The organism is Streptomyces sp. NBC_01089, assembly GCF_045162975.1.
Lineage (GTDB): Bacteria > Actinomycetota > Actinomycetes > Streptomycetales > Streptomycetaceae > Streptomyces.
Genome location: NZ_CP108660.1, coordinates 7,375,343 through 7,489,543, shown reverse-complemented (window position 1 = coordinate 7,489,543; position 114,201 = coordinate 7,375,343). Strand labels below are relative to the sequence as shown.

The following is a 114,201-nucleotide window of genomic DNA, read 5'->3' as shown; positions in this document are numbered from 1 at the left end:
CACCGGAGGCCGTCGTCTCCGAGACCCTGGCGCTGCGCACCGCGACCGGCTTCGACGCGACGCTGGCCGCCGGGCGGGACGTGCTGTTCACCTCCGAGGTGAGCGCCGTGCCCGTCACCGTGGCCTGGGGCACGAAGGACCGTATCCTGCTCCGCCGTCAGGGGGTCAGGGCCAAGCGGACCATCCCCGGCGCCCGGCTGGTACGGCTGCCCGGCTGCGGCCATGTCCCGATGAACGACGACCCGGCCCTGGTGGCACGCGTCATCCTCGACACCAGCCGCTGACCGGGGCCCCCGCTGACCTAGGATCACACCCCGCCGCCAGGGCACTGTCCGGGCGATCCCGCCGTCGACCAGCCGCCGCCGGCCAGAGGCACGTTCCTGGACCGGATGGCCCGGGCCGGTGTCGCCGTGCGTCCGATGTCCGACTACGGAACCGTCCGGCCTCAGGGCGGCGTCGTACGTCTGGTGCCCGGATACGCGCATCTGGCGCCGCCGGAAATCGAGCGCGGTGTCCGGCTGTTGGCAGGAACCAATTGAGGCCCTTATCGGTTCACTTGGGGTGAGGGGGTACGTTCAATGGCAGCTGCATCACCATGGGGCACCAGAGGGGGCGTTTCGCGTCTTTTCCGGCGGGAAAAGGTTCTCAATCAACCAAAATCACACTTAACCCATCAGTCACAGAGTGTTCGTGATCAGGCAACACCGCTCGGTCACAGTGAGGCCATGACCGATGTGAATCCCGCGAAGAGCGTCCGCCGCCCGCACCACTGGCGCCGGGAGCTCATCGAGCTGGCCGCCCTGTTCACCGCCGTGGCTCTCGCCGATGCCGTGGCCAATCTCGTCGCGCACGGGCCCGACGGGCCCTTTCTCCTGGTCGCGGCCGCCGTGTCGCTCGCCGGTACGGTCGCGTTCCACCTCTGGTGGGCCCAGCGCCACAGCCACGCGCCACCGTCCGGGCGAGCCGGGCAGCCTGAACGGTCCGGGCCATCCCGGCGGTCCGGCGCGAGCGACACTGCCGCGCCGTCCGCCCTTCCCGCCTCACCCGGCGGCAAGCACGCGCCCAGCGGCGACCACAGCGACAGCGACAGCGACAGCGACAGCGACAGCGAAGCCAACGGGCTGGCGCGGTCCGAGACCGTGCTGTGGCGGATGCGTACGACCGTACGGGACGAGCCAGGCAGCCTGGCCGTGCTGTGCACGGCGCTGGCCCGGCAGCGGGTCGACATCCTGACGCTCCAGACCCACCCACTCGCCGACGGCACGGTCGACGAGTTCCTGCTGCGCGCCCCCGCCACCCTCCAGTCCCGGCAGCTCGGCCACGAGGTCTCGGCGGCCGGCGGGCACGACACCTGGATCGAGCGCGCCGACACCCACGACCTGGTCGACACACCGACCCACGTCCTGGGCCTCGCCACCCGCACCGCCCTGGACCCCGCCGAACTCCCCCTGGCACTGCGCCGGCTGCTCGGCCGCTGCACCATCCACTCGCTCCCCGCAGTGGCGGTCAGCGGCGCGCCCACCGACGCGTCCACGCCCGCGGAGGGCGTGCTGGAGGAGCGGCTGATGCGGCTGCGCGACCCGTCAGGCGGCACGATCACCGTCGAGCGGCCCCATCTGCCGTTCACCCCGACGGAGTTCGCCCGCGCCCGGGCGCTCATCGAGCTCGACGCCCGCCTGGGCCCCCGGATGCCGCACCGGCAGGACGTCTTCACGCTCCCCGAGGGCAACGAGATCACCGTGCGCCGGGCCGGGCCCGACGACGCGCAGGCCGCCAGGGCGATGCACGACCGGTGCACCGACCGGACCCTGGGCCTGCGCTACCACGGCCCCGTCGGCGACGCCGACCGCTACCTCGGCCATCTGCTGAGCCCGCGCTTCGGCCGCACCCTCGCCGTGCAGACCGCTTCGGGGCGCATCGTCGGCCTCGGCCACCTCCTGTGGGACGGTGACGAGACCGAGGTCGCACTGCTCGTCGAGGATGCCTGGCAGCGCCGCGGCATCGGCTCCGAGCTGCTCGGCCGGCTGGTCGGGCTCGCGGAGGAGGCCGGGTGCGAGAGCGTGTACGCGGTGACGCAGGCGTCCAACACCGGGATGGTGGCGGCGATGCGCGGCCTCGGTCTGCCCCTCGACTACCAGATCGAGGAGGGCACCCTGGTCATCACCGCGCGGCTGGCGACGAGTCCCGCCCACTCCGGTCCCGCGCACGATCTGCCGTAGAGCCTTGCTCATGAGCAGAGCTTTTCCCGTGAACTGCCGTACGGGCCGGGCGAGCTGAGCGGTCACTGAGCGCACCGTCCAGGTCGTCCCAGAGATCGTCCACATCCTCGAGCCCCACCGACATCCGCAGCAGCCGCTCGCTCACGCCGGCTGACCGCCGGTCTCCCTCGGCCACGATGCGGTGGCTGATGGAGGCGGGGTGCTGGATGAGGGTGTCGACGCTGCCGAGGCTCACAGCCGGGGTGATCAGCCGTACGTCGGCGATCACCCGGTGCGGATCGCCGTGCACCTCGAAGGCCACCATGGCGCCGCCCAGCTTCGGATAGTGCACCACCGAGACCCTGGGGTCGGCGGTGAGCCGGCGGGCCAGTTCGGCGGCCGTCGCCGCCGCGGCCCGCATCCTGACGGGCAGGGTCGACAGACCACGCAGCAGCAGATAGCCCGACAGCGGGTGCAGGACACCGCCCGTCGCGAACCGCAGCTGCCGCAGCCCCCGCGCGAACTCCTCGTCGCAGGCCACCACACCGGCCAGCACATCGCCGTGCCCGCCCAGATACTTCGTGGCGCTGTGCAGCACGATCCGCGCCCCGTGCTCCAGCGGCCGCTGCAGGACCGGTGTCGCGAAGGTGCTGTCCACGAGCAGCGGCACCGCACCGCAGGAGTGCGCCAGCGCGCGGATGTCAATCTCGGCGAGGGTCGGGTTGGCCGGGGTCTCGACCATCACCAGACCGGTGTCCGGCCGGATCGCGTCGGCGACACCCGCCGGGTCCGTCCAGGTCACCTCGGTGCCGAGCAGCCCAGCGGTGAGCAGGTGGTCGCTGCACCCGTACAGCGGGCGGACCGCGACGACATGCCGCAGCCCCTGGCTCGCCCGCGCGAGCAGCACAGCGCTGAGCGCCGCCATACCGCTGGCGAAGGCCACCGCGCTCTCGGCCCCCTCAAGGCGGGCGAGGGCCGTCTCGAAGCGTGCGGTGGTCGGGTTGTCGAGCCTGGCGTAGACCGGCGGCCCCTGCGGTCGGGCGCCGGTGGCGGCGAACTCGTCGATCCTGGCCGCCTCCTGCCTGCTGTCGTACGAGGGGTACGTCGTCGACAGATCGATCGGGACGGCGTGCAGGCCGAGACCGGCGAGGTCTTCGCGTCCGGCGTGCACCGCTTCGGTGGCCAGGGCCCTGGATGTGGTCGAGGCATCGGATTCCATACCGGAACTCTGAACAGCTGCCGGGCAGTTCGGGCTGCGGCCCGTGTTACGTTCGGGCGATGGCCGAATCCGTCGTACTCGACCCGGTGGATCTGCATCTGCTCCGCCTCCTGCAGAACGATGCCCGGACCACCTACCGGGAGCTGGCAGCGGAGGTCGGGGTCGCCGCCTCGACCTGTCTCGACCGGGTGGCCAGGCTGCGCCGCTCCGGGGTGGTGCTGGGCCACCAGCTGCGGCTCGACCCGGCGAAACTGGGGCGCGGCCTCGAAGCGCTGCTCTCGGTGCAGGTACGTCCGCACCGCAGGGAGCTGGTCGGTCCTTTCGTGGAGCGGATCCGGGGGCTGCCCGAGTCGCGGGCGCTCTTCCATCTGGCGGGGCCCGACGACTATCTGGTGCATGTGGCGGTGGCGGACACCGCCGACCTGCAGCGTCTGGTCCTTGACGAGTTCACCGCGCACCGCGAAGTGGCCCGGGTGGAGACCCGGCTGATCTTCCAGCAGTGGGACTGCGGCCCGCTGCTGCCCCCGGGGTGACGAGCCCGGGGAGCGCGCGCCGGGGAGATGGCGCGGAACTCCCCGCCGTACGAAGATGTCCGCATGTCACAGACTCTCAACAGCCCCCTGCCCCGTCAGGTAGCCGACGCGTACGTCGACTCCCTGATCGCACTCGACCCGATCACCGGCACCTATCTCGGCGTGCGCGAGAGCTCCCGTGGCCTGCCCGACTTCTCCCCCGCCGGGCAGGCCGCACTCGCCGCGCTCGCGCGGGCCACCCTGGCCGAACTCGACGCCGCCGAGCGCCGTCCGGGCGGGGACAGCGACGTCGAGCGGCGGTGCGGCAGGCTGCTGCGCGAGCGGCTCAACGCCGAACTGGCCGTCCATGAGGCCGATGAGGCGCTGCGGGCCGTCAGCAACATCCACTCGCCGGCCCACGCCGTGCGTGAGGTCTTCACGGTGACGCCGGCGGAGACCGACGAGGACTGGGCCGCGGTGGCCGAGCGCCTCAGCGGTGTGCCCGCGGCGCTCGACGGGTACCGCACGTCCTTGGCTCTCGGCCTCGAACGGGGACTGCTCGGCGGCCCCCGCCCCACCGAGACCTTCATCGGCCAGCTCACCGAGTGGGCGGGCTCCGGTGCGGAAGGCACCGGCTGGTTCGACGAGTTCGCCGCGGCGGGCCCGGACTCGCTGCGCGAGGAGCTGGACTCGGCGGCCCGTTCGGCCACGGCGGCGGTGGCCTCGCTGCGGGACTGGATGCGCGATGTCTACGCCCCCGCGGTCGAGGACGCGCCGGACACGGTGGGCCGCGAGCGGTACGCCCGCTGGTCGCGCTACTTCAACGGCACCGACCTGGATCTGGACGAGGCGTACGCGTACGGCTGGTCCGAATACCACCGGCTGCTCGCCGAGATGAAGACCGAGGCCGGGAAGATCCTGCCGGGCGCGGGCCCCTGGGAGGCGCTGGCCCACCTGGACGAGCACGGCACGCACATCGAGGGCGTGGACGAGGTCCAGAAGTGGCTCCAGGGGCTGATGACCGAGGCGATGGACGCGCTCGACGGCACCCACTTCGAACTCGCCGAGCGGGTACGGAAGGTCGAGTCCCGGATCGCCCCGCCCGGCGGCGCCGCCGCCCCGTACTACACACCTCCGTCGGAGGACTTCTCCCGCCCGGGGTGTACGTGGCTGCCGACCATGGGCGAGACCCGCTTCCCGGTGTACGACCTGGTCTCCACCTGGTACCACGAGGGGGTGCCCGGACACCATCTCCAGCTGGCGCAGTGGGTGCACGTCTCGGACCAGCTCTCCCGCTACCAGGCGAGCGTCGGCATGGTCAGCGCCAACGCGGAGGGCTGGGCGCTCTACGCAGAGCGTCTGATGGACGAGCTGGGCTTCCTGCCGGACGCCGAGCGCAGGCTCGGCTATCTGGACGCGCAGATGATGCGCGCCTGCCGGGTGATCGTGGACATCGGCATGCATCTGGAGCTGGAGATCCCGGCCGATTCGCCGTTCCACCCGGGCGAGCGCTGGACGCCGGAGCTGGCGCAGGAGTTCTTCGGGAACCACAGCGGGCGGCCCGCCGACTTCGTGGAGAGCGAGCTCATCCGCTATCTGTCGATGCCGGGCCAGGCCATCGGGTACAAGCTGGGCGAGCGCGCCTGGCTGCTGGGCCGGGAGAACGCCCGTAAGGCGCACGGGGATTCCTTCGACGCCAAGTCCTGGCACATGGCGGCGCTGTCGCAGGGATCGCTGGGGCTGGACGATCTGGTGGACGAGATCTCGAAGCTGTAGGGGCGGGGCGGATGTGCCGGCGCGGGATCCGGCACGGCACGGCGGCCGTCACACGGCCGCCGTGCGACCTCCGCCGACACCAGGAGCTGAGCGGCCCGGCCGCCCGCTGGGGCCGGGCCGGCTCAGCGGGCGGCTCCTGCCGCGTGGTGGCGGACCGCCGAGCCGCTCTGCTCCTTGACGATCTCCAGCTGGGCGGGGATCCTCCGGCGCAGATCACCGACGTGGCTGACGATGCCGACGCTGCGGTCCCGTTCGCGCAGGGAGTCCAGCACGTCGAGCACATCGTCCAGTGTCTGGTCGTCCAGGCTGCCGAAGCCCTCGTCGATGAAGAGGGTGTCGAGACGGGTGCCGCCCGCTTCGTCGGTGACCACATCGGCCAGGCCCAGTGCGAGGGCCAGCGAAGCGAAGAAGGTCTCGCCGCCGGAGAGCGTCGCGGTGTCGCGCTCACGCCCCGTCCAGGAGTCCAGGACGTGCAGTCCGAGCCCGGAGCGGCCCCGGCCGCCCGCCCTGGCGTCGGAGTGGACGAGGGTGTAGCGCCCGGCCGACATCGTCTGCAGCCGGGCGGTGGCCGCCGCGGCGACCTGTTCCAGCCTGGCGGCCAGGACGTACGACTCCAGACGCATCTTCCGTTCGTTGTCGGCCGATGTGCCGGCGGTGAGCGTGGCGAGGCGGGCCACCCTGTCGTACTCGGCGCGCAGCGGCCCGAGGCCGGTCAGCTCGTCCGCGGCCTGCCGGGAGAGCCGCTGGAGCGCGGTGCGGCGCTTGGCCGCGGCATCCAGTACCGATGACGCGTCGAGGAAGGCGCGCTCGGCGGTGTCGAACTCCGCACGGGCGCCGTCCGGATCGGCCGGCGGGCGGGCGGCCGCGGTGGCCGCGTCCTGCTCGGCGAGGCGCTCGGCGACGGCTGCCTCCTCGGCCTGCCAGGCGTCGAGACGCTGCTGCAGGCGGCGCTGTTCGCTGTCGTCCGTCAGTTCCGCGGCGGCTGCCTGCGGGGTGTCGAACCCGGCCCTGAACGCGGCGTCGGCGAGCCGGTCGTCGGTCTCCTTGAGCCGCTGGGCTGTGGTGTCGACCGCGCGTACGGCGTCGGCCGCCCGGTCCAGGAAGCTCATCCGGTGTTCGAGGAGTGCGGCGTGTTCGGCGACGCTCGCGGCGCCGCCGCGCGCCAGGACCAGCTCTTCCTCGATCGCGGACTGCTCCCGCTCCAGCGCCTCGCGCTGCGAGGTGCGGGCGGCGGAGCGGCGCTCGGCCTGCTGCTGTGCCGTGGTGCGCTCGGTGTGTTCGCGCTCGGCCCGGGTGCGCTCCTCGCGGGCGGCGTGCATTCCGGTGGCCGTACGGTGCGCCTCGGCGTGGTCGCGCCGCAACTGCTCGACCAGGTCGGCGAGTTCGGCGGTGGTGGCGCTGCCCGCCCCCGCCCGTGCTTCCGCGACCGCCTCACGTACGGCGCCGAGGGCGCGCTCCGCTTCGGCGCGGTCCGCTTCGGCCCGGGTGTACGTCTCGTACGCCGCCTCCTCCGCCGCCCGGTCCACATGGCCCGCCCCCGGTCTGGCGGGCGCCGGGTGGTCGGCCGCGCCGCACACCGCGCACGGCTCGCCGTCCCGCAGTGCGGCGGCCAGCTCGGCCGCGACACCGCGCAGGCGGCGCTCCCGCAGGTCGAGCCAGGTCTCGTGTGCGGCGTTCGCCTGTTCGCGGGCGGCGGTCAGCCGGGCATCGGCCGCCGCCGCTTCGGTGGCGAGCCGGTCCCTGGTGCGCGCGGCGGCCAGCCGGTGGCGGGCCGGTTCGAGCTGTCCTGCCAGGTGCTCGGCGCGGGTCGCGGCTTCCTGTGCGGCCTCGATTCGGTCCTGGCAGCGGCGCAGGACGGTGTCCCAGTCGGCCAGCCAGGCGGCCGCCTCGCGGATCAGCTCGTCGTCGGCGTGTGCCTGGCGGTCCAGTCCGGCGCGCTCCGCCGTGATCTCCGCGCTGCGCCGCTCGGCCCGGCGCGCCGCGTCCAGTGCGCCGAGGTCCTGCCGGAGCCTGCCTTCGACGGCGGCGAGCTGTTCGGCGCCCGCGTCGGCCAGCTCCGCGGGCAGTTCACGGCGGGCGCGCTCCTGGGCGCCTACGGCCGCGCGGTGGTGCCTGGCCGCTTCGTCGCGCTGTGCCAGCGCGTCGGCGACCCGCTCGGCCCGGCGCGCCCGGTCCAGCCTGGCGCGCACCTGATCGCGCTCGGTCCTGCGGTCCGCCAGCTCGTCGGCTCGGCGGCGTGTCTGCTCGAACCGCTCCTGCAGCCTGGCCAGTTCGCGCTGGTCGTCGAGGGCGGCCCTCGCCGCCGCCTGCCGGCTCTCCGCGGCGGCGAGGGCCGCCCCGGCGATGTCGAGGCGTTCCAGGGCTCCGGCGCGCGCCACCGCGGCCCACTCGAGTACGGCCTCGGCGAGGCCCGGTTCGCCGGGCCGGTCACCGGGCAGCGGCCAGTCGTCGGCGGCCGCGCCGGCGGCCTCCGCCATCCGGTGCGCGAGGGTCAGCAGCCGTTCGTCACCGGCGAGCACCTGGGTCTCGGCGGCGCGGCGCAGTACGGCGAGGCGCTCCTCGACGGCGGCGAAACGCCGGGTGTCGAAGAGCCGGCCGAGCAGCTTTCCGCGCGCCTCGGCGTCCGCCCGCAGAAAACGGGCGAAGTCGCCCTGGGGCAGCAGCACCACCTGGCAGAACTGCTCCCGGCTCATCCCCAGGAGCTGGGTGATCTCCTCGCCGATCTCCTGGTGGGACTTGCTCAGCGACCGCCAGCCGCCGGTCGCCCGGTCGTACTCGCGCAGTCTGCTCTGTGCCTTCTCGGTGACGAAACCCTCGCCGCGTTTCTTGGGGCGCGGCTGGGCGGGCAGCCGGGTGACCTCCAGGCGGCGGTCGCCGACGCTCAGCTCCAGCGAGACCTCGGTGGGCTCGTCCACCGGAGCGTGGTCGCTGCGCAGGCCGGCCCCGGGGCTCTGCCGTGCGCCGGGTACCGCCCCGTAGAGCGCGTAGCACACGGCGTCGAGCACCGATGTCTTGCCCGCGCCGGTGGGGCCGTGGAGGAGGAAGAGCCCGGCTTCGGAGAGGGAGTCGAAGTCGACCTCCTGGCGGGCGGCGAAGGGGCCGAACGCGGTGAAGCGCAGGGTGTGCAGCCTCATCGCGCCACCTCGTTCGCCCCGTCGTCGACCCGGACGTCGTCGATGGCCGAGGAGAGGACCCCGCGCTCGGCGGCGTCGGGCCCGGCTCCGCCCCGTACATGCGCCACGAAGTCCTCCGCGATCTGCTGGTCGGTGCGTCCCTGGAGGCGCTGCGCGTAGGAGGCGAGCGGGTCGCCGGTGGTCCGGTCGGGCTCGAAGACGAGGCTGAGGGTGTGCGGGAAGCGGGCGCTCAGCCGGGCCATCGGCTCGGTGGGCCGCACCGGGTCGGTGAGTGTGGCCTCCACCCAGGAATCCTCGTGCCGTTCCAGCGCCGGATCCTCCAGGAGTGTGTCGATGCGGCCCCGGATCCTGGCGAGCCGCCTGGGTACGGGGCAGTCGATCCGTTCGGCGGAGATGTCCCCGGCGGGGCCGAGGTCGATCAGCCACATCGTCTTGCGGTGGGCGGCCTCGGAGAAGGAGTAGGCGAGCGGGGAGCCCGAGTAGCGGACCCGCTCGGTGAGTGTCTGGCTGCCGTGCAGATGGCCGAGCGCCACGTAGTCGACGCCGTCGAAGACTCCGGCCGGTACGGCGGACACCCCGCCCACGGTGATGTCGCGCTCGCTGTCGCTGGGCTCTCCCCCGGCGACGAAGGCGTGGGCCAGGACCACGGAACGGGTGCCGGACGCCCGGCCACGGAGATCCGCGCGCACCCGGTCCATCGCGGCGGACAGCACGGCCTCATGACCGGTCCTGGCCGCCTGCAGCTCGTCGCGTACCAGCGCCGGTTCCAGGTACGGCAGCCCGTAGAGCGCCACGTCACCGTGCCGGTCGGTGAGGACCACGGGGGTGGCGCAGCCCGCCGGATCGGTCCGCAGATGTATCCCGGCCAGCCGGATGAGACCCGCGCCGACTCCGAGTCTGCGGGCCGAGTCGTGGTTGCCCGAGATCATCACCGTCGCGACGCCCGCTTCGGCGAGCCGGTGCAGCGCCCGGTCGAAGAGCTCCACCGCGGCGAGTGGGGGGACCGCACGGTCGTAGACGTCCCCCGCGACCAGGACCGCGTCCACCTCACGCTCGCGCACGGTCGCCACCAGGTGGTCGAGGTACGCGGCCTGGGCGTCGAGGAGTCCGACGCGGTGGAAGGAGCGGCCCAGGTGCCAGTCCGATGTGTGCAGGAGCCTCACCGCTCCGCTCCGACCTGCATGTTTCCCCTCACCCTTGCTCCGCCCCCGGTTCGGCACCCGATCGGTGCCCGGCCCCGCCCGCGGGACCCGCCTGCGCCGGGTCCGGCCTGCGCCCGGTCCGTCACACGGCCCTCAGTCTGCCATCGGTGCCGGGGGCGGTGCGGCCACGCCCTCCGCCGGTCAGGACCGGGGGCGTCCCGTTGGCCCGAGGGGCCGGTTACGTCAGGGGGCCGGTCGCGTCACGGTGTCCGGGCAGCGTTCCGTCACGGGGCCGGTGCCGTCACCGTGGCCGGGCGGCGGTCCTGGCTGCCGTCGGTGTGGTCCTGACTGCCGTCAGTGGTCCGGGCGGAGCACGACCCTGCGGCCGTGCAGCCCGCCGGCCTCCATCCGGCGGTGGGTCTCGGCGGCGGCACTCAACGGAAGGGTCTCGGTGAGACGGGGCCGCAGCCGGGCCTGGCTGAGGAATCTGTTGACGGCGACGGCGGCCTCCGCCAGCTCCGCCGCGGTGGCGTGGGAGATCACGAACCCGATGACCGAGCAGTCCTTCATGTAGAGCTGCCCGGCCGGCAGCACGGGCCTGGTCCCGGCCCCCGCCAGCAGCACGATCCTGCCGCGGCGCGCCAGGAGGTCGACGGCGTTGGTGAGATCGTTCTCACCCGCGGTGTCGAGGTAGAGGTCCACGCCCTGGGGGGTGGCGGCCCGGATCTCCCCGAACAGGTCCGGGTCCCGGTAGTCGAGCACGACTGAAGCGCCGAGCGAGCGGCAATAGTCGGCGTCCCGCAGGGCCGCCGTGGCGACGACCCTGGCGCCCGCCTGGACCGCCATGACCACCAGCGCGCTTCCGACGTTTCCCGCGGCGCCGGCGATGACGACCGTCTCACCGGCGCGGATCCTGCCGTGGGTGAACAGCGCGAGAAAGGCCGTCGCCGCCGGGTGCACCACGGCCACCGCCTCGTACGGGTCGACGGCTTCGGGCAGATGGTAGAGCCGGTCGGCCGACACGACGACCTGCTCGGCGGCGGCTCCCTGCCGGCCCCCGTGGCCCAGGCTGTTGCTCCACACCAGGTCGCCCACATCGAAGCCGGGCGCTCCCGGACCGGTCGCGGCGAGCCCCGAGACCCTGCCGACCACGTCCCGGCCGATCACGAACGGGAAGTCGACGGGGGTACGGAAGAGTCCCGACCTGACAAAGGTGTCCACGGGGTTGACGGTGGTGGCGAGCAGGTCGATGAGTACGTCGGTGGGGCCCGGCCGGGGCGTCGGCAGCTCGCCGTAGCGGATGACGTCCGGTGTACCGAGCTGCTCTATGAAGGCGGCACGCATGACTCCGGATCCTGGCACAGCGGCCGCGGACCGCCGCGAAACGGGTCCGATGTCCGTCAACTCGGCCCGGTCACAGGTCAACGCCACCGCCCTGCCACCTGACCCGCCGGACAGTCCTAGGCTGCCGCTGTGGAACTGACGACAGCTGACATCGCGCCCGGACAGCCCGCCATGCGCACCGACGTGGGCCCGCTGCTGCGGACCTTGCGTCCGGGGCTCACCGAAGCGGCGTTCCTGGCCTTCGCCGCGGAGGCCCACCGGCAGGGTCTGGTCTTCACCGCCGCCTATGCACCGGACGGCCGCTGTGTGGGGGTGGCGACACACCGGACGCTGGCGACGAGCCGGGGCCGGCTGCTGTTCGTCGACGACCTGGTCACCGATGCCCGGATGCGGTCGGGCGGCATCGGAAGTCTGCTGATGGAAGAGCTGGAGACGCGGGCCCGAGGCGCCGGCTGCACCAGGATCGAACTCGACTCAGGGGTGACCAATCACGGGGCGCACCGCTTCTACCACGCCCGCCGTATGGTGATCTCGGCCCACCACTTCGCCCGGGAGATCGCCCCGGACATCACCCCGGTCATCGCCCCGGAATGACGGCACAGGACAGCTCACGGCGGGACGACTTGACGGACCCGCAGCCCGAGCTTTGACCTGTGCCGCGGGGCGTCTGCAAGCTTCCCGGCATGGACCGAAGCATGAGTGAAGAATCCCCGCTCTTCGAACTCCGCACCCACGTAAAGGTTTCCGCCGCCCCCGACGATGTGTATGCAGTCGTCAGTGATCTGCCCCGCAGCGGCGAATGGAGCTCCGAATGCCTCGGGGGCGAATGGATATCCGGTGAACCGGCCACGGTAGGAGCCGTTTTCAGCGGTGAGAACCTGCGCGACGAAAAGGTCGTCGCCTGGGCGCCGGTCGTCAGGGGAAAGTGGACGACGCAGTCCGAGATCGTGGCGGCGGAGCCCGGTCACACGTTCCGCTGGGCCATGCGCGACACCTCGGGGAACAGGCAGGAGAGCGTCTGGGGGTTCGACATCGAGCCCGCGGACGGCGGTTGCACGCTCACCCACCATTTCCGTATGGACAAGGCCACCGAGGGAATCCGCGGCATCGTGGCGGAGATGGACGAGCAGCAGAAACGGCGCTTCTTCACCGAATGGGGCGCCAAGGTGGAGAGCGATATGACGGCCACTCTGAGCCGCGTCAAGGCTGTCATCGACAAGGGCTGATCCGGCTCCGCACCGACCTCCTGCACCCTCCGGCCGACAGCGGTGTCCACCATGCGGCGGCCGGATTCCTCCGTCCACCGACGAGAGCTTGGCGGCATGCTTCTACAGCGCACAGGAAATCACGGATTCCGGCTGGGAACGCTTTTCGAGCGGGCAGCGGCCCGGCATCCGGCGAATATCCTGATTCTCGATCACGAACTCGACATCTCGCCCTCGACCGGCCTGCGGACGACCGTGGCCGAAGTGGCCGACATCGTCGACGACTTCGCCTCACGGCTCTGGGCGGCGCGGGTTCGCCCCGGCCAGAAGGTGGTCGTCCACAAGTCCGACGGATTCGACATCATCCTGCTCGCCTGCGCGGTGGCGCGCATCGGCGCCGTACCCGTCCTGCTGTCCCCGATGCTGGACGGCACGACGGTCGCGGAACTGGTACGCAGGGTGGGCAGGCCCTTTCTGGTGACCGACCAGGAGAAGCTCTCCAAGGAGCTGCCCGACACGGTTTTCGAGCTGACCGAGCGGGTCCTGCTCACCCGTGGCAGCCACGACGGCGCCACATCCCTTGCCTCGCTGGCGGGGGCCGCCCGGGTCGCCCCGGTGGCCCTGCCTCCCGGGCGTCCGGCGCTCATCACACACACGTCGGGGACCACCGGTACGCCGAAACTCGCCGTCCACACCGGCCACAGCCTCCAGGCCAGGTACCGGCCCCAGGCACTCGCCGTCGCACCCATCCTGGTCGGGCGCGAGACGATCGCACTGCATGTGTCGTTCGTGCACTCCCGGCTCTTCACCGCGCTCGCCATCTCGCTGCTGCGCGGGTTCCCGATCGTCGTACTCGCCGACTCCGACGTGAAGCGGGTCGGTGACCTCTTCGCCCGGCTGCGCCCCGGCGTACTGGAGGCGCACCCCAACTCCTTCATGGAGTGGGAGGAGCTGGCGGACGATCCGCGTGGACCACTGGCGAACGTCAAACTCTTCAGCAGTACCTTCGACGCCATCCACCCCCGCACCGTGCACCGGCTGCTGCGGGCGACCAAGCGCCGGGCCCCGGTCTTCGGCCAGCTGTACGGCCAGAGCGAGGTGGGCCCGGCCGTGGTGCGCGCGTTCACCCGGCGCCGGGCGCCCGAGGCGGACGGGCGCTGTGTCGGGATGCCGTTCCCCGGGATGACGGAGGTCCGCGTCGTCAGCCGTGACGGCCGGGCTCCTTCGGAGGCCAACCCCGGCTATATCGAGGTGCGCAGCGACGGCCGCATCGTGACGTATCTCGGTGAGCACGACCGCTATGAGCAGCAGGTGTCCGACGGCGGCTGGTGGCGGATGGGCGATGTGGGCTACCGCACGAAGTGGGGGTGCGTCCATCTCCTCGACCGGGAGGTCGACTTGATCGAGGGGTTCGGCAGCACCCTGGCCGCCGAGGACACCCTGCTGGGCAGGCTGGCGGAGCTGAACGAGGTGGTGATCGTGCGCGGTGCGGACGGCACGGCTGTGCCCGTCGTCTGCACCAAGGACGACAAGCCGCTGGACGCCGCCGCGTGGGCGGCCGCGACGGCCGGCCTGCCGCCGATGGCCGCACCCGTGCACCAGCGTCTGGGCGACCTGCCGCAGACTGCCACCACCAAGATCAAGAGGCTGGAGCTCGCACGGCTCCTGACGGCCGAGGGCGGGCGCCCGTGAGTGCGTACGGAGGGACCGGGGTGGCGAGAACCGGGGTGGCGAGGACCGTGGTCGTCGGGGGCGGCATCGGCGGACTGGCCGCAGCCCTCGCCGTCGCCCAGCAGGGCCACCAGGTGGTGGTACTCGAACGGGCCGACCGTTTCGCCGAGATCGGTGCCGGTGTCCAGCTGGCGCCGAACGGGCTGCACGCGCTCGACCGCCTCGGTCTCGGCGACGCGGTCCGGGAGACCGCCGTACGGATGGAAGCGCTGCGGTTCATGGACGGGGTCTCCGGCGAGCACGTGGCGAGCATGCCCCTCACCGGCCCGTACCAGCGCCGCTTCGGCAATCCGTACGTCGTCGTGCACCGCGCCGAACTGCACGGCGTGCTGCTGGACGCGTGCCGCCGGCACCGTGCGGTCGAACTGCGCAGCGGCAGCGGCGTGGCCGGTTACGAGCAGGACGCGGTGAGCGCCACGGTGGTGCTCGACGACGGCCGCCGGGTCGGCGGGGACGGTGTGATCGGCGCCGACGGCATCCACTCGGCGCTGCGCGGGCAACTCGTCGGCGACGGCGCGCCGGTCGTGTCCGGGCTCACCGTCTACCGGGCCGTCATCGAGATGTCCCGGGTGCCCGACGAGCTCCGCTCCCCCACCGTCACCTGGTGGGCGGGGCCCGGCTGCCACTTCGTGCACTACCCCATCGCGGGCGGGAAGTACCTGAATCTCGCCGCGAGCCGTGACGACGGCGCGACGGAGGCGTTCGCCGGGATCCCGGCGACACGGGAGCGTGTCCGCCGCGAGTTCGAGGCCCTGGGCGACATCCCGCACCGCCTGCTCGAACTGGGCGACGACTGGAGGTCCTGGGTGCTGGTGGACCGCGATCCGGTGCGCCGCTGGACGGACGGGCGGGTGGCTCTGCTGGGGGACGCGGCCCATCCGATGCTGCACTACGCGGCCCAGGGCGCCTGCCAGGCGCTGGAGGACGCCGTGCTGCTCGGGAGCGCGGTGGGCGGTCCCGCCGGGGAGCTGCCCGCGCGGTTCGACGCGTACAACGCCGAACGGCGCGACCGGACCGCGCAGATCCAGGATCTCGCCCGCCGGAGCACACGGTTGTGGCATCCCGCGGGCCGGGCGGCCGAGGAGAGGAACGCGATGCTGTCGTCCCTGTCGGCGACCGAGTTGCACGATCATGTGGCCTGGATGCACGGCGCCCGCGACTTCGGTTCGGCGGATGCCCTGCCAGGATCGGGTCACGCCGTGCGCGCGCCCCAGCAGGCGGGCGCATGACGACGCCGTGTCCCGCGTCCCTGATCACCACCGGCCATCTGAGATCGGAGTGCCCGCTATGAGCAGCAGCCGGATCGAGGTCTGCGTCGTCGGCGCCGGCCCCCGCGGACTGTCCGTCCTTGAGCGGTTGTGCGCCAACGAACGGCGGTCCCCCTCGCACCCGTCGGTGACCGTGCACGTCGTGGACCCGGCCACGCCTGGCGCAGGATCCGTGTGGCGCACCGAGCAGTCCCGGCACCTCCTGATGAACACGGTGGCGTCCCAGATCACCGTCTACACCGACGACAGTTCGCGGATAGAGGGACCGATCGAGCCGGGTCCCAGCCTCTACGAATGGGCCCAGGAGCTGGTACGGGCGGCCGGGCCGCAGGACGATTCGGCGGCCATCACCGAGGCCCGTGCGCTGGGGCCCGACAGCTATCCGACCCGTGCCTTCTACGGCGGCTATCTGGCCGACCGGTTCCGTCATATGGTCGCCCACGCACCGGCCCATGTGACGGTCCGGGTGCACCGCTCGCGTGCGGTCGCCATGGCCGACACCCAGGGCATACCCGGCGGTCCGCAGGGCGTCCGGCTGGAGGACGGTACGAGGCTCGACCACCTGGACGCGATCGTCCTCGCGCTCGGCCATGTATCCGCCCGCCTCACACCCCAGGAGGAGCGGACGGCGAGTCTCGCCCGTATCCACCACCTCACGTACATCACCCCCGCCAACCCGGCGGACCTCGACCTCAGCGGGATCGAGCCGGGCCGTCCGGTGCTGCTCCGGGGGCTTGGGCTGAACTTCTTCGACCACATGGCGCTGTTCACCGCGGGCCGCGGCGGGACGTTCGTCCGGGAGGGCGGGCGTCTGGTGTACCGGCCTTCGGGCAAGGAGCCGCTGCTGTACGCGAGTTCGCGGCGCGGTGTCCCGTACCAGGCCCGCGGCGAGAACGAGAAGGGCGCCTTCGGGCGGTACTTCCCCCGGCTGCTGACCCCGCAGCTGATCGACGAACTCCGCAGCCGGCCTGCGGAGGGCGGCGGCGTCCGCTTCGCCACGGAACTGTGGCCGCTCATCTCCCGTGAAGTCGAGAGCGTGTACTACGGCACTCTGCTGGAGGCCAGGGGGCGGGGCGCGGACCGCGAGGCGTTCGTCGAGCCGTATCTGGCTCTGCCGCCGGGACAGGACGCGTCGGCGCTGCTGGACGCCTGGCGTATCGCCACCGCCGACCGCTGGAGCTGGGAACGGCTCACCAAGCCGTACGGGGACCGGGAGTTCACCGGTCGCGACGAGTTCCGGGCGTGGCTGCTCGGCCACTTGGCACGGGACGTGCGGCAGGCGAGGGCCGGCAACGTCAGCGGCCCCCTCAAGGCCGCCCTGGACGTCCTGCGGGACCTGCGGAACGAAGTACGGCTCGCGGTCGACCACGGGGGCCTGGCGGGCGACTCGCACCGCGACGATCTGGAGGGCTGGTATACCCCGCTCAACGCCTATCTCTCCATCGGCCCGCCCGCCTCCCGTATCGAGGAGATGGGCGCGCTCATCGAGGCGGGCGTCCTCGAACTCACCGGACCCGGCACCCGTATCCGTATCGACACCGGCGATCCGGCCTTCGTCGCGGACTCCACGCTCGTGCCAGGCCCGCCGGTGCGGGCGCGGGTGCTGATCGAGGCGAGGCTGCCCGACCCGGATCTGCGCCGCACCGCCGACCCGCTGCTGCGGCATCTGCTCGACAGCGGCCAGTGCACCACCTACCGCATCCCCGGTGGCCAGGGCGGCGGTTACGAGACCGGAGGGCTCGCGGTGACCGAGCGGCCGTACCACGTACTGGGCCCGCAGGGCCACGCCCATCCACGCAGGTTCGCCTACGGGGTGCCCACCGAGTCGGTGCACTGGGTGACCGCGGCCGGCATCAGGCCCGGGGTGGACTCGGTGACCCTGGGCGACTCCGACGGGATCGCCCGCACCGTGCTCGCCCTTCCCCCGGTCGCCCATGTCCCGGCCGGGGTGCGCCCGGTCTCGACCGACACCGATCTCGTGGGAGTGATCGTATGACCGAGGCGCACGACGCGCTGACCGATGCCGGCCTGCTGTCTCCTGTGCGGGCCGGCACACCTGTCGAGGCGGCGGTCTGCGACCGCGCCTGGCTCCAGGCGATGCTGGACGCGGAAGCGGCGCTGGCCCGTGCGCAGGCCCGGCTGGGGACCCTGCCAGGTGCGGCCGCCGACGGCATCACGCGGGCGGCGCGCGCGGACCGCATCGATCTGCGCGCGCTGGCCGTCGCGGCCCGTGAGACCGCCAACCCGGTCGTCGGTCTCGTACGGGAACTCGCCCGCGCGGTGGCGGCGGACGACCCGGCGGCCGCGGAATATGTGCACCGCGGCTCCACCAGTCAGGACATCTTCGACACCGGCGCCATGCTGGTGGCGGGCCGGGCGCTGCGGATCGTACGGGCCGATCTCGGCCGGGTGGCCACGGCGCTGGGCGAGCTCGCACGCCGCCACCGCGACTCCGTGATGTCGGGCCGCACGCTTGCCCTGCACGCCGTGCCCACGACCTTCGGTCTGAAGGCCGCGGGCTGGCGGCAACTCGTCCTGGAGGCGGACGCACGGCTCGCCCGGCTTCTCGACGGCGGGCTGCCGGTGTCCATCGGCGGGGCCGCGGGAACGCTCGCCGGGTATCTGGAGTACGCACGGCTCGACGGCGCCGACACCGCCGGAGGCGGCGGGAGTTCCGGGCCCGAGACCGACCCGGGCGGCTATCAGGACCGGCTGCTCGACGCCTTCGCCGCGGAGACGGGGCTCGCCAGGCCCGTGCTGCCCTGGCACGCCCTCCGTACCCCGCTCGCCGACCTCGCGGCGGCGCTGGCCTTCACCACCGGGGCGCTGGCCAAGATGGCCGTCGATGTGCAGTCGCTGACCAGGACGGAGGTCGGCGAGGTGGCGGAGCCGGCCGCCACCGGGCGCGGGAGTTCCTCGGCCATGCCGCACAAGCGCAATCCGGTCCTGGCCACACTCGTGCGCGGCGCCGCGCTGCAAGTACCCGTCCTGGCAACGGGTCTGACGCAGTGTCTGGTGACGGAGGACGAGCGGTCCGCCGGTGTCTGGCACGCCGAGTGGCAGTTGCTGCGGGAGTGTCTGCGGCTGACCGGCGGGGCCGCGCACACGGCGGTGGAACTGGCCGAAGGCCTGGAGGTGCGCCCCGCTCGGATGGCGGAGAATCTCCGGCTCACCGGCGGCGGGATCGTGTCGGAGCGGATCGCGGCCGTGCTGGCGCCGCGGATCGGGAAGGCCGCGGCTCAGCGGGTGCTGAGCGAGGCGTCCGCGGTGGCTGCGCGGACGGGGCGCCCGCTGCACGAGGTGCTGGCCGGGGCCGCGGAGCTGCGGGGCCGCCTGGGCGCGGACGAACTGGCCGGGCTGTGCGATCCGGTGCGTTACACGGGCGCCGCGGGTGCGCTGGTCGACCGTGCGCTGCGGCAGCCGGTGATCTGACGGGCGGACTCCGGAGCCACACCGCCCGGAGGCCCCACCGCCCGGGGCCATACCCGCCACACCGCACCACACCCACCACACCCGCCACAGCACAGCCGGGCCCCGCGCACCGGGGTAACGCGCGGGGGCCGGCTGCCGGCCATGTTGTGCCGAGAACGGTCGGCGCAACGCGGCGGTTCATGGGGGGGGCGGCGGGCCCTGGGGCGGGCCCTCCTAGGCGAGCTGTGACTTCCGGGACGCGGCCACCGCCACCGCGGTCAGGATGACGAGAGCGCCTCCCAGCCACAGGACACCGGCCGTCGACCCGTCCACGACGCGGCCTCCGATCAGCGCTCCGAGGGCGATCGACAGGTTGAACATCAGGACGAAGAGCGACGAGGCGGCCTCGCCTGCCTCCGGTGCGGCCTTGAGCATCCAGGTCTGCAGGCTCACCGAGACCCCGCCGTATCCGAGACCCCAGACCACCAGGAGGACGACCCCGCCGATCCGGCCGGTGCCGAGGACGGGGATCAGCACCATGGCGGCCGTCAGCACGATCGCGATGACGAGCAGGGTCCGCCTGACGTGCGTGGCGGCCCGTGAACCGGCCACGAAGTTGCCGACGATGCCCGCCACTCCGTAGAGCAGCAGCAGCGAGCTGATCATGTTGCCGTCGAAGCCCGAGATGTCCTGGAGGACGGGGCGCACGAAGGTGTACGCGATGAAGTGACCGGTGATGAGCAGGAAGGTGGCGATGACACCGATCCTGATCGCCGCGTTGTCGCGCAGGAGCCTGGGCAGCTCCGGCAGGGTGATCGTCCGGGTGGCGGGCAGCGCAGGCACCATCAGCACCAGGCAGACCAGCGCCACCAGGCCGAGCACTCCGACAGCGCCGAAAGCGGTGCGCCAGCCGCTCAGATCACCGAGCAGGGTGCCGGTGGGCACGCCGAGTACGGATGCGGTCGACACACCGCCGAAGATGACCGACATGGCCCGGGGCACGTGTTTCTCGGGCACCAGCCGCACGGCGAGCCCGCCCGCGATGGCCCAGAAGCCGCCGACGCTCACCCCGATGAGGACGCGGGCGATGAGCAGCGCGGCGAAGGTCGGGGTGAAGGCGGAGGCCAGATTGGCCGCGCCGACCAGACCGATCAGTACGGCGAGGACAATCCGGCGGTCCACCCGGCCGGCGCCCACGGTGATCAGCGGCGCCGATGCGGCGGCCACCAGTCCCGGCACCGTCACCATCAGACCGGCCGTGCCCTCCGAGACGTTCAGCTCGGAGCCGACCGGGGTGAGCAGGCCGACCGGCAGCAGTTCCGACGTCATCAGGGAGATGATTCCCAGGGTGACGGCGGAGACGGCGAGCCACCCCTTCAGCGGTGACCGGCCGGTGCCTGTGGTGGACTCGGCGGACTCGACAGCCGTCATGGCGTGCCTCCGATCCGGTGCCGGAGCGGTCGCTGAGCTGCTGCCCGCCAGGACAACACCTCGCGTCCGCAGGTGAGTTCCGGACGATCGGTCATGGTTGAACCCCTTGGCTGTCAGGATGGAAAATGTCCAGGATTTCGGTGCGCGACCGCCTCGCCCGTATCGCGGGGCCTCGTGCCGTATCGCGGGCCTCGTGGGCCCCGGCGGCTCAGGCTCGGGCGTCGGCGAACCAGCGGCTCACCCGGGCCGGCACACCTGGGGCGGTGCGCTCCGCCGTGGCCTTGATGTCGGCGAGAGTCTGACCGGCCAGCTCGCGTCTCCAGGCGAGCTCGGCCCTGCGCATGGCCTGCGAGACGGTGCACGGATCGCGGTAGCTGTCCTGCATTCCGGCGCCGGGCCCCTGCTGCCGGATCTCGGCGCAGCGGAAGGCGTGTTCGGATCCCTCGATCGCCGCCACCACATCCATCACGGTGACGTCCTCGGGCCTGCGGGCCAGCCGGAAACCGCCGCGCGGCCCCGGCACGGACGAGACGATGCCCGCCCGGGCCAGCGCTTGAAGCTGCTTGTTGAGGTAGGCCGCCGGCAGGTCGTGGTACGCCGCGAGCCGGGCGGCCGGGACCGCGTGCTCGGGCCCCGCCCAGGCCAGGTTGAGGCAGCTGTGCAGCGCCCATTCGACACCCTCATGCATCCTCATATCCCGGATATTAAATGTCGAGGATATGAGGGTGCAACCCCAACGGCCGTGCGGCCGCCGGGAGATGCTCAGGTGCGCGGCAGCAGCGCCGTCCCCAGCTCGGTCTCCAGCCGGTTCAGGTCATGCTCGTGGCCGTGGGCCGCGATGTGCCCGTCGGGACGGACCAGGTAGTAGCCCGGTCTGCCGCAGCCGCCGTGCGCCGCGGCATCGGCCCGTGACAGCCGCACCACGCGCGCCTGCGGCCACCGGGCGGCCAGATGCCCGACCTCGGTCAGCCAGCCAGGGCCGTCCGCGGGCGCGATGACGGCGATCGCCCAGGCCGACGGCTCCGCCTCCGGGCCGGAGATGCCGAGCGCCACCGCCCGCTCCCTGGGGAAGACCGCGCCGACCTTCAGACCGCCGGGGAGGCGGGTGCGCGGTGCGCAGCCCGAACGGCGGGCCGGGTACTGGGTGTCACGGGCCGGTGTGTAGGCGAGCCGCCGGCCGGCCATCACCGGCGCGTAGAGACGGGACACCGCACCGGACCTGTCGAGCAGCCGGAAGGCGGCGTCGCGGGCTCTGATGCGCGCCTTGCTGTCGACCATCCAGGCCCGGGTCTGGAGATCGGTGTCACGGACGATGCGGCGGGTCGCTTCGGAGCGTTCGGGGCCGTAGCTCAGGAGCAGCGAGGCGGGCGCCCGGCCTTCGATGACGGCGGCGAGTTTCCAGCCGAGGTTGTTGGCGTCCTGGAGCCCGTTGTTCATCCCCTGGCCGCCCGCGGGACTGTGCACATGGGCCGCGTCGCCCATGAGGAAGACCCGTCCGCGCCGGAAGTCGGTGGCGTGCCGGGCGTGCACCCGGAAGACCGTCTGCCAGACGGGTTCCGTGATGCGCACCCCGCGCGGCCCGCGTTCGTCGATGACGGCCTGCATCATCGGGACGCTCACCTCCTGGCCGCCCGGCATGACGGACAGGAAGCGGAAGACGCCGTCGGGCATCGGCACGATCACGAGCGTCCCCGCCGGGGACTGGTAGTAGCTGATCTCGTCCGGCGGGAGGTCGCCCTCGATACGTGTGTCGATCAGCGCGAACGCCATCTCGTACGTACTGCCTTCGAAGCCGACCCCGAGCTGGCCGCGCACGGAGCTGCCCGCGCCGTCGGCTCCGATGACGAACGGCGCACAGACGCGTTCCACCACCCCGTCCGCGTGCTCCAGTACGGCGGTGACCCCGTCGGTGGCCGCGATGTCCCCGGAGTGGTCGACGTCGTCCAGCGCCAGCAGCCGTACGCCGCGCTCGGCCTTGCCGCCCAGCGCCTCCAGCCGTCCGTTGAGCGCCTGTTCGGTCTCGTACTGCGGGAGGATCCTGGAGGCCAGGTCCTCGGAGAAGCCGAAGGAGGCGAGCGGCCTGCGGTCGGAGAAGTAGCTGAAGGCGTCGATCCGCGAGGACTTACGCCGGATCTCGTCGCGCAGCCCCACGTCCTCCAGGATGTCGAGTGCGCGCGGCCACAGCGACAGGGCCTTCGGAGCGCGCATGGGGTGCGGCGCCCGGTCGATGACGCGCACCCGCACCCCGCGCCGCAGCAGCTCGCAGGCCGCCATCAGCCCGGTCGGCCCCGCACCGACCACGAGCACGTCGAAGTCCGCAGCGGGGGCCGGGCCGTCGCCCCCTGTCGTCCGCTGGGTCACGATGCCCGGTCCTCCTGTGTCTTCAGCCGCTGGGACAGCTCGATGCGCTTGATCTTCATGGTGGCCGTGCGGGGCAGCTCCGTCAGCGGCATCTGGATCGGCTCCGCCATCGGTGTGAGATCGGCCACCGCGGCCCGCCAGCGTTCGGCCTCCAGCGGGCGGTCGTTCCTGGTGCACACGACAGGGACGGGCTCCTGGTCCGGGCCCGCCACCACGACGAGTTCGGTCAGCTCCTCCAGCCGGCCCAGTACGGTGTCCTCGACCTCGAGGGTGCTGTGGATGGTCGGGATGACGTCGACCTCACGGTCCAGCAGATGCAGACAGCCGTAGCTGGAGCGGTAGCCGACGTCGCCGCCGCGCCACCAGCTGCCGTGCACCTGCTGGTCGAAGCGTTCGCCCTCCCCGAAGTAGGTCAGGGCGCGGCCCGCGGTGCTCACCTCGATGTACCCGGGGGTGTCCCGGGACGGCCGGGCGCCGTTGCGGCTCACCAGGCGGAAGTTCGTCACGCCTGGCATGGCGAACCCCAGGCAGCGGCCGTCGGCCTTGTGCGCGTTCTTGCGGGTGTAGCCGCGGCCCACCAGCGGGCCGCACTCGCTCTGCCCGTAGATCTGGAAGAACAGCGGCGCGCGGCGCTCCGAAGCGCGCAGCAGCCGGTCCATGGTGCTCGGGTGGATGGCGTCGAAAGTGGTGCTGAAATAGCGGACGTTGGCGAGTGGCTTGCGCGGGTGGTCGACCAGTTCCTCCCACTCCATGAAGGAGTTCGGGTGCGTCTCGATGAAGCCGGGCCGGGTCTCCGCGAAGAGCTCGGCGACACCGGACGGCTCCGAGTCGTTCATGATGACCAGCGGCATGGCCCGGGGCAGCAGTACCGCGAGTGCCAGATACATCCGGGAGTGCACGTACGACACATGGATGGCCACGGTCTCGCGCCTGCGGACCAGTGACGCGAGCCGCTCCTGCGGACGGAACCGGCCGCGCAGGGTGCGCGCGGAGTGCACCACGAGCTTCGGCAGCCCGGTGGTGCCCGAGGTGTGGGTCATCAGCGCGGGCTCGTCGGGGTGGAGCAGGACGGGCTGCTGTCGCGGTGCTCCGGCCAGGTCGTCGAGGGAGACGGCGCCGGGCCGTGAGCCGGTGGCGACGACGGTGCGGTCGGTGAGGCCGGCCAACGGGAAGTCGGCCAGCGGGCCGTCCAGCTTCGCGCCGTCCGTGAGCAGATGCGGCCGGTCGAGCCGTTCGAGCAGCGCTGCGACGCTCTCGCCCTCCAGGGCAGGCGACAGCATGACGGGCACGGCACCGATCCTGGCCACCGCTGTGGCCAGCACATAGATGTCGAACCCGGGGCTCATATGGACGGCGACGCGTTCGCTGGGCCGGATCCCGGCGGCCCACAGCCGGCCCGCCATATCGTCGACGTGCTCGGCGAGTTCGGCGACGGTCAGGGTGCGCCCGACGGCCGGCAGGGTGGCCATGTCGTGGTCGAGCGTGATCAGGGTGCCGCCGTTCTTCGCGGCGGCCGACTGGGGAACCGACCCGAGATAGAGGCCGTTATTGCTGGCGGGTATCCGGAACATCAGGATTTCCTCGGCTTCGACTGCGGCTGCACAACAGGTGGGTTGGGGTCTGGGGAATCTGCGGAAGATGACACCGCCCGCTCGGCCCCGCGTACAGAAACCGGCCCGGAGTCCGTCACCTGGGCGACCTCGGCCATGAGCCGTTCCAGGATGCGTACGCCGTACTGGGTGAGCAGGGACTCGGCGTGGAACTGCAGGGAGGCGAAGTGGGCGCCGCGCAGGCCGTACACCTCGCCGGTGGCGGCGTCACGGCTCACCTCCACCATTCCGGCCGCACCGCAGTCCACCTTGTCGTGCGAGGAGACGGCGGCGAAGGTGTTGTAGAAGCCGACCCGCTCCCGGGCCCCGAAGAAGTCGATCTCGCGCTGCACCCCCTGGTTCGGGGTGTCGCGGCGGATCACGTCGAAGCCGAGTTCGCGGCTGAGGAGCTGGTGGCTGAGGCAGACGGCGATGAAGGGGCGCCGCTCGGCGAGCAGGGTCCGTACCGCCGAGCGCAGATGGGCGATCTTGGGATGGCCGCTGTCGTGCGGGGAGCCGGGCCCCGGGCCCATGATGACCAGGTCCCAGCCGTCGAACGCGTACGGTTCGTCGAACCGCCGCACGGTCACGGAGAGCCCCACCGAGCGGAGTTGGTGGGCGAGCATCGCGGTGAAGGTGTCCTCGGCGTCGATGACGAGCACCTCGCGGCCCTCGCCCGGGGCGCGTTGCAGGACCTGGGGTGTCCGCCCGTCGGGATCTCCCCCGGCGCCGCGGGCCGCGCCACCACCACCGGCATAAGCATCGGCACAGGCCCCGGCATCGGCATCGGCCAGCCAGTAGCCGGCGATGGTCGCGTTGCGCTCCTCCAGTGCCGCACGCACCCGCGGGTGCGATGCCAGCGAGACCGGTGCGTCGGCCTGCAGCGCGGCGAGCAGCCCGGCGGCCTTGGCCCGGGTCTCCGCCACCTCGGACGCCGGGTCGGAGTGGCGGACGAGTGTGGCGCCCACACTGATCCGCACCCTTCCCTCCCGGCCGATGTCCGCGGTGCGGATGAGGATCGCGGAGTCGAGGGCGCGGGCGCCCGCACCGTCCTGCCCGATCAGGGCCACGACGCCGCTGTAGTAGCCGCGGCCCTCCGGCTCGTACGCGTGGATGACCCGGCAGGCGTTCTCCAGCGGGCTGCCGGTGACCGTGGGGGCGAACATCGTCTCGCGCAGGATCTCGCGCGGGTCTCTGGTGCTGCGGCCCTCGATGACGTACTCGGTGTGCGCGAGGCGCGCCATCTCCTTGAGACAGGGCCCGGTGACGCGGCCGCCCGTCGTGCAGATCCGGGCCATCATCTTCAGCTCCTCGTCGACGACCATGTAGAGCTCGTCGGCCTCCTTGCGGTCGGAGAGGAACTCCAGGACGCCGGACAGGGTGGGCCCGGACGGCGGATAGCGGTAGGTGCCGCTGATGGGGTTCATCACGGCGGTGCCGTCGCGCAGGCCGACGTGGCACTCCGGGGTGGCCCCGACGAACGTGCGTGTCCCGGTGTGGACGATGAACGTCCAGTAGGCGCCGGACTCCCCCACCAGCAACCGCCGGAAGAGGGTGAGCGCGCTGCGCGGTGTGTAGCCGGTGATGTCGGCGACGAACGAGCGCTTGAGGACGAAGTTGGCCCCCGCGCCCTGGCCGATCTCGTCGGCGATCACCCGGCGGACGGTGTCGGCGTAGGTGTCGTCGTCCACGTCGAAGTGGCCGCCGGCCAGTTCGATGGCGGTGTCGGGAATCCGGGTCAGCGCGTCGGCGACGGGAACGGTCGCCTGGTCGCCGACCGTCATGGCGATCAGCGGTGCGCCGTCGTCGGCGCAGCGGAAGCCGCGCTCGGTGATCTGCCGGTAGGGGACGAGGACCAGTACATCGTGGCGGGGTCCGCCCGGCCGGGCGGAAGGCTCCGGCAGCGGGATCTCCGCGAGGGTCGCGGGCGTCGAGACCTCACCGAGCAGGACGTCCAGCGTGTCCCGGTCCGCGGAGCCGGGGCGGTGGAGCAGCGCGAAGGGCGGCGGCTTGCCGGTGAGCACCCGGGCGAGCAGATCGGTCCCGTCATCGGTTCCGGTCACAGCAGGACTTCCTTGGTCGTGACGGTCATCGCGCAGCGGCTCGCCGCGTACTCGACGGCCTGTCGGTGCTTGTCCGCGGAGAAGTCGGCGACGGCGTCCGCGACCAGGAACGCCTGGATGTCGTTGGTGAAGGCGTCGACGGCGCTCATGAGCACACCCACGTGTGCGTACACGCCACAGATGATCAGCTGGTCGCGGCCGGCCTGGCGCATGTGCTTCAGCAGGTCGGAGCGGAAGAAGGCGCTGTAGCGCCACTTGGTGAACACCCAGTCGCCGGGGACCGGGGCCAGCGGCTCGACCACCGCGCGGTCGGCGGGGGCGGTACGCATGCCGGGGCCCCAGAAGTCGGCGAGCAGGCCGCGCTGGTCATCGGTCATCCCGCCGGGCTGCGCGGTGTAGGCCACCGGCACGCCGAGCGCCGCACAACGGTCGCGCAGCGCGGCCGTGTTACGGATCAGCTCGTCGCGCAGGGTGTCGGGCAGGGGCTTCAGGAAGTAGCGCTGCATGTCGTGGATGAGCAGCACGGCCCGCTCCGGATCGGCGGTCCACCGTGCGGTGTTGGCGGGCAGCTCGGCGGATGTCGGCATCGGGTACGGCTCGATGCTGGGTATTCCGGGCAAGGTCGTTCTCCGCTGGTTGAGGACAGTGGGGTGGTCAGACACCGAGTGCGGCACCCCCGTCGACCGTCAGGTCGTGCAGGGTGATGTGCGACGACTGGTCGGAGAGGAGGAAGACCACGGCGTCGGCGATGTCCGACGGGCGGGCCAGCCTGCCGAGCGGGATACCCACCCGGAAGGCTTCGGGCCGGCCCTCGATGGTGCCCTTCGGCCCGCTCTCGTCGTGCCACATCGAGGTGAGCATCCGGGTGTCGGTCGACCCGGGGGCGACCACGTTGCAGCGGATGCCGTGCCGGGCGAGCTCCAGCCCGATGCTCTTGGTGAACATGGACGCCGCCGCCTTGGACGCGGCGTAGGCGGCCATCTCCGTACGGGGGGTGCCGGCGGCGTTCGACGCGACGGTGACGATGGCTCCCCGGGCGCGCGGGACCATCCGGTTGGCGACCGCGCGGCACAGGTGGAAGACGCCGGTCGTGTTGACCGCGAACGTCGAGGCCCAGTCCTCGTCGGTGAGGCTCCTGGCCTCCCCGAGGCGCAGCACACCGGCCGCGTTGACGAGATGGTCGACGGGGCCCAGCTCCGCCTCGACCCGCTCGACGGTCGATTCGACGGCCGGGCCGCTCGTCACGTCGCAGGGGAACGCGTCGACGTGCAGCCCGTCCCTGACCGCATCGTCCACCGTGCGCCGGAGCCGCTCGCCGTCCCGGTCGACGGCCGCGACCCGCGTACCGCGTGCTCCGAGTGCCCGGACCACGGCTTCACCGATTCCGCCGGCTGCCCCCGTGACCAGGGCGATCTTTGTCTCCATGGGTCGGACCTCCTGTGCTGTCGTACGTGCTGAGGGGTCTGTACTCGTGACTCGTACGGAGGACTGCGCCCCTGCCGGTGACGGGGCAAGGGCGTCGCGCTGCGGCGGCCGGGCGTCAGCCGACCGCGAAGCCGCGCTTGAGGGCCGCGGCGATCCCGGTGACCCGGCGGGCCTGGAACTCCATGGCCGCGAGGTTCTCGTCGCTGACGTTGCCCGGCCGGTTCCCGGAAACGCTGCTGACTCCGTACGGGTTGCCGTTGCCCGGCGTGGTGAGGACCGGGTCGGTGGCGCCCGTCGGAACGATGATCGCGCCCCAGTGGTAGTAGGTGTTGTTCAGCGCGAGGATGGTGCTCTCCTGCCCGCTGTGCGCGCCCGATGTGGAGGTGAATGAGGAGACGACCTTGTTCACCAGCCGGCCCTGGAGCGACAGCGTCACAGTGGTGTCGAGGAACTGCTTGAGCTGCGCGGCCGGCAGGCCGAAGCGGGTCGGGGTGCCGAACAGGATCGCGTCCGCCCACTCCAGGTCGTCCAGGTCGGCCACGGGGACGTCGCGGGTGGCGTCGAGGTGTGCGGCCCAGGCGTCGTTCGAGTCCACCTGTGACTGCGGGAACACTTCCGCCACCCGGCGCAGGCGCACATCGGCGCCCGCCTTCCCCGCGGAGACAGCCGCCGCTTCGGCGAGCCGGTGCACATTCCCGGTCGACGAGTAATAGACCACAGCGACGTTCAACATGGCGCTCTCCCTAGGTGGTTGGACAAGGCGCTCGGGGACCTGGCCTGCGGGAGGCGCGGATCCGCTGCGCAGTGCCCCGATCCTGTGACGCGGACGGAGCGCCCGCCAAGGCCCGTCGTCGCAGTCCGTCAAGTGGCCGGTACTCCATCAGGTCACCCCGGGGATCTCTGCGTAAGGTCATCGTTCAACAAACTGTTGACTCCGTCAGGTCGCCTGCGTAGGTTCCGAGTGGCTGCGCAAAGGGGAACGCAGCTACGAGAGCATGACAAAGGGAGCATCGTGTCGCAGATCAGGGTGGGATCCGCCGCACTCGCCGTGCTGGAGTTACTGGCCGACGCAGCACCGGTGGAACAGGTGGAAGCGCTGATGACCCAGGCCCTCGACGAAGGCGTGGCCGGCGCGGAACGCGAGGTGCTGACCCGGGCCAGAGCGCTCGGCCTGCGGATTCACGCCCAGTCGGGCCGGCGCAGGCAGCGGGAGATGGGACTGTCCGCCCTCGTCGACACCGCACGCGAACTCGCCGCGGCGCAGGAGCTGGACGCGGTGCTCAAGGTCGTCACCAGGCGGGCCCGTCTTCTGCTCGGCCTCGACATGGCCTTCATCGGCTTCCCTGCCGAGGAGCAGGGCTTCGTACAGGTCCGCAGCTCCGACGGGCACACCTCGACCAGCATGGTCGGGCTGCGGCTGCTGGCCGACGCCGGGCCTGTCGGTGAGGCCCTCGTCAACTCCGCCCCGTTCTGGACCCCCGACTACCCCGCCGACAAACGGTTCCACCACCACCCGGCCTTCGACGAGATGGTCGCGGCCGAGGCGCTGCGCGCGCTCGTGGCGGTGCCCCTGAGCCAGGGCACCCGGCCGGTCGGCGCCCTCTATGCGGCCGACCGGAACGTACGGCATTTCAGCGCCGACGAGATCTCCCTCATGGCCTCCCTGGGTGACCTCGCGGGGGCGGCCATCGAGAGCGCGCGCCTGCTCGACACGGCCATGGCGGCGGCCGCGGCGCTGGAGGGGCCCGCGCTGCGCCTGGAACGCGAACTGGGCGAGACACAGAGCCGGTTCACCGACTTGTTACTCGACGGCGGGGGCCCGCAGACCCTCGTCGCCGAGCTGGCGGACCGGCTGGAGGGTGCGGTACGGGTCCACGCGCCGGACGGTACGGTCCTCGCCGCCGCGGGCGACCCGCCGGACACCGCCGAGCCGGTGCTCTCCCCCGTCACGGCCGAGGCCAGGTCGGCCGGTGCGCCGGTCGCGCTGGCCGACGGCTCATGGGCCGCGCCGGTCGTCGCGGGCGAGGAGCATCTCGGCACCGTGCTGATGTTCCCGGGGAAGCGGCTCACCGAGTACGACGAGCGGCTGCTGGAGCTGGGCGCGGGGTTCACCGCTCTCGCGCTGCTCCTGGAAGCGGGCCGGAGCGCGGGTGCCAACGGCCGGATCAGGCACAGCCTGCTGGACGACCTGCTGGCGCTCTCCGGGCGGCCGCCCCAGCTCCTCAAGACCCGGGCCCGGCGCTGCGGCATCGACCTGGACGAGCCGCATCTGGTGGTCGTCGCCCGCCCCGAGAGGGCGTTCGGGAGCGAGCTGGGCTCGTGGGCGGCGTCGTACACGCAGCACAGGAACGGGCTCATGAGCCTGCACAAGGACTACGCCGTACTCCTCATCGCGGGGGACGACGCGGGGGCGGCGGCCCGGGCCGTCCACGCCGAGCTGTCCCCGCTGCTCGACCAGCGGGTGACGGTGGCGGCGGCCGGCCCGGTGACCGATTCCCTCTCGGTCACCGGCGCCCACAAGGAGGCCCAGCGCTGCTTCGACGCCATGACCGCGCTCGGAGCCGTCGGCCGTGCCGCCTCCCCACGGGAACTGGGCGGCCTCGGCGTGCTTCTGTCGGGCAGCCACGACGCGGGCGCGTTCATCGACGCCACGATCGGCCCGGTGGCCGATTACGACCGGCAGCGCCTCACCGCGCTGGTCCCCACCCTGGAGGCGTACTTCGACACGGGCGCCAGCCCGACGTACGCGGCCGAACGCCTGCATGTGCACCCCAACACGGTCACCCGCAGGCTGGAGCGCATCAGCGAGCTGCTGGGATCCGGGTGGCAGCAGCCCGAGCGGGCGTTCGAGGTGCAACTGGCCCTCAGGCTCTCCCGGATCCGCCACGTCCTGCGGGGCGGGAGCCCGGCGTCCGTCGCCGCCGTCCTCGACAGCCCCTACGGGCGCCCGCACCGCCGCCGCCCGCGCGACGTCACGAAGCCCCCGGTTCCCGCTCCGCGCAGGCGGCCACGGCGGTGATCGCGTGGGCGGCCGACGCGAGGGTGATGTGCCGGTGCCAGCCGCCGAAGGAGCGCCCCGCGTAGTCCCGGACACCCACCCGGTCGGCGATCTCGGCGCAGTCGCGGTCGACCCGGCCGATGAGCTTGCTCAGCCGCAGCAGGGCGCCCGGCCGGTCCCCCGTCAGATCCGTCAGCCACAGCGCGGACGGCCAGCGGCCGCTGTCCCGCCACTCGCTGAGCAGCAGCAGATCGCGCCGGTCGCCGGAGTGCTCCGGGGCCTCGGAGCGTGACGAGCGGCGGGGCAGCCCGACGCGCAGGGCCGCTACCAGACTGGTGCGCCGGGCCGCCTGCGGTTCGTGGTCGGTCCAGAGGGCCTGGCGCCGCAACTCCCGTGCGGCGCCCATGATCTGGTACGCCGGGAGCTCGCCGCCACGGGCCGGCCCCACCGCGTGCGAAGGGGTGAACAGCTGGGCGCCGCTCACCCTGATCAGGAACGGCATATCTGCGGCGCGCAGTTGGCCGACGGTGGTGGCCGCCTCGGTCTCGCGGGCGTCCAGCACCACCGGGAGACGGGGAAGCGCCTGTCCCGCCACCAGCTCGCGGCATGCTTCGACCGCGCACTCGTCCAGCGTCTCCTCCGGGCTCAGCGATGCCGGAATCGAGGCGCGGGCCCTGCGCCGGCGGTCGTCGAGCCACGCCCCTGACAGATGCAGCCGCCAGTTGACCGGACTGCTCATCCGGTCGGACGCCGCCCAGACCCCGAACGCCTGCTGGGCGTTGAGCACTTGGCCGAAGGCGGGGAAGTACCGCCGGTCCACACCGACGGAGTGCTCACCGGCCTTCGGCACGATCATCGGCCGCACCACCCACGCACTGGGCTCTGCGACCCGCGCCAGATACTGGGCCAGCCGCCCGCGCACCTGCGCCCAGTCCCAGGTGGAGCTGCTGACGAAGTGGTGCAGTCCCTGCTCGGTGGTCGCCCCACCGGTCAGCGCCGCCATGTTCCGGACCGACTTGCGCCCCTCGGCGGCGAGGAGGCCGCGCACATACTCCACACCGCGTCTGCGCTGGTCACGCCGCGGCAGGGACGCGAAGAGCACCGAGCACAGCTCGGTGAGCACTTCCTCCTGGACGGCGGCTCTGACGGACCCGTGCCCCTGTATCCGTACGTCTTCCGCGCACAGGGCAACACCAGACATCGATCTCCCCCATCTCGTCCCTCGCACGGACCACCGTGCTCGGCGTCGTGCCTCAACGGTGCGGGGTACTGCCGGGTAGCTCATAGGTATGCAGGACACACTGCTGCGGCGCGGTCCGGTGACTTGGTCACCTCCGCGCGGGTGGCGCCCGGTCTCAGATGTCGCCGTACGCCTCGGCGCCGAGTTCCAGTGACGCGGCCCCCGCCGTACTGTCGGCGAGCCAGGCCAGGAAGCGCTCGACGTCCGCGTCCGGCAGCGCGATCCCGATCGTGACCGCCTCCGCGTACCGGACCTCGCGCACCACAGTGCCGGTGGCCCGCAGGTCGTTCTCCAGCTTGCCCGCGCGCTGGTGGTCGACGGTGACCGTGGCCAGCCGGTAGCGCTGTCTGACGATGGTGCCCAGCTCGTCCAGGGCCTCCCCGACGGCTCCGCCGTAGGCCCGGATCAGCCCGCCGGCCCCCAGCTTCACGCCGCCGTAGTAGCGGGTGACGACGGCGACGGCGTACCGCACCTCGCGCCGCAGCAGCATCTGGAGCATCGGCACACCGGCCGTCCCGCCGGGCTCCCCGTCGTCACTGGCCTTCTGTACGGATGCGTCGGCACCGATGACGTAGGCGTAGCAGTGGTGGGAGGCCCCCGGGTGCTCCCCGCGGACGCGTGCGAGGAAGGTCTGCGCCTCCTCCTCGGTCGCGGCGGGCGCCAGCGCGCAGAGGAAACGGGACCTGTTGACCTCGGTCTCGTGCACACCCTCGCGGGCGACTGTCCGGTACTGCTCCTGCATCGGGCCAGCCTATGCGGCCTGCCGGGAATGGTCCCGGCGGGTACACCGTTGACCCGGCATGTACGCAGACACGGACACCATCCGCAAGATCCTCACCGCGACCGGCGACACCTGGGCGGTGGTGGGCCTGTCGACCAACAGGGGACGGGCGGCGTTCGGCGTGGCCGGGGTGCTCCAGCGCTACGGCAAGCGCATCGTGCCGGTCCACCCCAAGGCCGAGACGGTCCACGGCGAGCAGGGGTACGCGTCGCTCGCCGACATCCCGTTCCCGGTGGACGTCGTGGATGTCTTCGTCAACAGCGAGCTGGCGGGCGCGGTCGCCGACGAGGCGGTTGCCATCGGCGCCGGGGCCGTCTGGTTCCAGCTCGGAGTGGTCGACGAGGCGGCCTACGAGCGGGTGCGGGCGGCCGGCCGCGACATGGTCATGGACCGCTGCCCCGCCATAGAGATCCCGGCTCTGGGCTGACGGGTGCCCGCCGGGGCCGCGAGCGGTCCCGGCCGCGCCTCAGCCCCCCAGCCCGTCGATGACGACCGCGTCCGGCAGCCCCGCGAACACCTTCCCCGGAACGATCAGCTTGCCCCGGCGGCTGCCGCTGCCGACCAGGACCCACTCCAGGTCCACCACGGCGGAGTCCACGAGCAGCGGCCAGCCGGCGGGCAGCCCGACCGGGGTGATCCCGCCGTACTCCATACCGGTCTCGCCGGTGGCGGTGTCCATGGGCGCGAACGACGCCTTGCGCGCGCCGAGTTGTCTGCGGACGGCGCCGTTCACATCGAGGCGGGTGCGAGAGAGCACCAGACAGGCGGCGAGTGAGGTCTCTCCGCCGCGCTTGCCCGCGACGACGACGCAGTTCGCCGAGATGTCGAGCAGCTCCGGGCCGTAGTGCGCCACGAAGGCGGCGGTGTCGGCGATCTCCGGGTCGCTGTCCACGTAGATCAGGTCCTGGACGGGTACGTCCTCCCCCTGCCAGTCCCGCACCGCGTCGGCGACCGGTGCGGTGAGCAGGTCCAGGCAGTCCCGGGCATGGCGGACATCGTCGAACGTACCGATGGGAGCGCGCATACGGCTCACGCTAACAGTCGTCGGCCGGCTCCTGGCGATAGCCCTGCGGCCGCTGCGGACCGACCGGCGGCACGGAGACCGCCATCATCATCTCGACGGTCTCCGTCCCCTCGTTGCGGTAGACGTGCGGCACATTCGCCTCGAAGGTGGCCGAGGTCCCGGCCGGTACGGAGTGCGCCACCCCGTCGGCGACCAGGGTGAGCCGGCCCGCGGTGACATGGAGCAGCTCCACCGTCCCCGGCGGGTGCGCGTCCGATGTACTGCCGTCACCGGGCATCAGCCGCCAGGACCACATCTCCAGCGGGCCGCGCGTCTCGTTGCCGACGAGCAGCACCGTACGGCTGCCCGCGTCCGTCCCCCACATACGGACCGCCTGGTCGGGCGGGACGATTCTGACCTGCGGGCCCTGCTCGTAGTCGAGGAGCGTGGTGATGCTGACCCCGAGGGCGTCCGCGAGTTTCACCGTGGTGCCGACGCTGGGGTTCGTCCGGGCCTGCTCGATCTGGATGATCATGCCCCGGCTGACACCGGCGCGGGCGGCCAGTGCGTCAAGGGTGAAACCCCGCTCACCCCGTCGGCGCTTGAGGTTCCGGGCGAGGGACTGGGTGAGCTGGTCGAAGTCCGACACATTCCGTCCAATATTCTGGATGACAGAGTTCAGTATCCTGCACTACGGTGCAGTGCACCCACTGATCCACCGCACTGTACTGCGAGGCCCCGATGACTGCCCTCTTCGCCCTGGCCACCAGCCTGCTCTGGGGGCTGGCCGACTTCGGCGGCGGGCTGCTCACCCGGCGGATACCCGCCCTGACGGTGGTCGTCGTCTCGCAGGCGGTGGCCGTGGTGGTGCTCGGCTCGGTCGTGGTGGCCACCGGCGGCTGGAGCGAGGCCGGCCCGCGGCTCTGGTTCGCCGTGGCGGCCGGGGTGGTGGGGCCGGTGGCGATGCTCAGCTTCTACAAGGCCCTCGCGCTCGGGCCGATGGGCGTGGTGTCACCGCTCGGCTCACTCGGCGTCGTCGTCCCGGTCGGCGTCGGGCTCGCGCTCGGTGAACGGCCCGGTCTGCCGCAGTTCGCCGGGATCGCGGTGGCCGTCGCGGGCGTGGTGCTCGCGGGCGGGCCCGAGCTGCGGGGAGCGCCGGTACAGCGGCAGGCGGTGCTGCTGACCCTGATCGCGGCCGTGGGCTTCGGGACGGTGATGTCGCTGATCTCCGAGGCGTCCACCACCGTCACCGGCCTCTTCCTCGCCCTGTTCGTGCAGCGGGTCTCCAATGTGGCCGTCGGCGGGACGGCGCTGTACGTATCGGTGCGGCGCGGGGCACGGGCGCTGCCCGACGGCGGCGGGGCGCGGCTGGTCCTGCGCCTGTTGCCCGCGCTGGCCTTCGTGGGCCTCGCCGATGTGGCCGCCAACGGCACCTACTCGGTCGCCGCCCACTCCGGGCCGGTCACGGTAGCGGCCGTCCTGGCGTCCCTCTACCCGGTGGTCACGGCGCTCGCCGCGCGCGGGTTCCTCAAGGAGCGGCTGCGCGCGGTGCAGGCCGCGGGCGCGGGGCTCGCGCTGGTGGGGACGGTGCTGCTCGCGACCGGCTGACGGTCAGAGCGTGGCCGGGCCGGGCGGCCGGAGAGCAGTGGTCAGGAGGCGTCGGGCTCAAGACCGCCGAGGGCGATCAGCTGTTCCGGTGTGACGCCCTCGGGAATGGGGACGGGGGCGGGCGTGCGCAGCGGGGGCTGCCACCCGTGCTCCTGGTCCCAGCTCCGTACGATGCGCGCGGGTGCTCCGGCGACCACCGCGTGGTCGGGCACCTCACCGCGTACGACCGCGCCTGCCGCGACCACCACATTGCGGCCGAGCCTGGCCCCCGGCAGGATGACCGCGCCGGTGCCGAGCCAGCAGCCGGGGCCGATCACCACGGGCTCCGTCCGCGGCCACTGCTTGCCGACCGGCTCGTGCGGGTCGTCGTAACTGTGGTTCGTGGACGTGATGTAGACGTACGGACCGCAGTAGGTGTCCGATCCGACGGTGACCTTGGTGTCGGCGATGACATGGCTGCCGCGCCCGAGCACGACACCGTCGCCCAGGGTGAGGATCGGCTCGGGGCCCAGATCCAGATCGGGCATCATCCCGGCGGTGAGCGTGACCTGTTCACCGATGATGCAGTGGTCGCCCAGCTCGATCCAGGGCTCGCCGAAGACGGCGCCCTGCGGAAAGGCGAGCCGTGTTCCGGTGCCTATCCGGCGGAAGCGCAGCTTCCCCGGGCGCTCCGCGGTCACGGCGCCGGCCCGCTGCACCCACTGCCATCCGGCGTGCAGCGCGCGGGATGTCAGCGATGAGAACGTGTTTCTGTTCCGGACCACCCCCATACCGTACTCAGCGGTACCGACGGTGATCAGAGGGGCGGGCTGTGATCTTCGACCCAGCGTCGCCTACGGTGCCGGAGGGCGCGGCGCGCGGCACCCGGAGCAGCTCCCGGGCCCCGCTCACGCGGGCAGCGCCGGGAGCCCGGGAAACGACGCCGCGGAAAGACGCGGGAAGCAGAAGGAGACAGCAGTGGCGGAGCAGTCCTTGATCAGTGGTGTGGGCGGCCGGGAGCCGTCGGTCGACCCGGGGGCCTTCACGGCGCCGACGTCGGTCGTCGTCGGCGATGTGACGCTGGCCGCCGGTTCCAGCGTCTGGTACCACACGGTGCTGCGGGCCGACTGCGGCCCGATCGTGATCGGGGCCGACAGCAACATCCAGGACAACTGCACGGTGCATGTCGACCCCGGGTTCCCGGTCACGGTCGGCGAGCGGGTGTCCGTGGGGCACAACGCCGTACTGCACGGCTGCACGGTCGAGGACGACGTACTCGTCGGGATGGGAGCCACGGTCCTCAACGGCGCGCACCTCGGCGCCGGTTCGCTGATCGCCGCCCAGGCGCTGGTCCCGCAGGGGATGCGGGTGCCGCCGGGTTCGCTGGTCGCGGGGGTACCGGCGAAGGTCAAGCGCGAGCTGTCCGCCGAGGAGCGCGAGGGCATCAAGGTCAACGCGGCGATGTACCTGGAGCTGGTGAAGGGCCACCGCGAGGTCGGCTGACCGCGCCGCTTCGGATGGCGGGTCCTGGCGGCCCGTGTCTAGCCTGGAGGCGCGCCCCGCGCGGGTGTCCTGCGACCAGGAGACGGATGTCCATGGGTGCGGACCGCACAGTGGATCAGCCCGCCGGGCGTGGCCCGGGCGGCAGGCCGCCGGTGCCCGCCGCACGGCGTGCCCGGCGGCACGGTCCGCTGCTCGGCCCGTGGCCGGTACTGGCGGCGGTGTCCCTGGGTGGCGTCACCGGAGCGTCGGCCCGGTACGGCGCCGCACTCCTCTGGCCCACCGCCGACGGCGGCTTCCCCTGGACGACCCTGCTGGTGAACGTCGTGGGGTGCGCGGTGATCGGTGTGTTCATGGTGGTGATCACCGATGTATGGGCGGCGCACCGGCTGGTACGCCCGTTCTTCGGCACCGGGGTGCTGGGCGGGTTCACCACGTTCTCCACCTACGCGGTGGACATTCAGCGGCTGGTGCACGGCGGCCACGCCCGTACCGGCCTGGCGTATCTCGGACTGACGCTGCTCGCGGCTCTCGCGGCGGTGTGGAGCGCGGTGTGGGTGACCCGCCGCGCAGTCGCGTGGAGGCAGACATGACCGGGCCGAGCGGTACCGCGGCGCTGCGGGCGACCATCTTCGTCGGGGAGTCCGATCTCTGGCATCACAAGCCGGTGTACTCGGAGATCGTGCACCGGGCCCACGGCGCCGGGCTGTCGGGCGCGAGCGTCTTCCGCGGTATCGAGGGCTTCGGCTCCTCGTCGATGATCCACACGCAGCGGCTGCTGTCGCTGAGCGAGGATCTGCCGGTGGCCGTGGTGATCGTGGACACGCCCGACCGGATCCGGGCGTTCCTGCCGCAGCTCGACGAGCTGATCACCGATGGCATGGTGACCATCGACGCCTGCGAGGTCATCCACTACCAGGCCCGGCAGGAGGACAGCTGAGCCGCGTCCGTCCGGCGTTCATTCGGCCGGTACGGAGTCCGGCGTCTCGGCGGCCGCCTCGGCCTTCGCGTGTGCCTTCTTGGCCCGGTTCTTGATGATGAGCATCGAGGCCACACCGAGCACGGCGGCGACGGCGAGGCCCGCGTACGAGAAGTTCTTGAACCAGGACTCCGCGACGACGCCCACGTAGTAGACGGCGGCTGTCGTGCCGCCCGCCCACAGGATGCCGCCGAGCATGTTGGCGATGAGGAACTTCCAGTACGGCATGTGCAGTACGCCCGCGAGCGGCCCGGCGAAGATCCGGAGCAGGGCGATGAACCGGCCGAAGAAGACCGCCCACATGCCCCACTTCTCGAACGACCGCTCCGCCATGGCGATGTTCGCCCCGCTGAAGTGTCCGGGGAATTTGCGGCCGAGCCAGGCGATCAGCGGGCGTCCGCCCTTGCGGCCGATGGCGTACCCGATCGAGTCCCCGACCACCGCGCCGGCCGAGGCGCAGATGCCCAGCACGAGCGGGTCGATGTGGCCCTGCTGGGAGGCCAGCAGGGCGGCGCTGACCAGAACGATCTCCCCCGGCAGCGGAATCCCGAGGCTCTCCACCCCGATGACCACCGCGACCAGGAGATAAATGCTTACCGCCGGAATCGTCTCCAGCCACGCCTGGATGTGCAACGCCGGCCCCTGCCCTTCGAAGTACCCGTGTCTGCCGGGGGGCGCGCCCCCCGCGCCGCCTGCGGGAAGCCTACCTGCTCGCCCCGGAGACGGAGCCGGACAGCGGCCCGGAGTCAGGGGCGGGGCGGTCGCCGGGCGGGGCGGGGGCCGCGGCGGCCGTCAGGAGTTCGGGCGCAGCGTCCAGACCACCGTCATCTCGCCGGTGACCGCCTCGTCCGCACGCCGGATGGCGATGTGGACGGGGAACTCGGGGCGCTCCCCCGCGTCCAGTTCCGCCACCACGTGGGCGACCGGGCGGCCCAGCGTGGCCGTCGCGGTGACATCACCCATCGCGAGCTTCTTGTAGTCGATCTCGGCACGGACCGCGAGCGGTACCGCACGCGTCATCTGGTCGCCGAAGGCGGCGATGACGATGGCACCGCTCGCCGACTCGGCGAGCGTGAACATCGCGCCCGCGTGGGGTCCGCCGACGTGGTTGTGGAAGTCGGCCTGGTCGGGCAGCCGGACGACGGCCCGCTCCGGTGTCGTCTCGACGAAGTCCAGGTTGAGGGTCCTGGCCATGGGCACGGTGGCGGCGAGCAGCTCGCCCGCTGACATCTGATCTGCGGTCATGGAACGGGACGTTACCCGTGAGTAGGTCCACTTGGCCATCCCGGGACAGGGGCGGCCGTAGCGACGTGGCCCTGTCACCTCTATGGTTACTCGCCATGTGGCCAGGACAGCAGCCGCCCGGGGGCGAGCAGAACCCGCAGGACCAGAATCCGAATCCCTATCAGCAGCCGGGGTACCAGCAGCCGAACCCTTATCAGCAGGGACAACCTCAGCCAGGACCTCCGCAGCAGGGAGCCCCGCAGGGTTACCAGCAGCCCAACCCGTACCAGCAGCCGACAGCTCCGCAGTACGCGGTGGGAACGCCACCAGGCGCGCCCCGGTCACCCGAGGCCAGGAAGAGGACCACGGTCATCGCGATCATCTCCGCGACGGCGGTCGTCGCCGCCGCGGTGATCACCGGCGTGGTGGTGTTCAAGGGCGACGGCGACAAGGGCGGCACTGTCCAGGCCGACGACAAGTCACCGTCGCCGTCCGCGCCGTCGAAGCAGAAGACCTCGCCGCCTGCGGCCAACCCGCGCGCCGGGGGCGAGGCGGTGAAGCCGGTCGTCGCCGGCTGGAAGGTGGTCGTGAACCCGAAGTGGGGCACGGCCTTCGATGTGCCTCCGGAGTGGGAGGTGGCCTCGGCGGGCACGTTCAGCGGCTTCGAGGACGACAAGGGCAAGACGCTGATCGGCCACTCGGCACCCGCGTTCTTCAAGTCGAAGTGGTGCACGGACGACTCCGACAAGGACGGCTACACCGAGGACACCGCGCTCGGCGGGGCGGGAACCAAGGGCGCGGACGGCGCCAAGGACACCGCTGATGTCGCCGAGAAGCAGGTGCCCTGGTGGGTCTACGGCGCCTACACCCAGCCGAACAAGAAGCTGGTGAAGACCTCCAAGGCGAAGCCGTACACCACCAAGTCCGGGGTCAAGGGCAGTCTCGCCCGCGCCTGGGCGACCGGTGTGCCGAAGAAGTCCAAGTGCAGCACCGACGGCGAGGCCATCACCTTCGGGTTCAAGAACTCCGCGGACGACTTCGTGGCGTTCTCGCTGTACAACAGCACGGGCGTCCCCGGGGCGCTCCCCCAGTCGACGATCGACAAGATCCTCAGCACGGTACGGCTGGCGGGCACACCCACCGGAGACAGCGCCGGCTGAGGCCCGGCTCCTGACGCGTTTGGCATCCGGGGGCGGCGGCAGCGATAGTCCCAGAGTGACGTCTCCTGCCGCCGCCCCCGCGCGCACCCGCCGCCCCGCATGGGCCGGACGCAACTACACCCTGCTCACAGCTGCCGCCGTGGTCACGAGCCTGGGCAGCAACGGCGCCCTGATCGCTTCGGCGTTCGCGGTGCTGGACAGCGGCGGCGACAGCAGCGACGTGGGACTGCTCGCCGCGGCCCGCACGCTGCCCCTCGTACTCTTCCTGCTGATCGGCGGTGCGCTGGCCGACCGGCTTCCGCGTCACCGGGTGATGGTCGCGGCCAACACACTCAACTGCGTCTCCCAGGCCGCTTTCGCCGTCCTGGTGCTGACCGGTCACCCGCCGCTCTGGCAGATGATGGTGCTCACCGCGCTGTGCGGCACCGGCCAGGCGTTCTTCTCCCCCGCGTCCGAAGGCATGCTGCTCTCCACCGTCCAGGGCGAGGAGGCGGGCAGGGCGTTCGCGTTCTACCGGATGGCCATGCAGGGCGCGGGGATCGGCGGGGCCGCGCTGGGCGGTGCGCTGATCGCCGCCATCGGTCCCGGCTGGGTGCTCGCCGTCGACGCGGCGGCCTTCGCGGTCGCCGGTTCGCTCCGGGCCTTCCTCGACGTCAGCCATATCGCGCCGCGTGCGCCGGGCGGCGGGATGCTCGCCGATCTGCGGGAAGGCTGGCGCGAGGTCACCGGGCGGCCCTGGCTGTGGAGCATCATTCTGCAGTTCGCCGTGGTCAATGCCGTGATCGGCGCCGCGGAGGCGGTGTACGGGCCGCTCGTCGCGCGGGACTCGCTGGGCGGCGCCGGCCCCTGGGGGCTGTCGCTCGCCGCGTTCGGCGCCGGCACGGTCATCGGCGCGCTGATCATGACGCGCTGGAAGCCGCGGCGGCTCCTGCTGACCGGGACGCTGTGCGTCTTCCCGCTCGCGCTGCCGTCGGCCGCGCTCGCCGTGCCGGTCCCGTTCGCCGCGCTGGTGTGCGTGATGTTCTTCAGCGGTGTGCTGGTCGAGACGTTCGGTGTGTCCTGGATGACGGCGCTGCACCAGGAGATCCCGGAGGACAAGTTCTCCCGGGTCTCCGCCTACGACTGGCTGGGCTCACTGGCGATGCTCCCGCTGGCCACGGCGCTCGCGGGCCCTGCGGAGCAGGCGTTCGGCAGGACCGCCTCGCTGTGGGGGTGCGCGGGTCTGGTGGCCCTGCTGACGGCCGCGGTGCTGTGCGTTCCCGACGTACGGAATCTGCGGCGCCGGCCGGCGGCGGAGCGGACGGCCGACGATCTCGCGGCCTCCGGTACGGCCGCGGTGGACACGGCGGCCGGTGTCCTCGCCCCGGAGCGCGTCCCCGGAGCCGCGCCGTCACCCGATGCTGAAAGCTCCGTCGGGCGGCTCGGGTGAGGCGACCGCTTCGGCGTCCGTGACCGGCCGGGCGCCACCGGTGAGGCGGGCCAGCGACGCACCGTGCTCGACCCGCGCGGGGAAGGCGTCCGACGCCGTACGCCGGCTCAGCGCGGCGGTGTCGAGCCCGGTGTGCGAGGCGACGAGGACCGCGTTGCCGAAGCGCCGGCCGCGCAGCACCGCCGGTTCGGCGATGAGCGCGACATCGGCGAACACCTGGGAGAACGCGGCGATCTGGGTCCGCAGGAAGGCGAACGGCGCACCGTCGGCGAGGTTCGCGGCGTACACCCCGCCGCTCCGCAGGACCCGGGCGGCCGACCGCGCGTACTCGACCGATGTGAGGTGGGCGGGCACCCGGGAACCGCCGAAGACATCGGCGATCAGTACGTCGGCCGACGCCGCCGGCCTGCCCTCGATCCAGGCCCGCGCGTCCATGGCGTGCACGGAGATCCCCGAGCCGTCCGGCAGCGGCAGTTCGTCCGAGACCAGGGCGAGCAGCCCCAGGTCCGCCTCCACCACGTCCTGCCGCGATCCGGGCCGCAGCGCCGCCACATAGCGCGGCAGCGTGAGGGCTCCCCCGCCGAGGTGCACGGCATCGAGCGGTTCACCGGGGGCGGCCGCGCAGTCCACGACGTGGCCGAGCCTGCGGGCGTACTCGAACTCCAGGTGCCCGGGCTCGTCCAGGTCCACGTACGACTGCGGGGCACCGTCGACCGTGAGCAGCCAGGCCCGCTCCCGGTCGACATCGGGCAGCAGCCGCGCGGTGCCCTGGTCCACGTCCCTGATCACCGGTATCGCGTCGTTCACCGTCCCATTGTGCCGTCCGTACGCGGTGACCGGCGCCCGCCTCCCGTGGGCGACGGGAGGCGGGCGCCGGGGCCGGCCGGTTACGACCCGTCGGCGATGACCTCGGTGACGGTCCCGGCCCCGACCGTGCGGCCGCCCTCGCGGACGGCGAAGCCGAGGCCCGGCTCCAGCGGTACGTCACGGCCGAGCGCGACGGTCATGGGGACCGTCTCGCCGGGGCGGGCCACCGCGAGACCGCCGAGGTCGACGTCTCCGACCACATCCGCGGTACGGATGTAGAACTGGGGCCGGTACCCGGTGGAGACCGGGGTGGTACGCCCGCCCTCGGCCGCCGACAGGACGTACACCCGCGCGGTGAAACGGCGTCGCGGGGCGACGCTGTCCGGCGCCGCCACCACGTCGCCGCGCCGTACCGCGTCCCGTGGCACCCCGCGCAGCAGCAGCGCCACGTTGTCCCCGGCCCTGGCCTCCCCCATCGGCTTGCCGAAGGTCTCGAGACCGGTGACGACCGTGCCGCCCGGGCCCGTTCCCGCGCCCAGCAGCTGCACCCGGTCGCCGACGCGGATCCGGCCGCGCTCGACGGCGCCCGTGACGACCGTGCCGCGCCCGGTGATGGTGAGGACGTTCTCCACCGGGAGCAGGAACGGCGCGTCGGTGTAGCGCACGGGCATCGGCACATAGGTGTCCACCGCGTCGAGCAGCGCCTGGACGGAGGCCGTCCACCGCGGGTCGCCCTCCAGCGCCTTCAGCCCCGACACCCGGACGACCGGGGTGGCGTCACCTCCGTACCCGTGGGCGGAGAGCAGCTCGCGGACCTCGAGCTCGACCAGGTCGGTCAGCTCGTCGTCCCCGGCGTCCGCCTTGTTGAGCGCGACGACGATGTGGTCGACGCCGACCTGACGGGCCAGCAGGACGTGCTCGGCGGTCTGCGGCATGACCCCGTCGAGCGCGGAGACGACGAGGATCGCCCCGTCGAGCTGGGCGGCGCCGGTGACCATGTTCTTGATGTAGTCCGCGTGTCCGGGCATGTCGACATGGGCGTAGTGGCGGGTGTCGGTCTCGTACTCCACGTGCGTGATGTTGATGGTGATGCCGCGCCTGGCCTCCTCCGGGGCCCGGTCGATCCGGTCGAAGGGGACGAAGGAGGTACCGCTGCCGGCGCTGTCGCTGAGCACCTTGGTGATGGCGGCGGTCAGGGTGGTCTTGCCGTGGTCGACGTGGCCCATGGTGCCGATGTTGAGGTGGGGCTTGGTGCGCACGTATGCCGTCTTGGGCATGGCTTTTCTTCCTCGCGAAATTCGGGAAACACCGAAGTGTGGCGGGACCCCCGGATCCGGCCGACCCTCCCCCTGCGGGGTCCGCCGGACTGTCCGGGAAGGGTCAGCTTCGTGCGCCGCCGAAGAGCGCTGCGGCAACGGCCGTGCTGTGCGGGGCCGTTGCCGTGGGAGCGGGGATACCGGCAGCCTTCGGCGCGTCCGCGACTGCGGACGATGCGGCGAGGAAGGCGTACCGGGACATGCCGCTGATCCTGCCCCCACCGCCGTGGGTACGTCGACCGGTTTTCCGCCCCGCGGAGATCCGCGGGCGCCCGCACGGGGCCCGGCGGGCGCCGGGCGGCCGGAGCCATTACGGCGATCACACACCGGTGTCGGTTAGTCTCCCGGGATGCTGGAGCCCGCTGCGCGACCCTCCGCCGGCCTGACCGCGCGCTGCGTCAGGGCACTCGCCTCGCCCTGGTCAAGGCTCTCCCTTCTCGTGGTGCTCCTGGTGGCCGCGGCGACCCTGATGCTGCTCTTCCAGCCGCAACGGCTGCTCGCCGCGGGCTGGCCCCCGCAGCTCAGCGGTGTCTCGGCCGTGGTGCTGTTCTCCGCCGCGTACGGCGCGTGCACCGCCGCCTTCGTGCCCCGCCCGCTGCTCAACCTCGCGGCGGGCGCCCTCTTCGGCAGCCAGGCCGGCCTCGCCGCGGCGATCGCCGGGACCGTGCTGGGGGCCGGTGCCGCTTTCGGCCTCGGCCGGCTGCTCGGGCAGAGCGCGCTGCGGCCGATGCTGCGCGGGCGCTGGCTGAAGGCGGCGGACACCCAGTTGAGCAGGCACGGCTTCCGTTCGATGCTCGCGCTGCGGCTCTTCCCCGGGGTGCCGTTCGCCGCGGCCAACTACTGCGCGGCGGTGTCCCGTATGGGGTGGCTGCCGTTCCTGCTGGCGACCGGGCTGGGGTCGGTCCCGAACACGGCGGCGTACGTGGTGGCGGGCAGCCAGGCGTCATCGCCCACCTCGCCCGCCTTCCTGATCTCGATGGGCTTCATCGTGGTGTCGGGGGCGGGCGCGGCCTGGCTGGGCTGGCGCAAGCGGCACCGGCTGCGCGGTCACTGAACCGTCGGTGACCGACACGTCCGGGCGGCAGGGGCACGTTCCGAGCACACAGAGCGTCCAGGGCGGCAGGGGCAGTTGGCCGACCGTACGCGCACGGGTCACCGGCCGTACACCTCCGGCGGTTACGTTCCTTGCGCACCAGCCCCTTGATCCTTTGGACGGCCGCCACCCATGTCTTGGTTCGAATCGTTCGTGCTCGGATTCGTGCAGGGGCTGACGGAGTTCCTTCCGGTGTCCTCCAGCGCCCATCTGCGCCTCACCTCGGCCTTCGCGGGCTGGCCCGACGCGGGCGCGGCCTTCACGGCGATCACGCAGATCGGCACGGAGGCCGCGGTCATCATCTACTTCCGCAAGGACATCGCCAGGATCGTCTCGGCGTGGTTCCGCTCGCTCACCGACCGCACGCTGCGCGGCGACCACGACGCCCGGATGGGCTGGCTCGTCATCGTCGGGACGATACCGATCGGCGTCCTGGGGATCCTGCTCAAGGACCAGATCGACACATCCTTCCGCGACTTGCGGGTCATCGCGTGCACGCTGATCGGGATGGGCCTCGTCCTGGGCACCGCCGACCGGCTGGCCGCACGCGACGAGAGCGGCGGCCGGCACAGGGTGGGCAAGCAGCGCAGGTCGCTGCAGGAACTGACCGTCAGGGACGGCCTGGTGTACGGACTGTGCCAGGCGCTCGCCCTGGTCCCCGGGGTCTCCCGGTCGGGCGCCACGATCAGCGGCGGCCTGCTGATGGGCTACACACGTGAAGCGGCCGCCCGGTACTCGTTCCTGCTCGCGATCCCCGCGGTTCTCGCCTCCGGCGCCTTCGAGTTGAAGGACGCGGCGGGCAGCGGCGGGACGGCCTGGGGCCCGACGCTGCTCGCCACGGTCGTGGCGTTCGGCGTGGGATACATGGTCATCGCGTGGTTCATGAAGTTCATCTCGTCGAGGAGCTTCATGCCGTTCGTGGTCTACCGGATCCTGCTGGGCATCCTGCTGTTTGTGCTGGTCAGCATGGGTGTGCTGAGCCCGCACGCGGGCGAATCCGGCGGCTGAACCAGGGCCGCACAGGTGGCGCTATCTAGCATTTCCTAGCGCCTGATTGCAGCACCACGCCATGATCATCTCCCACTCGTCTCCCACCCAGGAGACCGGGAGACGATCAGCCAGAAGTGCGCACCTGCAAAGTCGGGAGCAGAAAGGAGGGCCCGCACAGCAGCAGCTGTGCGGGCCCTCCTGCTTGGCGGCCGGCCCGGGTCAGTCGAGGCTGAGGCACGCCAGCAGGCCCTGGACACGGCCGGCGAGCGCCTTCTCCGGATCCGGGCTGATGGTGGCAAGTGCCACTGCGGCCGTCACGATGACGTCGCTCAGCTCCTTCTCGACGAGCCGCCAGCGCGGGCGGTGAGGAAGTCGAGGGTGTAGCGGTCGGGGTTGCCGTAGCCGGGCAGGCCCATGAGCTTGCCGGAGCTGGTCCAGTTGCCGAGTCCGAGGTGTTCGGCGACGGTCTCGTAGAACCAGCCCAGCGACTGGCTGAACGGGAACTGGCGCAGGACCTTCAATCCGTCGGCGGTGCCGTGGGCGAGGGTGGCGGAGACGCCGTCGCCGGAGCCGTCGACCACCAGGACGGCGGCCTCGTCGAAGCCGCTGGGGTGGAAGGCGGAGGCGGCGTGCGCGAGGTGGTGCTCGACCACGGTGACCTGCCGGTGCCGGTGGTGGCCGAACAGGGCGGGGGCGAGGAGTTCGGCGATCAGCTCGGCGTCCGTGCAGATGTTGCTCGGCGTAGGCCAGGCCGGGTTGAAGGCGATGGCGATCTCGTCAACGTCGGCCAGGGTGATGCCGGCCTCGGACAGGCAGTAGGCCGCGGCCACCGCGCAGGAGCGGGAGTCCTTGTGGTGCTTGCGGCGGGAGAAGCGCTCCTCCTCGGCGAAGGCGACCACCTTCCCGTCGATGACCAGGCAGGCGGAGGGGTGGAAGCAAAGGGAGGGGAGGGGGCGGCGGTACGGGCCGTTTCGGCTGGTGCCCGTCGTCCCCGATCGGCGACCGGTGTTTCCCCTCCACGATCCTTGCCACAGCAGCCTCCTCAAGGCCTGGGTTCTCCACTGCAGAAGCGGAGGCCCGCGATGCACGAGGGCGCACATGCGCCTGTACGCCTGCTGCATACAACCCAGCAACTGGGGCGCTCGTCAGCCTTCGAGCGGGCGGCCCTGTGCTGCCCGCAGGCGGGCCAGACCGGAGTTCCGCGTGCGAGCAAGTGGCAGTTCGTCTTCGGAGGTCGGGAGCGTGACGGGCATGGACCACACACCGCTGGTCTGGGAGGCGATGCCGAGCGCGACCATGACCTCGGCGAGTCCCATGCCGTGGCCGGAACAGGGAGCCCGGCCACGGTGAGTACGTCGGTGCAGCCGGCCTCCTTCCCGGCAACCAAGGCGCGGATCTGGGCCTTGGTTGCCGTCCCGCGCAGCGGTAATCGCGGAGCCAACTCAGCCCTTACCGCATTGCCCTCGTCCGCATGTCCAGAGACGCCCGCGCCAACGAGTTTGCCGCGGCGGCGGACTGTTCCGACTTTCCTGCCGATGGATGTCGGCCGGTGATCGGCCGCGTCCAGCTGCTCGGCGAGCGGGAAGCTGCCGCCATAATGGGAGGCATGCCCTCCAGCCCGCGCCACCCCGCACCCGCGTCGACGAACCTCTCGAGCACGGACGCCGAGGACCTCGCGCTGTACCGGGAGAAGTTCCGGTGCCGTCTGCCGGAGTCGCTGAACGAGTTGCACGGCCCGACCCAGGGGGTCGTCGAGCTGCCGCTGCACATGGCCTGGTCCGGGATGACCTCGTACGACCTGGGCAAGCCGCGCCAGCGCATGGGCCTGTACCGCACTGTCTTGCATGAGGGCCTGCACGACGACCTGCCCCGCTACCTCAACCAGGACCTGCTCCTCCAGCTGTGGCCGGTGCTGCGCACTCTCGTCGGCCGCACCGTGCGCACTGTGTGGGAGGACGCCTTCGCTCAGCTCGCCTCCCGCACCCAGGCAGCCGCGTGACGGACATGCCGGAGCTGCACGCGCGGCTCCTGGCGGATGTGATCGCCCTCGGCTCCCCGTATCCCCTGGTCCTCACTGGCGGGTATGCCGTGCGGGCGCACCGCCTCGTGAACCGCCCCAGCCAGGACCTCGATGTCGCCACCGAGAACCCGGCGCCCATGGCCGACATCGCGGCCACGCTCCGCGCCGGCCTGGAAGCCCGCGGCTGGAAGGTGCACGCGCTGGAGACCGCCCCGCTGTCCGCCCGCTTCACCGTGACCGACCCGGCCACCGGGCAGGACTGCGAGGTCGACATCCTCAAGGAGATCTTCTGGTGGCCGGTCGCCCAGAGCCCGTACGGGCCCGTCCTCGCGGAGGAGGACGTGATCGGGACCAAGGTCCGCGCCCTCGCCGACCGCGGAGCACCCCGTGACCTGATCGACGTGTTCGCAGCCTCCCGCCGTTGGAACACCGCCGATCTCGAGGAATTCGGCCGTCGCCACGCCCGCGGCCGCTTCGAGCGCGAAGACCTGCAGGCAAACCTCGCCGGATCCGAGTGGACCGACGACGAAGCCTTCGCCGCCTACGGCCTGGACCAGGCCACCATCACCGCTCTTCGCGCCTGGGCCGTGGAGTGGACCGAAGACCTCGCGGCCCGACTCCTCGAAGAGTCGGATGATCCGGACATCGACTGATCACATCTGGCCGACCACCGGAAACGGAAGCCCGGGGAAGCCGAGCGAGGGGCAAGTACGGTGCCGTGGAAATATCCCCACGGAACTGGGCAAACCGGCCTCTCACGGGCAATACGGCCAACGTCCGACTCCTCCGGGCAGCCAGGCCACGCCTCGAAGGTAGAGCTCGGCAAGCACTTCGGGCGTCCACGCTCTGAGGAAATGACTTCCCTCGAGCCCGCAGCCTGACGACGTTCTATCAGCGCGGACGACCGCCGCTGAGGCGGCGAAAAGAAGAGCTCCTCGCTCACCAACACTGCTCTTCCAATGGCCTGACCAGCCAGCCCGCCGGCGCACCCGACACGCCATCAGAACGAGCGTCATTTCAGCGTCAAGATACCGCACATACCGCACATAATATGCAGGGGCAAAATCGCAGGCCAGGAGCCCTTTGCGGCCGACTCCAAGATCGCCACCACTCCACGTGATGCGTCATCGAAAAGATGTCAAGCCCCGGGTTTTGTGGAGAGTGAGTTACTGAGGTTTTCAGGGTGGGGTCGGTGGGTTGATAGCCAGGCCCGTGGCGGTGAGGCAGCCGTCGATCGGATCCCCTCACGAAACGCCCGACGCTCAGCAGTCAGGCCCCCACCCTCCGGATAACGCATACCACCGGCATACCGCAGGGATCACGAACCGTCACTACCCGACGACAACACGAAAACCTCAGTAGCTGGTTTTCTGGAGTGCCGCAGGGGGTTCGGCCGCGTAGTGGGCGGCTTCGTGTTCGGCGGGGGTGATGTGGCCGAGCTCGCCGTGCAGGCGGCGCTGGTTGAACCAGTCGATGTACTCGGCGACGGCGATCTCGACGTCGTTGATGGATGCCCAGGGGCCCTTGTTGCGGATCAGCTCGGCCTTGAACAGGCTGTTGAACGCTTCGGCGAGGGCATTGTCGTAGCTGTCGCCCTTGGAGCCGACCGAGGCCACGGCCGCCTCGTCGGCGAGGCGTTCGGTGTAGCGAATGGCACGGTATTGGACTCCGCGGTCCGAGTAATGTGTGAGGCCGGTGAGGTCGGATCCGGTGTGCCGGCGGCGCCAGATGGCCATCTCCAGGGCGTCCAGGGCGAGGTCGGTGTAGAGGCTGGTGGCGACCTGCCAGCCGACGACCATCCGGGAGAACACGTCGATGACGAAGGCCGCGTAGACCCAGCCGGAGAACGTGCGGATGTAGGTGATGTCGGCAACCCAGAGCTGGTTGGGGGCGGTTGCGGTGAACTGCCGTTCGACCAGGTCGGCCGGGCGATCGGTCTCCGGGGCGGGCCGGGTGGTGCGCGGGCTCTTGGCGCGGATCACCCCGCGCAGTCCCGCCGCTCGCATGAGGCGTTCGACGGTGCAGCGTGCCACCTCGTGCCCCTTGCGGACCAGGGCGGCGTGGACCTTGCGGGCGCCGTAGACGCCGTAGTTGACGGTGTGGATCTGGCGTATCTCCTGGGTGAGTTCGGCATCTCGCAGGCTGCGGGCCGACGGCGGACGGGAGTGGGCGGCGTAGTAGGTGCTCGGCGCGATCGGCGCGTCCGTCTCGGCGAGGACGTCGCAGATCGGCTGGACGCCGAACGTCTCCTTGTGCTGGTCGATGTAGGCGACCTTCATCGCAGTGGACGGTCCAGCTCCGCGGCGAAGAAAGCCGACGCGGACTTCAATATCGCGTTCGCCCGCCGCAGTTCCTTCACCTCCCGCTCCAGCTCCGCGATCCGAGCCGCCTCCACACCGGTCGTACCGGGCACGGTGCCCGAGTCGATCTCGGCCCGCTTCACCCACCCCCGCAGGGCCTCGGGGTGCACATCGAGCTGGTCGGCGATGCGCTTGATCGCACCGGCCCTGCCAGCCGGATCCTTGCGGGCCTCGATGGCAAGACGCGTCGCGCCGTCGCGTAGTTCGTCGGGGTACTTACGGGGAGCAGCCATGATCGGCATCCTTCCGGATCTTGATGATCTCCATCAAACCCGGGGCGGTTCACACTGCGGTGCTTGGGCCGGGCGGTGAACCGCAAGCGGGTCGCCCGTCTCATGCATGAGCGCGGTATCCGAGGCGTCACCCGCCGCAAACGACGCTCCCTGACGCGGCCTGACAAGAAGGCGAGGCCGGCGCCGGACCTGACCGGCCGTGACTTCCACGCCGAGGCGCCCGGCACCAAGCTGGTCGGCGACATCACCGCCCTGCCCACCACCAAGGGCTGGCTCTACCTCGCCTGCTGGCTGGACCTGGCCACCCGCGAGGTCGTCGGCTACTCGATGGCCGACCACCACCGCGGGGACCTGGTCGTGGACGCACTGGAGATGGCCGCAGGCCGTGGAAGGCTCCGGTCCGGATGCATAGCGCATTCGGACCGCGGCAGCGAAGACACCAGCAGTCAATTCCGGCGCAAAATAGTTGAGTTGAGCCTCCGGCAGAGCTGCGGCCGGGCCGGTTCTTGCTTCGATATCGCTGCTGCGGAGAGTTTCTGGGCTCTACTCAAAGAAGAGATCGGCACCCGCGTCTGGCCCGACCGGGCCACGGCCCGGGCCGAGGTCTTCGACTTCATCGAGACGTTCTATAACCGTCGTCGCCTGCGCAAGCACAAGGTCTTCGGCTACCTCACCCCAGCCGAGACCCGGCAACGGCACCAACACGACCTCGCAGCATAGAGATCGAGTGTCCAAGATCACGGGGAAACCTCAGAGGCCGGGTTGTGAGTCTCTGTCCGTTTCGTCTTTGAGGCGGGGTCAGGTCGGCTGATCAGCGGTTCGGAGTGGTCTGACTCGTGGTGCAGGGCGAGGGATGGAGGACGCCTGCGTCAGTCAGGACTGCCCGCACGTCGCGGGTGAATCCGTCGGTGTCGTCGAGCCCGAACGCGACGCGTTGCAGGACGAAGCCGTGCAGGAGGGCCATCACGACTCGGGTGCCCCGATCGGGGTCAAGATCGGCTGGGACCGTGCCGGCGGCCTGGCCGTGGCGGAGCACGTCGGCCATGCGTCGGCGGACCTGCTCGAAGCCGTCGGCGGCGCGTTGGCGCAGCCCGTCGTGCCGCAGCAGTTCCCCCCAAGCCTGGACGGCGCAGCGCAAGAGTTCGTCGACGGGCACAGGCTGTCCGGCTGCGTCGATGGTCACCTTGCTGGCGGCGGGGGCGATCGAGGCAGCGACGAGGTCGGCGACAGTGGGGTCCTCGGTGCCGTCGACCAGTCGTTCTACTGGTGCGAAGATCAAGCGGAAGGCATCGCCGGCGATTTCCAGAATGATTTCCTCCTTGCCGGCGAAGTAGCGGTAGGAGGCCCCGACGGAGACCCCTGCCTCCTGGGCGATGTCCGGCATCGAGGTCTGGTGGAAGCCGTCGCGCGAGAAGCAGCGGCGCGCGGCGGCCACGATCTCGGCACGCTTCGCCTCACGTCGAGCCTCGGTGATCCGTGGCATCGCTCCACTCTCCCTACAGCGTCAAGGCCAACAAAATGAACGGCTATTCGCGTTGACCTGCCGCCCGCTCATGGCTAGCTTAATAGTGAATGACCATTCGCGGAAGTCGTGCGGGGCCACGTGTGCTCACATCGCTTCCACCGAGGCACCGAAGGAGTGGAAGCATGCCCAGCCTCGACCTGACCGTCGGCACCTACCTGTACGAGCACACCGCGGCACTGATCGACGGGACCGTGGCCATCGAGGGGGTGGACGCGACCTTCGAGACTGCACCTCTGATATCGGACACCTTCCGGCGCATGGTGCAGGGCAACTTCGACGTCGCGGAACTGGGGCTGACGTACTTCCTTCGCACGTTCGACCTGGACGACGCGCCGTTCCTGGCGCTGCCGATCTTCCCCAACCGGAACTTCCGGCACTCGGCGCTCTTCGTCAACACCGCCTCCGGCATCGAGAAGCCGCAGGACCTGGCCGGGTGCACCATCGGAGAGTTCGCCCTGTTCGGCCACGACCCGGGCGTGTGGATGAAGGGCATCCTTGCCGAGGACTACGGCGTCAGCCCGGACCAGTGCCGCTGGGTCATCGGCGGTACCGACCACCCGATCCCGTCCTTCGACTGGATCCCCCAGCCCGTGCCTGCAGGCGTGGACATCCGCCACGTGGCCGACGGCCAGACCCTGGGGTCCATGCTCGAAGCCGGCGAAATCGACGCACTCCTGTCGGTTGACGTCCCCCGGGCGTTCCTCGACGGATCCCCGAAGATCACGCGCCTGTTCCCCGACTACGAGACGGTGGAGCGCGCGTACTACCGGCGTACCGGCATCTTCCCGATGATGCACGTGGTCGCGATCCGCAAGGAACTCGCCCAGCGCCCCGGCCTGGTCCAGGCGGTCTATCGGGCCTTCGCGCAGGCCAAGGATGTCACGGCGCAGAAGTACCGCCTGGGCGCCGCGAAGCAGCACATGGCGGTCATGACCCCCTGGTTCAGTGAACTCTTCGCCGAGAACCGCGACCTGCTCGGAGAGGACTGGTGGCCCTACGGCCTGGCGGCGAACCGCAAGGCAGTCGACACCTTCCTGCGCTACCACCACGAGCAGGGGCTCTCGAAGTATCTGCTGACCAGCCAGGACATCTTCGTCCCAGGGCTGCTGGACTCCTGAGGGGGCGGGCTGTGAGTCTCTGCCAGACTCGTCTTTGAGTCGGGGTCAGGCTTGCTGATCAGCGGCGCGGAGTCCGGTCACTGGTGGTGCAGGGCGAACAGGCCCGGCACCGTCTCGGTGACCAGTCCGTGACCGACCAGGCGCTTGAGTTTGAAGCGCATGCCCTCGATGTGCTTGGGCTCGATGCCGAGGTCCAGGGCCCGACACAGGTCGCGGACGCGCCGGGGAGTCCCGGCGTCGCCTAGCGCGGCGAGGATGTGCTGGCAGGCGGGGTTGTCAGGCAGGCTCGGGCTCCGTGTGGTCCCGCCTCGGCCCAGCTCCAGAGCGAGGACGACCTTGCGGGCGGTGGTGAGATCGGCCAGTTGGCCCTGCAAGTCGCCCAGGCAACTGGCGAGTTGCTCCATCTCGGTGCGCGTGCGGTCGGCTTCGGCCGCCATAGCCTGCTCGCGTTCAGTGATCTTCTCCAGCGTCGATCCGGCATCCACCCACCTTCCTATGCTCCGCGCCAGGTCGGGGTCCGGGTGCCGGTCAGCCGGCAGACCATGTTGGCGCTCATCGCCCAGTACACGCGCGATTCGGAGGACAGCGGGCTGGACTCGTAGTCGCGCACCAGACGGCGGTGCAGCATCAGCGTGCCCAGGGTCTGCTCGACCCTCCACCGGATGGACTGCGGCACGAAACCGACCTGCGGCGGGTTCCTCTGCACGATCTCCACGTCGATGCCGAGCCGGGTGCCGTGTTCGACCACGGTGGCCTTGAACCCCTGGTCCACCAGCGCCTTGGTGACCGTCGTGGCCCGCGCGGCGACCTTGGTCAGCAGCGTGGTTCCGATCTGGTTGTCGTGCGCGCTCGCGGCGAGCACCACCACCGAGATGATCAGTCCTATGGCGTCGACCGCGATCCCGCGCTTGCGGCCGGGTACCTTCTTGCCCGCGTCCTTGCCGGTCGTGGACGCCAGGACGTTCACCGCCGCGTGCACGCTCTGCGAGTCGAGGACCACCAGACTCGGGTCCTCCGCCCGGCCGGCCGCCTCCCGCACCCCGCAGCGCAGAAGCTCGTGGATGACCTGGTCCAAGCCGTTGTCGCGCCACCGGTAGAAGTAGTACTTGACCGCCGAGGCCGGCGGGAAGTCTGCGGGCAGCAGGGTCCACTGGCAGCCGGAGCGATTCTGGTAGAACAGGGCGTCGACGACCCGGCGTATCTCCTAGCGCCCCTGATGGCCGCTGACCGAGGGGTGTGCCGCCTTCCACGCGGTGATCACGGGCTCGATCAGCGCCCACTGCGCGTCAGTGGTGTCGGTGTAGTAGCCGCGGCGTTCGCTCACCGCACCAGCCCAACACCACCGCCTCTGAAACGCAGCCGATTCCCGTCGGCGTCACCGAAACGCGTGATGACAAACCAGGGTGGACCCCATCAATCCGTGCCATCGGCCACACCCGATCCCGACGCAAAGGCGAACCGGACAGAGACTCACAACCCGCCCTCTGAGAGCGGGGCCGGGTTCTCCGGCTCATCGTCGCCCTGCGCAGCCTCCTCGATCCAGCGGACGGTCTTGCCGTCGGAGTAGGTCTGGAGCGTTTTGAAGGTCAGCTGGTCGGTGTCCTCGGGCAGCTGCCCGAAGGCGACGTCGAAGTCCTCGTAGTGCCCGGGGTCGATCTTGCCGCCGGTCCAGGTGATCTCGGAGACGGCGTCGGTGATGGTGCCGTCGTCGGTCTTGACCGGCGTCTTGAGCTTCGTGTTCGTGACCTTGGCGCTCCAGCCGTCGCGCGGGGAGACGAGGACGCCGAGGACGGGGTGGTCGGTGGGCAGGAAGACCTGGACCTTGGTGGTGGAGGCGGTGTCCTCCCCGTTGGGGACGCGGAAGGTCAGGACGCCGTCGGTGGCGCCCTTGGGGTAGCTGTCGGGGTGGATGGTGACGTGCGCGGAGGCGATGCCCGCGGCGGCCAGGACTCCGGCCGCGGCGAGAGCGGTGACGGCGCCGGCGCGGCGCAGCGTGGCTGGGTCCAGGAGCAGCGGCTGTTCGCGGTCCAGGCCGTCGGCTGATGCGCGGGGGCGGGTACCGCCTATGACTGGGAACTGGCTGCCCTTGGCGCGGCCTTCCCGGACACCGTTGTAGCGGGCTCCGCCGCTGTTGCAGTGTCTGCAGGCGATGCCGTCGTTCGACACGTCGCAGGCCAGCCACCAGTGACCCGGGTGGCCGGGCACGACGCGTACTGGGCACCGAAGATCTCGGCTCCCGCACCGAACCCGTGTGCTCCGGGAACACGGCCACAGGAGGAAGACCCGGGGGCGCTCCTGGCTGAGGTCTCCCGGCCGTCAGGCGCGCAGCAGGGTGGCGGTGCGCCCGGAGGGCGTGGTCTGCTGCGAGAAGGCGGTGCGCTCGTGGACCGGGGCTGCCTTCGGGCGGGTGTCGAAGACGACGAGGGTGCCCGTGGACAGCTCCATGCGGTCCAGGTAGTCGTCCAACTGTGCCAGCCCCTCGGCGAGGGGGTCGCTGCGGCCCTGGCGCCACACCTTCAGTTCCAGCGCCTCGCGCTGCACCGCCCGCGAACCGTCGGCAGCGGTGTACGGCTGGCGGATCAGCAGGTCCACGCGCCGTCGGCCGACCCCGTACTCCCGGTCGATGAAACCCGCCCCGTTCACGATCCGGTGCAGGTAAGCCATCATCACCAGCTGTGCTGCGGCCTCCGGGTAGGTCGAGGCGGTGGCCAGGATCTCGCCGTTCTCCCGCCAGAACTCGGCGAAGGAGCGCAGCAGCTTGTCCATGTCGATCCGGCCGTCCGGCAGCCGGAAGCTGCTCGGGGCGGCGACGACCTGGCCTTCCGTGTTGTTTCCCAGGACCCGGACAATGACCTCCTGGTAGATCGGATTGGCCACTCGCACCGGCGCGTCCGGAGCGACCAGCCCCAGGTCGCGCACGTACGCCAGATCGTCGTCGTACGTGTCCGTCGGCAGGAGCAGCTCGCCCGCGATCACCGGCTGGATCACCCGCCGCACCCGGTCCTCGCCCAACCTGGCGGCCAGCGAGTCCAGATGCGTCGCACGCGCCAGGATCAGCCGCTCCTTCGCCTCCTCCATGTGCTCGGCCGTGATCGGCGTGTCAGACGGCACCCCCATCTCCTCGACGACCTCCCGGGCCAGCGCGTTGACCAGCCACGGTTGTCCCTGGGTAAAGCGGAAGGCACACTCCAGCGCATCCACCGTGAAATCCTGGCCCGTCTGCGTGGTGTGCTGCCCGTACAGCTCGGCGACCTCGGCCTCGGTGAAGTCGCCCAACCGTAGCGACGCCACCTTGATGTTGAACGGACTCGACGTACCAAGGCGCCCCGGATCCCCGCCCGAGGCCGCCTTGTAGTCACGCACATCCCGCAGCCCGCACAGCACCACCGCATGCGGGAAGCCGCCACGGCTGACAGTGAAGCCATCGCGCAACTGGCGCAGCACACTGCGCAGGCTCTCCCCCCGCAGCGCGTCGATCTCGTCGAAGAACAGCACCAGCGGACGCGGACAGCTCCGCACCCACTCAGCCAGCCCCCGGGTGAGCCGGGACCCGGGCACCGCGTCGGGCCAGGATGCGGGGGGCGCGAGCTCATCAGGAAGCCCAGCGGACTCCGCGGACCGCCGAATCGCCTCCAGCACCAGCAGCTCGGCCTGGCCGTAGTCCTCCCCGGCCACCTCCGCGCTCTCGCACGAGAAGTGCAGCGCCGCGTACCGGCCCGAGGCCGTCAGTTCCCGGGCCATCGCCGCCAGCACCGTCGTCTTCCCGGTCTGCCGTGGCGCGTGCACCACGAAGTACTGACCCTGCTCGATGTACCCGCGGGCCCTGGGCAGCCGCTCTTGGGCTGGCACCATGTAGTGACGCGTGGGGACGCACGGCCCGGCCGTATTGAAGTAGCGCATACCGCGCACGCTAGCCGACGGCACCGACAACCTGAGGCGACCGTGCACCCGACCACCGGCTACACCGCCCCGTACGGGCACGAGTGCCAGAGCAGCGGTGCCCCGGTGCGGGGATCACCCGGCGGGCAGACGCAGAAACGCGGCCAGCGCCCGCTGGGGTGCGGTGACCGCTGGAGCGCCTCGGGCGACCGCCAGGGCACGCAGGTCACCGCGGCACAGCTCTTCGCGTGCCGATCAGCTCATCCGGGGCACCGCTGTCGTCCCAGTCGGCCTCATGCATCCTGCCCTTGCCGAAGATCTCATCCGGGCTGGTGACCGACCGAGGCGCGCACTGCGGCCAGTGCCTTGTTGGACAGTTTGGCCGCGGGTCAGGGGCCGGTCCCCCGCGACCACGAACGCCGGAAAGCGGCTGTACCTGCTTCGTCACGGCGGCAAGGAGTGGCTGGATGAAGATCGACACAGTCGCATCACCGTGGAGACCCGCATGGGCCGCGAGGTCGCCGGCGTGGATGGTCTCCACTCGCACGTTGCCCTGACCATGGAGCAGGAGTTTGCCGATTCGCTGCAAAGCAGGCGGCTGCGCCGTTCGTGGTCGGCGAGGGAGGGCACTGGAAAGGCGTCATCTCCCACTGCTCTTCCATTCGATCTTGAAAAGTGGTGGAAACCAGCAGGTCAAAGCCGCTCAGGACACGTCGACATAGTTTCGTTCATGAAGTTCATCTCGTCGAAGAGCTTCATGCCGTTCGTGGTCTACCGGATCCTGCTGGGCGTCACCCTGTTCTTCCTGGTGGGTACGGGAGTGCTGAGCCCGGACGCGGGGCCGGCCGGGGGGTGAGGCCCGGCGCGCGGGCCGTACGGGCCGGATACCGCGTCAGCCACGGCACCGCCCCGTACGGGATCTCCTCACGTCACCGTCCGGCCGGCGCGATCCGTCGTCAGTGCCCGGCGCTCTGGCGGTCCCGCGCCCTGTCGGCGAGCGCCTGGGCGCCCTGCGGGTCGTCGACGGGCCGCGCGGTGCCGCGCGGCCGGTCGGCGAGCTTGAGCCAGACCACTCCGGCGATGATCACGGCCAGCCACAGGGTCTGGGCCAGGGTGAGGGTCTCGTCGAAGAAGACAGGACCGAGCGCGGCCGCGCCGACGGCCCCGATTCCCGCCCACACGGCGTAGCCGATGCTCATCTCGATGGTCCGCAGCGCGACGCTGAGGGCGTACAGCGTCAGCAGGAAGAACACGACGGCGACGAGCGACCACGTCAGACGGGTGAAGCCGTGGCTGCCGCCGACGGAGAGCGCGTAGCCGATCTCGAATACTCCGGCCAGGAGAAGCATGAGCCAGGAGTTGGTGGAGCTGGTGGAGTTGCGGGCTGTGTCGTCGGACATGGGAGCGGGTCCTTTCGCAGGAGTCGGTCGGAGAGATGACGGGGGGGATGTTCAGGCGGCGCCGCTGAGCTGGAGGCCGACGACCCCGGCGATGATGACGGCGATACCGAGCGCCTTGCGCCAGTCCAGACGCTGGCCGAAGAGGACGGCCCCGAGAACGGTGATGCCGATACCGGCCACGGACGTCCAGATGGCGTAGCCGACGCCGACGTCGAAGGTCAGCAGCGCCCGGCTGAGGAAGTACGTCCCGATGGCGCCGCTGGCCAGCGTCGTGGCAGTCCAGCCGCGGTTCTTGAAGCCTTCGGCCTTGCCGGCCGCGATGGCGACGGTGATCTCGAAGACGACGGCGATGGCGAGGTAGAGCCACTGCATGACGGTCCTTTCGTCGGTGAACAACTGGGGTGCGGGGTCGGCCCGTTGTGGAATCCCACGTGCCATGTGCCACATGAACGGGCCGGGCCCGGTCGGTACCTGGTGGGCCCGCGCGGAGAATGTGCCGGTGGCCCACCAGGAGATTTCAGGTGCGCCGCTCGTGGGAGCGGTGCCGTACGGGAGCAGCGCCCCCGGGAAGCCTTGAGGAGCGTGCCGTGTGGATCCGTCCCGCTCCCGCGAAGGCCGCGGCGGCGGTCAGAGCCGTGACGACCGTGGACGAGGTGGCGACTCCGGCGGCGTCGCTCAGATAGCCGGTGAGGATGGGCATGAGGCCGGCGAACAGGTAACCGCCCGCGCTGAGCGCCGCGTTGGCCTCGGCGAGGCGGGCAGGGGCCACTTCGGCGCCCAGCCGTGAGAAGCCGCCGTACTGGCCCATGCCCTGGCCGGTGCCCGCGAGGATCGCCGCGACGGCCAGACAGCTCAGGGAGTGAGCGCGGACAGCGACGGCCACGGCGAGCATGGCGGTCCCGGTGGTGATCCCCGCGATGGTGAGAATCCGGTGCACCGGAAATCTCTTGACCGCAAACTGGATTCCGGTCGATGCCCCGAACATCAGGAAGCTGATCCCGCCGGTCGTCAGGCGGTTGGTGGTGTGCAGAAGTGCGGCGAGCAGGGTCGGGCCCAGGGCGAGCAGGAGGGATGTTCCTGTCATGCCGGGGGCGTAGGCCAGGAGGCTTTCGGCGAGGCCACGCCGGTTGGCGCGCGGGACCGAAGGAAGGCGCAGCCATCCTGTGGGAGCCGGGTGGCCGGCGGGGCGCGCGAGGGACGGCCGGAGTCCGTACACGACCGGCAGAGCCGACAGGAGCAGCACCCCTTCGATCGCGAACGCGGTCACGGTGGGGGCGGGCCAGTACTGCGAGACGCCGCCGCCGAGCAGGGGTCCGCCGGCGAGTCCGATGCCGATGGCGACGGACGCGGCGAGGGCAGCCTGCGGACGACGCGCGGGTCCGCCGACGTGGGCGACCGCCGCGGTACCGGCCGAGAGCGCGGCGCCGACGGCCACGCCGGTGAGGACGCGGGCGACGATCAGGGTGAGGACATGGGTGGCTGTCATGAACAGTGCGCAGGAGACGAGGGCGGCGGTGAGGGCGGGCAGCAGGACCCGGCGGCTGCCGTACCGGTCGGCCAGGGTGCCGGTGAAGGGCAGGACGAGGAGCAGACCGCCGATGTAGGCGGCGAAGATGACGGTCGTCGTGCCGGTGGAGAAACCGATGCGGTCCTGCCAGAGGCCGAGCAGTGGCGTCGGGATATTGGACAGCGTGAACACGACGGTGATGGGCCAGGCCGCTGCCCATACCTCCCAGGGCCGTGCCCGGAGCGCGCCGTTCACAGGCCGCGGAGGAGCGGGAGCAGTTCGTCTGCTGTCCGTTGCACCGCGGTGCGGTAGCCGGCCTCCGTCAGCTCGTCGGTGGGAAGGCGCAGGATCAGGTGGCGGGCGCCGTTCTTGATGTACTGCGTGAGCCAGTCGGCGGCCTGCTGCGGAGTGCCGCCGAAAATGCCCTGTGTGGTGCGCATGGTGGTGAGCGGAAGGTCGTAGTAGGCGCGGAAGTAGGACCACAGGGTGTCCTCGGCCTGCCGGCGGGAGCGGTTGACGGCCACGGAGAGATAGACGGCGCCGGTGACCTCACCGGCGGGGCGGCCCGCCTCCTGGCGCGCCGCGGTGACCCGGTCCCAGCCCTCGCCGTACTTCTCGGGGGTCGTGGAGGTGGGCATCCAGCCGTCGAACCTGTTGCCCGTGCGCTGGAGCATCGTGGGGCCTGAGTGGGCGATCCACAGCGGGGGGCCGTCGGGGTGGTGCGTACGGGGCAGCAGGGCGGCGTCCGCCAGCCGGTAGTGCCGTCCTTCGTAGGAGACGGGCTCGCCCCGGGCCGCCCACAGGGCCTGGCAGATCTCGGCGGTCTCCCGCATCCGGGCAGACCGGGTGGTGAAGTCGAGGCCGTAGTTGGCGAATTCGCGCGCGGTGGCCGGCGAGGCGAAGCCGGATCCGACACCTACGATGAGCCGGCCGCCGGAGATCCGGTCGAGGCAGGCGAGTTCATGGGCCAGGTGGACGGGCGCGCGCAGCGGCAGGAGGACGGCGGTCCCCAGCTGCAGGCGTTCGGTGACCGCCGCGGCGGCGGTGAGCGCGAGCAGAGGGTTTATCCGCGCTCGGGCGAGGGGGGATTCACCGGCCCACACGGAGTCGAAGCCGCAGCTCTCGGCCAGGGCCGCGATCGAGGCGAGGTGCGCGGGGTAGGGGCTGTCGTCGATGACGGACTCGCGTCCGGGCAGCACGATGCCCACCTTGAGGCCGGTCACCGCTCCCACTCCCGCCCGGGGACGATGCCCTCGATCTCGACGAGGAGGTCTCTGCGGCAGACGGCGACGTTGAGGTACTTCACCTCGACGCCGGCGCCGAGTCTCTCCTCGCATACCGCGCGGACCGCCGGGATGTCGTTCGCGTGCCGTACGTACACCTTGGGCACCCGGAGGTTCTTGAGCTCGTGGCCCGCGTCGACGCCCTGGGCGGTGAGGTTCTCGCGGGACACGAGATGGGCGATGTTGTCGAGCGTTTCGTGGGTCTGGCGCCGTATGTCGCCGTGGTGGACCGTTTCGTGGCCGACTATGGACGCGGTGCCGGAGACGTAGAGCGTGTCGTCGAGCACGGTGGCGCGGGCGAAGCTCGGCGGCTTGGGACCGTACCGGCCGGGATAGTGGTAGGCGGCGGTCTGGCGGCTGTTCTCCAGGTGCCGGGGTGTTCCTCCCCTGACGGCGAGCAGGGAGAAGGCGATGCCGCGGCCCTGGGTGCCGATGCCGGTGGCAGCGGGCAACTGGGCGGTGCCACTGCCCAGATAGGTGTGGAACGCCTGGGCGCGGCCCTGGACGAAGTCCTGGTAGATCTCCATGCCGTCGGCGTTGGTGCCGATGATGTCGCCGACGAAGTTCCACATCCGGAAGATGTGCTGGTAGTCGAGGTGGTTGACGAGCGCGAAGACCCTCTCGTACAGGCCGCGGACCGGTGGGGTGTAGACGCCCTGCTCCGGGAGGAGTCCGGCGACGAAGAGGTACTGCCCGTCATGGGCGTAGGCGTGGTCCTCGCGCAGGGTCCAGCGTGGCCGGCCGGCCACGGTCCACACCTCGCGGAAGGCGTCGCCGCCGGTCACGGTCATCGGGACGGCCAGGTCGGGGTGGCCCTGCGCGGTGCGCGTGAGGCGGGCGGTGTCGCCGTAGGTGACGGTGGCCAGGACATGCCGGTCATGGCCGGAACGCGCAGTCTCCCCGGCAGGGGTGAAGTGGGCGCGGATGCTCATGTCAGCAGCCGCCTTCGGTGCCACAGGCGGCGCCGTGGACGATGTCCTGGCCGGCCTGCGCGTCGAGGATCGCCTTGCGCAACTGTTCGGTGCGCGGGACACCTTCGATACGGGTGTCGCCGATGAGGAAGGTGGGGACGGACTGGATGCGGTGGGCCGCGGCCTCCCGCAGGGCGTCCTCGTGTGCGCCGCGGTAGGTGCCGTCGTCCAGGACGGCACGGAACTCGTCGGTGTCCAGGCCGATTTCGCCGGCGAGAGCGGTGAGCACATCCGGCCGCCCGAGGTCCTGGTCCTCCTGGAAGAAGGCACGGAACATACGGCGGGTGTACTCGGTTCCCCTGCCCTGCTCGGCCGCGTACTGATAGCCCTCGAAGGCGAGCCGGGTGTAGGGCTGCGGGGACACGGTGGGCAGGGTGATCCCGACGCCCAGACGGCGGGCCATGGGGTAGACGGCGCGCTGCCAGATGCTGGGCAGGTAGTCGTCCTCCGGGCGGAGGGTGGGCTGGGGGTGGGGCCGGAGCTCGAAGGGCTTCCATTCGATCTCGATGTCGGCGCCGAGGTCCTTCGTCGCCTCCTCCAGCGGTCCCTCGGCCAGCATGCAGAAGGGACAGACGTAATCGGACCAGATCTGGATCTTCACCGGGTCACTCATCGCGGATGGCCTTTCTGACCGGTCAGGAACTCCTGGAACGGCACTTCGTGCCCTTCGATCGGGGCGTGCGTCACCTTGAGCGGCCATGTGGTGGGGTCGTTGGAGAAGATGGAGTACGAGCCGGCGTAGTCGAAGCCGTAGGCAGCCGCGGTCCCGCGGTCGGCGGCGAACACGATGTGTCCGACGTTGAAGTAGAGGGCGGCCATGTAGCACAGGGCGCAGGGCTCGCCCGAGGCGATCAGCGTCGACCCGGCCACGGCGAACCGGCCCGCCTTCCCGGCCGCAGCACGCAGGGCGACGACTTCGGCGTGGGCGGTCGGGTCGTCGTCCTCGTGGACCCGGTTGAAGCCGGTACCCAGGACCCGGCCGTCACGCACGACGATGCCGGAGAAGGGGATGCCGCCCTCGGCGACGTGCTCGCGGCTGATACGGACCGCTTCCTCCAGATGAGGGGTGAGGCCATCGGGTGACTGGATCTGCATGGCGGTCAGTCCTTGGTCCAGTTAGTTGCATGTACGAGCAACAACATGGGCGGGTCCCGGGGTGAATGATCCGGGGGTTGAGCAAGAGCTTGCATGAGCATGTACCTTGGTGTCAAACACCGGCCCGAAAAGGACGCTCTTATGGCGGCTTCACACCTCACATCCCAGCGCACATCCGACCACGCCGTATGGAATCGCGTGCTCGCCCTGCATGCGCATGTGGAGCGTGAACTGTCCCTGGCCCTGCAGCGGCGGCACGGGATCGGCCTCTCGGAATACCGGTCCCTGGAACACCTGCACCACTCCTCCACGAGCGAGCTGCGCATGCAGGACCTGGCCGACAAGGTCGGCCTGGGCCAGTCGTCGGTGACCCGCCTCGTGGGCCGGCTGGAGACCGCCGGCTTCGCGTACAAGGACCTGTGTCCGTCGGACAAGCGCGGCGTCTACGCCGTCATCACGGACGAGGGGCGTGAGCGGTACCAGGCGGCACGCGTCAGCTACACGGAAGTCCTCTCCTCCGCGCTCAACACCTTCACGGCCGACCCCGAACTGGGCCCCACGGTCCAGTCCCTGCGCGCGACCCACAGCTGAGCCGACCGCACCACCGGTCACATACCCCTGGCGCCGCGCACCCCCCTCAACCCCCCCTGCTCCCACGGCTTTCAAGCCCCCGACGGGTGTGCGCCGCCCGGCGCCGGGGCCCTGGCCGGTGCGCCCCGCCGGATACATCCGGGCTTCGCCCTCGCCGCCACCGAGGCCCCCGGCGACGCGGACCGCCACGCGGTCGGCCGCCACCCATGACGACACAGCGGCATGCCTGGATCCGCCTGAGACACGACCCCCGCGGCAGCCCGCCGATACGCCCCAGCGACCCCCGTGACGACGGTCCGCCGATGGCGGGACCGCACCTCCCTTCCCTCCCCGCGGCACACCTCAGCTCTCCCACCCTCGCGGAGCACCCGACCCGCACCCCCCTTGCCCCAGCGGCTCGACGGCCGGAAAAAGCGGCTCGCCCCAGAGTAAAAACTTGGGAAGGCGTACGCACGGGAAGGCGCGCCCGGACCCGGCCCGGCGGCCCGGACAAGCGGAATGACGGCGCCTCCGGCACCGCGCCCCGAGCCGGGCGCATCACCTCGGGCACTGTCCGGGCACCCCGGTTATCCGGACGGCAGGCACGGCATCACCGGCCTCCCGGAGGCGCACAATCCGGTCAAAGAATCTTCCTGCACATGCATCTACTCAGTGATCCAGGTCACTACCAGTGAACCAAATGGATGCTTGACCAAGCATGGATCGATCGGGATACCTTCAGCCCGGACACCGCAAGATTCGAACAGTCGAGCGGCACCTTTCGCAGGTGCCTGAGCCAACCTCAAGGATCCCGCCGTGCCATCCCCTCGCCTGGCCGAGACCATCGCCGTCCACGCCTCTCACCGGCCCCACCTCATCGCACTCCACTTCAACGACCGAACCGTCACATACGGTCAGCTGAACGGCCTGACCGAAAGTCTGCGCAGTCAGCTGCTGGAGCTGAACCTTCCGAAGGGCAGCACCGTCTGCGTGCCGGCGCACAAGACACCACCCACCATCGCGCTGCTGCTGGCCCTCATGCACGAGGACCATGTGGCCCTCACCCCCTCCCCCGGCCTGGGACAGGCCGCACTCGAACGCCTCGCGCACCAGGCACGGGTCTCCCACCTGCTCACCGCGACCGGTGAGGGCCTGCTCACCGCAGTACCGGTACAGGCGGACGAGACCGCGGCCGAGGGATTCTCGGCACCGGACCCGGCGCGGACCTGTCTGCTGCTCACCACATCTGGCTCGACCGGGACCCCGAAGATCGTTCCCATCGAGGCAGCCGGGTTCGACGCCTTCACCGACTGGGCCACCGCCGAGTTCGCCCTGTCCGCCGCCGAGACCGCCCTGTCGTACGCGCCCCTCAACTTCGACCTCGCCCTGCTCGACATCTGGACCTTTCTCCGGCTCGGCGCCTGCATCGTCCTCGTGGACCAGCAGCGGGCGACTGATGCCGCGCACCTGGCGTCGCTCGCCGTACGGCACCACGTCACCTTCGTGCAGGGGGTGCCGATGGTGTACCGGCTGCTGCTCGACCACGGCGGTTCCTTCCCCGCGGTACGCAACGTCGTCCTCACGGGCGACAGCCCGCCGGCCGGGCTCCTCGCCCCGGTCGCCGCCGCCTTCCCCAACGCCGCCTTCCACAACGTGTTCGGCTGCACCGAGACCAACGACTCCTTCATCCACCGCTTCGATCCCGCTGCCGTGGACGGACCCATCCCCATCGGCCGGCCCCTGCGCGGCAGCGAGGCCCTGGTCCTGGCCGCCGACGGCGGACTCATCGGCTCGGCCGGGACGGGCGAACTCCTGGTGTCCACTCCGTTCCAGACCGCCGGATATCTGCGCCAGGACCTGAACAGCGCGGCCTTCACCCACCGGGAAGGCCGTGTCTTCTACCGCACCGGGGACATCGTCACCCGCACCGCCGAGGGTCTGTTTCACCTCGAAGGCCGCGCCGACTGGCACGTCAAGGTCAGGGGGGTGCGGACGAATCTGCAGGAGGTGGAGAACGTCATCGCGGCCCACCCCGATGTGGCGGAGGCCGTGGTCGTGCCGCTGCCGGATCCGCAGGCCGGCGTCCGTATCCACGCACATGTCACCCGCCGCCCGGACACCGGCCTCACCGGCCTCCGGCTGCGCACCTACGCGGGCCGGCACCTGCCGCGCCACGCCATTCCGTCCTCGGTGCACCTCACCGACAGGCCCCTGCCTCGCACCTCGACGGGCAAACCCGACCGGAACCTGATCAAACAGAACCGTATGGAGGAGACCGACGCATGACCAGCACAGACATCGCCCATGAGATCCGCGCGTACGTCGTGGCCGAGTTCCTCGCCGGGGAGGACACCTCCGATCTGACCGGTGACTACGACCTGATCGACTCCGGTGTCATCGACAGCCTCGGTCTGGTCCGGCTGCTCTCGCACATCACCCAGACGTACGAAGTCCCGGTCGACTCCATCGAGTTCGCGCCGGACCACTTCCGCACCCTGGACGCCGTCGTCGCCGTGATCAGAACCCACTCGACGGCGACCACGCCCGTCTGACCAGCCCTCCGTCCCTCATCAGCTCACCCATCCGAATCCAAGGAGAACGAAGAGAATGATCGTCCGCAGCCTCGATGACGTGGCCCCCGTCGAGTGGGGCAACGGTCTGAGCTACCGGATCCTGACCAAGTCCGACGGCATGGGTTTCGCCGTCGCCGACACCCTCGTCCGCAAGGGCACGTCGAGCGCGCTGCAGTACCGCAACCATCTGGAAGCCTGCTACTGCATCGGTGGCTCCGGTGAGGTCGTGGAGCAGGACGGCACCCGCCACAAGATCGTCGAAGGCACCATCTACGCCCTCGACCAGCACGACCCGCACTATCTCGTGGCCTCCGCCGACGAGGACTTCCATCTGGTGTCGATATTCAACCCGCCGATCAACGGCGACGAGAAGCACACCCTCTCCCCGGACGGGTTCTCCCATTACTGAGCCGCTTCCGGCCCGGCAGCCACCACCCGGGACCCGCCGCGGAACCGGCGGCGGGTCCCGGCCCCTGCCCCACCACTCACTCAAGCCGCCGACCCAGGGACTCCCCTTGACCGACGACCTCTTTCACCTCGCGGCCCCGTGGTCCGACCAGCTCAACGCCCGCACCAGTGAACTGGACGCAGCGGGCGAATTCCCCCACGACAAATGGAAAGTCATCCAGGAGACCGGCATCCTGCGCACCCACTTCTCCGAGGAGTTCGGGGGCGCGGGCCACAGTCTCACCGCGACCATGCGTGCCCTGGAGGGGCTGGGCCACACCTCCCGTGACGCGGGTGTGTCGTTCTCCGCCTCCACCCAGATCGTGTCCGTGGGCGTGCCGCTGCAGCGGTTCGCGAGCCAGGAACTCAAGGCGCGGTACCTGCCGGGGATCATGTCCGGTGACACGATCACCGCGCACGCCATCACGGAGGAGTCCGGTGGCTCCGATGCCATGAACCTGGCCAGTGTCGCCCGGCGCGACGGCGATCACTATGTGGTCGGCGGCACGAAGATGTTCATCACCAACGCCCCGGTCGCCGGCCTCTTCCTGCTGTACGTCCGCACCGGCAGGCCGGGCCCCTTCGGCCTCACCACACTGCTCGTCGAGGCCGGCGCGCACGGTCTGACCGTAGGCCCGGCGATGGACAAGATCGGCCTGCGCACGAGCCCTGTCGGCACACTGTCCTTCGACGAGCTCCGTATCCCGGTCACTCACCGCGTGGGGGTGGAAGGCGCCGGCTTCCTGGTCCTGGACCATGTGATGAAGCGCGAGGTCCTCTTCGGCTTCTCCCTCACCCTGGGCGAGATGACCCGGCGGCTGGAGGAGACCATCGCCTTCGCCGGAGAGCGCCGCCAGTTCGGCAGCCCCATCGGTTCCTACCAGGGAATCTCCCACAAGATCGCGGACATGAAGATGCGGGTGGAGACGGCCCGCAAGTGGCTCTCGGACACCGGGGCCAAGGTCGAGGCAGGCGAGGACGCCTCGCTCGACCTCGCGGCCACCAAGACGATCGTGTCCGAGGCCAATGTGCGGAACGCTCTGGACGCGGTGCAGATCCACGGCGGCCGCGGTGTGCTCACCGAGTACGGCATCGAGCGGGACCTGCGCAACTCGATCGCCGGAACGATCTATTCGGGTACCTCGGAGATCCAGCGCAACCGCATCGCCGCCCTTCTCGGCCTCTGACGGACAGGAGTCACACCATGACCAATCCTCCGGACCGGCTCACTCGCCCGACTGCCTTTCTCGATTACGAGACCGACGAGGTTCAGGGCTTCGTCGACCATGCCGTCAAGGACCGTTCCGCGGACCGGACGGCGAACGCCATCGAGCTCTACTACGCGGTGCGCGACGGCGTCTTCTACGAGGTCTACGGCGCCTCCCTCTCCCCCGACGGCCTCAAGGCATCGCACACCGTCACGGCCAAGTCGGGTTTCTGCCTGCACAAATCCGTGCTGTACGCGGCCGCGGTGCGCGCGCTGGGTATCCCGTCCCGCCTCGTGTACAGCGATGTACGCAATCACCTCGCCTCGCCCCGCCTGCTGGAACACATCGGCGGCGACGTGTTCTTCCACGGGCTCACCGAGGTCCATCTGAACGGTAGGTGGGTCAAGGCCACACCGGTGTTCAACCAGATTCTCTGCAAGCTGTACGGCATGCGGACCCTGGAGTTCGACGGAGTCAGCGACAGCCTCTACCACCCCTTCGACGAAGGGGGCGGCTCCATGGAGTTCCTCACGGAGCACGGCTCCTTCGACGACGTCCCCTACGACTTCGTCATCGACACGATGCGGCGCAGGCACCCCAAGTTCCTGAACGCCGCAGGTACGGACACCGTCCGCGGTGGCCGCCTGATCGACGAGTCCGCAACCGCCCGGTAGGAGAGACCCGATATGCCCAGCACTCCCCCGCGCATGGACGGATGGGACGCCTCGACCCGTATCGGTGTGGTCGTGCCGCACGCCGATGTCGGCCCGGAGGCCGAACTGCAGGCCATCGCCCCGCCTTCCGTCTCCATTCACGGATCGCGTATCCACTTCGCCGCCATGCGGGCGGGCGGCGAGATGGACGAGAAGATCCCGCACGACCCCGTGCGGGCCTTCGTGGAAGCCCCGTATCTGGACCAGGCCGTGGAACTGCTCGCCGCCTCCCCGCTGCACGCCCTGACTCTGGGCTTCACCTCCTCCAGTTACGCGCTGAAGGCCGCGGGGGAAGCTGATCTGTACGAGCGGCTGCTCCCCGTCACCCGTGGTCTGCCGATCACCGGCACCACCAAGGCCGCCCGCGCCGCGTTCGATTCACTGGGCGCCCGGCGGATCGCGGTGGTCAACCCGCCGTGGTTCGACGACACACTCTCGGGCCAAGGGGCCGACTACTTCGCCGAGTTCGGTTACGACGTCGTGCACCACGCGCCGTGCGGGCTGCCTTCGGACCAGAAGGCCATCACCCCGGACAACCTGTCGGCGTGGATCCGTACCACGGTCGCCGCACACCGCCCGGAGGCCGTCCTCGTCGCGGGCAACGGCATCCGGGCGGTCGGTACGATCCAGGCCCTCGAAGGAGAGCTCGGGTTCCATGTCCTGACGGCGAACCAGGTGATCCTGTGGCACGCCCTCCACCTCGCCGGCGCCGCGGGCACCGCCCACAGCATCACCGACTACGGGCATCTGTTCGCCACGGACCCCAGGGACGACCACGGGTAGGACCACAGGTCGGCCGTACGACACGGGGCCCTGGACCACTGCTGTGGTCCAGGGCCCCGTGTCGTGTCCCCCCTGCTAGTCGGCGGGGGCGGCCAGACGGCTGTAGGTGAAGGCGGCCGAGACCAGTGTCATGTGATGGTGCCAGCCCGGGAAGGAGCGGCCCTCGAAGTCCCGCAGGCCGAAGCCCCTTTCGAGGAGGGTGATCGTCTCACCGAACGCGGTACGCCGGTCCGTGTAACGCAGGAGTACCTCGACCGGCTCATGCACCATGTTGGTGAGCCACAGCTCTCCGGCCCCCGCCTGTTGTGCGGGGGACGGTGCGAACAGCCGGAACGCGTGCGGTGGTTGGTCGGCCGTGGGGGTGCCCGGCAGCTGGACCAGGCTGTTGCGGACGTCGACGGCACCTGGTCGCCCGGTGGGAATCCGGGCTTCGGTGCGCCGCTCGCCGAGGATCCGGGCGGCCGTGCTCACCGGTCTGTGGGCACGGGGAGCCCGTCCGGCAGAGGCGGGGGCCAAGGGGGCGAGTGGGAAGGTGTCGGGAATCGCGAGGACGAAGTCGAGCCGGCGCTGGTTCATCCCGTCGATGAGCCGGCGCGCGTCCAGGTAGCCGTCGAGCGCGATGACCACCGGGACCGGCTCGTGCCGGGATCCTTTCACCAGCATGTCGATCAGCTCGATGAGGTGAGTCTCAGCCGGTGTCGTGACGGTCCGCGGAACGCGGGCCCGCTCCCGGCGGGGCCCCTGGTCCCACGGTTCGGGCAGCAGGAGACTCCAGCGCAGAGGGAGTTCGCCCGCGTCGGTCGACATGAGGACCGCTGCTCCGATCTGGCAGTTGACCGTACGCCCGATCCGCGGGATGAATCTCCGGTGCACCCCGCACGACTTGTCACCGCGCTTGGGCAGGACGACGGACCCTATGTTCCAGGCGTTCGGCTGGACGCGTCCCTCGGCCCATCGCTGGAGCTGGTCGCAGACGGGTGCCCACTCCCAGGGGCTCTCGTTGATGAACTGGTGCAGCGCCTGTGACGCGGTCGGTGAATCACTCGCGGCGGTCGCCAGCCGGGGAATGGACTTTCTGCCCCGTGTGCTGAGGAGACCCCGTACATATGCGTGAGCCCACTGACGCTGCTCGGCCCGGCTCAGGTGTCCGAACAGCTGGTCCGTGAACTGGATCGCAGAGGACCGTCCCGTCATGGATTTTCCTTTCCCCCGTTGCTGTCAAACGTCGCTTCGCTGTCAGAGCGAGTTGATCGTCACAGCACCACCGGGGGATGAACAACGGCTATCCCGTTCTTGCCATGTCGTCGTCAGCCGGCGGCAACATGGGCGTGACGGAGCGGGCCATCACGTACCCGTACCGGGCCGCGCGTCCGGTCCCGGCGGCTCGTCGTCCGGGTCCGTGGACGGGCCGGGGCCCGCGTCCGCGTGTGTGTCCGCGTCTGCTTCCGTGTCCGTGTCCGTGTCCGTGTCCGTGTCCGTGTCCGTGGAAGGCTCGGCCTCCGCCGACCGGGACTCTTCCAGTGCCTCAAGACCCGGCAGCGGAATCCCGATCGATGACAGGTCCAGTTTCGCCGCCTCGATCTCCTCCGCGGAGAGTCCGGGCACCGCGGCCTCCACCTCTTCGGCCGCCGTGTCGTACAGCCCGGTGCCGGGCTTCTCCGTATCGGCGCCGGTCCCGTCCGCGTCGGACCGGCCCTCGGGCTTCGCCCCTGGCATCTGCTGGAAGTTCTGCGCGCGCTCCAGGAAGCGCAGCAGCTCCACCGGGAACGGCAGGACCAGCGTGGAGTTCTTCTCCGACGCGACCTCGGCGACCGTCTGCAGCAGACGGAGCTGGAGTGCGGCCGGGTGCTCCGACATCACTTCGGCGGCCTGAGCCAGTTTCTTCGACGCCTGGAGCTCGGCGTCCGCGTTGATGACCCGGGCCCGCCGCTCCCGGGCCGCCTCTGCCTGCCGTGCCATCGACCGTTTCATCGTCTCGGGCAGCGACACGTCCTTGATCTCCACCCGGTCGATCTGGACGCCCCAGCCGATCGCCGGGCTGTCGATCATCAGCTCCAGGCCCTGGTTCAGCTTCTCGCGGTTGGACAGCAGGTCGTCCAGATCGCTCTTGCCGATGATCGAACGCAGCGAGGTCTGTGCCATCTGCGAGACGGCGAACCGGTAGTCCTCGACGGCGATGACCGCGTCGGCCGCGTTGACCACCTTGAAGTAGACGACCGCGTCGACCCGTACGGTCACGTTGTCGCGGGTGATGCCCTCCTGTGCCGGGACCGGCATCGTCACGATCTGCAGGTTCACCTTGTGCAGCCGGTCCACGCCGGGGATCACCGTGGTGAAACCAGGCAGCCGTTCCGCGTCACGCAGCCGGCCGAACCGCAGCACCACACCGCGTTCGTACTGCTTGACCACGCGGGCCGCGGACATTCCGTACACCGCGGCGAGGCACACGATCACCACGATCACTGTCACCAGTACTTCCATGACGACCCCCTAGCGCACGAGTCGTTTCCGTTTCCTACGATATGCCCCATTCGCCGGAACCGACGATCCGCGCAAGGACCTGGTCGCCCGCCAGGCGATCGCGACCGCGAAGAGAGCCGCTGTGATGAGCAGCCACCTGGTCAGGAACACCCCGCCGGGCAGCGCCGTGGCCGCGCTGTAGCGGGCCGGCGGGCCGAGGATCAGCGGGAACCAGACGAGCAGCAGCAGACCGGACAGGGCCGCGGGCACCCTGAGTGTGTTGATCCAGCCCCCGCGGGCCACCCCGGGCAGCGCCCGCAGGGCCCGGTCGGCCAGCGAGTAGAGCGGAATCAGCACCAGGTCCTGCACCAGCGCGGCACCGACGAACCAGACCACGACGCCCCGCCAGTCGCCCGCCAGCAGCCGCACCCCCGCGTAACCCGCCACCGCGAAGGAGCCGAGCACCACCACGAGCTGCAGCGGACCCGCCCCGTACCAGCGCTCGAACCGCCTCATCACAGCTCCCCGAAGGTCAGCGACGCCACCCACTTGGTGTTGAGCACGCCCGGGGCCGCCGGGACGATGATCCGCGCCGGGTAGCCGTGGTCGGGCGAGAGATCGGCGCCGTTGACCCGCAGGGCCAGCAGCGAGCGGGGATCGCGCACCTGGTTGTCCCGCAGCGCCGCCTGCCGGAAGGAACCGTGCCGCTGGAGTGACCGTACGAGCACCCCAGGTGGCCGCTCCCGCGCGCCGACCAGGGCGGCCAGGTCCCGCAGCCGTACGCCCTGCCAGCTCTGGTCCGGTGTCGACCAGCCCTCCACACAGGCGATGGGAAGGCGCGCGCCGTGCTGCGGGAGGCGCAGCAGTTCCTCGCGTGTCAGGCGTACCGAGCCGCCTGGGCCCCGGATCTCGAGGCGCCAGCCGTCACCGGTGTCCGGGGATCCGATGCCCGCCAGGGCCGCTGTCTTGTTGATCTGGAAGCCGTTCGGTCCGCGCCCCGGTTCCGCGCCGCCGTGCGGTGCGAGCAGCGCCAGCCGGCGCAGCGGTCCGCCGGTGCTCTGGCCCGCGGTCACCGCGAACAGCAGGAGCGATCCGCCGCCGACCAGGCCGAGGAGACCGCGCCGGGAGAGCGTCATCGGCGCCGGGCGGGGGCTGATCAGGCCGGAGTCGGTGTCGTCGCCGGATTCGGTGTCGCCGGTGGGCCGCTCCTGGCGCCGGGCCGCCGGCTCCCGCAGCGGTGCCCGCAGCCCCCGCTCCCGCAGCACCCGCACCGCAGCGGGGAAGCGGAGGGCCACATGCGCGGCGAAGGCGGCGGTGAACACCCATGCCCCGTAGAAGTGCAGCGCGTAGAACGACCCGGGGAAGAGATAGTCCAGCTGGACGTTGAGCAGTCCGGTGGCGAATTCGAAGAGCACCCCGCCGACCAGCAGGAGCAGCGAGATCCGCTCCAGCGCATGGGCCACCGACCTGATGGGCGGCAGCGCGAAGAGCTTCGGGACGACGGACCAGAGCTTGGCGAGCAGCACCGGCACGAGCACGACGCCGAGCGTCACATGGACGCCCTGGGTGAGGCGGTAGAGCCAGTGCGGACGGGTGGGCCACGCGAAGAGGTAGAAGCCGAGCAGCCCCTTGCCCGGGGTCTTGTCGTTGACCGCGGCGAGGTCCGGGTTGTACGCGGCGTACGACAGCAGGCCGGTGACGACCAGCACGGTGATACCGGCCAGCAGGACGAGCCCGAGCAGCGCCGTCAGCCAGGGGCCGCGCAACGGGCTCCGCCAGAACCCGGGTGCGGCGGGCGAGAGGAACTGCGGGGCGGTCTGCTTGGCGCGCATGGCACTTCCCGGTCGGTTCCGGCGGTGGTCGTCCACCCCCGCGCCCCGACGTTAAGCCTGCGCACGGGCCTTGCGGGGCCCGGAAACGATGACGAAACTCTGACGTCGGAATGGGCCTGCGGAGAGATCTGACGGTTCGGTGACGGACGGTGCCGCCTGGGCTCTTCCCGCCGTCCGGCGGCCTAGCGTGGGCCTGTGACAGCCCCTGCCCCTCCCGCCAGGAAACCCGCCGGACCCGCGCCCGCGACCCGCCCACGGCGGTGCCTCGACGGTGTCGCCGCGCTCGCCGCGGCGCTGCTCGTGGCCGCGACCGCCGTCGTCGGCACGGTCATCGAGAACTCCGACGGCACCCTGCACGTGTCGTGGCCGCCGCTGCTGGCGTACTGGCTGCCGCATGCGGGGCCCGGCACCCCTGCCGCTCTCGCCGTCGCGGCCGGGGTGATCGTCCACGGGCCGGTGCTCGCCGCCCGGCTGTCGTGGCGGCCGCTGACGCTGGTGGTCTGCGGAGCCTCGATGGCCTGGATCTGGTCGCTGGCCCTGGTCGACGGCTGGCAGCGGGGCGTCGCGAACCGGCTCACGAACCGGAACGAGTACCTCAGTGTCATCGACCGGTTCGCGCACATCGGGCCGACGCTGCGGACCTTCAACGAGCACATCCTGATCGGGCACCCGCACAACTGGCCCGCGCATGTGGCCGGTCACCCGCCGGGTGCCACGCTGACCTTCGTCTGGCTGGACCGGATCGGTCTGGGCGGCGGTGGCTGGGCCGGTGCCTGGTGCATCACGGTCGGCGGGTCGGCGGCGGTCGCGGTGCTGGTGGCGCTGCGCGCGCTGACCGGCGAGCGGACCGCGCGCCGGGCGGCGCCCTTCCTCGTCCTGGCACCGGCCGCCGTCTGGACCGGCACATCGGCCGACGGCTATTTCGCGGCGGTCGTCGCCTGGGCGGTGGCCCTGCTGGCCCTCGCTGCCACCCGTACGGTCCGCGCCCCCGCACTCGTCGCGCTGGTGTCCGGTCTGTTCTTCGGCTGGGCGCTCTACCTCTCGTACGGCCTGACCCTCTTCGTGCTGCCCGCCGTCACGGTCCTCCTCCTCGCCCGCAACGCCCGGCCGCTGGCGCCCGCGCTGGCCGGTGCGGCGCTGGTCGCGCTCGTGTTCACACTCGCGGGCTTCAACTGGTGGGAGGCGTACGGGCTGTTGGTGCAGCGCTACTACCAGGGCGTCGGGGGCGACCGGCCGCAGAGTTACTGGGTCTGGGGCAATCTCGCCTGCGCCGTGGTCATCACGGGGCTCGCGTCCGTCGCCGGACTGCGGCGGGCGGGGGCCGCGCTCCCCGGTGCGGTGCGCCGCTGGTACGGGGCCAGGGACAGCGCCGCCGACCGGCTGGGGCTGCTCGTCCTGGCCGTCCTGCTGGCGCTGCTCGCCGCTGATCTCTCCGGCATGAGCAAGGCGGAGACGGAGCGCATCTGGATCCCCTTCGCGCTCTGGCTGCTGCCGGCTGCGGCTCTGCTGCCCGCCGCGGACCGGCGCCGGTGGCTGACGCTCCAGGCGGTCCTCGCCCTGCTCGTCAACCACCTGCTGCTCACCACCTGGTGAGCAGCCACGGCGCCCGCTCCTCCGGTCTCCGGGCCCGGCGGCTCTCAGCCCGGTGACGTCCCCCGGAACGCGCCGAGGATGCGCTCGGCAGCGAGAGTCGGCGTCAACGTCCCGCCGCGCAGCTCCTGTTCGAGCAGCGGGGTGAGCCGCTTGACGTCCGGGTGGTCGTGCAGCTCCTTCAGCAGCCCTTCGCGCACCATCGCCCAGGCCCAGTCGACCTGCTGGTCACGCCGTTTGGCGGCCAGTCCGCCCGACGCGTCCAGGACCTTGCGGTGCTGTTCGAGCCGTTCCCACACGGTGTCGAGACCGGCCGAATCGCGGGCGCTGCAGCTGAGCACCGGCGGGGTCCAGGCCGCATCGGCCGGGTGCATCAGCCGCAGCGCGCCCGCGAGTTCACGCGCGGCCGAGCGGGCGTCGCGTTCGTGCGGGCCGTCCGCCTTGTTGACGGCGATGACATCGGCCAGCTCCAGGACGCCCTTCTTGATGCCCTGCAGCTGGTCGCCGGTGCGGGCCAGGGTGAGCAGCAGGAAGGAGTCCACCATGTCCGACACGGCGGTCTCGGACTGGCCGACGCCGACGGTCTCCACCAGGACGACGTCGTAACCGGCCGCCTCCACCACCACCATGGCCTCCCGGGTGGCGCGCGCCACTCCGCCGAGAGTGCCCGCGGTCGGTGACGGCCTGACGAAGGCGGCCGGGTCGACGGCCAGCCGCTCCATCCGGGTCTTGTCGCCCAGGATGGAGCCGCCGGTCCTGCTGGACGACGGGTCGACGGCGAGCACCGCCACCCGGTGGCCCAGGCCCGTGAGCATGGTGCCGAAGGCGTCGATGAAGGTGGACTTCCCGACGCCCGGCACCCCGCTGATGCCGATCCTGCGGGCTGTCCCTGAGTGCGGGAGCAGCGCGGTCAGGAGCTGCTGGGCGAGGGCCCGGTGGTCGGCCCGGGAGGACTCGACCAGGGTGATGGCCCGGGCGACGGTGGCCCGTGACCCGTCGAGGACGCCCTGGGCGTAGCGGTCCGGATCGATGTGGGGCGCCATCCGTCAGAGCTCGTGGCCGAGTGCGGAGGCGAGCCGGACCACCAGGTCGTACGCCGCGTCCGGGATCACGGTGCCCGGCGGGAAGACCGCGGCGGCGCCGGCCTCGTGCAGGGCCGGGATGTCCGCGGGCGGGATGACGCCGCCGACGACGATCATGATGTCCTCCCGGCCCTCGGCCGCCAGCTCCTCCCGCAGCGCGGGGACGAGCGTGAGGTGCCCCGCGGCGAGCGAGGAGACACCGACGATGTGCACATCGGCCTCGACCGCCTGCCGTGCCACCTCGCCCGGCGTCTGGAAGAGCGGGCCGACGTCCACGTCGAACCCCAGGTCGGCGAAGGCGGTGGCGATGACCTTCTGGCCGCGGTCGTGGCCGTCCTGGCCCATTTTGGCGACGAGGATGCGCGGACGGCGTCCCTCGGCCTCATCGAAGGAGTCCACCAGACGACGCGTCCGCTCCACGGAGGGCGACTCCCCTGCCTCGGTCCTGTACACACCGGAGATCGTACGGATCTGTCCCGCGTGCCGCCCGTAGACCTTCTCCAGGGCGTCGGAGATCTCACCGACGGTGGCCATCGCCCGCGCCGCGTCGACCGCGAGCGCCAGCAGATTGCCGTCGAGACCGGGGCCCGGGTCGCGGCCCGCGGCATCGGTCAGCGCCCGCAGCGCCTCCTGGCAGGCCGCTTCGTCGCGCTCCTCGCGCAGCCGCTTCAGCTTGGCGACCTGCTGGGTGCGCACCGATGAGTTGTCGACCTTGAGTACGTCGATCTCCTCGTCGGTCTCCACCCGGTACTTGTTGACGCCGACGACGGGCTGGCGCCCGGAGTCGATCCGCGCCTGGGTGCGGGCGGCCGCCTCCTCCACCCGGAGCTTGGGGATGCCCGCGTCGATGGCCTGCGCCATGCCGCCGGCCGCCTCGACCTCCTCGATGTGCTGCCAGGCGCGCTGCGCCAGATCGTGGGTGAGCTTCTCGACGTACGCGCTGCCGCCCCACGGGTCGATGACCCGGCAGGTGCCCGACTCCTGCTGGAGCAGCAGCTGGGTGTTGCGGGCGATCCGGGCGGAGAAGTCGGTCGGCAGGGCCAGCGCCTCGTCGAGCGCGTTGGTGTGCAGCGACTGGGTGTGGCCCTGGGTGGCGGCCATCGCCTCGACGCAGGTGCGGGTCACGTTGTTGAAGACGTCCTGCGCGGTGAGCGACCAGCCCGAGGTCTGCGAATGGGTGCGCAGTGAAAGGGACTTGGCGTTCTGCGGGTCGAACTGCTTGACCAGCCTGGCCCAGAGCAGCCGGGCCGCGCGCAGTTTCGCGATCTCCATGAAGAAGTTCATGCCGATCGCCCAGAAGAAGGAGAGCCTGGGCGCGAAGGAGTCGACGTCCATCCCGGCGGCGATACCGGCCCGCAGATACTCCACGCCGTCGGCCAGCGTGTAGGCCAGCTCCAGGTCGGCCGTCGCACCCGCTTCCTGGATGTGGTAGCCGGAGATGGAGATGGAGTTGTAGCGCGGCATCTTCTGCGAGGTGTACGCGAAGATGTCGGAGATGATCCGCATGGAGGGCTTCGGCGGATAGATGTAGGTGTTGCGGACCATGAACTCCTTGAGGATGTCGTTCTGGATGGTCCCGGCCAGCTTCTCCGGCGGTACGCCCTGCTCCTCGGCGGCGACGATGTAGAGCGCGAGTACCGGAAGTACGGCCCCGTTCATCGTCATGGAGACCGACATCTTGTCGAGCGGGATGCCGTCGAAGAGCTGCCGCATGTCGTAGATCGAGTCGATCGCGACGCCCGCCATGCCGACGTCGCCGGTGACGCGCGGGTGGTCGCTGTCGTAGCCGCGGTGCGTCGGCAGGTCGAAGGCGACCGAGAGGCCCTTCTGACCGGCCGCCAGATTGCGGCGGTAGAAGGCGTTCGACTCCTCGGCGGTGGAGAATCCGGCGTACTGCCTGATGGTCCAGGGCTGGTTGACGTACATCGTCGGGTAGGGGCCGCGGAGGTACGGCGCGATCCCCGGGTAGGTGCCGAGGAAGTCGAGCCCCTCGGTGTCCTGGCCGGTGTACAGCGGTTTGACGGGGATGCCCTCGGGGGTCTGCCAGACCAGCTCGTCGACGCTGTGGCCGGTGGACTCCTTCACGGCCGCGCGCCACTGCTCGTCGGTGGCACCGGCGGACGCACCGGGCCCCAGGTCGATCTCGGTGAAGTCCGGGATCTGCATTACGCCACTCCCATACGGTCGAGGACGGAGGTCAGCACAGCCACCACGTCTCCCCCGGCGAAGACGAACTCGTCCACACCGGAGGCCAGATACGTGTCCCGCAGGTCGCCGGGGCGGCCGGCGAGGAACACCTGCCGCGCGCCTGCGGCCTTCAGCGCGGTAGCGGTGCCGGATGCCTGTTCGGCGTAGACGGCGTCGCTGGAACAGATACAGGCCAGGGTGGTGTCCGAGTCGGCGAACGCCGCCGCGGCTCCGTCGGGGGTGCCGGGCACCGGGCCCTGCACCGGTTCGATGCCGCCCGCCTGGAACAGGTTGGCGGCGAAGCCGGCCCGCGCGGTGTGCGCGGCGGCCGGGCCGAGTACGGCGAGGAACACCCGGGGACGCGCGCCGGTCGCCGCCAGATGGGCGTCCGAGCGGGCCCGCAGCGCTTCGAAGGCGTCGTCGCGGTGGACCACCGGGAGGCCGCCGCCGGGAGCCGCGGGCGCGGGGTCCCTGACGACGGCGCGCTCGACGAGCTGCGGGAACTCGCTGACACCTGTGACCGGTTCGCGCCGGCCTGCCAGCTTCTCGCTGCGCCGCTCCCAGGTGGCCGCGATCCGGCCGGGGACCAGCCCGGAGCGCAGGGCCTGCTCCTGGCCGCCCTCGCGCTCGATCTCCTGGAACCACTCCCAGGCCGCCTGCGCCAGTTCGTCGGTGAGGCGTTCCACGTACCAGGAGCCGCCCGCGGGGTCGATCACCCGCGCCAGATGGGACTCCTCGACCAGAATGGTCGACGTGTTACGGGCGATACGGCGGGCGAAGTCGTCCGGCAGCCCCAGGGTGTGGTCGAAGGGCAGCACCGTCACCGCGTCCGCGCCGCCCGTACCCGCCGCCAGACAGGCGACCGTCGTACGGAGCATGTTCACCCACGGGTCGCGCCGCGCCATCATCACCGGTGAGGTCACCGCGTGCTGGTGCTGCGCCCCGGCGCCCGGTGCGCCGCTCGCCTCGGCCACCCGGGCCCACAGCCGGCGCGCCGCGCGCAGCTTCGCGATCGTCAGGAACTGGTCGGCGGTGGCCGCGTAGCGGAATTCCAGCTGTCCGCAGGCCGCGGCGACATCGAGTCCGGCCGCGGTGAGTGCGCGCAGATACGCGACCCCGGTGGCGAGCGAGCAGCCCAGCTCCTGGGCCGCCGACCCGCCCGCCGAGTGGTACGGCAGCGCGTCCACGACGAGGGCCCGCAGCTGGGGGTACTTCTCCTGGCACAGCTGTGCCAGCGCCACGGCCTGCGCGGTGTGCCCGGCCACGGTGTCGTGCGCGCCGGTACGGGCCGCGTGGCCCAGCGGGTCGGCGCCGAGGGTACCGAGCGCATTCTCGGGGGCGATACCGCGCTCGTCGATGAGCCGCAGCAATTCCCGTGCGGCGGCGTCCGATTCGGCGCCCGCGTCGATGACGACGGGTGCCAGGTCGAGGTGGACGCCTTCGAGGGCCGCGGCGATCCCGGTCACCGGGACACCGGCGTCGCCGACGGTGAGCCATACGGAGGAGACGCCGTTCTCCAGATCCGCGAGCACGGCCTCGTTGGTGCGGGCCGCGTCGGGCCTGCTGTGCCGCTGGCGTACGTCCCAGCCGCCGGCCACCCGGCCGCCCGGGGTACTGCCGCGGGTGAAGGGCGCGAACCCGGGGAGTCCGTCCGGCCCGGTCGGCGCGGCGGCGGGGCCGCCGTCGTCCGGCGCGGTGTAGAGCGGCTGGACGACCAGACCGTCGTCCAGTTCGGTGGAGAGCGCTGCTTCCGCCGCCGTACCCGAGACATCCTTACCCGATTTGCGCAGCACACCTTCCACAAGGCGCTGCCACTGCTCATGGGTCGCATGCGGGAATCCGGCGGCCAGGGGGAACCCGTTGTCGGGCAGGACCGTCATGCTCAGATGCTAGGCGAGGGGGCCAGGTGTGCACTTGAGAGAACCACTGTGACCTTGGACTCTCTCGACCGTACGGGAGCCCGGTACGGCATGCGCCGCACCGGGCTCGCGTCCGGACCGCCAGGGGCTGTCCGGTGATGTGCTCCTTCTGCTACTTCACGCCCACTGCCCGGATGATCTCCTGTTCGACCGAGCCGCCCCGGTTGTCGGTGGCCGAGGCGCGCAGCGAGATGTACCCGGCGTCCTTGGGCACCCGCAGTGTGCCCTTCCAGGCGGCGGAGTCACCGTGGACCGCGCTGAGCCCGACGGACTGCCAGGTCTTGCCGTCGTCGTAGGAGACCTCCAAAGAACCGGACTTGATCCGCCCGGTGTCCGAGGCGCCCTTGACGTACTCGGCGCTGATTCCGACGGGCAGGTTCCGCCCGGCGCGGACGTCACCGGCGATGTCGGTGGCCACGTCGAAGCCCAGGTTCAGCAGCGGCAGATAGGTGGCGTGGTCCGCCGGGGTCTCGGCCGACCTGAAGGTCCACTCGGAGTGGCCCTTCGTGGACAGCACCCAGGTGGCCGGGTCGCGTGTGGTGTCGGTGACCACCTTGTACGTGGTCTCGGCCGGGTCGGCGTCCCAGGCGTACGCGCCCGAGCTGGTCTTGTGGTCGACCTGGACCCCGTTCGCGTACACGTCGGTGGTCTGGGTCATGGAGTCGTCGCTCCAGACATCGCCGAATCCGGTGTGGTCGGGCCCTGAGTCGCCCCAGCCCGGGGTGTTGAACTGGAGGTCGTTTCCGGTGCGCTGCTGGCCCCAGCCGAGTCCGGTGCCCAGCCACGGGTGCAGCACGGGCTTGAACCAGTCCAGTGCGCTGCGGCTGCCGCCCTTGTAGGTGACCAGGCCGCTGCGCTCCTCCAGGGAGGTCGGGCCGGCGGTGACGGACTGCATCCAGGTCTGGCCCGTGCCGGTGCTGACGTAGTCGGTGCGCCGGGCCGGGTAGTGCGTGCTCTCCGCGAATCCGAAGCCGATGGGGAAGGTACCGGTGATCGAGTAGCGGAACTCGCCGCCGTCGACGGGCTTGGCGGCGTGGAACGTGGTGTCCAGGGTGGCGAGGTCCTTCTTGTCCGGCCGGTAGGTCAGGTTCGCCGGGACCGCCCCCGGGTGGCCGTCGGACAGGTCGTAGACGTAGGGCGTGTAGCGGGTGCCGGTGAGCTCCACCGTGCCGTGGCGGCGTGCGGTGGCGGCCAGCAGCGCGCCGTCCGCCGCGTTCACGGAGGCCACCTGGAGCGGGGTGTCCGACCCGTCGTCCGCGCCGAACCAGGCGCTCAGCCGCCCCGGCGTGTCGTCGGTGACGAAGAGCGACACCGCTCCGGCCTGCTGCGCGGCGGCGGTGAGCTGCTGCGGAGTCACGTCGGCCGTGGCGTGTACCAGGACGGCCTTGCCGCGGACGTTCTTGCCCTGGTAGTCGGCGGCCGTGCCGGTCCCGAGGTCGGCGACGCCGGCCCGGTGGCGGCCTTCGGTGAGGGTGGACCCGGCCTGTACGACGGTGTCGCCGAGCCGCTTGCCGTCCGCGACGGCTTCGAGCAGGGGCTTGCCGAGGCGCCAGACCGTGCGGTACTCGAAGGTCCCGTCGGTGACCTTCTTGGTGGGTGCGGCGAAGATGCTGTCGTAGGTGAGCGGCACCTGCACCGCTCCGCCGAAGTCGGCGCCGTTCGCCTTGCGGTCGAACTCCATGAGCAGCTGCCGGGTCTCGGTGCGCTGGGGGACCTGGGCCTTGATCTGGTGCAGCCGGCGTCCGTCGAGGGTGATCTCACGGTCGCGGTCGACGACGATCTGCGGATCGGTGAGGAAGCCGAGGCCGAGGGAGTCCTTGCCCTTGGCGCCGCGTACGTCGAGGAAGGACGCCACCGAGTAGGTGCCGGGCTTCAGCCGCAGGGTGAGGGTGCCGGAGTCGCCGACGGCCGCGTTGTACGGGTCGGTCCCCTTGGCCAGTTCCTGTACGGCGAGGTCGGCGGCGGTCGGCGCGCCGTCCCGGTCCTTCACATGGACGGTGAGCGTGTACCGCTCCTCCTCCTTGACCAGGCCGAAGGCGGTGTGTGCGACGACCTTGCCGCCGGTGCTCGCGGTGATCTGCCCCGAGGTGTTGCCGACGGGCGCCTTGGCGCCGTCGCCGGTGACGGTGGTCTGCGCTGTGGAGTGCGCGGGCACGGTCAGGCTCGTGTCGGCGAGCTTGACGACGCCGTCGGCGGCTCCGTCGGCGGCGAGCGCCAGAGTCACCGGCGCGTCGGAGGAGTTGGCGTACGTCACGGTGCGGGTGACCGGCTTGTCGTCCTCGTACGGCCAGGAGTAGAAGCCGAGGTCGGCGCTGCCGGTCGCGGTGATGCTCGCGGTGGTGGCGGCGGGGACGTCGACCCGGCCGGCGCCCAGCGTGTACACCGGTTCGGGCAGCGTCCTGGACGTCGACATCAGCGCGTCCTTGAGCTGCTGCCCGGTCCAGTCCGGGTGCTTCTGGGCGAGCAGCGCGGCGACGCCCGCGACGTGCGGGGTGGCCATCGACGTACCGCTCATGGTCTGGTACGGGCCGCTGCCGTCGACGTACTGCGAGCGCGCGGCGAGGATGTCCACGCCGGGCGCCGACAGGTCGGGCTTGAGGGCGTTGTCGCCGAGCCGCGGTCCCTGGCTGGTGAAGTAGGCGGGCTGGTCGGCGGAGTCCACCGCGCCGATGGTGAGCGCCGAGTCGGCCGCGCCGGGCGAGCCGATGGAGGTGGGGGCGCCTGTGTTGCCCGCGGCGACCACGAACAGCGCCCCGGTGTCCTTGGAGAGGGTGTTGACCGCCGCGGCCATGGGATCGGTGCCGTCGCTGGCCTCCTGGGATCCCAGGCTCATGCTGATGATCTTGGCGTGGATGTCCTTGGCGGCCCACTCCATGCCCGCGATGATCTCGGAGTCGGTGCCGGAGCCCTCGTCGGAGAGGACCTTGCCGACGGCCAGGTCGGCGTCCGGGGCGACGCCCTTCTCCTTGCCGTCGGACGCGGCCCCGCTGCCGCCCACGGTGGAAGTGGTGTGGGTGCCGTGGCCGTTGCGGTCGGTGGTGTCCTCACCGGCGATGAAGGACTTGGAGTCGCTGATCCGGTTCTTGAGGTCGGGGTGGTCGGCGTCCACCCCGGTGTCCAGGACGGCGACCTTGACGCCCTTGCCGGTAAGCCCGGCCTGCCAGGCGGCGGGGGTGCCGATCTGTGCGTTGCTCTCGGCCATGTCGGCCTTGACCCGGCCGTCGAGCCAGACCTTCCCCACCCCGTCGGCGAAGGAACCGGCCTGCCGGGTACGGGAGTCGGTGAGCGACTTCCAGAAGGTGCCGGGCGAGGCGGCCCGCACCGCGGCGCCGTCCACACTCGGCAGGGACCTGACGGTCGTGGCGCCGTGCGGTGCGGCGCTGCGGACGCCCTTGCCGTACGTGACGATCAACGGCAGCCCGTCGGCCTGGCCGGTCGCGGTCGCGCCCTTGGTCTTGGTCTTGGTCTTGGTCTTGGCCTTACTGTCCGCGGCCTTGCTGCCGGTGCCGAGGCCCTGCTCGATGAGGCCGGTGACGTCGAAGAGCCGCTTGTCGAGGACGCCCGAGCGGAGATAGGGCAGAGCCTCGTCGGGCAGCACGGTGATCCGCCCGTTGGACGTCTGGGTGCGGACGGCGCCGCTCGCACCCTTCGGGCGCTCGACGGAGACGGTGCTGTGGCCGCCGCCGAGGCCGGTGACGGTGACACGGTCACCGGTGATGAGTGTGACGGTCTGCGTCGCCTGGGCGGTGGTGGACGGCGCGGTACGGGACGGCGCGGCAGGCGACGGCGCGGAGGTCCTGCCCGTTCCGGTCGCCGCGAGTGCCTGGCCTGCCGGGAGCAGTACGAGCGCGAGTCCGGCGGAGAGCCATCTGGCTCTTCGCCACGCAGGTGCTCTGGTCATGGTGCCCCTCTCTCCGGGGGCCCGGGCTGACGAGGGGGCCCGGGCGCTGCGAAGAGTCTCGGGGCGCGGGCGGCGGCCGTGGGGTGAATGGGCTGGCGGATAGGTGCCATGGCGGCTAACTGCCAGCGGGCGGTGTCCGGACGGGTCGGGGACAGGTCACGGCGGGTCGGGGCGAGGGCGGCGGGTCAGGGCACCGGCGGCGGGCCGAACGACCCGTGCCTTCCGGCGCCCGCGGCGAACTCGTCCGCTCCGCGCTGTGCCTGCGTCAGCGAGACCCGGCCGTGCCGCAGTTCGCCCGCCAGCGCGTCCGGCTCGGACAGACCGCTCTGCTCCAGCAGTGCGAGGCGGTCCTCCCGCAGACAGGTCTGCGGGAACGCGGCGATGGACGCGGCCAGTTCCTCGGCCGCCGCCCGTGCCGTTCCGGCGGGCACCACCCGGTTGGCGAGGCCGATCGCGTGCGCCTCGGCGGCGCCGACCGGGCGGCCGGTCAGTACGAGGTCCATGGCCCGGCTCTCACCGATCAGCCGGGGCAGCCGTACGGTTCCGCCGTCGATCAGCGGCACGCCCCAGCGGCGGCAGAACACTCCGAACACGGCGTCCTCGTCGGCCACCCGCAGATCGCACCAGAGCGCGAGTTCGAGCCCCCCGGCCACCGCATGACCGGAGACGGCGGCGATCACCGGCTTGCCGAGCCGCAGCCGGGTCGGCCCCATCGGACCGTCACCCTCGTCGGCGGTGGCGGTGACGTGGTTGCCGCGCGGAGTGCCGATGGCCTTCAGGTCGGCTCCCGCGCAGAAGGTGCCGCCTTCGCCCCAGAGCACGGCCACCGCCGCGTCCGGGTCGGCTTCGAAGGCGCGGAAGGCGTCGGCCAGGGCGTGGGCGGTGGGGCCGTCGACGGCGTTACGTACCTCGGGCCGTGCGAGCACCACGGTGGTGACGGGGCCGTTGCGTTCGATGCGTACGGTCATCGCGTCACCCTCCCACAAGCGCGCCGAAGGCCACCCGGGCGGTCGTGCAGCCCCCTTGGCCCCGGGCACCGGGTGCCGGAGACTGACCCGATGACTCAGCGCGTGGAACTCGCTACCGTGATGGACCGGCTGGACATCGACGAACTGATCACCGGCTACGCGGTGGCCGTGGACGACGGCCGATGGGACGACTACCGGGCGCTGTTCGCTCCGGACGGCCGGGCCGACTACCGCACGGCGGGCGGGATGGAGGGGCCTGCGGCGGAGGTCGCCGACTGGCTCGCGGAGATGATGGGGCTCTTCCCCGTACGCCAGCACTTCATCGTCAACCGGCGGCTGCGGCTCCAGGATCTGGGCGGCTACCCGGGAGACCGGGCGGAGGTCCAGGCCGACTACCTCAACCCGATGCGGCTGAGGCCCCGGCCGTCCGGGACCACCGGCACGGGTGAAGGCGAGGCCGAGGGCGAGGGGGCCGCGAGCGGTTCCGGCGGCGGCTCCACGGACGGCGGCCCTGTGGACGGCTCCGCACACGCCACCGAGCCGACCGCGCCGGACTTCGTCTCGGGCGGCCGCTACGCCTTCAGCCTGGTCCGGACGGACAGCGGATGGCGGCTGCTCGGGGTCGTCGTACAGGAGAAGTGGCGGCGCGTACCAGGCGCGCCCGGCGGTATCTGACACGCCGTACGTGTGCGGGCGCACTGTCGGGAGCCGTCCCGCTCCCCCACACTGTGGACAGCGACAACTCGGCGGAGACCGTCCGCCCGAGCTGCTCACGGGGCGGGAGCGAGGAGGCGCTGGATGCGGATTCCGCTGGAGCGACTGCGCAGGGCCGGCCTCTCGCCCTGGTGGCGCGGCGCGGCGGCGCTGCTGGCCGGGGCGCTCCCGGCGCTCGCTTTCCCGGCGCCGTCCCTCTGGTGGTTCGCCTATGTGGCCCTGGTGCCCTGGATGCTCCTGGTGCGCGCGGCGCCCACAGGGCGGCGGGCCGCGCTGGACGGCTGGCTCGGCGGCACCGGCTTCATGATCTCCGTACACCACTGGCTGATTCCCAGTCTCAATGTCTTCATCGTGGTCCTGGCCGCGCTGCTCGGGCTGCTCTGGGCCCCGTGGGGGTGGCTGGTCCGGTGGATGCTGGGCGGTGCGGCGAGCGCCGCGCGGGTGGCGGCCGCTCTGGTGGTGGTCCCTTCCGGGTGGCTGATGGTCGAGCTGGTGCGGTCCTGGCAGGGGCTCGGCGGTCCCTGGGGGCTGCTCGGCTCCAGCCAGTGGCAGGTCGCCCCGGCCCTGCGGCTCGCCTCGGTGGGCGGGGTCTGGCTGGTGAGTCTCTTCGTGGTGGCGGTCAACACCGGAGCCGTGGCGCTGCTTGTGGTCGAGTCCGCCCGTACGACGGCGCTGGCCGGGGTGCTGGCCTGCGCCGTGCTCACCGGGGCCGTCTGGGTGTGGGCGCCGCGCCCCGAGACATCCGGCGGGACCAGGATCGCGGTCGTGCAGCCGGGAGTCACCCGGCAGCTCAAGGACCGGTTCGACCGGAGTGAGGCCCTGACCAGACAGCTGGCCGGCCGCCATGTCGACCTGGTGGTGTGGGGCGAGAGCAGCGTCGCCCATGATCTGGCGGCCCGCCCGGATCTGACGGCGCGTATCGCCCGGCTGTCCCGGGAGACCGGCGCGGACATCCTGGTGAATGTGGACGCCAGACGGTCCGACGCACCGGGCATCTACAAGAGTTCCGTACTCGTCGGCCCGGCCGGGCCGACCGGTGACCGCTACGACAAGATGCGGCTGGTTCCGTTCGGTGAGTACATCCCGGCGCGTTCGCTGCTCGGCTGGGCGACATCGGTGGGCCGTGCGGCGGGCGAGGACCGCAGACAGGGCACGCACCAGGTCGTCATGAAGCTGCCCGGTGGGCTCCGGGTGGGGCCGCTGATCTGCTTCGAGACGGCGTTCCCCGACATGGGCAGGCAGCTGACGAAGGACGGCTCGCAGCTTCTCGTCGCCCAGTCGTCCACCTCGTCGTTCCAGCACAGCTGGGCGCCCGAGCAGCATGCCTCGCTGGCCGCGCTGCGGGCGGCCGAGAGCGGCCGCCCGATGGTGCACGCCACACTCACCGGGGTGAGCGCGGTGTACGGGGCCGGAGGCGGCCAGGTCGGCCCCCGGCTGGGCACCGACCGCAGCGCCGCGCAGGTGTACGACATCCCGCTGGCCCACGGCACGACGCTCTACGTGCGGTTCGGCGACTGGCCGGTGCACGGCGCCCTGGCGGTGCTCGCGGTGCTGTGCGCCGTCGAGGGGCTGCGCTCGGTCAGGCGGCCTGCTCCAGAGCACGCAGGACCACACGCTCGCAGAGTTCATGGGTCAGCAGGGCGTCCCTGGCGCTGAGCAGCTTGCCGGCCGCCACCGCTTCGACGAAGCCGAGCACCGACTGCTCGATACCGCGCTGGCGGGCCACCGGCACCCAGTCGCCGCGGCGGCGGACCGACGGCTGGCCCTTGTGGTCGATGATCTCCGCGAGATTGACGACCTGCCGCTTGGCGCCGCCGCCCGAGACTTCGAGGATCTCCTCGGTGGAGCCGCTGACCCGGTTCATCGAGCCGATCGCGGAGAAACCGTCACCGGAGAGGTGGAGCACCACATGGTGCATCAGACCCTCGCGGATCCGGGCGCGTACGTCGATGTGCTCGACCGGACCGGGTGCCAGGAAACGCAGCGTGTCGACGACATGGATGAAGTCGTCGAGTACCAGGGTGCGCGGGTCCTCCGCGAGTGCCGTCCGGTTCTTCTGCATCAGGATCAGGTCGCGGGGGTGGTCGGCGCACTGGGCGTAGCCAGGCGCGAGCCGCCGGTTGAAGCCGACGGCGAGGCTCACACCGCGGTCCTCGGCGAGTGCCACCAGCCTTTCGGACGCGGCGAGTTCGTACGAGAGCGGCTTGTCGACATACGTCGGCACGCCCGCCTGCAGCAGCCGGCTCGCGATCTCGGGGTGGACGGCGGTCGGCGCGTGGACGAACGCGGCGTCGAGCCCCTGCGCGAGCAGCGAGTCCAGATCGGCGTGGCACCGGTCCGCCGGGATGTGGAAGGTTCCGGCGGTACGGGTGAGGGTGGCCGGGGTCCGGGTCTGGAGGTGCAGTTCGATCCCGGGCAGGGTCGTCAGTACCGGCAGATATGCCTTCTGCGCGATGTCGCCGAGCCCGATGCAGCCGACCTTCACAGGGTCTCCCTATCCGTACGTCGATATGTCGCCGGGCGACCGGCCTGGTGACCGGCCCGTGGCCCGTCATGGTCCGGCGCCGTTCCCAGCGGTCTGGTGCCTGGGCAGCATACGGGCCGCCCGGCCGGGGGCGATATCGCGTGGCGCGGCCTCGGCCGCTGGGTGATGATGCTCCGCATGACGACACCGGAACGCAGGGAACCATCGCTCACGGCCGACGAACGCACCATGCTCGAAGGGTGGCTGGACTACCACCGCGCCACCCTGGCCCTCAAATGCGCCGGCCTCGACGAGCAGCAGCTGCGTGAGGCCCCCGTGCCGCCTTCGGAGTTGTCCCTGCTGGGGCTCGTGCGGCATCTGGTCGAGGTGGAGCGGGGCTGGTTCCGCGAGGTACTGGCGGGTGAGGAGACCCCGCCGCTCTACTTCAGCGAGGAGGATCCGGACGGGGAGTTCCACCTCACCGACGCGGACACCTGGGACGAGGCGTACAGCACCTGGCAGCGCGAGATCGCCCACGCGCGCGAGGTGGCCGCCGGCTACTCGCTGGACGATCTGTCCAAGGGGCTCAGCCGACGGGGCGAGCATTTCAGTCTCCGGTGGATCTACACGCACATGATCGAGGAGTACGCCCGCCACAACGGTCACGCGGACCTCATCCGGGAACGGATCGACGGCGTCACCGGCGAGTAGCCGACTCACCCGTGCGGGGCCAATTCCGCTTCCGGTGCCCGGAACGGCCCGCGCCGGCAGCAGAGTTGGATGGGTGCACCGAACGAAGATCGTCGCCCTGGCCCTGCTGGGCGCAGCCGTCTCGGCCGCGTCCGGCTGTGTGGCCGTCCCGCCGCACGGCCCTCCGGCGTCCACGCCCCCGCCCGGACCGTCCGGGACGCCCGGTCGCCATGCGCAGGACACCGGACCGCAGATCGTGCAGGGTCCCCCGGTCGAGGCGCTGGAGACCGTGCCTCCCGGGCCCGGGTCCGGGACCCGGGCCGCCGCTGCCCCGTCCGCACGGCGCCCGGACGACGGAACCGGTCCTGGAGGAGGCACCGGTACGGGACCGGCACCCGCCCGCCACACGGTCCGGCCCGCACGCCCCCGTACGGCGGCGCACCCCCGTACCGCCGGACCGGCCCACCCCGCGCCTCCGGCCCCGGCACCGCGTCCGAAGCACGTGAACCGGCCGTCCGGCACCGCGGCGAATGTGTGCGCACTGGGCGAAGGCTACGGACACTGGCAGCCGGACAGCCCCCAGGCGCGGATCTGCCACCAGACGTACGGACGGTGACACGGAGGAGCGGAGCCCGGACCGGCACAGGCGGTCCGGCCACAGGCAGTACGGGCACGGCGGGATGCGCCCACACGCGCCAGGCACAGCCCTCACGCGCCGCGAGCCGAGCGCCCTGCCTCCGCCCTCTCCGGCGAGCACCCACCCCCAGCCCCTACCCCAGCCGCCACTCCAGTCGCTCGATGGCTGCCCGTACGCCGTCTCCGTAGCCGTCGTCGGCCAGCGCGCCCGCTGCGGTGCGGGCGCGCAGCAGATGCAGGCGCGCGGCCTCTCTGCGCTCCAGCTTCAGATAGTCGGCCGCGAGGCTGAGGTGCAGCGAGGGATAGAAGCCGCGGACGGCGACCGTGCTGGCATGGCGCGCGGCCCTCCCCTCGTCCAGGTCCAGGCCCTCCGCTGCGGCCAGTGCCCGCAGGTCCCAGAGCAGCTCGTCCTCGGGGTCGTCCTGGGTGTCCGCCATGTAGTGCGCGAGCGTGCAGCGGTGCAGCGCGTCACCGGCCTCGCCGATCTCGTCCCACAGCCCGGCGAACCGGTTGCGGGCCTCCTCCCGGTCGCCCCCGTGCAGCAGCATGATCACTTGGCCGATCCTGCCCATGACGACGTCCCCCGACATCTCCCGCTGCGACTCCGTCACCGCTGCCTCCTGTACCCGCACACAGATATGTCCGGTTCATCCCGGCCCACCAACGACGCTAAGGGCTGTCGCCGGTGATCCCGGTCAGCCCAGGTCGGGGATCCGCCAGTCGATCGGCTCGTGGCCCTGGCCGGCGACCGCCTTGTCGATCTGGGTGAACGGCCGCGAGCCGAAGAACTTCTTCGCGGAGAGGGGCGAGGGGTGTGCGCCCTTCACCACCACATGGCGCTCCTGGTCGATCAGCGGCAGCTTCTTCTGCGCGTAATTCCCCCAGAGGACGAAGACCGCGGGGTCGGGCCGCGAGGCCACCGCGCTGATCACCGCGTCCGTGAACCTCTCCCAGCCCTTGCCCTTGTGGGAGTTGGCCTCCGAGGCACGCACCGTGAGCACCGCGTTGAGCAGGAGGACGCCCTGCTCGGCCCAGGGCATCAGATAGCCGTTGTCCGGAACCGGGTGGCCCAGCTCCTCCTTCATCTCCTTGTAGATGTTCCGCAGGGAGGGCGGCGTCCGGACGCCGGGGCGGACGGAGAAGCAGAGACCGTGTCCCTGGCCCTCGCCGTGGTAGGGGTCCTGGCCGAGGATCAGCACCTTCACCCTGTCGTACGGCGTGGCGTCCAGCGCGGCGAAGACCTCCTCGCGCGGCGGGTAGACCGGCCCCTTGGCCCGCTCCTCCTCGACGAAAGCGGTCAGCTCCTTGAAGTAGGGCTTCTCCAGCTCATCGCCGAGGACGCCGCGCCAGGACTCGGGCAGCATGTCGGTTCCGGTCACGTCAACAACCTCCGGTGTGCGATCCGTTCTTCACCACAGAACCTACCGGCGACCACTGACAACGGCCCCGGACGGATGTCCGGGGCCGTGCGATGAGCGGGGCCGCACCGTGTACGGGCTTGCGGGGTGTCCGGGGCCGGGGGCTCAGCCGACGCCGGCCTTGAGGAAGATCGCTCAGCCGACGCCGGCGTTGAGGAAGATCCCACCGTCGACCACCAGGGTCTGACCGGTCACCCAGCCCGACTGGTCGGACGTGAGGAACGCGGCGGCGCCCCCGATGTCCGCGGGCACTCCGAGCCTGCCCATCGGGTAAGCGGCGGCCGCCTCCGCCTCCCGGCCCTCGTACAGTGCCTCGGCGAACCTGGTCTTCACCACGGCGGGCGCGATCGCGTTGACCCGTACGGCCGGGGCGAACTCGTGCGCCAGCTGGAGCGTGAGGTTGACCATCGCGGCCTTGCTCATGCCGTACGCGCCGATGAACGGCGACGCGGAGACCCCGGCGACGGACGCGATGTTCACGATCGCGCCGCCGTTCTCCTTCTGCCACGCCTTCCAGGTCTGCTGTGCGAAGCCGAGCGCCGAGATGACGTTGGTCTCGAAGACCTTGCGCGCCACGTTCAGGTCCATCTCGGCCATCGGCCCGAACACCGGGTTGGTCCCGGCGTTGTTGACCAGGTGATCGACCCTGCCGAACGCCTCCATGACCCGCTCGACGGCGGCCGCCTGGTGTGCCTCGTCATGCGCCTTGCCCGCGACGCCGATGACGCGGTCGGCGCCGAGCGTCTCCACCGCCGCCTTGAGCGCGTCCTCATTGCGTCCGGTGATGCAGACCCGGTCGCCGCGGGCGACGAACGCCTCGGCGATGCCGTATCCGATGCCACGGCTCGCGCCGGTGATCAGCGCGACCTTCCCGCTGTCCTGTGCAGTCATGTCCGTTGTCCCTTGCTTCCCTGATCAGTTGAGCGGGCCGCCGGCGACGTACATGACCTGGCCGGACACGAATCCCGCGTCCTCTCCGGTGAAGAAGGCGATGGCGTTCGCGATGTCCTCGGGCCTGCCGACGCGCTGCACCGGGATCTGGGTGGCGGCGGCGGCCTGGAACTCCTCGAAGCCCATGCCGACGCGCTCCGCGGTCTGCGCGGTCATCTCGGTGACGATGAAGCCGGGGGCGACGGCGTTGGCGGTGACGCCGAACTTGCCGAGCTCCTTGGCGAGCGTCTTGGTGAAGCCCTGCAGACCGGCCTTGACCGCGGAGTAGTTCGCCTGGCCGCGGTTGCCGAGCGCGGAGCTGGAGGACAGGCTGACGATCCGGCCGAACTTGGCGTCCACCATGTGCTTCTGGACCGCCTTGGACATCAGGAAAGCGCCCTTGAGGTGGACGTTCATGACCGTGTCCCAGTCGGACTCGCTCATCTTGAAGAGCAGGTTGTCGCGGAGGACACCGGCGTTGTTGACGAGGATCGTCGGGGCGCCGAGCTCGGCCGCGACCCGGGCGACCGCCGCTTCGACCTGGGCGCTGTCCGAGACGTCACAGCTCACCGCGATGGCACGGCCGCCGGCGGAGGTGATCTTCTCGACGGTGTCCTTGCAGGCCGCCTCGTCGAGGTCGAGTACGGCGACGGCGCGGCCCTCCGCCGCCAGACGTACGGCGGTGGCTGCGCCAATGCCGCGCGCAGCCCCGGTCACAATGGCAACGCGCTGCTCGGTGGTGGACATACTGGCTCTCCTCGCCCTCGGATCGCGGCCCTCGATCACTGAGCAACCGCTTAGTACCTTCAGCAGACGAGACGCTAGAAGGCGCGGCACCCGGTGTCAACGGCACACGGGATCAGCAGTGAACGTCACACCGGGTGCCACCCTCTCAGCGCACCAGCAGTCCGAGCAGCCGGTCGGCCTCGGCGGCCGGGTCGGTGGTGAGTCCGGTGTGCACAGGACCGGGCTGCACCACGGTCGAACGGGGTGCGATCAGCCAGCGGAACCGGCGCCCCGCGTCGTCGGGGCCGGCCTGGCCCGCCGCCTCACCGCCGTCGCAGACCCCTTCGACGGCGCGCAGGGCGGCCCGTACCCCGACGACGTCGGCGTGCGGGTCGAGCATCTTCAGCTTCGCCTCGTCGAGATGGGTACGGGCGGCGACGAAGGACCTGGCCCGGCAGTAGACCAGCACCCCCGCGTTGAACATCTCTCCGCGCTCGACCCTCGGCACCACGCGTACCAGCGCGTACTCGTAGACGTCCCGGCGGCCGGCGCCGGACTCACGCCCGGTCATCGGGTGCCCCCCTGCTGCTCGTCCTGCTGCCGGGCCGGCGGAGCGAGACGCTCCGAGAGCCAGCCGGGGGCGCGGGACGGAGCGGCCGGGGTCGGCGGCCCGAGCGTGATCCGGCTGTGCATGGAGGCGGCCCGCTCCAGCAGGACCTCCACATACGCGCGCCGCAGCTCGTCGGTGCTGCCGAATCCGGCCTCGTCCTGCAGCCAGGCGTCGGGCACGTCGGCGGCGACCTCGGTGAGCAGGTCCTCGGTGACGAGCGGCGCCAGCTCGGCCGCCGCGGAGGCGACATCCGGGGCGAAGGACGCCAGGACGTGGTCGGAAGCGTCGTACGGCTTGCTTCCGTAGTTCTTCGCCGAGGGCCAGTTGTGGTGCCAGATCATGGTGGCGCCGTGATCGATGAGCCAGAGATCGCCGTGCCAGACAAGCAGGTTGGGGTTGCGCCAGGAACGGTCGACGTTGTTGATCACCGCGTCGAACCAGACGATCCGCCCGGCCTCCTCGGGCCCCACCTGGTAGGCGAGCGGATCGAAGCCGAGCGATCCGGGCAGATAGTCCATCCCGAGGTTCAGCCCGCCGCTCGCCTTCAGCAGCTCCTGCACCTCCTGGTCGGGCTCGGAGAGCCCGATGACGGGGTCCAGCTGCATCTGCACCAGCTCGGGCACACGCAGCCCGAGCCTGCGGGCGAGCTGCCCGCAGATGACCTCGGCGACGAGCGTCTTGCGGCCCTGCCCGGCGCCGGTGAACTTCATGACGTACGTCCCGAGGTCGTCGCCCTCGACGATCCCGGGGAGCGACCCGCCCTCCCGTAGGGGCGTGACATAGCGGGTCGCTACGACTTCTTCCAACACTTTCCCAGGCCACCCATCTCTTCAGGCTTGCACTTCATGGACGGCCCCTCCGGGACATAAGGCAGGAGCCACAGGTCAACGACGCTGGGCAGAATCTGGGGAGTTTCGGCCGGCGAGCCGGTCTCCCCGTTCCCCAAGCAGACCATCGATGGTGCCGCGCCCCTTGCTGCCAGCTTCCGGCATGAAGTGAGCATAGTAACCGAGGGTGATCGCCGGCGAGGAGTGTCCGAGCCACCGAGCCAGGGTCACGACGGACTCTCCGGCTTCCCCCACGACAGCTCTACCGCTACCGACGGGAACGCTTCGATGTGACGCTTGAGTTCCTGGGCTACCGAGGGGGCAGATCCACCGTGCGGTCTTCTTCCCCTTCGGGCAGGGCGAGGTGGAGCCTTCGGCGAATCGCCTGCACTTGGCGCCGAAGGAGCATGCCGCGTACATGGTCGACGCCCTCCGGACTCAGCTGAGGCAATGGCACTCGCAGGCGTGCTCGCGCTCATGAGCCACTCCACCTTGGCCTACGCCGCAATCGACCTGCTCGTCGGCCACGACGACCGCTGGTACCTCATAGACCTCAATCCTGCCGGTCAGTACGACTGGCTCCAGGCCGCCTGCTGGAATCGAGAGTGAAGCGCAGATCGGAGCGTGCAGGCAATACGGCCGGTCGCGCTCTGCCACCCCCGGGGGCCAGCAGCAATAACCCCCAGTGAGTCGCCGATCCACCGGGACCTGACTGGCGGTCACCTCCGGCGGCGGCAACCCCCCGAGGAGTGAGTCGACCTGTTCGAGCGAACGTCAAATCCTTTAGCAAAGCCCGCACTTGGCCCCGGCAGGGTCCTAGAACATGTGTCCACGAACTGCTCCCGTAGGGGCCGTTACGCGCTCTCCCGGGGGCCGTTCTTAGAGCACCAGTGCCCCTTACCCGCCCTTCAGGAGAACACCGTGAATCCGGCCCCCGCCCCCGCGCGCACGCCTGCTGTAATCGAACGGCTCCAGTCTGCCGCAGCCTCCACCAGGCCCGTCGTGCACGGCGTTGACGCCGTCGTCCGCCGCTCAGCACGCCTGGATACGAGGTGGAGGGCATGAGCGAGCCGAAGACCCTGCCGCCCTCCCTGAGAGGCTGGGCCCAGCGCCATGTCAGCGAGATCGTCACCGCGCGCGACGCCTCGCAGTCCCGACCGAAATCTCAGGTGTGGGAGCTCCGCAACACCGCCGGCGCTCGCCACGTCATCAAGGTCAGCCCCAGCGCCGCCTTCTACCGGCGCGAGACCTTCGCCTACCGCCACGCCGCCATCGACTTCGAACGTGCGCAGTTCGCCCCGCTCGTCAAGGATTTCGTGATCCTGGCCGCGACCGCATGGCTTGAGGCCCCCATCCTCGAACGCGCCTTCTTCCACGGGTACGGCCGGCAACTGACCAGTGAGGAAAAGCACGTGCCGCAGTGCCTGATTGTGCTCGACGCAGTGAGCTGTCTGGCCTGGGGCCCGTCGCACCGGGACGACGAGGTCACCGCGCGGGGCCGGCGCACCTTGACCGGCTGATGCGGAAGGAGCACCCGTGACCGAGCGGCACCGCAGCATCACAAACGTAATGGTCCTGCTTCAGCGCCCGAGCGACGGACGTGTCCTGACCGTACGGCACGGTCAGGACTCCTCCCACTCACCGGGGCAGCTCACGGTGATCGGCGGCCACCTGGAGAAAGGGGAGTTCTGCGACGAGGGCGCGGCCCGTGAGCTGCTGGAGGAAGCCGGTGTCCACGTCGGTGAAGGGGAGCTGGAGTTCTGCCAACTCTCGCATTTCCGCACCCAGGACGATCACGTGATCGGCGTGGCGTTCGCCGCCCAGCAGTGGCAGGGCGAGCCGTACAACCGCGAGCAGGGCAAACACACCGCACTGGTCTGGGTCGACCCCGGCCAACCCCCCAGCGACTGCCACCCGTTCACAGCGGCGGTCCTGCGGAACTTCGCCGCCGGAGTGCTGTACGCCCAGATCTCCGCTCCAGAGCAGGAAGCGGGTGCGGCTGCATGACTCTGACGACCGAGGAGCAGCCTGTAGTGACGTCGCGCCACCGCGGTTTCACCAAGCAGACCCCGTCCGACATCGAAACGTCCGGCTCACGCTTCGCGTTGCGCTGGTCGGCACCTACTGGCGGAGGTGTTGTGTGAAGAGGTTTCTGCGCCGTGTACGGATGGCCGAGCCGACGGTGTCGCAGGCAGAGCGGGAACTGTTCGGCGGCCCGCTGCGCTACGACATGGGCTGGGCCGAACACGAGAACGCCCGGCTCGATTTGACGATGCTCTCGGCCATCCGCGCCATGCCCAGGCTGGTGGGCGGCACCTTGCGCCGCGCCTGGTCCGTTGACCGGCCGGCCCTGCTGACCGTCGGAGCCAGCGAAGTCGGCCAGGGCATCGCGGCGGCCGTCAGCCTGCTGGCGGTCAATGCCGTCATGCACGCCCTGCTCGGCGGCGGCACACCGGCCGACCGCCTGCACAAGGCGCTGCCCGCGCTGATCGCCGCAGCGGTCCTCGCGGTCGCCAACGCCGGCCTCGCCGGCTGGTCCACTTCCAGGGCCGGCCGACTGGAGCCGCTGGTCGAGCGGGTCGCGACGACCGAGTACCTGGCCGCTGCGACAGCAGTGGAACTGGAGGCCATCGACGACCCTGAGTTCCGGCGGCTGATCGACGTCGCGCAGTACGGCGCAGCGTCCGCCCGCCGCATGATCAGTGCCTGCGTCGCCGCTCTGAACGGGACCATCTCCCTGATCGCCACCGCAAGCATCCTCACCGTGCTGCACCCCGCTCTCCTGCCCATGCTGATCCTGATCGCGGCTCCCCGTGGCTGGGGGGCCATGCGGGTGGCCCAGGAACGCTACGTCTCGGCGATGAACTGGATCGAGCACCTGCGCGCGAGTCGCCTCATCAGCAACCTCCTCACCGAGCGCACCGCAGCCCAGGAGGTGCGGATCCACGCCGTCGGTCCTTTTCTCCTCGACAAGTACCGGGACATGGCCGAGAGCGCCGAGAACGAGCAGAAACGCCTCGCCAACGGCAAGGCCCTCACCGAGCTGGTGGCCGCCGCCCTGTCCGGGGTGGCGATGGCCTGTACGTACGTGGTGATGTTCTGGCTCGTCACAACCGGACGCATGAGTCTCGCGGTAGCCGGGACCGCCGTGATCGCCGTCCGCTCCGGCTCGGCGAGCCTGGGCGCGCTGGTCATGAACGTCAACCAGCTTCACGAGGAGTCCCTCTACGTCCAGGACCACGACCGGTTCCTGAACGTCGCGGCGGGCCGCGCCATCCCCGCCGGCGGCAGCCCGGTGCCCCGCCGGGCAGGCCGGGTCGTCCTCGACAAGGTGACCTACCGCTATCCAGACCGCGACGAACTTGCACTGGACGGGGTCTCGCTCACCCTCCCGATGGGCTCGGTAACAGCGGTGGTGGGTGAGAACGGCTCGGGTAAGAGCACCCTCATGAAGGTCCTGGCGGGCCTGCTGCTCCCGCAGACCGGCACGGTCCACTGGGGCGAGGCCGACCTGGCCGGACTGGACCGGTCCGAGGTCTTCGACCGTGTCTCTCTGCTGACGCAGGACTTCCAGCGCTGGCCGGTGACAGCCGCCCTGAACATCCGCATCGGCCGCCCCGAACACCCGGCGACTGACGACGAGTTACGCTCCTCGGTCGACTACGCCGGGGCCTCCCCCGTCATCGCGAAACTCCCCGAAGGACTGCGGAGCCTGCTGGCCCGGATGTTCCGCGGTGCCACGGAACTCTCCGGAGGCGAGTGGCAGAAGATCGGCCTTGCCCGCACCCACTGGCGCAGCTCCACATCGGACGCCGACAGTGTCCTCATCGTCGATGAACCCACCTCAGCCCTCGACCCCGAGGCGGAGATCGCCGCCTTCGACCGCATCCGCCGGCTCGCCGGACCCCATCGAGCGGTCGTCCTCGTCACGCACCGCATGTCCGGCGTCCGGCACGCCGACCAGATCTATGTCCTCGATCGGGGCCGTCTCGCGGAACAGGGACACCACAACGAACTGATCGCAGCTCAGGGCCGCTACGCGTCCATGTTCGACGCCCAGGCCGCCCAGTACGCCCCGACCCCGAACGTCCCAAAGCCTGCTTCGCCCAGCGTCGTCGACAAGGCATGACTCGCCCCACCGAAAGGCAGAGACCGTGACCTCTCCCGCCTCCCCCTCGAATCACATTCCGCGGCAACCTGCCACAACGGACGAGCAGTACGCCGCCTCCCGCCACGCCGTTTGGCTCAGTGCCGCAGCGATCATCACTGACCAGATCGGCCGTGTCCTGCTGGTGCACCCGACCTACCGCGAGGACGACCGGTGGCTGCTGCCCGGCGGCGCCGCCGAACCGGGCGAGCACCCGGACGACGCCTGCCGACGCGAGATCGACGAAGAACTGGGCCTGCGGGAAATGGACTTCCCACGAGTGCTCGCCGTCCACTCCCTCTCGCCCCTCCACCCCGACATCCGACCAGGCATGCCCTGCCCCGGAGAGATCCGCTACATCTTCGACGGTGGCACCCTCACCCCCGATCAGATCCGGGAGCTTCGTCTGCCCAGCGACGAACTGTCCGAGTACGCCTTCCTTGAGACTCGGGAGGCCGAGCACCGCATGCTCACCGTGGACGGACAGATCATGCTCGCCGCCTACCGCGCTCGCCTCGGCGGTACCGGCACCGCGCACCTCGCCGACGGCCGGCACGTCCTCGACGTTCCGCCACTGGACCGTCATAACGTCCACGTCCGATACCGCCCCATGTGGGACAGCCCTCTCAACCGGACCCCCGTGCCCGACCAGATCCCCGTACAGCAAGCCTGGGCGTGGTGCTTCATCCCCGACGGTAGGGTCGTCCTCGTTGCCGACCCTGGACCCCGGGGCGCGCTGCCCATGCTGCCCGGCGGCACCGTCGAGAAGGCCGACGCCACTCCCGAGGACACCCTGCATCGCGAAGCGGCCGAGGAAGCCCAACTCACCTTGACCGACCCGGTGCGACTGGGCTGGGTGCTCGACAAGACCGGCGAGGTCTACGACGGCGTGGGGCCCAACGCCCGGCTCCGACTGGCCGCCCGGGTCACCGCCATCGGACCGGCCGCCGTCGATCCCGCCACCGGCCGCCCCTTCGCCCGCCTACTCGCCACCCCCGCCCAGGCAGCCGCCCTGCTGGGCTGGGGCCCGCCCGGAGCACGGCAAGCACAGCTCGCCGTAGAGACGGCACGCAACCGGTGGGGCCTGCCCACCGCTCGCGCCGCCGCCATCGAGGAGATCCCGGCGGAGGGGATGCGGCTGAGCTGACCCGAACGCCCACCCCGCATCGACTCAACCCCGCTCCACACCCCACTGAGGTAGCCCATGCCGCTGTCGCACGATCACATCCGCACCACCATCGAGACCTATCTCGCCCGCAAGCCTCATGAGCACGAGCAGCTTGGCGGCCTCCTGGACGCCCTGGACCGGACCGGCGACGACATCGACAGCCGCTCCACCTTCACCGGACACGTCACCTGCAGCGCGATCGTCGTCGCTCCCCTCGGCCGCGTCCTGCACATGCTGCACCTGGCAAACGGGAAGGTTCTCGCCCCTGGAGGACACGCCGAGTCCTCGGATGAGTTCCTGGCAGCAGCGGCGCTGCGGGAGCTGCACGAGGAGACCGGGATCCCGCCCCAGGCCATCACACCGTGGTCCGGTTACGAGACGGTGCCGTTCGACATCGACATCCACGACGTCGACACCCACCAGGGCAAAGGCGAACCCGGCCACCAGCACTTCGACCTCCGGTTCCTCTTCCGCCTGAACACCGCGGACGAAACGCCGGTGGTGCTGCAGGAAGAAGGGGTCAGCGGCATCGAGTGGCGGCCCGTGGACAAGGTGACCTCCCCCTCCCTGCGCGAGAAGCTGCTCAAACTCCCGCTCCAGGCCGAACCGGAGAAGGCCAACGCCTCCGCCCTGATCCACAACGACCGCGGCGAGTACCTGCTCCACCTGCGCGACTACTTCCCCGGCCGGATCTGGGAGCCGGGCATGTGGTCCCTGCTGGGCGGCGGCCGAGAACCCCAAGACGCCACCCTGGAACACACCGTCCGGCGCGAACTGGCCGAGGAAGCCGGCCTTGACCTCACCGACCTCACCCCGTTCGGCACCGAATACGCCACCGACGACGACGGCACAACAGTGCCCATCGCCATCTACGCCGGCCGCTGGAACGGTGACCCGCGCGAACTTTGCCTGACGGAGGGGGTAATGCTCGCCTGGTTCGCCCCCGACGACCTCCACCGTCTCCGCATCGCGGACACCACCAGCGACCTCGTACGGCGCCACGCCGCCAGCCTCCCGACGACGCAGAGCGGGCCCGAACCCGAGGAGGAAAGTCCGGCTTCACCGCACGGCACGGTCCCCAACATCATCGGCGTCCACCTCTACCTGGAACGGCCCGACGGGACGGTGCTGCTCGGACTGCGCCACCCCAACTCCGCTTTCGCGCCGTCCACGTGGCACGTCCTGGCCGGCCACTGCGAGCAGGAGAACGCCATCGCCTGCCTGATCAGGGAGGCCCAGGAGGAGGCCGGCCTGCACATCGAGCGCCATGATGTCGAACTCGTCCACGTCGTCCACCACATCGGCAAGCCCAGGAACCCACCCCGCATGGGCCTGTTCTTCCGCGCCCGCATCTGGAGCGGCGAGCCGGAACTGCGCGAGCCGGACAAGTGCCTCCAGTGGAGATTCTGGGACCCCACCGCCCTTCCCGACGATCTCGTCCCCTACACCCGCCTGGCTATCGCGAAAATCCAGAACGGTGAGCTGTACAGCGAGACAGGCTGGCCCGCATGACCGACACACCGACCAGCGTGCCCCGCCGCGTGCCCGCTGCGAAAGCGGCCGGACGTCCCGACACCCGCCTCGTGGTGATTCGAGGCAACTCGGCGTCGGGCAAGTCGAGTGTGGCCCAGGGACTGCGGGATCATCACGGTCGCGGGGTCGCGATCGTGGGTCAGGACGTGATCCGCCGGAACGTGCTCAGGGAACACGACACCGCGCGCGGCGCCAACATCGCCCTGCTGGGCAGGATCGCACGCGAAGCCCTGAACGCCGGCTTCCACGTAGTGCTCGAAGGGATCCTGTACGCCGACCGCTACGGCCACATGATCACGTCTCTGGTACGGGACCACCGCGGCGTCTCCCGCTGCTATTACCTGGACGTGCCGCTGGAGGCGACGTTGGCCCGGCACGCCTCCAAGACAGATGCCGCGTACCTGGCGCAAGTCACCGACAACCACCTTGCTTCCTGGTACCGAGAGCTGGATCTGCTGCCCGGCGGTCTGGAGACCGTGCTCCCGGCCGACAGCACGCTGCAGGACACCATCGCCCGGATCGTGCGCGACACCGATCCGACCGCTGCCGCCTCCGCCCCGCCGCCTCAGTGCGCGCCGTCTCAGGGAGACTCGATGAACCTGGTGTTGATGTCCGATCTGCGGGTCGCCGCGATCCCGGTGCGCGAGTGCGGGGAGCTACTCGTCGACGTGCGTGACCACGACTTCCGCGTCGATCCCCGCAAGCAAGATCCGCTGGGAGCGTTCGCCCACGTCCGTGAAGGCGTCCTCGTCCAGCTGCAGCACGCCCGCTCGCTCCTGCCCGCCGGCACCGACCTGCTGTTCATCGAGGGCTACCGGCCCCTGGCCCTCCAGCAGCGCTACTTCATCGAATACCGCGACGAGCTGGCCGCCGCCCACCCCAGCTGGACACCTGAGCAGCTGCACCAGGCCGCCAGCCGGTACGTGTCGCCGCCCGAGATCGCGCCCCACTCCGCGGGCGCAGCCGTGGACGTAACCCTCGTCGACCAGGACGGCCACGAACTCGACCTCGGCACCCGCGTCAATGCCTCCCCCGAGGAGAGCGACGGGGCCTGCTTCACTCACGCACCGAACCTCAGCGATCACGCGCGCCATCACCGCACACTGCTGCTCAAAGCCATGGAGAGCGCAGGTTTTACGAATTATGGGACCGAGTTCTGGCACTTCTCGGCAGCGGACCGGTACGACGCGCTCATGCGGCAGGAGCCGCACGCGCGCTACGGACCGATCGAACTGCCCTAGGGTGTGTCTTCAAAGGTCAGATCCATAACAGGATTGAGGCGATGGTGACGGTGGCCTGGAACGACTCGTGGGTCTTGTCGTAGCGGGTGGCCAGGCCGCGCCATTGTTTGAGCCGGTTGAAGCAGCGCTCGACGACGTTGCGGAGTCGGTAGACCTCCCTGTTGAAACGCGGTGGTCGGCCGCCACGTGAGCCTCGGCGTAGGCGGCCGCTGGCCTGGTCGATGCGTTCGGGAATCGTGTGGCGGATGCCGCGCTTTCGCAGGTAGGCGCGGATCTTACGGGAGCTGTAGCCCTTGTCCGCGATGACGTGGTCGGGCCGGGTGCGTGGCCGGCCTGGACCGATGCGGGGAACGCAGATGGCGTCCAGGACCTCCTCGAAGCGAGTGCAGTCGTTGACGTTCCCGCCGGTCAGAACGAAGGCGAGTGGGCGGCCGTGTCCGTCGCAGACCAAGTGGAGCTTGGTGCTCAGTCCGCCTCGGGATCTACCGAGGGCGTGATCACCCGCTTCGTCCCCCTCGGTGACCCCTTTTGCCGCCGGCGGCGTGCTGATGGGCCCGCACGATCGTGGAATCGACCGACACCAGCCAGTCGATGTCCCCGGCCGCATCTTTCTCCGCCTGCAGAGCCCGCAGCATGCAAGAGAACGTGCCATCCAGTGCCCACCTGCGGAAACGCGTGTAGAGCGTCTGCCAGGAGCCGTAGCGTTCCGGCACATCCCGCCAGGCCGACCCCGTGCGCAACTTCCACACAATCCCGTTCAGCACCACGCGGTCATCCGACCGCGGCCGCCCCGCCGTCCCCGAACTCGGCAACAACCGCGACAGGACAGCCCACTCAGCATCCGACAGCTCATGACGACGCACCACAACCGACATGATCCCTCAACACCTAAAACAGCTTTGAAGACACGGCCTAGGGCTTGTTACTTCCTGGGTGTCTCATTCAAGGGGCACGGCGCTGGCGTCTCACGATCGCGTCCTTTGAGGCCCCAATGCCGCCGTGTACGCCATGTCCGCGCGTCAGCGGGACGCCCGGCATCGAATCGGCGAATGGGGCAACATTCCCCGTGTTGACGGGGCGAGAACGGGAAACCAGCGGCCCCGCCTGCGTCGATGGTTCGGGATCGCGCCCTCATGCGGGCATGGGGAACCAGCGCAGAACAGCGGCTTTGGCGTCGGCGATCAGGAATCCGTGGTGGCGCGGGTCGTAGACAAGGTCTGTGAGTTCTTGCGCGCCGCGAATGGGCCAGAGTGTGATCACACCCGCCGTGGTGATTCGGCCCACGCCTGTGGAGGAGGTGAACCACAATGCGTGGTCAGGCCCGGCGATGATGGATTGCAGGTATTTCATTTTCGCCGTCGTTCGATAGGTCGAGATGGTCCCGCTCGGGGCGATCCGCCCGATGGCGTTGGTCTCGGCGAACCAGAGTGCGCCGTCGGGGCCGGGGACGATTGAGCCGAGGGGCCAGGCCGCGGCCGGCAACGGCCAGACCTTGGTGTGCCTGCTGGAGTCCGCGTAGCCAACCTCGTTGGGGTCCTCCGCGTCGACGCTCGCGGTAAACCAGAGTCGTCCGCCGGGCCCGAATGCCAGCCCTCTGATCTCCGGTGAGCCTGGCATTTTGAATCGGGGAGTCGGCACAGTGAAGTGGGTGGCCGCGAGGGAGGCGGTGATGTGTACCAGTTGCGATCCCTTGTAGTTGGAGCCGCCGTACCAGATGGAGCCGTCGGTGCCTGCGGTGATGGCGTCCGGACTGCCGTACGCGATCGCGGGTTGGAGGCTGACTTTCCCGTCCTGCGTGAGTCGGCCGACGTTGAGCGGGCAGGTGAACCAGACGGAGCCGTCCGAGGCGATCGCAAGGTCGCTGGGATCGAGAGACGGGGCGTGGTCAGCGTCGGCGAGGCGGTGCTGGGTGATCTGACCGCCAGGGCTGATGGACGCGAGGAAGCCGAGGGAGGTCTCCGTGAGCCACAGTGTGCCGTCCGGTGCCATGGCGAGACGGGACGGCCAGGAGTTACCTGGCAGTGCGACGGCCTGGGGCGAGCGTGACACCGCTGTGGTAGTGCCGCTGTCCTTGGGGGCGGCAGGGTGTTGAGCGTGGGTGCAGCCGGTAAAAGCTAGCGTGAGTGCGAGGCTTGCGAGGGCCCGTACAGCGGAGCGCACGGGCGCCGGACGGCGTGTGCGCAGGGTGGGCCGGCAACAGGCGGGTTGCCGCTGTCCTGCGTCGCTTGCGCGGCGGACAAGTCCGATGGTGCGGTCGAGCATGCTGTGGCCGTCCGATCCCCGGGGCGAAGTTCCGATCCACGGTCCGACCGTGGCGGAAGCGGTCTGCGGGCGTCGCGGTGGTCAGGGCATCGCCCGGCGCGAGATGTGGTTGGTTGGCCGTCGGCGGGCATGGGTTCGTTCATGTCGGGCAGTGCAGGTTCGACGGGGTGTCGGAGCCCATGTACTGGCTCCAGACGCTGGGAGTGAGGTCACGGCCCGCCGAGGCGCAGGCGGTGCGGATCCATGCGTCAGGCTCCAGTCGCCAACTGATCAGCTGGCCCATGCCAATGGTTGCCGTATTGCCCGAGTCGCCCTCGGTCGCGGTGACCAGTATTGTGCCGTCCGCCGAGAAGGCCAGTCCGGTCGACATGGCTTTGTCGCCGGGCGGGAGCGTCAATGGGCCGAGGCGGTTGCCCGACGGAAGGTCGAGGAGCTGAACGGTGTTGTCGGACGGTTTCTCAGCGACGGTATCTGTGCCGACGACAGGGCCGACGGCTGTGTCCGGGGTGCCTTCGATCGTGTTCAGGCGTCGGCTCCCGGAAGCGGTCCAGATCTCCAGGTCGCCGGCTTTCCGTTGGACGAGCAGATGCTGCCCTGCGTAGGCGACGCCGGCTACGTCTGCCTCGTGAATCGACCTCGAGTGACCTGTGGCAGTGTCGGTTACGACGACTGTGGGGCGGGTGCCGCTGATCGCGGCCGCCTGCTGGTCCAGCACGGCCGCGTGGGCGGCCTGTGTGTCCATCGCCGCCCATCCCTGGGGAAGTGGCCAGGAACCGTTGCTCGTTGGGGCCATCTTCCTCGGGCCGTCCACCTGGCGCAGCACCTTCCCGGTGGCCGTGTCTCTGAAGCGGATGGTGCCGGAGCTGTCGAGTTCGGCCACCTGTCCGCCATCCGGCAGGAGCTGCAGCACAGCCGGCGCGTCGGTGAGATGGAGCGGGTCCGGCATACGCGGCCAGGTGCCCGTGACCCGCAGTCCATGGCGGGGGTCGAGGATCTGGGCACTGCCGTCAGCCGAAACCACGATGATTCCCGACCCGTCCTTCTTCCACAACGCCGCTCCGAAGCCGTAATGCGGCGGATTCTGTGCCAACTGGTGGCCGGCACTGGGCGGATGGAGCTTCTGGACGTCCGCCGTCACGTTGTTGCCGTCGATGACTGCTGCGGAGAGGCCGTTCGCGGACAGAGCGACGCTCGGCCCCCGGCATCCGTTGCAGGAAACCGGGATGGCGGCATCTGCCTGCGTCGCGATCCGGGAGTACTGGGCGAGATCCCACAGGCTCACTACATCGCCGGAAGCGGAGATCAGCCTGCTGCCGCCTTTGCCGAGGAAGGCGAGGGTACCGGGGGACACTTTCCCCGCCCCGGGAAGGGCGATGGGCGTGAACGGCGTCCTGCCTGACGTGACCGTCCGCGACACGTAGAGGCTGTTGCCGACGGCTGCCGCGGCCCATGAGCCGCCGGGGCTGAGGGCTAGAGCCTCTGGGTGACCTGTTTGCGTCGTGGCCAGCAGGGACGGCTTGTCGATGTGGGGTGTGCCGTCGGACGGCCAGATCGGAAGGGGGGAGGCGGTGTTGCTGTAGGTGAAGTAGCTGCCATCGGGGGCGAGCGCGGAGGCCGAGTTGTGGACGCCGAAGCCCACATTGCTCCCGGCGGCACGGGTCAGCCCGGGCAGCGAGATCCGCTCCCAGATGCCGTAGTCGTCCGCGAAGGCAACCACCTGCGAGTCGCTACGGAAGGCCATGGCGGTTGGCCCTCCGGACATGCCTTTGAGGTCGAGACTCTCGGTGTTTCCTGTCGTCCGGTCCAGCACACGCACCACGGGCGGGACTCCGGACGTCTCGGTCTGCGTGGATACGGCCACGAATCGGCCCGACGGCGAGACTGCGACTGCTGTGGGCTGTTGTCCGGCGGGTATGAGCGGGGCCGCGACCTGCTGCCCGGCCGCCCAGACACGGATCGTACTGTGGTCGATAGCGGCTACGGTGCCGCCGCCCCCATCGGCCGCCACCGCGCTGACGGATCCCGGCAGTTTGCCGAGCCGCTGCCCTTTGCCGATCACCGTCCCGGTGAGGGGCCATTGCTCCAGCTCACCGTCCTTCGTTCCGGCGAACGCGATCCGGCCGTCAGCCGAAGCCGAGAGCGCGGAGACTGGCCCACTCGCCTGCACGTCGGCGGCTAGGTGAGGGCTGGCGGTGACCGCCCGGAAGAGCGCCTGGCGGGTCAGCGAATCGGAGTGGTGCCGGTATGCCTGCACCGCGAACAGTTCCGCGAGCCCGGGATCGCTTTGGAGCAGGCTTTGCGACACGTCGGCGAGCCGGTGTGAGGTCGCCAGCTGGTCCCTGGCCACGGCGCCCTGGTGCTGCACCACCAGTCCCGGAACCGTGGCTGCGACAACCAGGGACAGGGCGGTGATCAGGCGACCGGTGCGGAACCGTCGGGCGTACCGGTCGGCCTGGCGCAGCGTCTCGGCGAACCGCACGTCGCCGGGCTCGGGTGCGTTGGCGACAGCAAGCTGGTTCGCTTTGGGCGCGACCAGACGCAGCCCCTTGCGGCGCGCGGCCAGGAGCTTGGCGTCCATGTCGCTCACCTTGAGGAGGAGTTCACTACCGTCGAGTGCCCCGGTTACCGCGGTGCGTGGTCGCAGCCCGTAGAAGAAGCCGCGCGTCCCGGCCACACTGGGGCGCCGAGAGCGCGGATACCGCAGGAGCTCGCGCAGCCCCAGCGCGAAGGCCGCGCCGAGTGAGGGACCTTCGATGCGCCCAGGAGGAAGGGGATCGTTGGACAGGACGATGCGCCACAGAACACAGCGACCCGCGCGCCTGTCTCCGGCCATGTTCCATGCGTGGCCGAGAGAAGCCGCGAACTGTCCGTTCGGGCTGTGCACCCCCGCCATCGCCCGCGGATCGGGATACAACCCCGCCGGCCCCGCAGGGAATTCGCGCAGTTCCAGAACGCCTGTGGCGCCCTGCTCCAAGGTGACCTGCCCGGTCTCGCGGGCAGACCGTCCGAACACCACCGGCACCCTTGCGAGGGGCCGCTTGGGCAGCTCGGCACCCGCCATCAACAGTGCGGCGATCAGCACCATGCTGCGGGATCCGGTCGACTGTCTGCCCTCGCCGGCGGCCTGCAGGTGCGCAATGCGCTCGATGACGGCGCTGAGCCCGCTCGCGGCCTGCGGAGAAAGGCCGCTGATGCCCCTGCCGGACGGCTGCGCGGGTCCCGGAGCGGTATCTGCTGAGAGTAGTCCGCTCCTGCCCCACGCTTCCATCAGTCGTGATATGGCCTCGTCGTACTCCCCGGCCCGGCCGTCCGGTGCGCTCAGGGCTCGGCCCAACAGGTACGCGTGGTCAGTCGGCGTGACCGAGTCTGCTGGCCGGTCCGGCGCTGTCACGTCGATCCATGCAGCCAGTTCCTGGCTGTCGCTACCGAACAGCCAGGCGGGATCGGTGTGAACTGCCTCGCTGCAGCACTTCCACCACAGTTGTCTCTCGCCGAGCAACTCGTTCACGGCGCCTTGCGGGCTCGTTGCGTTCCTCAGCACGTCCTTGAGTACGGCCCGGTGCGGTGACAGGCCAGGCCGGGAACCTGATCGGCGCCGCTGCCGCCATGGCGGCCCCGGGGAGCCCGGCTGTGTCGCGCCAGAAGAGTGCTCGTTGCGCCCCCGCTCGTCGTCAGTCGTCACCGCAGCGCCCCGTCGATGGCGTTGCGCACGTCATCGTCAACGAGTTCCCTCAGCTGCCGCCAGGCTTCGCGTGTCGCCTCGTTGAGCGCCGCGCGGACCGAGGCGGCCACCGTCGCGGCGTCCCAAGTGGTGCCCAGATCCACGAAGGCGGGAAAGGCAGCGGTCCATGCTGTGCCAGCCCCGAAGCCAGGTAGCTGGACATACGAAGCCGGAGGCCCGAACTGCCCCTGGAATACAGGCACGAAGAGTACTCGCTCGCCACCGTCCGGCTGCGTGTAACGGATCGCGGTCACCAGCGGCTCGTCGATATCACCGCCGCGCAGTATCAACTCCAGGCGGTAATCGGCCCCGTCGATCCCGTGGTGACGCACAAGGAACTCGACCCGTCCGTCCGGCGATGACGTCTCAAGTGCCACCGCGTCAACGCCGCCGGCGGTCAGAGTGCCGGCCGATGGGAGCGTAGGCAGCGCAAACCACCCTGAGGCGATGCGGCCGGCCGGTTGCCGATTCGGGGACTGTTCCCGATGGGGAGGCGGCAGGGTGGCGAATGCCGGTGTCCCGCCGAGTCGCGTGGGCAGATCGAAGCCGATGAACGATGCCCAGGCACGTTGCCACAGGGAGTATCCGTGGCGTCCGCGCTCCACCGCCCGAGGGGGACGAGGCAGCCGTCCGCCGATGAACGACCTCCAGGAACGCTGAACGATCGACCCGGCTGTCATGGAGTCGACTCCTCACGGACCGGCTCAAGCCCCGGAGGTTCGCCCCGGAGGGCATCGGTGGGGGTGGTGCCTCTGCCCAGTTGGGCGAGCAGCGCGGGCGCTGACGCGCCCACGGTCACGGCCGCATACACGCCGGTGATCTCGGCATGGAGCATCCACCCCGCCGCAGCCCCCAGCATCACGCGGAACAGCGCAGCGAGCGAGTCCGCGGAGGGATCGACGAACTTGCCGATCCGAGGTAACTGGTCGCCTGCCACCCTCGCCGCATGACGCGCCTGTTGCCAGGTACGCAGGCGACCGTAGGTGACGACCGCCTCGACGATCAGTCCGCCCCCCGCGCCGTACGCCGTAGCCTCGGCCCACCTCAGCATCCGCCCCCCGTCCCTCGCTGGGCATCACACACGTCGGTTCGGACCCGGCAACTTTCGAGGCCCACACCGTAGCCCCAAATTTGAGAAGAGCTTCGTACAGGATCAATTCACGAACGGATCACACCAGCGTGCTTCTTCCTTGGCCACGTGAGTCACTGTTCCTCCGCCATGTCTGCCCGTATCCGGTCTGCTCAAGAAGTGCACGAACTATCCAGAGAAGAAACACAGTTGCGTTCGCTTCGATCGAGCTGGCCGGGTTCTCGGCGGTGCGGGATGATCAGGCCGGTGCCGCGGTAGCCGCCGTCTGCGATCACGGCGGTGTTGCCGACCGAGCTCTTGGCTCCGGACAGTTCCCATGCCTTGCAGTCGTTGCGGTTGCCGGGAACGGGCCGGCCGACGGAGACGACAAGGCGTGAGTCGGCATCGATGACAACCTGGTGGTTCGTGTCGGCGTACGGACTTTGCTCCCCAGTTGCGTACGGACGAATGTCCCCAGCTCTGACCGCGGGCAGCAGTGCGGCAGAGGACACCTCGTCTGAAGCGATCGAACGAGGGTGGGACGAGTCCTGGTATCCGGTCCGCACGGAGAACTTCCAGGCGTCATTCCTGCCCAGCGACGGCGAGGACTTGGGTGAGGTCTACAGCGGTATCGCTTTGCCCAACAGTGCCCCTCTGTTCAATCAACTGAGCTTCAGTGGGCCCCGGCGCTGTGCCCTACTGGGTGTGCTACGCGCGTTGCGCGCTTCCTCCAAACGTCAGGAGCCCCCGGTGAACCCCACACACCGTCTGATGCCAGCCCTGGCCGCAGGCGCCCTGGCCGCCGTGGTCGGCCTCGTGCCCGCCACCGCCCATGCCGCGAGCGCCTACTCCCTCGTGGTCCTTCCGGACCAGAAGGAGGGCGCCATCTACGACTTCGTCAACTCGGCCAAGAAGTCGGTCGACGTGACGATCTACGAGTTGCGCGACACCACCCTCGTCGACGACCTGGTGAAGGAGGAGAAGGCAGGCGTGAAGGTCCGCGTGGTCTTCGACTCCCAGCACGCGTCCATCGACGGCGCCGCCTACAAGGCGCTGTCCGCGGCCGGGGCCGGGGTCACGTACTCGTCCTCCTCGTACGTCTACACCCACCAGAAGACGATCACCGTCGACGGCGCCACGTCGTACATCAGCACCGGCAACTTCGACACGACGTACTACGCGACCTCGCGTGACTACGGCGTCTTCGACTCCGACAAGGCCGATGTCGCGGCCATCGAGAAGGTCTTCGACGCCGACTACGCGAAGACCGCCGTCACCCCGTCCGACGGCACCGACCTGGTCTGGTCGCCCACCGACTCGCAGAGCCGCCTGCTGGCCCTGGTCACCGGGGCGAAGCACAGCCTCGATGTCCAGGAGGAGGAGTTCGGGGACCCCGCGCTGGTGAACGCGGTCGTCGCGGACGCGAAGCGCGGTGTCGCCGTTCGCGTCGTCGCGGAGAACGAGTCGTCGAAGTACAGCAAGGAGCTGGACCAGGTCACCGCCGCGGGCGGCAAGGTGGCCACGTACACGAGCTCCACCGGCTTCTACATCCACGCCAAGGCGATCGTCGCCGACTACGGCACGTCCGACGCAAAGGTGTTCGCCGGCTCGGAGAACTTCTCCGACAACTCGCTCAACCACAACCGCGAACTCGGCCTCGTCGTGGGCGACTCAGCGGTCATCAGCGGCATCGAGAAGGCGTTCGACGCCGACTTCCAGGGGGCCTCGGTCAGCCGCAGCTGAGCGCGGAACGCGCGCCGCCCGCGGCCAGCACCGCCGCGAGGCCCTCTCGCAGATCTCGGACGAAATACCCGGGAACCTCCAGCGACGGGAAGTGTCCTCCGCTTTCGGGCGAGCTCCACCGGACGATCTGCCGGTACCGCTCCCGCGCCCAGGGGCGGGGACACTTCTCGACGTCGCGGGGGTACATCGTGAGTGCTGACGGGACGTCGACCCGCAGTCCGGGGTCCAGCGAGTTGTGGCTCTCGTAGTAGATACGGGCCGCCGACGCGCCGGTCCGCGTCAGCCAGTACAGAGTGACGTCGTCGAGAACGCGGTCCCTGGAAATCGTCTCGAACGGGCTGTCCTCGGTGTCCGACCACTCGGCGAACTTGTCCAGGATCCAGGCAAGAAGCCCGACCGGTGAGTCGACGAGCGAGTAGCCGATGGTCTGCGGCCGGGTCGCCTGCTGTTTCGCGTACGCCGCCCGGTCGCGCCAGAAATCACGGGTCTGCTCGGTCCACTCGCGCTCGGCCGCCGTCAGCCCGTCCGTCGTCAATCCGGGCGGCGCCTCCGCGAACGTGGTGTGGATGCCGAGAACGTGCGCCGGGAACCTGCCGCCGAGCACCGTGGTGATATTGCCTCCCCAATCACCGCCGTGGGCCGCGAACTTGTCGTAGCCCAGCCTTCCCATCAGCTCCACCCATGCGGCCGCGATCTTCTCGGTACCCCACCCGGTGGTGGCCGGCCTGTCGCTGTAACCAAAGCCAGGCAGCGACGGGACCACGACGTGGAACGCCGGTTCGTCCGCGTCTTCCGGATCCGCCAGCTCGTCCACCGCGTCGACGAACCGGGCGATACTGTCCGGCCAGCCGTGCGTCAGGATCAGAGGAGTGGCATCCGCGCGCGCGGACCTGCGGTGCAGGAAGTGGATGCCCAGACCGTCGATGGTCGTGCGGAACTGGCCGATCCGGTTGAGGCGTGCTTCGAACGACCGCCAGTCGTACCCGGTGCGCCAGTAGTCCACGACATCGACGACCGCAGCGCTCGGGGTCGGGCCGCGGCCGTCCTCACGCCCGAGGGCAAACGGCGATGGCGGCTCAGCTCTGCTTCCTGCGTGGAAGACGCCCTCGGCGTGATCGCCGCCGACGCCATCAGCGTCATCGCGGGCGAACGGGACGGAAGACTGGCCCTGTGCGCGTCGCCGACCTGCCGGGCCGCCTTCTTCGACACCAGCCGGAGTCGCACCCGCAAATGGTGCGACATGAACACGTGCGGGAACCGTCAGAAGAAGGCGCGCTTCAATGCCGGCCGGCGCGAAAACCCGGGACCGGCTGAGTGATCGTGCTTCGGTCCCGGTGACTGCGGTGTCCGCCCACCGGCGGACACCGCAGCTACTCGGCCGGGGCTGTCGGGCCCCGTCGTCCGCCCGCCGTCAGTAGGCGACGCGGTCGGTCTTGGCCAGCCACGCCTCGAACGGCGCGTTGCGGTTGGGAAGGTCGAGGCGGTCGATCGTCATGGGCCACATCGAGGAAGGCTTCTTCTCGAACAGTTCGTAGAACCTGCGGTCGTCGAAGTCGGCGATCGCCGCGTCGTGCCGGTCGGCGGCGAAGACGAGCCGGTCGACGCGTGCCCACAGCGAGGACGTCAGACACATCGGGCAGGGCTCGCACGAGGTGATCAGGGTGCAGCCTTCCAGGGAGAAGGTGTTCAGCTCCTGACAGGCGTTGCGCAGTGCGGTGACCTCGGCGTGTGCCACCGGGTCCAGGGTCGATGTGACCCGGTTGTTTCCGGTGGCGACGACCTGGCCGTCCTTGGCGACCAGCGCACCGAAGGGGCCGCCGCCGTTGGCCACGCTGGTCGTCGCCAGCAGGATCGCCTCCTGCATCCAGGCGTTCTCAAGGTCCTGGGCACTGGCTTCCTCGATGTGGGCGGTCATGGGTGTTTCCCTTCGCGATGAGACATGAGAGTTGAGGAGGAGCGGGGAGGGTGGAGGTGACGTCTTCCCGGGTGCGGGGCGGGAAGCGAGCGGCACCGGCCGGTGGACGGCGGTCAGCCGGCGGAGGTGAGTTCCTTGGACCGTTGCTTGTTGATGTGCACGCTCCCCGACTTCCACCAGCCGGGCAGCGCTTCCGGGGCGTTGAGCATGCGCCAGACCCGGTCGCGCGAGAACGGCGTCTCGTAGGGGCGGGCGCCCACCGCTCGGCGGATGGCGTTGCCCACGGCTGCCGGGACGGAGTTGTACGGGCTCTCGCTCATCGACTTCGCGCCGAAGGGACCGAGCCGGTCGAAGGTCTCGGCGAAATAGACCTCGGTCTCCGGGACGTCATGCATCTGCGGGATCCGATAGGCGCGCAGCACCGGCGTCAGCAGATTGCCCTCGTCGTCGACCATGACCTCCTCGGACAACGCGGTGCCGAACGCCTGGGCCACGCCGCCCTCGACCTGTCCGCGGCACTGCTGGGGATTCATCACGGTGCCCGCGTCGGCGCCGTGCACCGACTGCAGGATCCGTACCGCGCCGGTGCGGATGTCGACGGCGGCACGTACTCCGTGCACGTTCCAGGCCAGCGAGCGGTACTCGCCCAGTTCGTCGCCGCGTGCGAAGGCGGTGTCACCGTTCCGGTTGGCCTCCGGGCAGGCTTTGATGGCCTCGCCGAAGTCCACGACCCGGTTCGGGGTCCGGATCCCGCCGGGGAACAGCGAGCACTCGGTGGGTTTGCTGCCGGTGATCTCGGCGGCGACCTGGAGCAGCAGCGTACGCAAGGACATCGCCGCGGCGTGCA

Annotated in this window: 101 protein-coding genes, 6 pseudogenes and 1 other annotated feature (2 of these 108 only partly in view); of the genes and pseudogenes, 46 read left to right on the top strand and 61 right to left on the bottom strand. The window is 70.7% G+C overall.

Features of this window, described 5'->3' with window-relative positions:
• Together OG510_RS33675 and OG510_RS33670 are read left to right on the top strand one after the other, a co-directional pair.
• On the top strand, positions 1-284 hold the end of the coding sequence (locus OG510_RS33675; RefSeq protein WP_406141804.1) for an alpha/beta fold hydrolase. Its footprint begins 547 nt before the window's first position; the window shows 284 of its 831 coding nt (coding positions 548-831); its start codon lies beyond the left edge, outside the window; the stop codon is at positions 282-284.
• A gap of 441 nt (positions 285-725) precedes the next feature.
• Positions 726-2,219, top strand: coding sequence for a GNAT family N-acetyltransferase (locus OG510_RS33670; protein WP_406141802.1), 1,494 nt, complete (start codon positions 726-728; stop codon positions 2,217-2,219).
• Here OG510_RS33670 and OG510_RS33665 read toward each other — a convergent pair.
• Positions 2,161-3,417, bottom strand: coding sequence for a trans-sulfuration enzyme family protein (locus OG510_RS33665; protein WP_406141800.1), 1,257 nt, complete (start codon positions 3,415-3,417; stop codon positions 2,161-2,163). The two genes, OG510_RS33670 and OG510_RS33665, sit on opposite strands and share 59 nt — an antisense overlap.
• Before the next feature lie 59 nt (positions 3,418-3,476).
• Between OG510_RS33665 and OG510_RS33660 the strand changes: the two genes are divergently transcribed.
• Both OG510_RS33660 and OG510_RS33655 read left to right on the top strand, forming a co-directional pair.
• Positions 3,477-3,950, top strand: a complete 474-nt coding sequence (locus OG510_RS33660; RefSeq protein ID WP_164265070.1) for an Lrp/AsnC family transcriptional regulator — start codon at positions 3,477-3,479, stop codon at positions 3,948-3,950.
• A gap of 63 nt (positions 3,951-4,013) precedes the next feature.
• Positions 4,014-5,705 carry a DUF885 domain-containing protein gene (locus OG510_RS33655; RefSeq protein ID WP_406141798.1) on the top strand — a complete coding sequence of 564 codons (1,692 nt, stop codon included), beginning with the start codon at positions 4,014-4,016 and terminating at the stop codon, positions 5,703-5,705.
• A 122-nt stretch (positions 5,706-5,827) separates the two neighbouring features.
• On the opposite strand, the gene OG510_RS33650 is transcribed toward OG510_RS33655, so the two are convergent.
• From OG510_RS33650 to OG510_RS33640, 3 genes are all read right to left on the bottom strand, one after another.
• Positions 5,828-8,839 carry an AAA family ATPase gene (locus tag OG510_RS33650; RefSeq protein ID WP_406141796.1) on the bottom strand — a complete coding sequence of 1,004 codons (3,012 nt, stop codon included), beginning with the start codon at positions 8,837-8,839 and terminating at the stop codon, positions 5,828-5,830.
• The gene (locus tag OG510_RS33645; protein ID WP_406141794.1) at positions 8,836-10,002 is read right to left on the bottom strand and encodes an exonuclease SbcCD subunit D; all 1,167 of its coding nucleotides are present in this window, start codon (positions 10,000-10,002) and stop codon (positions 8,836-8,838) included. Before OG510_RS33645 ends, OG510_RS33650 begins: the two co-directional genes overlap by 4 nt.
• A 333-nt stretch (positions 10,003-10,335) precedes the next feature.
• Positions 10,336-11,325, bottom strand: coding sequence for an NADPH:quinone reductase (locus tag OG510_RS33640; protein WP_406141792.1), 990 nt, complete (start codon positions 11,323-11,325; stop codon positions 10,336-10,338).
• Between the two features lie 129 nt (positions 11,326-11,454).
• On the opposite strand from OG510_RS33640, the gene OG510_RS33635 reads away from it, so the two are divergent.
• The 6 genes from OG510_RS33635 to OG510_RS33610 all read left to right on the top strand — a co-directional run bounded on the left by OG510_RS33635 (position 11,455) and on the right by OG510_RS33610 (position 18,961).
• Positions 11,455-11,919 carry a GNAT family N-acetyltransferase gene (locus OG510_RS33635; RefSeq protein WP_406141791.1) on the top strand — a complete coding sequence of 155 codons (465 nt, stop codon included), beginning with the start codon at positions 11,455-11,457 and terminating at the stop codon, positions 11,917-11,919.
• 101 nt (positions 11,920-12,020) lie between these two features.
• Complete coding sequence (locus tag OG510_RS33630; RefSeq protein WP_406141789.1) at positions 12,021-12,551, top strand: SRPBCC family protein; 531 nt, start codon at positions 12,021-12,023, stop codon at positions 12,549-12,551.
• Between the two features lie 96 nt (positions 12,552-12,647).
• A complete protein-coding gene (locus OG510_RS33625) occupies positions 12,648-14,222 on the top strand; it encodes an AMP-binding protein (RefSeq protein WP_406141788.1) in 1,575 nt (524 codons plus the stop codon).
• A gap of 35 nt (positions 14,223-14,257) precedes the next feature.
• Entirely contained in the window at positions 14,258-15,490 is a 1,233-nt protein-coding gene (locus OG510_RS33620; RefSeq protein ID WP_406142692.1) for an FAD-dependent monooxygenase, read from the top strand.
• Between the two features lie 58 nt (positions 15,491-15,548).
• Positions 15,549-17,525 carry an FAD/NAD(P)-binding protein gene (locus OG510_RS33615; protein WP_406141786.1) on the top strand — a complete coding sequence of 659 codons (1,977 nt, stop codon included), beginning with the start codon at positions 15,549-15,551 and terminating at the stop codon, positions 17,523-17,525.
• Positions 17,522-18,961: a lyase family protein gene (locus OG510_RS33610; RefSeq protein WP_406141784.1), complete on the top strand. Its 1,440-nt coding sequence runs from the start codon at positions 17,522-17,524 to the stop codon at positions 18,959-18,961. Before OG510_RS33615 ends, OG510_RS33610 begins: the two co-directional genes overlap by 4 nt.
• Before the next feature lie 213 nt (positions 18,962-19,174).
• Here the strand turns inward: OG510_RS33610 and OG510_RS33605 are convergent, their stop codons facing one another.
• The 8 genes from OG510_RS33605 to wrbA all read right to left on the bottom strand — a co-directional run bounded on the left by OG510_RS33605 (position 19,175) and on the right by wrbA (position 28,542).
• Positions 19,175-20,371: an MFS transporter gene (locus tag OG510_RS33605; protein ID WP_406141782.1), complete on the bottom strand. Its 1,197-nt coding sequence runs from the start codon at positions 20,369-20,371 to the stop codon at positions 19,175-19,177.
• Positions 20,372-20,579: 208 nt separating this feature from the next.
• A complete protein-coding gene (locus OG510_RS33600; protein WP_406141780.1) occupies positions 20,580-21,065 on the bottom strand; it encodes an RrF2 family transcriptional regulator in 486 nt (161 codons plus the stop codon).
• A 68-nt stretch (positions 21,066-21,133) separates the two neighbouring features.
• On the bottom strand, positions 21,134-22,732 hold the full coding sequence (locus OG510_RS33595) for an FAD-dependent monooxygenase (RefSeq protein WP_406141779.1): 1,599 nt from the start codon (positions 22,730-22,732) through the stop codon (positions 21,134-21,136).
• Positions 22,729-24,303, bottom strand: coding sequence for a class I adenylate-forming enzyme family protein (locus OG510_RS33590; protein ID WP_406141778.1), 1,575 nt, complete (start codon positions 24,301-24,303; stop codon positions 22,729-22,731). The genes OG510_RS33595 and OG510_RS33590 overlap by 4 nt, the downstream gene beginning before the upstream one ends.
• A complete protein-coding gene (locus OG510_RS33585) occupies positions 24,303-26,384 on the bottom strand; it encodes an anthranilate synthase family protein (RefSeq protein ID WP_406141776.1) in 2,082 nt (693 codons plus the stop codon). The genes OG510_RS33590 and OG510_RS33585 overlap by 1 nt, the downstream gene beginning before the upstream one ends.
• Positions 26,381-27,004, bottom strand: coding sequence for an isochorismatase family protein (locus OG510_RS33580; RefSeq protein WP_406141774.1), 624 nt, complete (start codon positions 27,002-27,004; stop codon positions 26,381-26,383). Before OG510_RS33580 ends, OG510_RS33585 begins: the two co-directional genes overlap by 4 nt.
• Before the next feature lie 34 nt (positions 27,005-27,038).
• Positions 27,039-27,809 carry a 2,3-dihydro-2,3-dihydroxybenzoate dehydrogenase gene (locus OG510_RS33575; RefSeq protein WP_406141773.1) on the bottom strand — a complete coding sequence of 257 codons (771 nt, stop codon included), beginning with the start codon at positions 27,807-27,809 and terminating at the stop codon, positions 27,039-27,041.
• A 115-nt stretch (positions 27,810-27,924) separates the two neighbouring features.
• Complete coding sequence (wrbA, locus tag OG510_RS33570) at positions 27,925-28,542, bottom strand: NAD(P)H:quinone oxidoreductase (RefSeq protein WP_406141771.1); 618 nt, start codon at positions 28,540-28,542, stop codon at positions 27,925-27,927.
• Positions 28,543-28,821: 279 nt separating this feature from the next.
• Between wrbA and OG510_RS33565 the strand changes: the two genes are divergently transcribed.
• Positions 28,822-30,828 (top strand): helix-turn-helix domain-containing protein, encoded by a 2,007-nt coding sequence (locus tag OG510_RS33565; protein ID WP_406141770.1) that lies wholly within the window; start codon positions 28,822-28,824, stop codon positions 30,826-30,828.
• On the opposite strand, the gene OG510_RS33560 is transcribed toward OG510_RS33565, so the two are convergent.
• Complete coding sequence (locus OG510_RS33560; protein WP_406141768.1) at positions 30,782-32,008, bottom strand: IS701 family transposase; 1,227 nt, start codon at positions 32,006-32,008, stop codon at positions 30,782-30,784. The genes OG510_RS33565 and OG510_RS33560 overlap by 47 nt on opposite strands.
• Before the next feature lie 154 nt (positions 32,009-32,162).
• Positions 32,163-32,789 carry a YigZ family protein gene (locus tag OG510_RS33555; RefSeq protein ID WP_406141766.1) on the bottom strand — a complete coding sequence of 209 codons (627 nt, stop codon included), beginning with the start codon at positions 32,787-32,789 and terminating at the stop codon, positions 32,163-32,165.
• Between the two features lie 58 nt (positions 32,790-32,847).
• Between OG510_RS33555 and OG510_RS33550 the strand changes: the two genes are divergently transcribed.
• Positions 32,848-33,255 (top strand): CoA-binding protein, encoded by a 408-nt coding sequence (locus OG510_RS33550; RefSeq protein ID WP_406141764.1) that lies wholly within the window; start codon positions 32,848-32,850, stop codon positions 33,253-33,255.
• A 39-nt stretch (positions 33,256-33,294) separates the two neighbouring features.
• Here the strand turns inward: OG510_RS33550 and OG510_RS33545 are convergent, their stop codons facing one another.
• Positions 33,295-33,852, bottom strand: coding sequence for a YbaK/EbsC family protein (locus OG510_RS33545; protein ID WP_406141762.1), 558 nt, complete (start codon positions 33,850-33,852; stop codon positions 33,295-33,297).
• 10 nt (positions 33,853-33,862) lie between these two features.
• Entirely contained in the window at positions 33,863-34,480 is a 618-nt protein-coding gene (locus OG510_RS33540; protein WP_406141761.1) for a helix-turn-helix domain-containing protein, read from the bottom strand.
• A gap of 92 nt (positions 34,481-34,572) precedes the next feature.
• Here OG510_RS33540 and OG510_RS33535 point away from each other — a divergent pair, with 92 nt between their 5' ends.
• Positions 34,573-35,439, top strand: coding sequence for an EamA family transporter (locus tag OG510_RS33535; RefSeq protein ID WP_406141759.1), 867 nt, complete (start codon positions 34,573-34,575; stop codon positions 35,437-35,439).
• Between the two features lie 41 nt (positions 35,440-35,480).
• Here the strand turns inward: OG510_RS33535 and OG510_RS33530 are convergent, their stop codons facing one another.
• On the bottom strand, positions 35,481-36,203 hold the full coding sequence (locus tag OG510_RS33530) for an acyltransferase (protein ID WP_406141757.1): 723 nt from the start codon (positions 36,201-36,203) through the stop codon (positions 35,481-35,483).
• A 193-nt stretch (positions 36,204-36,396) separates the two neighbouring features.
• Here OG510_RS33530 and OG510_RS33525 point away from each other — a divergent pair, with 193 nt between their 5' ends.
• From OG510_RS33525 to OG510_RS33515, 3 genes are all read left to right on the top strand, one after another.
• Entirely contained in the window at positions 36,397-36,921 is a 525-nt protein-coding gene (locus OG510_RS33525) for a gamma carbonic anhydrase family protein (RefSeq protein WP_406141755.1), read from the top strand.
• Positions 36,922-37,013: 92 nt separating this feature from the next.
• Positions 37,014-37,511, top strand: a complete 498-nt coding sequence (locus tag OG510_RS33520; RefSeq protein ID WP_406141754.1) for a fluoride efflux transporter FluC — start codon at positions 37,014-37,016, stop codon at positions 37,509-37,511.
• Entirely contained in the window at positions 37,508-37,858 is a 351-nt protein-coding gene (locus tag OG510_RS33515; RefSeq protein WP_406141753.1) for a DUF190 domain-containing protein, read from the top strand. The genes OG510_RS33520 and OG510_RS33515 overlap by 4 nt, the downstream gene beginning before the upstream one ends.
• Before the next feature lie 18 nt (positions 37,859-37,876).
• Here OG510_RS33515 and OG510_RS33510 read toward each other — a convergent pair whose 3' ends face one another.
• The gene (locus tag OG510_RS33510; protein ID WP_406141751.1) at positions 37,877-38,530 is read right to left on the bottom strand and encodes a DedA family protein; all 654 of its coding nucleotides are present in this window, start codon (positions 38,528-38,530) and stop codon (positions 37,877-37,879) included.
• A gap of 159 nt (positions 38,531-38,689) precedes the next feature.
• Positions 38,690-39,127 (bottom strand): DUF4442 domain-containing protein, encoded by a 438-nt coding sequence (locus OG510_RS33505; RefSeq protein ID WP_406142691.1) that lies wholly within the window; start codon positions 39,125-39,127, stop codon positions 38,690-38,692.
• 110 nt (positions 39,128-39,237) lie between these two features.
• Between OG510_RS33505 and OG510_RS33500 the strand changes: the two genes are divergently transcribed.
• Both OG510_RS33500 and OG510_RS33495 read left to right on the top strand, forming a co-directional pair.
• Positions 39,238-40,281: a hypothetical protein gene (locus OG510_RS33500; RefSeq protein ID WP_406141750.1), complete on the top strand. Its 1,044-nt coding sequence runs from the start codon at positions 39,238-39,240 to the stop codon at positions 40,279-40,281.
• Between the two features lie 55 nt (positions 40,282-40,336).
• Positions 40,337-41,710: an MFS transporter gene (locus OG510_RS33495; protein ID WP_406141748.1), complete on the top strand. Its 1,374-nt coding sequence runs from the start codon at positions 40,337-40,339 to the stop codon at positions 41,708-41,710.
• On the opposite strand, the gene OG510_RS33490 is transcribed toward OG510_RS33495, so the two are convergent.
• On the bottom strand, positions 41,672-42,517 hold the full coding sequence (locus tag OG510_RS33490; protein WP_406141747.1) for a spermidine synthase: 846 nt from the start codon (positions 42,515-42,517) through the stop codon (positions 41,672-41,674). The two genes, OG510_RS33495 and OG510_RS33490, sit on opposite strands and share 39 nt — an antisense overlap.
• Positions 42,518-42,597: 80 nt before the next feature.
• Positions 42,598-43,794: an elongation factor Tu gene (gene tuf / locus OG510_RS33485; RefSeq protein ID WP_406141746.1), complete on the bottom strand. Its 1,197-nt coding sequence runs from the start codon at positions 43,792-43,794 to the stop codon at positions 42,598-42,600.
• A 388-nt stretch (positions 43,795-44,182) separates the two neighbouring features.
• Between tuf and OG510_RS33480 the strand changes: the two genes are divergently transcribed.
• Positions 44,183-44,887, top strand: a complete 705-nt coding sequence (locus tag OG510_RS33480) for a TVP38/TMEM64 family protein (protein ID WP_406141745.1) — start codon at positions 44,183-44,185, stop codon at positions 44,885-44,887.
• Positions 44,888-45,058: 171 nt separating this feature from the next.
• Complete coding sequence (locus tag OG510_RS33475; RefSeq protein ID WP_406141744.1) at positions 45,059-45,934, top strand: undecaprenyl-diphosphate phosphatase; 876 nt, start codon at positions 45,059-45,061, stop codon at positions 45,932-45,934.
• A gap of 311 nt (positions 45,935-46,245) precedes the next feature.
• Here OG510_RS33475 and OG510_RS33470 read toward each other — a convergent pair whose 3' ends face one another.
• Entirely contained in the window at positions 46,246-46,815 is a 570-nt protein-coding gene (locus tag OG510_RS33470) for a carbamoyltransferase N-terminal domain-containing protein (RefSeq protein ID WP_406141743.1), read from the bottom strand.
• A 246-nt stretch (positions 46,816-47,061) separates the two neighbouring features.
• Positions 47,062-47,232: a hypothetical protein gene (locus OG510_RS33465; RefSeq protein ID WP_406141741.1), complete on the bottom strand. Its 171-nt coding sequence runs from the start codon at positions 47,230-47,232 to the stop codon at positions 47,062-47,064.
• 290 nt (positions 47,233-47,522) lie between these two features.
• On the opposite strand from OG510_RS33465, the gene OG510_RS33460 reads away from it, so the two are divergent.
• Both OG510_RS33460 and OG510_RS33455 read left to right on the top strand, forming a co-directional pair.
• Positions 47,523-47,915, top strand: coding sequence for a hypothetical protein (locus OG510_RS33460; RefSeq protein WP_406141739.1), 393 nt, complete (start codon positions 47,523-47,525; stop codon positions 47,913-47,915).
• 5 nt (positions 47,916-47,920) lie between these two features.
• Positions 47,921-48,589 carry a nucleotidyl transferase AbiEii/AbiGii toxin family protein gene (locus OG510_RS33455; RefSeq protein ID WP_406142690.1) on the top strand — a complete coding sequence of 223 codons (669 nt, stop codon included), beginning with the start codon at positions 47,921-47,923 and terminating at the stop codon, positions 48,587-48,589.
• A gap of 702 nt (positions 48,590-49,291) precedes the next feature.
• Here OG510_RS33455 and OG510_RS33450 read toward each other — a convergent pair.
• Positions 49,292-50,529, bottom strand: a protein-coding gene (locus tag OG510_RS33450) for an IS3 family transposase (RefSeq protein ID WP_406141737.1) whose coding sequence is annotated in 2 segments (ribosomal slippage) — positions 49,292-50,250 and positions 50,250-50,529 — 1,239 coding nt in all. Because the reading frame shifts where the segments join, the coding sequence is not laid out codon by codon here.
• Positions 50,123-50,251: a sequence feature (AL1L pseudoknot), on the bottom strand. Its footprint overlaps the gene before it by 129 nt.
• A 63-nt stretch (positions 50,530-50,592) precedes the next feature.
• Between OG510_RS33450 and OG510_RS33445 the strand changes: the two genes are divergently transcribed.
• Positions 50,593-51,249: an IS3 family transposase gene (locus OG510_RS33445; RefSeq protein ID WP_406141735.1), complete on the top strand. Its 657-nt coding sequence runs from the start codon at positions 50,593-50,595 to the stop codon at positions 51,247-51,249.
• Positions 51,250-51,340: 91 nt separating this feature from the next.
• Here the strand turns inward: OG510_RS33445 and OG510_RS33440 are convergent, their stop codons facing one another.
• On the bottom strand, positions 51,341-52,012 hold the full coding sequence (locus OG510_RS33440; RefSeq protein WP_406141734.1) for a TetR/AcrR family transcriptional regulator: 672 nt from the start codon (positions 52,010-52,012) through the stop codon (positions 51,341-51,343).
• A 164-nt stretch (positions 52,013-52,176) separates the two neighbouring features.
• Between OG510_RS33440 and OG510_RS33435 the strand changes: the two genes are divergently transcribed.
• Entirely contained in the window at positions 52,177-53,172 is a 996-nt protein-coding gene (locus OG510_RS33435) for a 4,5-dihydroxyphthalate decarboxylase (RefSeq protein ID WP_406141732.1), read from the top strand.
• Between the two features lie 77 nt (positions 53,173-53,249).
• Here the strand turns inward: OG510_RS33435 and OG510_RS33430 are convergent, their stop codons facing one another.
• The 4 genes and pseudogenes from OG510_RS33430 to OG510_RS33415 form a co-directional block, all read right to left on the bottom strand.
• On the bottom strand, positions 53,250-53,657 hold the full coding sequence (locus OG510_RS33430; RefSeq protein ID WP_406141731.1) for a hypothetical protein: 408 nt from the start codon (positions 53,655-53,657) through the stop codon (positions 53,250-53,252).
• Positions 53,658-53,665: 8 nt separating this feature from the next.
• Positions 53,666-54,496, bottom strand: a pseudogene (locus OG510_RS33425) (IS5 family transposase).
• 164 nt (positions 54,497-54,660) lie between these two features.
• Positions 54,661-55,185, bottom strand: a pseudogene (locus tag OG510_RS33420) (YcnI family protein); the annotation flags it as partial.
• A gap of 303 nt (positions 55,186-55,488) precedes the next feature.
• A complete protein-coding gene (locus OG510_RS33415; protein ID WP_406141729.1) occupies positions 55,489-57,072 on the bottom strand; it encodes an ATP-binding protein in 1,584 nt (527 codons plus the stop codon).
• Positions 57,073-57,769: 697 nt separating this feature from the next.
• Between OG510_RS33415 and OG510_RS33410 the strand changes: the two are divergent.
• A pseudogene (locus OG510_RS33410) lies at positions 57,770-57,907 on the top strand (undecaprenyl-diphosphatase); the annotation flags it as partial.
• Between the two features lie 100 nt (positions 57,908-58,007).
• Here OG510_RS33410 and OG510_RS33405 read toward each other — a convergent pair.
• The 7 genes from OG510_RS33405 to OG510_RS33375 form a co-directional block, all read right to left on the bottom strand.
• Positions 58,008-58,451, bottom strand: a complete 444-nt coding sequence (locus OG510_RS33405) for a DMT family transporter (RefSeq protein WP_406141727.1) — start codon at positions 58,449-58,451, stop codon at positions 58,008-58,010.
• 51 nt (positions 58,452-58,502) lie between these two features.
• A complete protein-coding gene (locus OG510_RS33400; protein ID WP_406142688.1) occupies positions 58,503-58,823 on the bottom strand; it encodes a DMT family transporter in 321 nt (106 codons plus the stop codon).
• A gap of 145 nt (positions 58,824-58,968) precedes the next feature.
• Positions 58,969-60,213, bottom strand: a complete 1,245-nt coding sequence (locus tag OG510_RS33395; protein WP_406141726.1) for an MFS transporter — start codon at positions 60,211-60,213, stop codon at positions 58,969-58,971.
• Positions 60,210-61,181 carry an LLM class flavin-dependent oxidoreductase gene (locus tag OG510_RS33390; protein ID WP_406141724.1) on the bottom strand — a complete coding sequence of 324 codons (972 nt, stop codon included), beginning with the start codon at positions 61,179-61,181 and terminating at the stop codon, positions 60,210-60,212. The genes OG510_RS33395 and OG510_RS33390 overlap by 4 nt, the downstream gene beginning before the upstream one ends.
• Positions 61,178-62,173: an FkbO/Hyg5 family chorismatase gene (locus tag OG510_RS33385; RefSeq protein WP_406141722.1), complete on the bottom strand. Its 996-nt coding sequence runs from the start codon at positions 62,171-62,173 to the stop codon at positions 61,178-61,180. The genes OG510_RS33390 and OG510_RS33385 overlap by 4 nt, the downstream gene beginning before the upstream one ends.
• Before the next feature lies 1 nt (position 62,174).
• Positions 62,175-62,825 carry a DsbA family protein gene (locus tag OG510_RS33380; protein WP_406141721.1) on the bottom strand — a complete coding sequence of 217 codons (651 nt, stop codon included), beginning with the start codon at positions 62,823-62,825 and terminating at the stop codon, positions 62,175-62,177.
• On the bottom strand, positions 62,822-63,307 hold the full coding sequence (locus tag OG510_RS33375) for a nucleoside deaminase (protein ID WP_406141719.1): 486 nt from the start codon (positions 63,305-63,307) through the stop codon (positions 62,822-62,824). Before OG510_RS33375 ends, OG510_RS33380 begins: the two co-directional genes overlap by 4 nt.
• A gap of 141 nt (positions 63,308-63,448) precedes the next feature.
• Here OG510_RS33375 and OG510_RS33370 point away from each other — a divergent pair, with 141 nt between their 5' ends.
• From OG510_RS33370 to OG510_RS33340, 7 genes are all read left to right on the top strand, one after another.
• Positions 63,449-63,898, top strand: a complete 450-nt coding sequence (locus OG510_RS33370) for a MarR family winged helix-turn-helix transcriptional regulator (RefSeq protein WP_406141717.1) — start codon at positions 63,449-63,451, stop codon at positions 63,896-63,898.
• A gap of 795 nt (positions 63,899-64,693) precedes the next feature.
• Positions 64,694-66,163 carry an AMP-binding protein gene (locus OG510_RS33365; protein WP_406141716.1) on the top strand — a complete coding sequence of 490 codons (1,470 nt, stop codon included), beginning with the start codon at positions 64,694-64,696 and terminating at the stop codon, positions 66,161-66,163.
• The gene (locus tag OG510_RS33360; protein ID WP_406141714.1) at positions 66,160-66,429 is read left to right on the top strand and encodes an acyl carrier protein; all 270 of its coding nucleotides are present in this window, start codon (positions 66,160-66,162) and stop codon (positions 66,427-66,429) included. The genes OG510_RS33365 and OG510_RS33360 overlap by 4 nt, the downstream gene beginning before the upstream one ends.
• Before the next feature lie 55 nt (positions 66,430-66,484).
• Positions 66,485-66,859, top strand: a complete 375-nt coding sequence (locus OG510_RS33355; protein ID WP_406141712.1) for an ectoine synthase — start codon at positions 66,485-66,487, stop codon at positions 66,857-66,859.
• Between the two features lie 106 nt (positions 66,860-66,965).
• Positions 66,966-68,084 (top strand): acyl-CoA dehydrogenase family protein, encoded by a 1,119-nt coding sequence (locus OG510_RS33350; protein ID WP_406141711.1) that lies wholly within the window; start codon positions 66,966-66,968, stop codon positions 68,082-68,084.
• 17 nt (positions 68,085-68,101) lie between these two features.
• Positions 68,102-68,779 (top strand): transglutaminase family protein, encoded by a 678-nt coding sequence (locus OG510_RS33345; protein WP_406141710.1) that lies wholly within the window; start codon positions 68,102-68,104, stop codon positions 68,777-68,779.
• 12 nt (positions 68,780-68,791) lie between these two features.
• Positions 68,792-69,601, top strand: coding sequence for a maleate cis-trans isomerase (locus OG510_RS33340; protein ID WP_406141708.1), 810 nt, complete (start codon positions 68,792-68,794; stop codon positions 69,599-69,601).
• 75 nt (positions 69,602-69,676) lie between these two features.
• Here OG510_RS33340 and OG510_RS33335 read toward each other — a convergent pair whose 3' ends face one another.
• The 4 genes from OG510_RS33335 to OG510_RS33320 all read right to left on the bottom strand — a co-directional run bounded on the left by OG510_RS33335 (position 69,677) and on the right by OG510_RS33320 (position 73,893).
• On the bottom strand, positions 69,677-70,795 hold the full coding sequence (locus tag OG510_RS33335) for an IS701 family transposase (RefSeq protein WP_406141706.1): 1,119 nt from the start codon (positions 70,793-70,795) through the stop codon (positions 69,677-69,679).
• A 150-nt stretch (positions 70,796-70,945) separates the two neighbouring features.
• Entirely contained in the window at positions 70,946-72,082 is a 1,137-nt protein-coding gene (locus OG510_RS33330) for a slipin family protein (protein WP_406141704.1), read from the bottom strand.
• Between the two features lie 9 nt (positions 72,083-72,091).
• Complete coding sequence (locus OG510_RS33325) at positions 72,092-72,577, bottom strand: hypothetical protein (RefSeq protein WP_406141703.1); 486 nt, start codon at positions 72,575-72,577, stop codon at positions 72,092-72,094.
• Positions 72,577-73,893, bottom strand: coding sequence for a molybdopterin-dependent oxidoreductase (locus OG510_RS33320; RefSeq protein WP_406141702.1), 1,317 nt, complete (start codon positions 73,891-73,893; stop codon positions 72,577-72,579). Before OG510_RS33320 ends, OG510_RS33325 begins: the two co-directional genes overlap by 1 nt.
• Before the next feature lie 195 nt (positions 73,894-74,088).
• Here OG510_RS33320 and OG510_RS33315 point away from each other — a divergent pair, with 195 nt between their 5' ends.
• Positions 74,089-75,486, top strand: coding sequence for a hypothetical protein (locus OG510_RS33315; protein WP_406141700.1), 1,398 nt, complete (start codon positions 74,089-74,091; stop codon positions 75,484-75,486).
• A gap of 44 nt (positions 75,487-75,530) precedes the next feature.
• On the opposite strand, the gene meaB is transcribed toward OG510_RS33315, so the two are convergent.
• The 5 genes from meaB to OG510_RS33290 all read right to left on the bottom strand — a co-directional run bounded on the left by meaB (position 75,531) and on the right by OG510_RS33290 (position 85,540).
• The gene (gene meaB / locus OG510_RS33310; RefSeq protein WP_406141699.1) at positions 75,531-76,526 is read right to left on the bottom strand and encodes a methylmalonyl Co-A mutase-associated GTPase MeaB; all 996 of its coding nucleotides are present in this window, start codon (positions 76,524-76,526) and stop codon (positions 75,531-75,533) included.
• A gap of 3 nt (positions 76,527-76,529) precedes the next feature.
• A complete protein-coding gene (scpA, locus tag OG510_RS33305; RefSeq protein WP_406141697.1) occupies positions 76,530-78,731 on the bottom strand; it encodes a methylmalonyl-CoA mutase in 2,202 nt (733 codons plus the stop codon).
• Positions 78,731-80,632 carry a methylmalonyl-CoA mutase family protein gene (locus OG510_RS33300; RefSeq protein WP_406141695.1) on the bottom strand — a complete coding sequence of 634 codons (1,902 nt, stop codon included), beginning with the start codon at positions 80,630-80,632 and terminating at the stop codon, positions 78,731-78,733. Before OG510_RS33300 ends, scpA begins: the two co-directional genes overlap by 1 nt.
• 151 nt (positions 80,633-80,783) lie before the next feature.
• Positions 80,784-84,572: a S8 family serine peptidase gene (locus OG510_RS33295; RefSeq protein ID WP_406141693.1), complete on the bottom strand. Its 3,789-nt coding sequence runs from the start codon at positions 84,570-84,572 to the stop codon at positions 80,784-80,786.
• A gap of 185 nt (positions 84,573-84,757) precedes the next feature.
• A complete protein-coding gene (locus tag OG510_RS33290; RefSeq protein WP_406141692.1) occupies positions 84,758-85,540 on the bottom strand; it encodes a crotonase/enoyl-CoA hydratase family protein in 783 nt (260 codons plus the stop codon).
• A 90-nt stretch (positions 85,541-85,630) separates the two neighbouring features.
• On the opposite strand from OG510_RS33290, the gene OG510_RS33285 reads away from it, so the two are divergent.
• Both OG510_RS33285 and lnt read left to right on the top strand, forming a co-directional pair.
• The gene (locus OG510_RS33285; RefSeq protein WP_406141691.1) at positions 85,631-86,215 is read left to right on the top strand and encodes a nuclear transport factor 2 family protein; all 585 of its coding nucleotides are present in this window, start codon (positions 85,631-85,633) and stop codon (positions 86,213-86,215) included.
• A gap of 123 nt (positions 86,216-86,338) precedes the next feature.
• Positions 86,339-87,910 carry an apolipoprotein N-acyltransferase gene (lnt, locus tag OG510_RS33280; protein WP_406141690.1) on the top strand — a complete coding sequence of 524 codons (1,572 nt, stop codon included), beginning with the start codon at positions 86,339-86,341 and terminating at the stop codon, positions 87,908-87,910.
• On the opposite strand, the gene OG510_RS33275 is transcribed toward lnt, so the two are convergent.
• On the bottom strand, positions 87,834-88,739 hold the full coding sequence (locus tag OG510_RS33275) for a Gfo/Idh/MocA family protein (protein WP_406141689.1): 906 nt from the start codon (positions 88,737-88,739) through the stop codon (positions 87,834-87,836). The genes lnt and OG510_RS33275 overlap by 77 nt on opposite strands.
• 177 nt (positions 88,740-88,916) lie before the next feature.
• On the opposite strand from OG510_RS33275, the gene OG510_RS33270 reads away from it, so the two are divergent.
• Together OG510_RS33270 and OG510_RS33265 are read left to right on the top strand one after the other, a co-directional pair.
• On the top strand, positions 88,917-89,429 hold the full coding sequence (locus OG510_RS33270; RefSeq protein ID WP_406141688.1) for a DinB family protein: 513 nt from the start codon (positions 88,917-88,919) through the stop codon (positions 89,427-89,429).
• A gap of 73 nt (positions 89,430-89,502) precedes the next feature.
• The gene (locus OG510_RS33265) at positions 89,503-90,024 is read left to right on the top strand and encodes a hypothetical protein (protein WP_406141687.1); all 522 of its coding nucleotides are present in this window, start codon (positions 89,503-89,505) and stop codon (positions 90,022-90,024) included.
• A 154-nt stretch (positions 90,025-90,178) separates the two neighbouring features.
• Here OG510_RS33265 and OG510_RS33260 read toward each other — a convergent pair whose 3' ends face one another.
• The 6 genes from OG510_RS33260 to OG510_RS33235 all read right to left on the bottom strand — a co-directional run bounded on the left by OG510_RS33260 (position 90,179) and on the right by OG510_RS33235 (position 94,537).
• Positions 90,179-90,634, bottom strand: a complete 456-nt coding sequence (locus OG510_RS33260; RefSeq protein WP_406142686.1) for a hypothetical protein — start codon at positions 90,632-90,634, stop codon at positions 90,179-90,181.
• Between the two features lie 105 nt (positions 90,635-90,739).
• Positions 90,740-91,423, bottom strand: coding sequence for a uracil-DNA glycosylase (ung, locus tag OG510_RS33255; RefSeq protein WP_164261588.1), 684 nt, complete (start codon positions 91,421-91,423; stop codon positions 90,740-90,742).
• Positions 91,424-91,597: 174 nt separating this feature from the next.
• Positions 91,598-92,353: an SDR family oxidoreductase gene (locus OG510_RS33250; RefSeq protein WP_406141686.1), complete on the bottom strand. Its 756-nt coding sequence runs from the start codon at positions 92,351-92,353 to the stop codon at positions 91,598-91,600.
• Between the two features lie 24 nt (positions 92,354-92,377).
• On the bottom strand, positions 92,378-93,139 hold the full coding sequence (fabG, locus tag OG510_RS33245) for a 3-oxoacyl-ACP reductase FabG (RefSeq protein WP_164261595.1): 762 nt from the start codon (positions 93,137-93,139) through the stop codon (positions 92,378-92,380).
• Between the two features lie 145 nt (positions 93,140-93,284).
• Positions 93,285-93,689 carry a DUF3037 domain-containing protein gene (locus OG510_RS33240; protein WP_406141685.1) on the bottom strand — a complete coding sequence of 135 codons (405 nt, stop codon included), beginning with the start codon at positions 93,687-93,689 and terminating at the stop codon, positions 93,285-93,287.
• Complete coding sequence (locus OG510_RS33235; RefSeq protein ID WP_406141684.1) at positions 93,686-94,537, bottom strand: HipA family kinase; 852 nt, start codon at positions 94,535-94,537, stop codon at positions 93,686-93,688. The genes OG510_RS33240 and OG510_RS33235 overlap by 4 nt, the downstream gene beginning before the upstream one ends.
• A gap of 468 nt (positions 94,538-95,005) precedes the next feature.
• Between OG510_RS33235 and OG510_RS33230 the strand changes: the two genes are divergently transcribed.
• From OG510_RS33230 to OG510_RS33200, 7 genes are all read left to right on the top strand, one after another.
• Positions 95,006-95,164 carry a hypothetical protein gene (locus OG510_RS33230; protein ID WP_406141682.1) on the top strand — a complete coding sequence of 53 codons (159 nt, stop codon included), beginning with the start codon at positions 95,006-95,008 and terminating at the stop codon, positions 95,162-95,164.
• Positions 95,165-95,616: 452 nt separating this feature from the next.
• Entirely contained in the window at positions 95,617-96,075 is a 459-nt protein-coding gene (locus OG510_RS33225) for a hypothetical protein (protein ID WP_406141681.1), read from the top strand.
• Positions 96,076-96,091: 16 nt separating this feature from the next.
• Positions 96,092-96,562, top strand: coding sequence for an NUDIX domain-containing protein (locus tag OG510_RS33220; RefSeq protein ID WP_406141679.1), 471 nt, complete (start codon positions 96,092-96,094; stop codon positions 96,560-96,562).
• A gap of 160 nt (positions 96,563-96,722) precedes the next feature.
• Positions 96,723-98,684, top strand: coding sequence for an ABC transporter ATP-binding protein (locus OG510_RS33215; protein WP_406142684.1), 1,962 nt, complete (start codon positions 96,723-96,725; stop codon positions 98,682-98,684).
• 25 nt (positions 98,685-98,709) lie between these two features.
• Entirely contained in the window at positions 98,710-99,849 is a 1,140-nt protein-coding gene (locus OG510_RS33210; protein ID WP_406141677.1) for an NUDIX hydrolase, read from the top strand.
• A gap of 57 nt (positions 99,850-99,906) precedes the next feature.
• Positions 99,907-101,382, top strand: a complete 1,476-nt coding sequence (locus OG510_RS33205) for an NUDIX domain-containing protein (protein WP_406141676.1) — start codon at positions 99,907-99,909, stop codon at positions 101,380-101,382.
• A complete protein-coding gene (locus OG510_RS33200; protein WP_406141674.1) occupies positions 101,379-102,644 on the top strand; it encodes a M15 family metallopeptidase in 1,266 nt (421 codons plus the stop codon). The genes OG510_RS33205 and OG510_RS33200 overlap by 4 nt, the downstream gene beginning before the upstream one ends.
• 16 nt (positions 102,645-102,660) lie before the next feature.
• On the opposite strand, the gene OG510_RS33195 is transcribed toward OG510_RS33200, so the two are convergent.
• The 6 genes and pseudogenes from OG510_RS33195 to OG510_RS33170 form a co-directional block, all read right to left on the bottom strand.
• A protein-coding gene (locus tag OG510_RS33195; RefSeq protein ID WP_406141672.1) for an IS5 family transposase occupies positions 102,661-103,519 on the bottom strand; the annotation gives its coding sequence in 2 pieces (ribosomal slippage) (positions 102,661-103,165 and positions 103,164-103,519; 861 coding nt in all).
• A gap of 256 nt (positions 103,520-103,775) precedes the next feature.
• On the bottom strand, positions 103,776-104,633 hold the full coding sequence (locus tag OG510_RS33190; protein ID WP_406141671.1) for a hypothetical protein: 858 nt from the start codon (positions 104,631-104,633) through the stop codon (positions 103,776-103,778).
• A 412-nt stretch (positions 104,634-105,045) separates the two neighbouring features.
• The gene (locus OG510_RS33185) at positions 105,046-108,414 is read right to left on the bottom strand and encodes a WD40 repeat domain-containing protein (RefSeq protein ID WP_406141669.1); all 3,369 of its coding nucleotides are present in this window, start codon (positions 108,412-108,414) and stop codon (positions 105,046-105,048) included.
• Between the two features lie 170 nt (positions 108,415-108,584).
• Positions 108,585-109,307, bottom strand: coding sequence for a hypothetical protein (locus tag OG510_RS33180; RefSeq protein ID WP_406141668.1), 723 nt, complete (start codon positions 109,305-109,307; stop codon positions 108,585-108,587).
• Entirely contained in the window at positions 109,304-109,678 is a 375-nt protein-coding gene (locus tag OG510_RS33175) for a hypothetical protein (RefSeq protein ID WP_406141666.1), read from the bottom strand. Before OG510_RS33175 ends, OG510_RS33180 begins: the two co-directional genes overlap by 4 nt.
• Before the next feature lie 242 nt (positions 109,679-109,920).
• Positions 109,921-110,124 (bottom strand): annotated as a pseudogene (locus OG510_RS33170) (transposase); the annotation flags it as partial.
• A gap of 322 nt (positions 110,125-110,446) precedes the next feature.
• Here OG510_RS33170 and OG510_RS33165 point away from each other — a divergent pair.
• Positions 110,447-111,439: a phospholipase D-like domain-containing protein gene (locus tag OG510_RS33165; protein ID WP_406141664.1), complete on the top strand. Its 993-nt coding sequence runs from the start codon at positions 110,447-110,449 to the stop codon at positions 111,437-111,439.
• Here the strand turns inward: OG510_RS33165 and OG510_RS33160 are convergent.
• Positions 111,426-112,466, bottom strand: a pseudogene (locus OG510_RS33160) (epoxide hydrolase); the annotation flags it as partial. The gene OG510_RS33165 and the pseudogene OG510_RS33160 sit on opposite strands and share 14 nt — an antisense overlap.
• Between OG510_RS33160 and OG510_RS33155 the strand changes: the two are divergent.
• Positions 112,443-112,757, top strand: a pseudogene (locus OG510_RS33155) (CGNR zinc finger domain-containing protein); the annotation flags it as partial. The pseudogenes OG510_RS33160 and OG510_RS33155 sit on opposite strands and share 24 nt — an antisense overlap.
• A 93-nt stretch (positions 112,758-112,850) precedes the next feature.
• On the opposite strand, the gene OG510_RS33150 reads toward OG510_RS33155, so the two are convergent.
• Both OG510_RS33150 and OG510_RS33145 read right to left on the bottom strand, forming a co-directional pair.
• Positions 112,851-113,354 carry a nucleoside deaminase gene (locus OG510_RS33150; RefSeq protein ID WP_164261615.1) on the bottom strand — a complete coding sequence of 168 codons (504 nt, stop codon included), beginning with the start codon at positions 113,352-113,354 and terminating at the stop codon, positions 112,851-112,853.
• Positions 113,355-113,467: 113 nt separating this feature from the next.
• A protein-coding gene (locus tag OG510_RS33145; protein ID WP_406141663.1) for a molybdopterin-dependent oxidoreductase crosses the window boundary here: on the bottom strand, positions 113,468-114,201 show its final stretch. 2,185 nt of this gene lie beyond the right edge of the window; only the last 734 of its 2,919 coding nucleotides appear in the window; the start codon falls outside the window, past its right edge; its stop codon occupies positions 113,468-113,470.

Bases quoted from the DNA above. Each gene is read 5' to 3' on its own strand.
- OG510_RS33670 (WP_406141802.1), top strand. From the start codon at position 726: ATGACCGATGTGAATCCCGCGAAGAGCGTCCGCCGCCCGCACCACTGG.
- OG510_RS33665 (WP_406141800.1), bottom strand. From the start codon at position 3,417: ATGGAATCCGATGCCTCGACCACATCCAGGGCCCTGGCCACCGAAGCG.
- OG510_RS33660 (WP_164265070.1), top strand. From the start codon at position 3,477: ATGGCCGAATCCGTCGTACTCGACCCGGTGGATCTGCATCTGCTCCGC.
- OG510_RS33655 (WP_406141798.1), top strand. From the start codon at position 4,014: ATGTCACAGACTCTCAACAGCCCCCTGCCCCGTCAGGTAGCCGACGCG.
- OG510_RS33650 (WP_406141796.1), bottom strand. From the start codon at position 8,839: ATGAGGCTGCACACCCTGCGCTTCACCGCGTTCGGCCCCTTCGCCGCC.
- OG510_RS33640 (WP_406141792.1), bottom strand. From the start codon at position 11,325: ATGCGTGCCGCCTTCATAGAGCAGCTCGGTACACCGGACGTCATCCGC.
- OG510_RS33630 (WP_406141789.1), top strand. From the start codon at position 12,021: ATGAGTGAAGAATCCCCGCTCTTCGAACTCCGCACCCACGTAAAGGTT.
- OG510_RS33625 (WP_406141788.1), top strand. From the start codon at position 12,648: ATGCTTCTACAGCGCACAGGAAATCACGGATTCCGGCTGGGAACGCTT.
- OG510_RS33615 (WP_406141786.1), top strand. From the start codon at position 15,549: ATGAGCAGCAGCCGGATCGAGGTCTGCGTCGTCGGCGCCGGCCCCCGC.
- OG510_RS33610 (WP_406141784.1), top strand. From the start codon at position 17,522: ATGACCGAGGCGCACGACGCGCTGACCGATGCCGGCCTGCTGTCTCCT.
- OG510_RS33605 (WP_406141782.1), bottom strand. From the start codon at position 20,371: ATGACGGCTGTCGAGTCCGCCGAGTCCACCACAGGCACCGGCCGGTCA.
- OG510_RS33600 (WP_406141780.1), bottom strand. From the start codon at position 21,065: ATGAGGATGCATGAGGGTGTCGAATGGGCGCTGCACAGCTGCCTCAAC.
- OG510_RS33590 (WP_406141778.1), bottom strand. From the start codon at position 24,303: ATGTTCCGGATACCCGCCAGCAATAACGGCCTCTATCTCGGGTCGGTT.
- OG510_RS33575 (WP_406141773.1), bottom strand. From the start codon at position 27,809: ATGGAGACAAAGATCGCCCTGGTCACGGGGGCAGCCGGCGGAATCGGT.
- wrbA (WP_406141771.1), bottom strand. From the start codon at position 28,542: ATGTTGAACGTCGCTGTGGTCTATTACTCGTCGACCGGGAATGTGCAC.
- OG510_RS33560 (WP_406141768.1), bottom strand. From the start codon at position 32,008: ATGTCTGGTGTTGCCCTGTGCGCGGAAGACGTACGGATACAGGGGCAC.
- OG510_RS33555 (WP_406141766.1), bottom strand. From the start codon at position 32,789: ATGCAGGAGCAGTACCGGACAGTCGCCCGCGAGGGTGTGCACGAGACC.
- OG510_RS33550 (WP_406141764.1), top strand. From the start codon at position 32,848: ATGTACGCAGACACGGACACCATCCGCAAGATCCTCACCGCGACCGGC.
- OG510_RS33545 (WP_406141762.1), bottom strand. From the start codon at position 33,852: ATGCGCGCTCCCATCGGTACGTTCGACGATGTCCGCCATGCCCGGGAC.
- OG510_RS33535 (WP_406141759.1), top strand. From the start codon at position 34,573: ATGACTGCCCTCTTCGCCCTGGCCACCAGCCTGCTCTGGGGGCTGGCC.
- OG510_RS33520 (WP_406141754.1), top strand. From the start codon at position 37,014: ATGGGTGCGGACCGCACAGTGGATCAGCCCGCCGGGCGTGGCCCGGGC.
- OG510_RS33515 (WP_406141753.1), top strand. From the start codon at position 37,508: ATGACCGGGCCGAGCGGTACCGCGGCGCTGCGGGCGACCATCTTCGTC.
- OG510_RS33505 (WP_406142691.1), bottom strand. From the start codon at position 39,127: ATGTCAGCGGGCGAGCTGCTCGCCGCCACCGTGCCCATGGCCAGGACC.
- OG510_RS33500 (WP_406141750.1), top strand. From the start codon at position 39,238: ATGTGGCCAGGACAGCAGCCGCCCGGGGGCGAGCAGAACCCGCAGGAC.
- tuf (WP_406141746.1), bottom strand. From the start codon at position 43,794: ATGCCCAAGACGGCATACGTGCGCACCAAGCCCCACCTCAACATCGGC.
- OG510_RS33480 (WP_406141745.1), top strand. From the start codon at position 44,183: ATGCTGGAGCCCGCTGCGCGACCCTCCGCCGGCCTGACCGCGCGCTGC.
- OG510_RS33475 (WP_406141744.1), top strand. From the start codon at position 45,059: ATGTCTTGGTTCGAATCGTTCGTGCTCGGATTCGTGCAGGGGCTGACG.
- OG510_RS33465 (WP_406141741.1), bottom strand. From the start codon at position 47,232: ATGGGACTCGCCGAGGTCATGGTCGCGCTCGGCATCGCCTCCCAGACC.
- OG510_RS33460 (WP_406141739.1), top strand. From the start codon at position 47,523: ATGCCCTCCAGCCCGCGCCACCCCGCACCCGCGTCGACGAACCTCTCG.
- OG510_RS33455 (WP_406142690.1), top strand. From the start codon at position 47,921: ATGCCGGAGCTGCACGCGCGGCTCCTGGCGGATGTGATCGCCCTCGGC.
- OG510_RS33440 (WP_406141734.1), bottom strand. From the start codon at position 52,012: ATGCCACGGATCACCGAGGCTCGACGTGAGGCGAAGCGTGCCGAGATC.
- OG510_RS33435 (WP_406141732.1), top strand. From the start codon at position 52,177: ATGCCCAGCCTCGACCTGACCGTCGGCACCTACCTGTACGAGCACACC.
- OG510_RS33415 (WP_406141729.1), bottom strand. From the start codon at position 57,072: ATGCGCTACTTCAATACGGCCGGGCCGTGCGTCCCCACGCGTCACTAC.
- OG510_RS33405 (WP_406141727.1), bottom strand. From the start codon at position 58,451: ATGTCCGACGACACAGCCCGCAACTCCACCAGCTCCACCAACTCCTGG.
- OG510_RS33400 (WP_406142688.1), bottom strand. From the start codon at position 58,823: ATGCAGTGGCTCTACCTCGCCATCGCCGTCGTCTTCGAGATCACCGTC.
- OG510_RS33385 (WP_406141722.1), bottom strand. From the start codon at position 62,173: ATGAGCATCCGCGCCCACTTCACCCCTGCCGGGGAGACTGCGCGTTCC.
- OG510_RS33380 (WP_406141721.1), bottom strand. From the start codon at position 62,825: ATGAGTGACCCGGTGAAGATCCAGATCTGGTCCGATTACGTCTGTCCC.
- OG510_RS33375 (WP_406141719.1), bottom strand. From the start codon at position 63,307: ATGCAGATCCAGTCACCCGATGGCCTCACCCCTCATCTGGAGGAAGCG.
- OG510_RS33370 (WP_406141717.1), top strand. From the start codon at position 63,449: ATGGCGGCTTCACACCTCACATCCCAGCGCACATCCGACCACGCCGTA.
- OG510_RS33360 (WP_406141714.1), top strand. From the start codon at position 66,160: ATGACCAGCACAGACATCGCCCATGAGATCCGCGCGTACGTCGTGGCC.
- OG510_RS33355 (WP_406141712.1), top strand. From the start codon at position 66,485: ATGATCGTCCGCAGCCTCGATGACGTGGCCCCCGTCGAGTGGGGCAAC.
- OG510_RS33345 (WP_406141710.1), top strand. From the start codon at position 68,102: ATGACCAATCCTCCGGACCGGCTCACTCGCCCGACTGCCTTTCTCGAT.
- OG510_RS33340 (WP_406141708.1), top strand. From the start codon at position 68,792: ATGCCCAGCACTCCCCCGCGCATGGACGGATGGGACGCCTCGACCCGT.
- OG510_RS33335 (WP_406141706.1), bottom strand. From the start codon at position 70,795: ATGACGGGACGGTCCTCTGCGATCCAGTTCACGGACCAGCTGTTCGGA.
- OG510_RS33330 (WP_406141704.1), bottom strand. From the start codon at position 72,082: ATGGAAGTACTGGTGACAGTGATCGTGGTGATCGTGTGCCTCGCCGCG.
- OG510_RS33325 (WP_406141703.1), bottom strand. From the start codon at position 72,577: ATGAGGCGGTTCGAGCGCTGGTACGGGGCGGGTCCGCTGCAGCTCGTG.
- OG510_RS33320 (WP_406141702.1), bottom strand. From the start codon at position 73,893: ATGCGCGCCAAGCAGACCGCCCCGCAGTTCCTCTCGCCCGCCGCACCC.
- meaB (WP_406141699.1), bottom strand. From the start codon at position 76,526: ATGGCGCCCCACATCGATCCGGACCGCTACGCCCAGGGCGTCCTCGAC.
- scpA (WP_406141697.1), bottom strand. From the start codon at position 78,731: ATGCAGATCCCGGACTTCACCGAGATCGACCTGGGGCCCGGTGCGTCC.
- OG510_RS33300 (WP_406141695.1), bottom strand. From the start codon at position 80,632: ATGACGGTCCTGCCCGACAACGGGTTCCCCCTGGCCGCCGGATTCCCG.
- OG510_RS33295 (WP_406141693.1), bottom strand. From the start codon at position 84,572: ATGACCAGAGCACCTGCGTGGCGAAGAGCCAGATGGCTCTCCGCCGGA.
- OG510_RS33290 (WP_406141692.1), bottom strand. From the start codon at position 85,540: ATGACCGTACGCATCGAACGCAACGGCCCCGTCACCACCGTGGTGCTC.
- OG510_RS33285 (WP_406141691.1), top strand. From the start codon at position 85,631: ATGACTCAGCGCGTGGAACTCGCTACCGTGATGGACCGGCTGGACATC.
- lnt (WP_406141690.1), top strand. From the start codon at position 86,339: ATGCGGATTCCGCTGGAGCGACTGCGCAGGGCCGGCCTCTCGCCCTGG.
- OG510_RS33270 (WP_406141688.1), top strand. From the start codon at position 88,917: ATGACGACACCGGAACGCAGGGAACCATCGCTCACGGCCGACGAACGC.
- OG510_RS33260 (WP_406142686.1), bottom strand. From the start codon at position 90,634: ATGTCGGGGGACGTCGTCATGGGCAGGATCGGCCAAGTGATCATGCTG.
- OG510_RS33250 (WP_406141686.1), bottom strand. From the start codon at position 92,353: ATGACTGCACAGGACAGCGGGAAGGTCGCGCTGATCACCGGCGCGAGC.
- fabG (WP_164261595.1), bottom strand. From the start codon at position 93,139: ATGTCCACCACCGAGCAGCGCGTTGCCATTGTGACCGGGGCTGCGCGC.
- OG510_RS33240 (WP_406141685.1), bottom strand. From the start codon at position 93,689: ATGACCGGGCGTGAGTCCGGCGCCGGCCGCCGGGACGTCTACGAGTAC.
- OG510_RS33230 (WP_406141682.1), top strand. From the start codon at position 95,006: ATGGCACTCGCAGGCGTGCTCGCGCTCATGAGCCACTCCACCTTGGCC.
- OG510_RS33225 (WP_406141681.1), top strand. From the start codon at position 95,617: ATGAGCGAGCCGAAGACCCTGCCGCCCTCCCTGAGAGGCTGGGCCCAG.
- OG510_RS33215 (WP_406142684.1), top strand. From the start codon at position 96,723: ATGGCCGAGCCGACGGTGTCGCAGGCAGAGCGGGAACTGTTCGGCGGC.
- OG510_RS33205 (WP_406141676.1), top strand. From the start codon at position 99,907: ATGCCGCTGTCGCACGATCACATCCGCACCACCATCGAGACCTATCTC.
- OG510_RS33200 (WP_406141674.1), top strand. From the start codon at position 101,379: ATGACCGACACACCGACCAGCGTGCCCCGCCGCGTGCCCGCTGCGAAA.
- OG510_RS33190 (WP_406141671.1), bottom strand. From the start codon at position 104,633: ATGGCACCGGACGGCACACTGTGGCTCACGGAGACCTCCCTCGGCTTC.
- OG510_RS33180 (WP_406141668.1), bottom strand. From the start codon at position 109,307: ATGACAGCCGGGTCGATCGTTCAGCGTTCCTGGAGGTCGTTCATCGGC.
- OG510_RS33175 (WP_406141666.1), bottom strand. From the start codon at position 109,678: ATGCTGAGGTGGGCCGAGGCTACGGCGTACGGCGCGGGGGGCGGACTG.
- OG510_RS33150 (WP_164261615.1), bottom strand. From the start codon at position 113,354: ATGACCGCCCACATCGAGGAAGCCAGTGCCCAGGACCTTGAGAACGCC.